Origin of the sequence: Clostridium prolinivorans, from assembly GCF_004011155.1 — a bacterium.
GTDB classification, from domain to species: domain Bacteria; phylum Bacillota; class Clostridia; order Clostridiales; family Clostridiaceae; genus Clostridium_AT; species Clostridium_AT prolinivorans.
In genome coordinates this window covers 115,344-230,686 of the sequence record NZ_RJWG01000002.1, presented here as the reverse complement: position 1 = coordinate 230,686, position 115,343 = coordinate 115,344, and the positions used below count along the sequence as shown (strand labels likewise).

The 115,343-nt window shown below is 25.9% G+C and carries 109 protein-coding genes, 1 riboswitch and 1 other annotated feature (2 of these 111 cut by a window edge); of the genes, 78 read left to right on the top strand and 31 right to left on the bottom strand.

From position 1 onward, the window contains the following. Together EGD97_RS03775 and EGD97_RS03770 are read right to left on the bottom strand one after the other, a co-directional pair. On the bottom strand, positions 1–193 hold the 5' end (the start) of the coding sequence (locus EGD97_RS03775) for a DUF5685 family protein (protein ID WP_078682490.1). Its footprint begins 701 nt before the window's first position; the window shows 193 of its 894 coding nt (coding positions 1–193); it begins with the start codon at positions 191–193; its stop codon lies beyond the left edge, outside the window. A gap of 2 nt (positions 194–195) precedes the next feature. Continuing rightward, positions 196–738, bottom strand: coding sequence for a class IV adenylate cyclase (locus EGD97_RS03770; RefSeq protein WP_078682489.1), 543 nt, complete (start codon positions 736–738; stop codon positions 196–198). A gap of 179 nt (positions 739–917) precedes the next feature. Between EGD97_RS03770 and EGD97_RS03765 the strand changes: the two genes are divergently transcribed. After that, positions 918–1,412, top strand: a complete 495-nt coding sequence (locus tag EGD97_RS03765) for a hypothetical protein (RefSeq protein WP_078682488.1) — start codon at positions 918–920, stop codon at positions 1,410–1,412. A gap of 143 nt (positions 1,413–1,555) precedes the next feature. Here EGD97_RS03765 and EGD97_RS03760 read toward each other — a convergent pair whose 3' ends face one another. Beyond that, positions 1,556–3,337 (bottom strand): ABC transporter ATP-binding protein, encoded by a 1,782-nt coding sequence (locus EGD97_RS03760; RefSeq protein WP_078682487.1) that lies wholly within the window; start codon positions 3,335–3,337, stop codon positions 1,556–1,558. A 2-nt stretch (positions 3,338–3,339) separates the two neighbouring features. Beyond that, a complete protein-coding gene (locus EGD97_RS03755; protein ID WP_078682486.1) occupies positions 3,340–5,079 on the bottom strand; it encodes an ABC transporter ATP-binding protein in 1,740 nt (579 codons plus the stop codon). A 249-nt stretch (positions 5,080–5,328) separates the two neighbouring features. On the opposite strand from EGD97_RS03755, the gene EGD97_RS03750 reads away from it, so the two are divergent. Then, complete coding sequence (locus EGD97_RS03750; protein WP_228201965.1) at positions 5,329–5,679, top strand: helix-turn-helix transcriptional regulator; 351 nt, start codon at positions 5,329–5,331, stop codon at positions 5,677–5,679. 39 nt (positions 5,680–5,718) lie between these two features. Here the strand turns inward: EGD97_RS03750 and fba are convergent, their stop codons facing one another. From fba to EGD97_RS03735, 3 genes are all read right to left on the bottom strand, one after another. Continuing rightward, positions 5,719–6,642 carry a class II fructose-1,6-bisphosphate aldolase gene (gene fba, locus EGD97_RS03745; protein WP_078682484.1) on the bottom strand — a complete coding sequence of 308 codons (924 nt, stop codon included), beginning with the start codon at positions 6,640–6,642 and terminating at the stop codon, positions 5,719–5,721. Between the two features lie 104 nt (positions 6,643–6,746). Further along, positions 6,747–7,127 carry a DUF4363 family protein gene (locus tag EGD97_RS03740; protein ID WP_078682483.1) on the bottom strand — a complete coding sequence of 127 codons (381 nt, stop codon included), beginning with the start codon at positions 7,125–7,127 and terminating at the stop codon, positions 6,747–6,749. Next, positions 7,124–7,813 carry a DUF421 domain-containing protein gene (locus EGD97_RS03735; RefSeq protein WP_078682482.1) on the bottom strand — a complete coding sequence of 230 codons (690 nt, stop codon included), beginning with the start codon at positions 7,811–7,813 and terminating at the stop codon, positions 7,124–7,126. Before EGD97_RS03735 ends, EGD97_RS03740 begins: the two co-directional genes overlap by 4 nt. 162 nt (positions 7,814–7,975) lie before the next feature. Between EGD97_RS03735 and EGD97_RS03730 the strand changes: the two genes are divergently transcribed. The 4 genes from EGD97_RS03730 to EGD97_RS03715 all read left to right on the top strand — a co-directional run bounded on the left by EGD97_RS03730 (position 7,976) and on the right by EGD97_RS03715 (position 11,720). Then, positions 7,976–9,634, top strand: a complete 1,659-nt coding sequence (locus tag EGD97_RS03730) for a nucleoside kinase (protein WP_078682481.1) — start codon at positions 7,976–7,978, stop codon at positions 9,632–9,634. A 108-nt stretch (positions 9,635–9,742) separates the two neighbouring features. Continuing rightward, positions 9,743–10,420 (top strand): L-serine ammonia-lyase, iron-sulfur-dependent subunit beta, encoded by a 678-nt coding sequence (sdaAB, locus tag EGD97_RS03725; RefSeq protein ID WP_078682507.1) that lies wholly within the window; start codon positions 9,743–9,745, stop codon positions 10,418–10,420. A 7-nt stretch (positions 10,421–10,427) separates the two neighbouring features. Next, the gene (gene sdaAA / locus EGD97_RS03720) at positions 10,428–11,297 is read left to right on the top strand and encodes an L-serine ammonia-lyase, iron-sulfur-dependent, subunit alpha (RefSeq protein WP_078682480.1); all 870 of its coding nucleotides are present in this window, start codon (positions 10,428–10,430) and stop codon (positions 11,295–11,297) included. An 81-nt stretch (positions 11,298–11,378) separates the two neighbouring features. Continuing rightward, positions 11,379–11,720 carry a hypothetical protein gene (locus EGD97_RS03715; RefSeq protein ID WP_078682479.1) on the top strand — a complete coding sequence of 114 codons (342 nt, stop codon included), beginning with the start codon at positions 11,379–11,381 and terminating at the stop codon, positions 11,718–11,720. 14 nt (positions 11,721–11,734) lie between these two features. Here the strand turns inward: EGD97_RS03715 and pssA are convergent, their stop codons facing one another. Further along, positions 11,735–12,250: a CDP-diacylglycerol--serine O-phosphatidyltransferase gene (gene pssA, locus EGD97_RS03710; protein ID WP_127836516.1), complete on the bottom strand. Its 516-nt coding sequence runs from the start codon at positions 12,248–12,250 to the stop codon at positions 11,735–11,737. Positions 12,251–12,558: 308 nt separating this feature from the next. Here pssA and EGD97_RS03705 point away from each other — a divergent pair, with 308 nt between their 5' ends. The 4 genes from EGD97_RS03705 (at position 12,559) to EGD97_RS03690 (ending at position 15,322) form a co-directional block, all read left to right on the top strand. Continuing rightward, the gene (locus tag EGD97_RS03705; protein WP_127836515.1) at positions 12,559–12,987 is read left to right on the top strand and encodes a CBS domain-containing protein; all 429 of its coding nucleotides are present in this window, start codon (positions 12,559–12,561) and stop codon (positions 12,985–12,987) included. A gap of 109 nt (positions 12,988–13,096) precedes the next feature. Then, positions 13,097–13,984 carry a YegS/Rv2252/BmrU family lipid kinase gene (locus EGD97_RS03700; RefSeq protein WP_078682476.1) on the top strand — a complete coding sequence of 296 codons (888 nt, stop codon included), beginning with the start codon at positions 13,097–13,099 and terminating at the stop codon, positions 13,982–13,984. A gap of 68 nt (positions 13,985–14,052) precedes the next feature. After that, entirely contained in the window at positions 14,053–14,700 is a 648-nt protein-coding gene (locus EGD97_RS03695; RefSeq protein ID WP_164850154.1) for a hypothetical protein, read from the top strand. 31 nt (positions 14,701–14,731) lie between these two features. Further along, the gene (locus EGD97_RS03690) at positions 14,732–15,322 is read left to right on the top strand and encodes a metallophosphoesterase family protein (protein ID WP_078682474.1); all 591 of its coding nucleotides are present in this window, start codon (positions 14,732–14,734) and stop codon (positions 15,320–15,322) included. A 43-nt stretch (positions 15,323–15,365) separates the two neighbouring features. On the opposite strand, the gene EGD97_RS03685 is transcribed toward EGD97_RS03690, so the two are convergent. The 3 genes from EGD97_RS03685 to EGD97_RS03675 all read right to left on the bottom strand — a co-directional run bounded on the left by EGD97_RS03685 (position 15,366) and on the right by EGD97_RS03675 (position 20,268). Then, positions 15,366–17,279, bottom strand: coding sequence for a BMP family ABC transporter substrate-binding protein (locus EGD97_RS03685; RefSeq protein ID WP_078682473.1), 1,914 nt, complete (start codon positions 17,277–17,279; stop codon positions 15,366–15,368). Between the two features lie 262 nt (positions 17,280–17,541). After that, a complete protein-coding gene (locus EGD97_RS03680; RefSeq protein WP_078682472.1) occupies positions 17,542–18,351 on the bottom strand; it encodes a tetratricopeptide repeat protein in 810 nt (269 codons plus the stop codon). Positions 18,352–18,420: 69 nt separating this feature from the next. Beyond that, positions 18,421–20,268: a YgiQ family radical SAM protein gene (locus EGD97_RS03675; RefSeq protein WP_127836513.1), complete on the bottom strand. Its 1,848-nt coding sequence runs from the start codon at positions 20,266–20,268 to the stop codon at positions 18,421–18,423. Between the two features lie 217 nt (positions 20,269–20,485). Continuing rightward, a riboswitch (M-box (ykoK) riboswitch) is annotated at positions 20,486–20,649 on the top strand. Between the two features lie 164 nt (positions 20,650–20,813). Between EGD97_RS03675 and EGD97_RS03670 the strand changes: the two genes are divergently transcribed. From EGD97_RS03670 to EGD97_RS12350, 20 genes are all read left to right on the top strand, one after another. Next, positions 20,814–22,076 carry a magnesium transporter gene (locus tag EGD97_RS03670; RefSeq protein WP_078682470.1) on the top strand — a complete coding sequence of 421 codons (1,263 nt, stop codon included), beginning with the start codon at positions 20,814–20,816 and terminating at the stop codon, positions 22,074–22,076. A 214-nt stretch (positions 22,077–22,290) separates the two neighbouring features. Continuing rightward, positions 22,291–23,016 carry a spore cortex-lytic enzyme gene (gene sleB / locus EGD97_RS03665; protein ID WP_180376978.1) on the top strand — a complete coding sequence of 242 codons (726 nt, stop codon included), beginning with the start codon at positions 22,291–22,293 and terminating at the stop codon, positions 23,014–23,016. A 75-nt stretch (positions 23,017–23,091) separates the two neighbouring features. Next, positions 23,092–23,345 (top strand) — a binding site (T-box leader). A gap of 78 nt (positions 23,346–23,423) precedes the next feature. Continuing rightward, positions 23,424–24,335 (top strand): cysteine synthase A, encoded by a 912-nt coding sequence (gene cysK / locus EGD97_RS03660; protein ID WP_078682468.1) that lies wholly within the window; start codon positions 23,424–23,426, stop codon positions 24,333–24,335. A gap of 81 nt (positions 24,336–24,416) precedes the next feature. After that, a complete protein-coding gene (gene epsC / locus EGD97_RS03655; RefSeq protein ID WP_078682467.1) occupies positions 24,417–25,001 on the top strand; it encodes a serine O-acetyltransferase EpsC in 585 nt (194 codons plus the stop codon). Between the two features lie 20 nt (positions 25,002–25,021). Further along, entirely contained in the window at positions 25,022–26,020 is a 999-nt protein-coding gene (queG, locus tag EGD97_RS03650) for a tRNA epoxyqueuosine(34) reductase QueG (protein ID WP_078682466.1), read from the top strand. Between the two features lie 255 nt (positions 26,021–26,275). Then, positions 26,276–26,977 (top strand): lysophospholipid acyltransferase family protein, encoded by a 702-nt coding sequence (locus tag EGD97_RS03645; RefSeq protein ID WP_078682465.1) that lies wholly within the window; start codon positions 26,276–26,278, stop codon positions 26,975–26,977. A gap of 209 nt (positions 26,978–27,186) precedes the next feature. Then, the gene (locus EGD97_RS03640; RefSeq protein ID WP_078682464.1) at positions 27,187–28,308 is read left to right on the top strand and encodes a sodium ion-translocating decarboxylase subunit beta; all 1,122 of its coding nucleotides are present in this window, start codon (positions 27,187–27,189) and stop codon (positions 28,306–28,308) included. 27 nt (positions 28,309–28,335) lie between these two features. Next, entirely contained in the window at positions 28,336–28,470 is a 135-nt protein-coding gene (locus EGD97_RS12685) for an OadG-related small transporter subunit (RefSeq protein WP_265936967.1), read from the top strand. A gap of 192 nt (positions 28,471–28,662) precedes the next feature. Then, complete coding sequence (gene nth / locus EGD97_RS03635) at positions 28,663–29,322, top strand: endonuclease III (protein ID WP_078682463.1); 660 nt, start codon at positions 28,663–28,665, stop codon at positions 29,320–29,322. Next, positions 29,315–30,130 carry a pyrroline-5-carboxylate reductase gene (proC, locus tag EGD97_RS03630; protein WP_078682462.1) on the top strand — a complete coding sequence of 272 codons (816 nt, stop codon included), beginning with the start codon at positions 29,315–29,317 and terminating at the stop codon, positions 30,128–30,130. The genes nth and proC overlap by 8 nt, the downstream gene beginning before the upstream one ends. A gap of 26 nt (positions 30,131–30,156) precedes the next feature. Then, the gene (gene mnmA, locus EGD97_RS03625; RefSeq protein ID WP_078682461.1) at positions 30,157–31,278 is read left to right on the top strand and encodes a tRNA 2-thiouridine(34) synthase MnmA; all 1,122 of its coding nucleotides are present in this window, start codon (positions 30,157–30,159) and stop codon (positions 31,276–31,278) included. 121 nt (positions 31,279–31,399) lie between these two features. Then, entirely contained in the window at positions 31,400–32,746 is a 1,347-nt protein-coding gene (gene gdhA / locus EGD97_RS03620) for an NADP-specific glutamate dehydrogenase (protein WP_127836512.1), read from the top strand. A 283-nt stretch (positions 32,747–33,029) separates the two neighbouring features. Further along, complete coding sequence (locus EGD97_RS03615) at positions 33,030–33,446, top strand: HutP family protein (protein ID WP_078682459.1); 417 nt, start codon at positions 33,030–33,032, stop codon at positions 33,444–33,446. A 240-nt stretch (positions 33,447–33,686) separates the two neighbouring features. Beyond that, complete coding sequence (locus EGD97_RS03610) at positions 33,687–34,517, top strand: Mrp/NBP35 family ATP-binding protein (protein ID WP_078682458.1); 831 nt, start codon at positions 33,687–33,689, stop codon at positions 34,515–34,517. 121 nt (positions 34,518–34,638) lie between these two features. Then, positions 34,639–34,830, top strand: coding sequence for a hypothetical protein (locus tag EGD97_RS12495; protein WP_180376976.1), 192 nt, complete (start codon positions 34,639–34,641; stop codon positions 34,828–34,830). Between the two features lie 33 nt (positions 34,831–34,863). Continuing rightward, positions 34,864–35,220, top strand: a complete 357-nt coding sequence (locus EGD97_RS03600; RefSeq protein WP_127836511.1) for a NifB/NifX family molybdenum-iron cluster-binding protein — start codon at positions 34,864–34,866, stop codon at positions 35,218–35,220. Positions 35,221–35,237: 17 nt separating this feature from the next. Continuing rightward, complete coding sequence (locus EGD97_RS03595; protein ID WP_127836510.1) at positions 35,238–35,714, top strand: Fur family transcriptional regulator; 477 nt, start codon at positions 35,238–35,240, stop codon at positions 35,712–35,714. After that, a complete protein-coding gene (locus EGD97_RS03590) occupies positions 35,684–36,124 on the top strand; it encodes a DUF134 domain-containing protein (protein ID WP_127836509.1) in 441 nt (146 codons plus the stop codon). The genes EGD97_RS03595 and EGD97_RS03590 overlap by 31 nt, the downstream gene beginning before the upstream one ends. A gap of 413 nt (positions 36,125–36,537) precedes the next feature. Continuing rightward, entirely contained in the window at positions 36,538–37,068 is a 531-nt protein-coding gene (locus EGD97_RS03580) for an ECF transporter S component (protein ID WP_078682456.1), read from the top strand. Positions 37,069–37,244: 176 nt separating this feature from the next. After that, positions 37,245–37,382 carry a hypothetical protein gene (locus tag EGD97_RS12350; RefSeq protein WP_164850153.1) on the top strand — a complete coding sequence of 46 codons (138 nt, stop codon included), beginning with the start codon at positions 37,245–37,247 and terminating at the stop codon, positions 37,380–37,382. Between the two features lie 203 nt (positions 37,383–37,585). Here EGD97_RS12350 and EGD97_RS03575 read toward each other — a convergent pair whose 3' ends face one another. Beyond that, positions 37,586–38,224 (bottom strand): histidine phosphatase family protein, encoded by a 639-nt coding sequence (locus EGD97_RS03575; RefSeq protein WP_078682455.1) that lies wholly within the window; start codon positions 38,222–38,224, stop codon positions 37,586–37,588. A 638-nt stretch (positions 38,225–38,862) separates the two neighbouring features. Here EGD97_RS03575 and EGD97_RS03570 point away from each other — a divergent pair. From EGD97_RS03570 to EGD97_RS03540, 7 genes are all read left to right on the top strand, one after another. Continuing rightward, complete coding sequence (locus EGD97_RS03570) at positions 38,863–39,876, top strand: ABC transporter substrate-binding protein (RefSeq protein ID WP_078682454.1); 1,014 nt, start codon at positions 38,863–38,865, stop codon at positions 39,874–39,876. Between the two features lies 1 nt (position 39,877). Further along, positions 39,878–40,780, top strand: a complete 903-nt coding sequence (locus EGD97_RS03565) for an ABC transporter permease (protein ID WP_078682453.1) — start codon at positions 39,878–39,880, stop codon at positions 40,778–40,780. Next, complete coding sequence (locus tag EGD97_RS03560) at positions 40,746–41,540, top strand: ABC transporter ATP-binding protein (RefSeq protein ID WP_078682452.1); 795 nt, start codon at positions 40,746–40,748, stop codon at positions 41,538–41,540. The genes EGD97_RS03565 and EGD97_RS03560 overlap by 35 nt, the downstream gene beginning before the upstream one ends. 316 nt (positions 41,541–41,856) lie before the next feature. Continuing rightward, positions 41,857–42,594 (top strand): class I SAM-dependent methyltransferase, encoded by a 738-nt coding sequence (locus EGD97_RS03555; RefSeq protein WP_078682451.1) that lies wholly within the window; start codon positions 41,857–41,859, stop codon positions 42,592–42,594. Positions 42,595–42,699: 105 nt separating this feature from the next. Next, entirely contained in the window at positions 42,700–44,682 is a 1,983-nt protein-coding gene (tkt, locus tag EGD97_RS03550) for a transketolase (protein ID WP_078682450.1), read from the top strand. 486 nt (positions 44,683–45,168) lie between these two features. Further along, the gene (locus tag EGD97_RS03545; protein ID WP_078682449.1) at positions 45,169–46,923 is read left to right on the top strand and encodes a phosphoenolpyruvate carboxykinase; all 1,755 of its coding nucleotides are present in this window, start codon (positions 45,169–45,171) and stop codon (positions 46,921–46,923) included. A gap of 80 nt (positions 46,924–47,003) precedes the next feature. Then, positions 47,004–47,519: a hypothetical protein gene (locus tag EGD97_RS03540; protein WP_078682448.1), complete on the top strand. Its 516-nt coding sequence runs from the start codon at positions 47,004–47,006 to the stop codon at positions 47,517–47,519. Positions 47,520–47,585: 66 nt separating this feature from the next. On the opposite strand, the gene EGD97_RS03535 is transcribed toward EGD97_RS03540, so the two are convergent. Together EGD97_RS03535 and EGD97_RS03530 are read right to left on the bottom strand one after the other, a co-directional pair. Beyond that, the gene (locus EGD97_RS03535) at positions 47,586–47,801 is read right to left on the bottom strand and encodes a DUF378 domain-containing protein (protein ID WP_078682447.1); all 216 of its coding nucleotides are present in this window, start codon (positions 47,799–47,801) and stop codon (positions 47,586–47,588) included. 187 nt (positions 47,802–47,988) lie between these two features. Continuing rightward, positions 47,989–48,456 carry an Lrp/AsnC ligand binding domain-containing protein gene (locus tag EGD97_RS03530; RefSeq protein WP_078682446.1) on the bottom strand — a complete coding sequence of 156 codons (468 nt, stop codon included), beginning with the start codon at positions 48,454–48,456 and terminating at the stop codon, positions 47,989–47,991. A gap of 250 nt (positions 48,457–48,706) precedes the next feature. Between EGD97_RS03530 and EGD97_RS03525 the strand changes: the two genes are divergently transcribed. Continuing rightward, complete coding sequence (locus tag EGD97_RS03525) at positions 48,707–49,093, top strand: hypothetical protein (protein ID WP_078682445.1); 387 nt, start codon at positions 48,707–48,709, stop codon at positions 49,091–49,093. Between the two features lie 102 nt (positions 49,094–49,195). On the opposite strand, the gene EGD97_RS03520 is transcribed toward EGD97_RS03525, so the two are convergent. Further along, positions 49,196–52,222, bottom strand: a complete 3,027-nt coding sequence (locus tag EGD97_RS03520; protein ID WP_078682444.1) for a vitamin B12-dependent ribonucleotide reductase — start codon at positions 52,220–52,222, stop codon at positions 49,196–49,198. 275 nt (positions 52,223–52,497) lie between these two features. On the opposite strand from EGD97_RS03520, the gene EGD97_RS03515 reads away from it, so the two are divergent. Next, the gene (locus EGD97_RS03515) at positions 52,498–52,995 is read left to right on the top strand and encodes a GAF domain-containing protein (RefSeq protein WP_078682443.1); all 498 of its coding nucleotides are present in this window, start codon (positions 52,498–52,500) and stop codon (positions 52,993–52,995) included. A 115-nt stretch (positions 52,996–53,110) separates the two neighbouring features. On the opposite strand, the gene EGD97_RS03510 is transcribed toward EGD97_RS03515, so the two are convergent. Next, the gene (locus tag EGD97_RS03510) at positions 53,111–55,777 is read right to left on the bottom strand and encodes a cation-translocating P-type ATPase (RefSeq protein WP_078682442.1); all 2,667 of its coding nucleotides are present in this window, start codon (positions 55,775–55,777) and stop codon (positions 53,111–53,113) included. Positions 55,778–56,308: 531 nt separating this feature from the next. On the opposite strand from EGD97_RS03510, the gene EGD97_RS03505 reads away from it, so the two are divergent. Together EGD97_RS03505 and EGD97_RS03500 are read left to right on the top strand one after the other, a co-directional pair. Further along, on the top strand, positions 56,309–56,575 hold the full coding sequence (locus tag EGD97_RS03505) for a hypothetical protein (RefSeq protein WP_078682441.1): 267 nt from the start codon (positions 56,309–56,311) through the stop codon (positions 56,573–56,575). A 236-nt stretch (positions 56,576–56,811) separates the two neighbouring features. Continuing rightward, positions 56,812–57,237 carry a YaaR family protein gene (locus tag EGD97_RS03500; protein WP_078682440.1) on the top strand — a complete coding sequence of 142 codons (426 nt, stop codon included), beginning with the start codon at positions 56,812–56,814 and terminating at the stop codon, positions 57,235–57,237. A gap of 32 nt (positions 57,238–57,269) precedes the next feature. Here the strand turns inward: EGD97_RS03500 and EGD97_RS03495 are convergent, their stop codons facing one another. Beyond that, positions 57,270–59,171: an NAD(+) synthase gene (locus EGD97_RS03495; protein ID WP_078682439.1), complete on the bottom strand. Its 1,902-nt coding sequence runs from the start codon at positions 59,169–59,171 to the stop codon at positions 57,270–57,272. A gap of 372 nt (positions 59,172–59,543) precedes the next feature. Between EGD97_RS03495 and EGD97_RS03490 the strand changes: the two genes are divergently transcribed. The 8 genes from EGD97_RS03490 to EGD97_RS03455 all read left to right on the top strand — a co-directional run bounded on the left by EGD97_RS03490 (position 59,544) and on the right by EGD97_RS03455 (position 69,181). Next, complete coding sequence (locus EGD97_RS03490) at positions 59,544–59,996, top strand: NfeD family protein (RefSeq protein WP_078682438.1); 453 nt, start codon at positions 59,544–59,546, stop codon at positions 59,994–59,996. Further along, on the top strand, positions 59,996–60,937 hold the full coding sequence (locus tag EGD97_RS03485; protein ID WP_078682437.1) for an SPFH domain-containing protein: 942 nt from the start codon (positions 59,996–59,998) through the stop codon (positions 60,935–60,937). The genes EGD97_RS03490 and EGD97_RS03485 overlap by 1 nt, the downstream gene beginning before the upstream one ends. Before the next feature lie 370 nt (positions 60,938–61,307). Beyond that, on the top strand, positions 61,308–62,663 hold the full coding sequence (locus EGD97_RS03480; RefSeq protein WP_078682436.1) for a glycosyltransferase family 4 protein: 1,356 nt from the start codon (positions 61,308–61,310) through the stop codon (positions 62,661–62,663). 330 nt (positions 62,664–62,993) lie between these two features. Beyond that, complete coding sequence (locus EGD97_RS03475; RefSeq protein ID WP_078682435.1) at positions 62,994–63,347, top strand: hypothetical protein; 354 nt, start codon at positions 62,994–62,996, stop codon at positions 63,345–63,347. A gap of 275 nt (positions 63,348–63,622) precedes the next feature. Further along, complete coding sequence (locus EGD97_RS03470; protein ID WP_078682434.1) at positions 63,623–64,942, top strand: glycosyltransferase; 1,320 nt, start codon at positions 63,623–63,625, stop codon at positions 64,940–64,942. 20 nt (positions 64,943–64,962) lie between these two features. Further along, positions 64,963–66,084, top strand: coding sequence for a GNAT family N-acetyltransferase (locus EGD97_RS03465; protein WP_078682433.1), 1,122 nt, complete (start codon positions 64,963–64,965; stop codon positions 66,082–66,084). Positions 66,085–66,151: 67 nt separating this feature from the next. Next, positions 66,152–68,539, top strand: a complete 2,388-nt coding sequence (locus tag EGD97_RS03460; protein WP_078682432.1) for a VIT and vWA domain-containing protein — start codon at positions 66,152–66,154, stop codon at positions 68,537–68,539. Between the two features lie 96 nt (positions 68,540–68,635). Beyond that, positions 68,636–69,181 (top strand): amidase domain-containing protein, encoded by a 546-nt coding sequence (locus EGD97_RS03455; RefSeq protein ID WP_078682431.1) that lies wholly within the window; start codon positions 68,636–68,638, stop codon positions 69,179–69,181. A 205-nt stretch (positions 69,182–69,386) separates the two neighbouring features. Here the strand turns inward: EGD97_RS03455 and EGD97_RS03450 are convergent, their stop codons facing one another. Both EGD97_RS03450 and EGD97_RS03445 read right to left on the bottom strand, forming a co-directional pair. Next, entirely contained in the window at positions 69,387–70,715 is a 1,329-nt protein-coding gene (locus EGD97_RS03450) for a CCA tRNA nucleotidyltransferase (RefSeq protein ID WP_078682430.1), read from the bottom strand. A 381-nt stretch (positions 70,716–71,096) separates the two neighbouring features. Next, positions 71,097–72,110: a permease gene (locus EGD97_RS03445; protein ID WP_078682429.1), complete on the bottom strand. Its 1,014-nt coding sequence runs from the start codon at positions 72,108–72,110 to the stop codon at positions 71,097–71,099. A gap of 511 nt (positions 72,111–72,621) precedes the next feature. Here EGD97_RS03445 and EGD97_RS03440 point away from each other — a divergent pair. After that, a complete protein-coding gene (locus EGD97_RS03440; protein ID WP_127836508.1) occupies positions 72,622–74,619 on the top strand; it encodes a fructose-1,6-bisphosphatase in 1,998 nt (665 codons plus the stop codon). A gap of 324 nt (positions 74,620–74,943) precedes the next feature. Here EGD97_RS03440 and EGD97_RS03435 read toward each other — a convergent pair whose 3' ends face one another. Continuing rightward, positions 74,944–75,774: an SDR family NAD(P)-dependent oxidoreductase gene (locus tag EGD97_RS03435; RefSeq protein WP_164850152.1), complete on the bottom strand. Its 831-nt coding sequence runs from the start codon at positions 75,772–75,774 to the stop codon at positions 74,944–74,946. A 748-nt stretch (positions 75,775–76,522) separates the two neighbouring features. Here EGD97_RS03435 and EGD97_RS03430 point away from each other — a divergent pair. The 3 genes from EGD97_RS03430 (at position 76,523) to EGD97_RS03420 (ending at position 78,850) form a co-directional block, all read left to right on the top strand. Then, positions 76,523–77,713: an aminotransferase class I/II-fold pyridoxal phosphate-dependent enzyme gene (locus tag EGD97_RS03430; RefSeq protein ID WP_127836506.1), complete on the top strand. Its 1,191-nt coding sequence runs from the start codon at positions 76,523–76,525 to the stop codon at positions 77,711–77,713. An 83-nt stretch (positions 77,714–77,796) separates the two neighbouring features. After that, positions 77,797–78,354 (top strand): manganese efflux pump MntP, encoded by a 558-nt coding sequence (locus EGD97_RS03425; protein WP_127836505.1) that lies wholly within the window; start codon positions 77,797–77,799, stop codon positions 78,352–78,354. A gap of 79 nt (positions 78,355–78,433) precedes the next feature. After that, the gene (locus EGD97_RS03420) at positions 78,434–78,850 is read left to right on the top strand and encodes a Fur family transcriptional regulator (RefSeq protein WP_127836504.1); all 417 of its coding nucleotides are present in this window, start codon (positions 78,434–78,436) and stop codon (positions 78,848–78,850) included. Positions 78,851–78,888: 38 nt separating this feature from the next. Here EGD97_RS03420 and EGD97_RS03415 read toward each other — a convergent pair whose 3' ends face one another. Both EGD97_RS03415 and EGD97_RS03410 read right to left on the bottom strand, forming a co-directional pair. Then, positions 78,889–79,683 carry a metal ABC transporter permease gene (locus EGD97_RS03415; protein WP_127836503.1) on the bottom strand — a complete coding sequence of 265 codons (795 nt, stop codon included), beginning with the start codon at positions 79,681–79,683 and terminating at the stop codon, positions 78,889–78,891. A gap of 11 nt (positions 79,684–79,694) precedes the next feature. Next, positions 79,695–80,354, bottom strand: coding sequence for a metal ABC transporter ATP-binding protein (locus EGD97_RS03410; RefSeq protein ID WP_127836502.1), 660 nt, complete (start codon positions 80,352–80,354; stop codon positions 79,695–79,697). 191 nt (positions 80,355–80,545) lie between these two features. On the opposite strand from EGD97_RS03410, the gene EGD97_RS03405 reads away from it, so the two are divergent. The 3 genes from EGD97_RS03405 to EGD97_RS03395 all read left to right on the top strand — a co-directional run bounded on the left by EGD97_RS03405 (position 80,546) and on the right by EGD97_RS03395 (position 83,267). After that, complete coding sequence (locus EGD97_RS03405) at positions 80,546–80,947, top strand: DUF6762 family protein (RefSeq protein WP_127836501.1); 402 nt, start codon at positions 80,546–80,548, stop codon at positions 80,945–80,947. Between the two features lie 125 nt (positions 80,948–81,072). Further along, on the top strand, positions 81,073–82,134 hold the full coding sequence (locus tag EGD97_RS03400; RefSeq protein WP_127836500.1) for an HD-GYP domain-containing protein: 1,062 nt from the start codon (positions 81,073–81,075) through the stop codon (positions 82,132–82,134). A 134-nt stretch (positions 82,135–82,268) separates the two neighbouring features. Further along, positions 82,269–83,267 (top strand): rhomboid family intramembrane serine protease, encoded by a 999-nt coding sequence (locus tag EGD97_RS03395; protein WP_127836499.1) that lies wholly within the window; start codon positions 82,269–82,271, stop codon positions 83,265–83,267. 333 nt (positions 83,268–83,600) lie between these two features. On the opposite strand, the gene EGD97_RS03390 is transcribed toward EGD97_RS03395, so the two are convergent. Beyond that, complete coding sequence (locus tag EGD97_RS03390; RefSeq protein WP_127836498.1) at positions 83,601–85,343, bottom strand: ATP-dependent metallopeptidase FtsH/Yme1/Tma family protein; 1,743 nt, start codon at positions 85,341–85,343, stop codon at positions 83,601–83,603. A 259-nt stretch (positions 85,344–85,602) separates the two neighbouring features. On the opposite strand from EGD97_RS03390, the gene EGD97_RS03385 reads away from it, so the two are divergent. The 3 genes from EGD97_RS03385 to EGD97_RS03375 all read left to right on the top strand — a co-directional run bounded on the left by EGD97_RS03385 (position 85,603) and on the right by EGD97_RS03375 (position 87,312). Next, a complete protein-coding gene (locus tag EGD97_RS03385) occupies positions 85,603–86,574 on the top strand; it encodes a YkvA family protein (RefSeq protein WP_078682417.1) in 972 nt (323 codons plus the stop codon). Then, positions 86,549–87,013, top strand: coding sequence for a ribonuclease HI (rnhA, locus tag EGD97_RS03380; RefSeq protein ID WP_127836497.1), 465 nt, complete (start codon positions 86,549–86,551; stop codon positions 87,011–87,013). Before EGD97_RS03385 ends, rnhA begins: the two co-directional genes overlap by 26 nt. Positions 87,014–87,141: 128 nt before the next feature. Continuing rightward, positions 87,142–87,312 (top strand): YtxH domain-containing protein, encoded by a 171-nt coding sequence (locus tag EGD97_RS03375; RefSeq protein WP_078682415.1) that lies wholly within the window; start codon positions 87,142–87,144, stop codon positions 87,310–87,312. A gap of 31 nt (positions 87,313–87,343) precedes the next feature. Here EGD97_RS03375 and EGD97_RS03370 read toward each other — a convergent pair whose 3' ends face one another. Beyond that, positions 87,344–88,075 carry a type 1 glutamine amidotransferase gene (locus tag EGD97_RS03370; RefSeq protein WP_078682414.1) on the bottom strand — a complete coding sequence of 244 codons (732 nt, stop codon included), beginning with the start codon at positions 88,073–88,075 and terminating at the stop codon, positions 87,344–87,346. Positions 88,076–88,102: 27 nt separating this feature from the next. Continuing rightward, positions 88,103–89,455 carry a Mur ligase family protein gene (locus EGD97_RS03365; RefSeq protein ID WP_164850156.1) on the bottom strand — a complete coding sequence of 451 codons (1,353 nt, stop codon included), beginning with the start codon at positions 89,453–89,455 and terminating at the stop codon, positions 88,103–88,105. Between the two features lie 278 nt (positions 89,456–89,733). On the opposite strand from EGD97_RS03365, the gene manA reads away from it, so the two are divergent. The 4 genes from manA to EGD97_RS03345 all read left to right on the top strand — a co-directional run bounded on the left by manA (position 89,734) and on the right by EGD97_RS03345 (position 93,543). Beyond that, positions 89,734–90,711 carry a mannose-6-phosphate isomerase, class I gene (gene manA / locus EGD97_RS03360; protein WP_127836496.1) on the top strand — a complete coding sequence of 326 codons (978 nt, stop codon included), beginning with the start codon at positions 89,734–89,736 and terminating at the stop codon, positions 90,709–90,711. A gap of 77 nt (positions 90,712–90,788) precedes the next feature. Next, positions 90,789–91,262: an FUSC family protein gene (locus EGD97_RS03355; RefSeq protein WP_228201964.1), complete on the top strand. Its 474-nt coding sequence runs from the start codon at positions 90,789–90,791 to the stop codon at positions 91,260–91,262. 314 nt (positions 91,263–91,576) lie between these two features. After that, positions 91,577–92,674 carry a 6-phosphofructokinase gene (locus EGD97_RS03350; RefSeq protein ID WP_078682411.1) on the top strand — a complete coding sequence of 366 codons (1,098 nt, stop codon included), beginning with the start codon at positions 91,577–91,579 and terminating at the stop codon, positions 92,672–92,674. A gap of 89 nt (positions 92,675–92,763) precedes the next feature. Beyond that, a complete protein-coding gene (locus tag EGD97_RS03345; protein ID WP_078682410.1) occupies positions 92,764–93,543 on the top strand; it encodes a serine hydrolase in 780 nt (259 codons plus the stop codon). A gap of 282 nt (positions 93,544–93,825) precedes the next feature. On the opposite strand, the gene EGD97_RS03340 is transcribed toward EGD97_RS03345, so the two are convergent. After that, positions 93,826–94,686 carry a ComEC/Rec2 family competence protein gene (locus EGD97_RS03340; RefSeq protein WP_078682409.1) on the bottom strand — a complete coding sequence of 287 codons (861 nt, stop codon included), beginning with the start codon at positions 94,684–94,686 and terminating at the stop codon, positions 93,826–93,828. A 113-nt stretch (positions 94,687–94,799) separates the two neighbouring features. Between EGD97_RS03340 and EGD97_RS03335 the strand changes: the two genes are divergently transcribed. Continuing rightward, complete coding sequence (locus EGD97_RS03335) at positions 94,800–95,528, top strand: lysophospholipid acyltransferase family protein (protein WP_078682408.1); 729 nt, start codon at positions 94,800–94,802, stop codon at positions 95,526–95,528. A 65-nt stretch (positions 95,529–95,593) separates the two neighbouring features. Here EGD97_RS03335 and EGD97_RS03330 read toward each other — a convergent pair whose 3' ends face one another. Beyond that, on the bottom strand, positions 95,594–96,196 hold the full coding sequence (locus EGD97_RS03330; protein ID WP_127836494.1) for a DUF1836 domain-containing protein: 603 nt from the start codon (positions 96,194–96,196) through the stop codon (positions 95,594–95,596). A gap of 484 nt (positions 96,197–96,680) precedes the next feature. Between EGD97_RS03330 and EGD97_RS03325 the strand changes: the two genes are divergently transcribed. The 3 genes from EGD97_RS03325 to EGD97_RS03315 all read left to right on the top strand — a co-directional run bounded on the left by EGD97_RS03325 (position 96,681) and on the right by EGD97_RS03315 (position 99,758). Next, entirely contained in the window at positions 96,681–98,141 is a 1,461-nt protein-coding gene (locus EGD97_RS03325; RefSeq protein ID WP_127836493.1) for an aminoacyl-histidine dipeptidase, read from the top strand. Between the two features lie 47 nt (positions 98,142–98,188). Beyond that, positions 98,189–98,695: a D-glycero-alpha-D-manno-heptose-1,7-bisphosphate 7-phosphatase gene (locus EGD97_RS03320; protein WP_127836492.1), complete on the top strand. Its 507-nt coding sequence runs from the start codon at positions 98,189–98,191 to the stop codon at positions 98,693–98,695. A gap of 133 nt (positions 98,696–98,828) precedes the next feature. Further along, positions 98,829–99,758 carry a S66 peptidase family protein gene (locus EGD97_RS03315; protein ID WP_127836491.1) on the top strand — a complete coding sequence of 310 codons (930 nt, stop codon included), beginning with the start codon at positions 98,829–98,831 and terminating at the stop codon, positions 99,756–99,758. 83 nt (positions 99,759–99,841) lie between these two features. On the opposite strand, the gene gltX is transcribed toward EGD97_RS03315, so the two are convergent. Next, positions 99,842–101,302, bottom strand: coding sequence for a glutamate--tRNA ligase (gene gltX / locus EGD97_RS03310; RefSeq protein WP_127836490.1), 1,461 nt, complete (start codon positions 101,300–101,302; stop codon positions 99,842–99,844). A gap of 379 nt (positions 101,303–101,681) precedes the next feature. Here gltX and EGD97_RS03305 point away from each other — a divergent pair, with 379 nt between their 5' ends. From EGD97_RS03305 to EGD97_RS03295, 3 genes are read left to right on the top strand one after another with little or no spacing between them, the layout of a single operon-like run. Next, entirely contained in the window at positions 101,682–102,983 is a 1,302-nt protein-coding gene (locus EGD97_RS03305; protein WP_164850151.1) for a metallophosphoesterase family protein, read from the top strand. 2 nt (positions 102,984–102,985) lie between these two features. After that, positions 102,986–105,796 (top strand): ATP-binding protein, encoded by a 2,811-nt coding sequence (locus EGD97_RS03300; RefSeq protein WP_127836488.1) that lies wholly within the window; start codon positions 102,986–102,988, stop codon positions 105,794–105,796. 26 nt (positions 105,797–105,822) lie between these two features. After that, positions 105,823–107,016, top strand: coding sequence for a transglutaminase-like domain-containing protein (locus EGD97_RS03295; protein WP_127836487.1), 1,194 nt, complete (start codon positions 105,823–105,825; stop codon positions 107,014–107,016). Between the two features lie 20 nt (positions 107,017–107,036). On the opposite strand, the gene EGD97_RS03290 is transcribed toward EGD97_RS03295, so the two are convergent. The 3 genes from EGD97_RS03290 to EGD97_RS03280 form a co-directional block, all read right to left on the bottom strand. After that, a complete protein-coding gene (locus EGD97_RS03290) occupies positions 107,037–107,393 on the bottom strand; it encodes a tetratricopeptide repeat protein (protein WP_127836486.1) in 357 nt (118 codons plus the stop codon). A gap of 489 nt (positions 107,394–107,882) precedes the next feature. Further along, positions 107,883–108,689 (bottom strand): ABC transporter permease, encoded by an 807-nt coding sequence (locus EGD97_RS03285; RefSeq protein ID WP_127836485.1) that lies wholly within the window; start codon positions 108,687–108,689, stop codon positions 107,883–107,885. After that, the gene (locus EGD97_RS03280; protein WP_127836484.1) at positions 108,679–109,446 is read right to left on the bottom strand and encodes an ABC transporter ATP-binding protein; all 768 of its coding nucleotides are present in this window, start codon (positions 109,444–109,446) and stop codon (positions 108,679–108,681) included. The genes EGD97_RS03285 and EGD97_RS03280 overlap by 11 nt, the downstream gene beginning before the upstream one ends. 380 nt (positions 109,447–109,826) lie before the next feature. Between EGD97_RS03280 and EGD97_RS03275 the strand changes: the two genes are divergently transcribed. From EGD97_RS03275 to atpD, 8 genes are all read left to right on the top strand, one after another. Then, positions 109,827–110,204: a hypothetical protein gene (locus tag EGD97_RS03275; RefSeq protein ID WP_127836483.1), complete on the top strand. Its 378-nt coding sequence runs from the start codon at positions 109,827–109,829 to the stop codon at positions 110,202–110,204. A 4-nt stretch (positions 110,205–110,208) separates the two neighbouring features. Beyond that, positions 110,209–110,892, top strand: a complete 684-nt coding sequence (locus EGD97_RS03270) for a F0F1 ATP synthase subunit A (protein WP_127836548.1) — start codon at positions 110,209–110,211, stop codon at positions 110,890–110,892. Between the two features lie 115 nt (positions 110,893–111,007). Then, on the top strand, positions 111,008–111,241 hold the full coding sequence (atpE, locus tag EGD97_RS03265; protein WP_078682394.1) for an ATP synthase F0 subunit C: 234 nt from the start codon (positions 111,008–111,010) through the stop codon (positions 111,239–111,241). 113 nt (positions 111,242–111,354) lie between these two features. Next, the gene (locus EGD97_RS03260; RefSeq protein WP_127836482.1) at positions 111,355–111,834 is read left to right on the top strand and encodes a F0F1 ATP synthase subunit B; all 480 of its coding nucleotides are present in this window, start codon (positions 111,355–111,357) and stop codon (positions 111,832–111,834) included. Between the two features lies 1 nt (position 111,835). Next, positions 111,836–112,378 (top strand): F0F1 ATP synthase subunit delta, encoded by a 543-nt coding sequence (locus tag EGD97_RS03255; RefSeq protein WP_127836481.1) that lies wholly within the window; start codon positions 111,836–111,838, stop codon positions 112,376–112,378. Positions 112,379–112,394: 16 nt separating this feature from the next. After that, on the top strand, positions 112,395–113,912 hold the full coding sequence (gene atpA / locus EGD97_RS03250) for a F0F1 ATP synthase subunit alpha (RefSeq protein ID WP_127836480.1): 1,518 nt from the start codon (positions 112,395–112,397) through the stop codon (positions 113,910–113,912). 65 nt (positions 113,913–113,977) lie between these two features. Continuing rightward, positions 113,978–114,826 carry an ATP synthase F1 subunit gamma gene (gene atpG, locus EGD97_RS03245; RefSeq protein WP_078682390.1) on the top strand — a complete coding sequence of 283 codons (849 nt, stop codon included), beginning with the start codon at positions 113,978–113,980 and terminating at the stop codon, positions 114,824–114,826. A 23-nt stretch (positions 114,827–114,849) separates the two neighbouring features. After that, on the top strand, positions 114,850–115,343 hold the 5' portion of the coding sequence (gene atpD, locus EGD97_RS03240; RefSeq protein WP_078682389.1) for a F0F1 ATP synthase subunit beta. 907 nt of this gene lie beyond the right edge of the window; 494 of the gene's 1,401 nt are visible here — the first part of the coding sequence; its start codon is at positions 114,850–114,852; its stop codon lies off the right edge, out of view.

Sequence of the window (115,343 nt, the reverse complement as noted above, 5' to 3'; positions counted from 1 at the left end):
TAGCTTTAAAGTTTTCTTTAGTTAAAGAATCTAAAAGTATTGCAAGAAAAGTCATGTCATAATTAAGAGATAATCGTGGAAGATTCCCAAAAGAATTTTTTATTTCTTTACAAAGTCCACAATAATAAGCTTTAAACTTTTCATAATCTTTGACCTTTAATTCCATTTTACATGGAGTTACATATCCAAACATTGTTATTTTTTAATACCTCTATCTTTTAAAATTTCATATATAGTTTTAGAAGTAGTATCTTCCATTTTGTATCCTAAAAGACTAACAATTTCTTTTAATTCTTCTTCATAAGAAGTTTCAATTTCTATATAAGGGAAAGGACAAAAACTTTTTTCGTTTATGTCTATTTCTATAAGGGTATTTTTATATTTGTAACTTTCTCTATATTTTTCTATAATTTCAATTAATTCTAGTCCTAAAGCCTTAAAAATATTTTCCCCTTCTTGAAAGCTTTCTATTATTGTTTCGTGTTCATCCATAATTTTATATTTTTCTTGACTTAACATTTGTTTTACAGTCATATAATGAATAGTTTTATTATTTATCATATCATCTATACTTCTTATCCGAGCATAGCCTTTTAAATTTAAAAGTCTTCTATCTTTAAAATCATAAATTCTATTTGTTTGATTCTCCATTTTTACTTTTTTAGAATTTAATGATAAAAGTTTTTTCCTAATATAATCTATATCAACATCTAATATTCTTGTTTCCAATTCTTTCAATATCATCACTCCCGACAAACAAAATTATAACATAATAATTAACATTATATAAGTTTTTTATTCTTAAACCATATACAAATAGTTAATTTATTTTTAAATAATTTAAAATATGTTTTTTTATTTATTATAATTATGATATAATATCTTTAAGTTAATTCACAATACGAGGGGGACATGAAATGGAAAACTTTTATGAACAACTTATAACGACCTATAAAACAGGCATTTATAAGGTGGTTGAAGTATTATTTTATTTATTTGGAGTAATGGCACTTATAACTCTTTCAATTAATTTAGTATTTTTTATTATATTTTTATTATTAGGTATAGGAATGCTTTTTTTAAAGAGAAACTTATATGTTGAATATGAATACGTTTTTACAAATGGGGAAATCGATATAGATAAAATTGTAGAAATGAAAAAAAGAAGTCATGTTTTTTCTTTTGATATAAAAAATACTGAACTTTTGGCTGCTGAGGATAGCGATTATGTAAAAGATTTTAGCAATAAACCATCTAAAGTTTTAAATCTTTTTCCCAAAACTACAGATAAAAAAATATATGTAGCTATGATAACAGGAGGAAATGAAAGAGTACAAGTAAGGTTTGTTCCAGACGAAGAATTTGTAAATTTGTGTTATAAATATAATCCAAGAGCTGTTAAAAAATATTAATTTTCACATAAAAAACTGCCTTATAAAATTTTTAAAATTTTATAAGGCAGTTTTTTATTTTTAATATTTATTTTTAAATATTAAATGAATTTTAGTATAATTATAATTAAAAATTTATCAGCTTAAAATTTTATTACTTATTTTTATATAGCTTCTAAGAAACTATATTGAGCAGTGTAAAGTTTGTAGTAAAATCCTTTTTTATTCATAAGTTCATAGTGAGTACCTGATTCCATAATACGACCATTATCTATATACATAATTATATCTGAATTTTTTATGGTTGAAAGTCTATGAGCAATTATAAAAGAAGTTCTTCCTTTTAAAAGTTCATTTAAACCTTCTTGAAGAGCTAATTCAGTTTGAGTATCTATACTTGAAGTAGCTTCATCAAGAATAAGAATTTTTGGATCTGCAAGAAGTGCTCTAGCAAAGGATATAAGCTGTCTTTGTCCAACAGAAAGTCTTGAACCTCTTTCATTTACTTGAGTGTAATATCCATCTTTCATATTAATTATAAATTCATGAGCTTTAACTGCTTTTGCTGCTCTTATTACTTCTGCATCGGTAGCATCTAATTTGCTATATCTAATATTATCCATAATAGTTCCTGAAAATATAAATGAATCTTGAAGCATAATTCCCATCTGCTTTCTTAAAGAATTAAGAGTAACATCTTTTACATTTATGTCATCTATAAGAACTTCTCCATTTTCTACATCATAAAATCTGCTTATAAGATTTACTATAGTAGTTTTACCTGCACCAGTTGGTCCAACCAAAGCGATAGATGTACCTTTATTTGCTGTAAAATTTATATTATTTAAAATTCTTTTGTTTTCATCATAGCTAAAATCAACATTTTTAAATTCAACTTTTCCTTCTATTTCCGGCATAATAAAAGCACCAGGTAAATCACTTACTAATGGCTTTTCGTCTAATGTTTCAAATATTCTTTCAAGATATGCCATAGCATTTATTATTGAATTATAAAAATTACTAATATTAGTTATAGGTCCCCAAAATCTACCTATATAACTTATAAAAGCTATAAGTACACCAACTGTAATTTCTTCTGTAAACCAGCTTATTCCAGCTACATATACAAGTGCTGTAGTAAGTACGGAGAGATTTTCTACTGTTGGCCATAGTACAAATTGAATAGAAACGCATCTCATCCAAGTGCTTCTGTATTCTTCCATAAGATTATTGAATATGCTTAAATTTTTATTTTCTCTTACAAATGATTGAGTTACTTTAATACCACTGATACTTTCATGTATATAAGCATTTAGATTTGATTGTTTACTGCTTAATAACTGCCATGCTTTTCTTTGAGCATTTTTTATTAAAAATATTGCACCTATTAATATAGGAAGACCTGCCATACAAATTAAAGTTAATTTTACATCTATAGCAAGCATAAAAAATATTATAACTATTAAACTAAATAAATCTGTTATAACATTTATAAGACCATTAGAAAGTAAATCGCTTAAAGAATTAACATAATTAACTACTCTTACAAGTATTTTACCATGAGGTCTGCTATCATAATAACTAAAGGGAAGCTTTTGAAGGTGGCAGAATAAATCTGCTCTTATTTTTTCTATGACGCTTTGCCCCATATAATTCATTATCCTTATTCTAAATTTTAAACAAATTGCTGAAACTATTACAGTTATAAGGAAAATAGAAGATAATATAAGTAAACCATTTATATCTTTATTTTTTATTTTATTATCTATGGCATCTTTTATTAAATAAGGTCCTAATAAAGCAGCTATACTTGATATAAACATAAGTGTTAATGTTATTAATATTTCTTTTTTATAAGGTTTTAAATATTTAAGTATTCTCTTTAAGTGATTTAAATTAAATTTAGTTTCTAAATCTTCATCTACATCATATTTGTTTCTAGCCATGTTTAAACAGCCTCCTCTCTATTAAAATCTCCTAATTGATTAATAAATGTTTTATAATAATATCCCTTTTTATTTATAAGTTCTTTATGATTACCTTCTTCTACTATTTCTCCATCTTTTAATACCAATATTTTATCTGCATCTTTAACAGAAGATATTCTATGAGCAATTATAAATGTTGTTTTATTTTTAAAATATGAATTTAATGTATTTTGAATTTCATGTTCAGTTTCAACATCTACGCTTGAAGTTGTATCATCTAAAATTAATATTGAAGGATTTTTAATTAAAGCTCTAGCTAAAGCTATTCTTTGTTTTTGACCTCCAGAAAGTCCAACTCCTCTTTCTCCAACTATTGTTTCATAACCTTCAGGCATATTTTCTATAAAATTATGAGCTCCTGCTATTTTAGAAACCCAAGTTATATCACTAATAGGTGCATCAGGTACAGCATATGAAATATTTCCTTCTATTGTATCAGAAAATAAAAATATATCTTGCATTGCAATTGATATATTTTGACGGAGCTTTACAATATCTAAATCCTTAATATTTATTCCATCTATAAATATTTCACCAGAAGTACAGTCATAAAATCTGCATATTAAACTTATAAGTGAAGATTTGCCTGAACCTGTAGGTCCTATAATAGCAACTTTTTCTCCGGGATTTACTTTTAAATTTATGTTTTTTAATACAGGTTCATCTCCATAACTAAATGTAACATCTCTAAATTCAACATAACCTTCAATTTTATCTTTTTTAGTAGTTTTTAATGCATTTTTAATTCTAGGTTTCTCTATCATAAATTCCATAATTTTCTCACCAGAAGCTGCAAATCTTTGAACATCATTAATAAGCCATCCTGCCATACGAAGAGGGTTATTAATAGCCCAAATAAGGCTGTTAAATGTTATAAGCTCACCAAGAGTAAGATTTTTATTTATAACCATAATTCCACCTATAAGAATTAAAACTAAAACAAGTATGCTTGCAAGAGAATCTAATATCGGAAGATATTTTTCCCAAATTTTAGAAGCTTGTAGATTTTTTTCTTTGTATCCTGAATTTACTTTTGAGAATTTTTTAATTTCATAATCTTCTTGTGTAAAAGCTTTTACTACTCTATTCCCACTTATATTTTCTTCAACTACTGTATTAAGTTTTGAAAATTGATGTCTTATAGCAGCAAAGCTGCCTTTTACTGTTTTAGATAATTTATAAGCAAAAAAAGCAGTAAATGGAGTAATTGAAAGCATTATAAAAGTAAATTTAACATTTATAGTAAACATAGTTATAATTGCGAATAAAAATATAAGAACGTTATCAAAAATGTTATAAATAACCCATGCAATAAAATGTCTAACTGCATCTATATCAGCAGTCATTCTTGTCATGATATCACCAGTTCTTGTACTATCAAAAAAATAAAAATCTTGATTTTGAAGATAACTATACATTTTATCTCTAATATTAAAAATAACTGCCTGTGATATTTTTTCAAAATTAAGCTGATAGAAATATCTTATTACAGTTTTTATAATAGTTGTAAAAATCATTAGCAATAATACAGGTAATAGTAGATTTTTTTGACCTCCATTTATAATTTTATCTACAATAAATCCAGACATATATGGGTTTATCATATTAAGTGCTGAACAAATTACTACGGCAAATAATCCTAAAAACATTTTCAATTTATATTCTTTTATATATTGATATATCCACTTTATAGCCTTCATAATATTTACCTCCTTTTTAATATAAATAAATTTTTATTCTAGTATATTATGCAATATAAAATAATAAAATTAAATGTATTATTTTAACTTGTTAAATATAAAAAGTAATTTTATAAATTTATTAAAATATTGAAGAATAAAGGCAAATGTAAACTTTTATCAATATATTTATATAAATTTTAAACGTTTTTAATATTTTATTAATTTAAATACTTATTGTAAAATTAATGAGAAATGGAGGGGATATATATGTGTTGTAATTGCGGCATTATTATGCAATATGATAAAAGATATTTAATAAAAAAAATTATTCAATATATGAATGAAAATTATATGAATGCTATATCATTAGAAATGATATCTAATTATATACATTTAAATCCTATATATTTATCTAAATTATTTAAAGAAGAAACAGGGGAATCACCAATAAATTATCTTATTGGTATAAGACTTTATAAAGCAAAGGAACTTTTAGATAATGGAGAGTTTACTGTTAAAGAAATAGCATCTATGGTAGGATATGATGATCCTTATTATTTTAGTAAGCTTTTTAAAAAATATTATGGATGTTCGCCTAAAAAATATAAAAATAAATAAAGAAAGAGATAGGGAAAATCCTATCTCTTTCTTTATTTATTATAGTGCATTTGATGAACCAAGTACATTCTTTATTTTATCTTCAACTAATTCTTGAATAGCAGTTCTTGCAGCACCCATGTATTTTCTTGGATCTATTTCTTTTGGATTTTCAGCAAAGAATTTTCTAAGTGTTGCAGTCATAGCAAGTCTTAAGTCTGTATCCATGTTTATTTTGCAAACTGCCATAGAAGATGCCTTTCTTAACATTTCTGCAGGAACTCCCTTTGCACCAGCTATTTGGCCGCCATATTGATTGCACATTTCAACATATTTTGGATCAACAGCAGAAGCTCCATGAAGAACTATTGGGAATCCAGGAAGTCTCTTTTGAACCTCTTCAAGTATATCAAATCTAAGTTTAGCTTCTCCTGTAAATTTAAATGCTCCGTGGCTTGTTCCTATAGCTATTGCTAAAGAGTCACATCCAGTTCTTTTAACAAAATCTTCTGCTTGAGCAGGATCTGTATATACGCTTTTTTCAACAGAAACTTCATCTTCAACTCCAGCAAGTTGTCCAAGTTCAGCTTCAACTACGACTCCTCTTGCATGAGCGTAATCAACAACTTCTTTTGTTAGTCTTACATTTTCTTCATATTCATAGTGAGAACCATCGAACATAACGGAAGTAAATCCAGCGTCTATAACTGTTTTTACAGTTTCAAGGTCTGGACCGTGGTCTAAATGAAGAGCTATGTCTATTCCAGTTTCAGCAACAGCAGCATCTACCATATTTTTTAAATATTTAGCTCCAGCAAATTTAATAGCACTTGATGAAACTTGAAGTATAACAGGGGATTTTTGCGCTTTTGCACCATTTACTACTCCTTGGATTATTTCCATATCATTGATGTTAAAAGCACCAATTGCATATCCACCTTCATAAGCTTTTTTAAACATTTCTTTAGTAGTTACTAAAGCCATTAAAATTCCACCTTTCATTATGTATTAGGGACTTTAATCGTACCAGTGGGACTGATTTTGATACAATTATATTATAATTCAATGCTAATAGTTTTTCCATAGTTTTAAAAAATATTTTGAATATTAACTTTTTCTAAATCGTATATATGAAGTAGAAGAAATTTTAAAACATGAACACTAGCTAAAGCTTCATCTTTGGTTTTTTCCTTTACATATTGAGGAATTTTCCAAAGCTCTAATTCTATATTATCTATTTCTTGGTGATTTACAAATATTTTTATAACTCTGCTTTCATCTTGCCACTTTTTAGTAATATCTAAAGAAGCGTTGTAAGCTTTTTCCCAATTATCATTTTTTATATATTCTTCAAGTTCATTATTTAGAGTTTGAAGATTTGTAGTTGTTTTAGAAAGATAATTTATTGAAAAAAACATACAAAATATCATTACAATAAAAATTATAATTGAAAATACAACGTTTTTCATTTTTTAGATGTTCCTCCTTCTTTAAGTTGATAAAAGAACTTTCCTTTGGAATCTATAAGTGCAATAAAAACTTTATCTAAAGAAGAAATGTTATTTTTATTTAATTCACTCATAAGCCATGATTTGTTCTTTTTAATGATTTTTAAATTATTGGTATTTATTTTGCCATCAAGTATTAAAGTAATAGGTAATTTATCTTGGGTATATTTGATTTTTAAATCTTCTTTTGTAGCAGGTTCAAGATTAGTTTTTGGTATTATAGACATTTGACCGCTTGTTTCCAATATTGCATACTCTATATCTTCTATATTATAGTATCCTTGAAGTCTGAGTTCTTCTAACAAGTCATTAAGGTTAAATCTATTGTTTTTTAATTCTTTAATATCTAATTTCCCATTTTTTATAACTATACTGGGTTTCCCGCTAAATATATTTCTGGCAAGTTCACTTTTAAGCTCAGCTAAAGTTATAACTGCCTGTAAAAGAAGAAGTGTTATTATAGGAATAATGCCATGAGATAAAGGAATTCGAGTATCTTGCATTGGCATAGAAGCAAGTTCAGATATCATAATAGCAATTACTAGTTCAAAAGGCTGCATTTCTCCAATTTGCCTTTTTCCCATTATTCTCATAGTGAAAACTACTATAAAGTATAATATTATAGTACGAAACATTGTAATAAACAAAAAATCACGTCCTTTATTAATATTAAAATAAAATTATAAATATTTATGTAAGGTATATTTTTTGTAAATTTATTAGAAATTATAAGTGAATAATGAAATATTTTTTTATTTTACAAGTATAATGATATTATTGAAATAATATAACAGGTTAGGAGGGAATTTATGGATAAAATTATACTCAAACTAAATGGTGAAAACACTATTGAAGTTAAAAAAGGGACAATTCTTGCAGATATAGTAAAACAAAATTATAAAAACCATAAACTACCTGTAGTTCTTGCAAAAGTAAATGGAAAATATAAAGAACTTACTGAAACTATTAATGAGAATGGTGATTTTGAAATTATAGATATTAGTACAAATATTGGAATGAGAACATATATAAGAACTTTACAATTTGTGCTTATAAAAGCAGTATTAGATTTATATCCAGAGGCTAAAATTACCATAGAACATTCATTAAGTAAAGGACTATTTGGAGAAATAGAAAAAAATACCACTTTAAGTTATGAGGATATTGAAAATATTAAGATAAAAATGAAGGAGATTATTAATAAGGATTTACCAATTAAAAAAGTTAGTGTAAGTAAAGATGAAGCAATAAAAATATTTGAAAAATATAATATGGAAGATAAGATAAGGCTGCTTAAACATGTTTCACTACAAAAAATAAATCTTTATGAATTAGATGGAAGATATGATTATTTTTATGGTTCTATGGCGTATAGTACTGGAGTTTTAAAATATTTTGACTTGATGTTTTATTATCCTGGATTTATTCTTAGATACCCATCTGAAGAAAACCCTGAAATTATACCTGAATTTGTAGAATATAAAAAATTATTCAAGATTTTTTATGAAACAGAACAATGGGGAAATATATTAAAAGTCGCTGATGTAGGATCTTTAAATGATAAAGTAGAAAATGGAGATATTATAAACATAATACATGTAGCAGAAGCACTTCATGAAAAGAAAATTGCATATATAGCTGATATGATTTATGAAAGAAAATCTTCTCAATTAGTTCTTATAGCAGGACCTTCTTCTTCAGGGAAAACAACTTTTGCAAGGAGACTTGGTATACAGCTTAGAGTTAATGGACTTTATCCTATACCAATTTCTTTAGATGATTATTTTGTAGATAGAGAGCATACTCCTAAAGATGAAAATGGGAATTATGATTTTGAATCCATATATGCATTAGATTTAGAGCTTTTTAATAAGCATATTAATGCTCTTTTAAAAGGAGAAGAAGTAGAAATACCTACATTTAATTTTAAAAAAGGTATGAGAGAATGGAATGGACAAAAGATAAAGCTACCTAAAAATGGCATACTTATAGTAGAGGGAATTCATGGATTGAATGAAATGTTAACTTCAGCAATTCCAAAAGAAAATAAATTTAAAATATATATAAGTGCATTAACTCAATTAAATTTAGATAATCACAATAGAATAGCAACAACAGATGTAAGGATTATTAGAAGAATGGTAAGGGATTACTTATCCAGAGGTTATAGTGGAGAAGAAACTCTTAAAATGTGGCCTTCTATAAGACGAGGAGAAGAAAAAAATATATTTGTATTTCAAGAACAGGCAGATGTTATGTTTAATTCAACTCTTGTATATGAACTTTGTGTTTTGAAAAAATATGCAATAGAAGAACTTTCTAAAATTAAAGAAGATAGTCCCGTTTATTATGAAGCATTAAGGCTTAAAAGTTTCTTAAACTTTTTTAAAGAGGTAAGTACTGAATATGTACCGAGTAATTCTATATTAAGGGAATTTATAGGAGGAAGTGTATTTTATAAATATTAAAATAAATACTTTAAAATTATAAATTTAAGCTATTGCATTTTATTAATGCCTTTTGTAGTGTATATATATAAAAGTATTTTTAATATGAAATAAGGTGGAGAGCATATGATAAAAAATTATAGTGTTTTTGATATATTAGGTCCAATTATGATTGGACCTTCAAGTTCTCATACTGCTGGAGCTGCACGTCTTGCTAAGGTGGCTAAACTTATTGCTGGAGGAGATATATCAGAGGTAAAATTTTTACTTCATGGATCTTTTGCTAAAACTTATAAAGGGCATGGAACAGATAGGGCATTAGCAGCAGGAATACTTGGAATGGATCCTTGGGATGAAAGACTTAGAAAAGCTATTTTTATAGCGAAAGAAAAAGGAATTAAAATGGAATTTATTGAAACGGATTTAGGAGATGAGCACCCAAATACTGTAAAATTTATTATAAAAAAATATGATGGAAGTAAATCAGAAATTATGGGTTCTTCTATTGGCGGAGGGAATATAGTTATTACTGAAGTGGATGGGGAAAAGATGAGGTTTACAGGAGAATATCCTACTTTGATAATAAAGCATATAGATGTACCCGGAGTTATATCAAAGGTTACAGCTATACTTTATGAAGCAGAAATAAATATAGCAACTATGAGTGTATATAGAAGCAGTAAAGGCTCTGAAGCTACTATGATTTTTGAAACAGATTCAAATGTAACATTAGATATTGTTAAAAAAATGAAAAATATAGGTAATATTAAAAGCATAAAAGTTATTAACCCATTGCAGGAAAGGTGATAATAAAATGTTTGTAAACAGTGGAGAAGAACTTATAAAAACATGTAATGATGAAAAAATTTCTATTGCTGAATATACAATAAGAGAAGAAATAAAAGAAACAGGACTTTCAAGAGAAGATATTACAAATAAAATGAAAAATAATTTATATATAATGAAGGAATCTGCAGAATATGGACTTAAAAATAAAGTAATTTCTGTTAGCGGACTTATTGGAGGAGATGCAGTAAAAATTCAAAATTATATTGAAAAAGGAAAAAGTCTATGTGGAGAATTTATATTAAAAGCTATGGCAAGAGCTCTCTCTTGTTCTGAAGTAAATGCTGCTATGGGAAAAATTGTAGCAGCTCCTACAGCAGGTTCTTGCGGGATACTCCCAGCAGCTATAATAAGTGCAGGAGAAAAGCTTAATAAAAGTGATGATGAATTAGTAAATTCATTATTTACAGCTTCAGGAATAGGAATATTAATTGCAAAAAATGCTACTCTTTCTGGAGCTGAAGGAGGATGTCAGGCAGAGTGTGGCTCAGCTTCAGCTATGGCAGCAGGAGCAGTTGTAGAAATGATGGGAGGCACACCTTCTATGGCTTTAGATGCAGGAGCAATAGTTATTAAAAATATTTTAGGACTTGTATGTGATCCTATAGCGGGATTAGTTGAAGTACCTTGTGCAAAAAGAAATATTTCAGGAGCTGTATCTGCACTTACTACAGCAGATTTGGTTATGAGCGGAGTAAAAAGTTTAATTCCTTTTGATGATGTAGTTTCAGCTATGTACAAAGTTGGAAAACAAATGCCTTGTGAACTTAGAGAAACAGCATTAGGAGGTCTAGCTTCTACACCAACTGGAATAAGATTAAAAAATAAGGTATTATAAAAATAATATATTATATTTTGTAATAAGCTTTAAAATTTTAAAATATAAATAATGTGATATTAATAAAGTTTGGGTGATTTGTTGAGTTACAAAAAGCTTATAGAAGAACATTATGTTGATATTAACAATTTAGCAGATTTGCTTTTTAAATTGGTAAATTCATATAAATTATTAATTGGCGGAGCAGATGAACTTAATAAAATAGCATTAGCAAAAAGAAAAGATGTAAAAAAAGCATTAGATAGAGCTGAAGATTTAGGAGAAGTAATAGATTCTATAGTAGATACTTTAGATAAGATATCTTATGATTATTTAGACTACTGTCTTATTAAATCTGAAATTATAAAAAATAAATTGGATTTAAAACATATCTGCAAAGAGATGGATGATGAATTAAAAGATATAAATAAAGCTTCAAATTAAAAAGGTGTAAATTTTTACACCTTTTTAATTTGAAGCTTACTTACCATTAAATAGGAAAGTATTAGTAATATAATAATTGCTAACATACTGTTATTAGTATTTTTTAATGTTATAAAACAGTACAATGCAAGTGCTGATCCAGCAATAGTTATAGGAATACCTGTAAATATATTATTAAAAGGGGTTGAATTATATCTTGCCAGTCTATATGCACCAGCAATAGGGAAAATCAGAACTAGAATATATCCCATTATTCCAAGATTTATAAAATTATATAGATTAAAAACTAATATAGATGGTGCAACACCAAAAGATACTAAATCAGCAAGAGAGTCTAATTCTTTACCAAGTTCACTAGAAACTTTTAAAAATCTTGCGACTCTTCCATCATATCTATCTATTAAACCTGCAATTATTATAAACAAACAAGACCATTTATAATTTCCATTAAAAGTACAAAGTAAAGATAAAATGCCACAAGCTAAATTAGAAAAAGTAAATAAATTGGGGACTGCACTTTTTGTTTGCATTAACAATCACTCCTAAAATAATATAAAAAATAAAACATGTATTATAGCATATTATGTATTATAACATATTATGAACGAATAAGTAATAATAAATTACCATTTTTAAAAAATAAATATAAATGTATATATTATATTATTTTTTAAAATTTATTTTAATTTAAAATTACATAATTATAGAGTATTTGAAAGTGAATGTAAATAATAGATTTTTTTAAAAATAAGTGAATAAAGTACATATAATAAAAGTTATTTTTTAGTTAAAAATATATAAGAAAAATTAATAAAAAAATCGGTAAGGAGGAAATAATATGAAAATTAAAGATATAATGACAAAAGATGTTGTTACATTAAATGAAAATGATACAGTAGAGAAAGCTGCAAATCTTATGAAAGAGCATAATGTTGGTTCTATTCCAGTTTGTCAAGGAGAAAATATTATAGGAGTTATAACTGATAGAGATATAACAACACGTTCTATAGCACAAGGGAAAGATATTAAAAATCAAAAGGTAAGAGATATAATGACATCAAATCCAGTAACTGCTAATCCTAATATGGATGTTCATGAAGCTTCACGTATAATGAGTGAAAGACAAATAAGAAGACTTCCTGTAGTTGAAAATAGTAAAATTACAGGTATAGTTGCCTTAGGAGATTTAGCTGTAGAATCAAAGCTTAATGATGATGCAGGAAAAGCATTAGGTAGTATTTCAGAACCTAGTTCTCCCAATATGTAATTTTAATTAATAAATTGTTAAATCCACAAGATTATATTAAATAATCTTGTGGATTTATTGTATAAAGTATATAATAAATATAATATTTTACATTAGAGGGTGAACTAATTTGAAAAAGGTAAAATTTATATATAATCCATATTCTGGTGAAAATACTATTATAATGGATATAGACAAAGTTATTGCAATTCATCAAAAATACGGATATAATGTTATACCTTTTAGAATAAGCTATGAATATGAAATTTATGAAGCTTTTGAAGATGTTGATAATAGTTACAGCTATATATTAATTGCTGGTGGAGATGGAACAGTAGATACTGTTGTAAATTATATGAAAAAATCAAATATAGATTTACCTATAGGAGTTTTACCTGTAGGTACTGCTAATGATTTTGCTAAGTTTTTAGGTATTCCACAAGATGTGTCTAAAGCTTGTAAACAAATTTTAAATAGCAATGTAAAAAATGTAGATATAGGTAAAATTAATGACAAATATTTTGTAAATGTAGCAAGTACGGGATTATTTACAGATATATCCCAAAAAACAAGTGTTGCATTAAAAAATACTATAGGTAAACTTGCTTATTATGTTAAAGGTATTGAATCTATTCCAAATTTTAGGAAAATAAAAATTAAAGTTTCATCAAAAGAAGTAGAATTTGATGGAGAAATGTATTTGATGCTTATTTTTAATGGAAGAACTGCAGGAAATTTAAAGCTTGCATATAAATCAGAAATAGATGATGGCTATTTAGATGTTATAATAATTAAAGCTTCAAGCATAGTAGAAATAAGTTCTTTATTTATAAAAATGCTTAAGGGTGAGCATCTTGAAAATGCTAGTAATTTATTGTATTTTAAAACTGATAACCTTTTTATAGAATGTCATGAAGATATAGTTACAGATATTGATGGAGAAAGGGGACCGGATTTCCCTCTTAATATAAGCTGTGTTAAAGGTGGATTAAAAGTATTAGGAATGAAACAAAATTAAAATTAATTAGAATAAAAAAGTAAAATTCATAATAAATATTAGTAATAATAATTTTTATTGGAGTAAATATGAATATATATTTTATTTATTTATCAATTTTATTACTAACATTTATATTAATTTATTATGGGTTAAATTTGGGATATAAATATGCTCCTTTTAAAATAAAGATTTTATCTGTGGGAGCATTTATATCCTTAGCACTTAGATATATAGCTCTTCTTATATTTTTAATAAATAAAAATATAAGAAATATGTATTTACTTAAGCCAATAATATTTTTGAATTTTATATCTATACCAATATTAGCTATGATATCTATTTACATATATTCTAGAAACAATAAATTTAAATTTAATTATTGCATAATATTTTCAATTATACTTAGTATTTTTTATATATTTATAATATTTAACTTCCAAGTAAATATAAATTCTATAAAAGAATTAGGATATTCTATGGAATTTATAAATAATAATTTAATATATGGTATTTTTTTAATATTAAATACTTTATATTTATTTTCAGCTATTGTTTTACTAGGTTTTAAAAATATAAATACTATAGGAATATGTTTATTGCTTATATCTTCAATTGTCGAAATTTTTGAAATAATAATAAAAATATGTGGTATTGGCATCTTCCCTGTACCTATAGTAGGCGATATATTTTTTATATTATGTGCAGATTATGCCTTGTATAAATTAAAAAAATAAATATTTACTAAAGAAAAGGCAGGAAGAAATTGTGAAAATATTACTAGTATCTGATGAAGAAAATTCATATATTTGGGACTTTTTTCAACCTGAAAAATTTAAAGATGTAGAACTTATTATATCTTGTGGGGATTTAAAAGCTGAATACCTTTCATTTTTGGTAACAATGATAAAAGCTCCATTATATTATGTTCATGGCAATCATGATACCTCATATAGCATAAAGCCTCCTGAAGGATGTGAAGATATAGATGGAAGGCTTGTAAAATATAAAAATGTTAGAATTTTAGGGTTAGGTGGAAGTCATAAATATAGTAGCGGTAAACATCAATATACGGAAAAAGAAATGGAAAAAAGAATAAATAAACTTAAAAGAAAATTATGGATAAATAAAGGATTTGATATTTTAGTTACTCATGCTCCTGCTTTTGGAATAGGTGATAGAGATACAGAATGCCACAGAGGATTTAAATGCTTTAATAAATTAATAGAAAAATATTCTCCTAAGTATTTTTTTCATGGTCATATACATCTTAATTATGGGAATCATAATCTTAGAGTTACGCAATATAAAAATACTAAAATAGTAAATGCGTTTAATTATTATTTAATAGATATTTAATATAGTAAAAACCGCTGTTTTAAATACTCAGCGGTTTTAATTTTTATATTTTATATTCTTCAGCGTCTACATTTTCAACAAACCAATCCATTGATAATATTTGTTCATAAGATGCAGTTTCATCTTCTTCTATTTTTAAATTGCCGTATTTATCATATAAAGGACCAGTAAAAGGATGATAAGCATTATTTATAATCATTTTTTTCATAAGATTAACAAGTTTTTGAGTTTCTACTGGCACTTCTTCTTTAGAATAAAATAAATCAACAACTCCTGTATCTATTCCCCACCAAAAATTTATAAGTTTTGTATCTGTACTGAACATATCAATTATTGTTTTAAATGTGTCATTTAGTATATTTTTTATAATTTTTTCATAAAAAATTCCCCAATTCCATATAGGTGTAGCTAAATATTTATCAGGTATACCTTTGTTTTGATCTATACTACATAACATAGAATAAACTCCAAATTCTGTAGAAACAGGATGAGGAACATCTAAAGTTCTGTTACATATTATATCGCAGCCTTGCTTAATAAGATAATTCCCAGCATCAGTAAATTTCATTCTGCTATTCCATTCATTAGTCCAGGCAACTTTTACTAAAGCATAAGGATTTACCATTTTAGCACCTAGTGCAAAAGCATTAATTGAACTAATTACTTCAGGGGTAGGACTTGTAGCCACATAACCTAATATATTATTTTTGGTCATAGATCCAGCTATTATTCCTGTTAAAAATCTAGCCTCATAAGTTCTTCCATAATAATTACTTATATGGTGATATGGATGTGCCTCAGAACAATTAAAAAATTTTACATTTGGAAATTCAAGAGCACACTTAAGTGTAGGATTTAAATAAATAGGGCTCGTTGTAAATATAATATCATTGCCATCTTTAACAAGATTTTTAAAAACTTTATAAGCTTCAAGATTTTCAGGAACATTTTCTACATAAGATGTTATTACTTGATCTTTTAATACTTTTTCTATATGAAGCCTTCCAAGTTCATGTGCGTATGTCCAGCCAGAGTTTTCTATTGTTCTTGCGTAGGCAAAAGCAACTTTTAATTTTTTTCTTGGAATTACTAAAGATGTAAGTGTACTTATCATTTTATTTTGAGTAGGTTCTATTAAAGTAGTAGAAAGTTTATAATCATCACTATTACATATAGCTTCTAATTCTTTAATAAATTCAGGCATTCTTTTTGATAGTTTTTCTTCATTAAGTTCTTTAGGAATCCCATAAATTTTAGCATATTCTAAAAAAGCATCTCCAGTTGTTAATGGAAGTTTATTATTTTCAAATTTTTTATAAATTTTTGAAAAAGTATTATAAATATAAATTTCAAAGTATTTATATTTATCAAAAAAGTTTGGTGATTTTGAATCAAAGCGGCTTAAAAGATTGAGAAGCTCATTAAAACTACCTTCTTTAGAAAACCATATAGAATATATCTTAGTTATTTTATTAAATTTTAGAAATTCATAATAAATTTTTATATCTTTATTATTTTCATCCATTTTAGGTATAAGTCTAATAACTTTAGCACTAATAGAATAAGCATCAAAATATTTAAGAACACTAACTCTTTTATTTCCTTCAATAACATAAAACCAATTTAAATATTCATATACCTTTATAGGATCTCGTATACCTTCATTTATATGAGCTATACAAAGAGCTGACCATTTATCTTTAAATTCAGTTTCTATAAGAGGCATAAAGTTTTTAGCAAAAGATAGACTTCTAAGATGAGTATAAGTTCCTATAATTTTTTTCATTGGAATTTCTATTAAACCTAAATCTACTTGAGATATTATTTCTGTGTCTTTTAGTATTCCTTCAAGAGAAGGAAGATAACCTATTTCACCTTTTGAAACACATTTATTATATTCTTTTAAAGCAAGTTTATGGGCGTCTTTAAAATATTCAATTCCAGCTCGGTTTTCCATTATATTCACCTCTTAGGAGTTACTTTTATATAAAGTATATCATAATTAATAAATTACAGATATAAACTTTAAAATTTTATATCTGACATTTATAGATATATAAATTGAAAATTAAATAGTGTAATAAAAGATTAAATTTCCTTTAATAAAATAATAATAATTATGATATTACTTAATATAAAATATATATAATATTTATATGATTAACATAAAAAATATGACAGATAAGCATTGCTGCTAAATCTGCCATAAACATTAATTATTATAAATTTTGTTTAATTTCTTCTATTTCTTTTAATATTTCTTCTTTTTTTATAGGTGTTAAATATGAAAAACGACAAGTTAAAGATTTTTCAAACATTTCTAAAGCATCTTTAAAATTTTTATTCATTTTTAATGTCAATCCATAATAATAATATGCAGTTGGAAAAGATGGATTTAAAGGAATTAATTTTTCATAAATATCTAAAGCCTTGTCGTAATCTTTAAGCATATAGTAATTTATAGCTAAATTATCTAAAATGCTTGCATCAGTATTATTATATTCATAAGCTTCTAAATTAAAATCTAAAGCCTTTTGTAAATCTCCATTTAATATATAAAATAAGCCTAAATTTTGATATAGCACTGTATTTTTGTAATTATTATCATATAAATTTTCAAGTACATTAATAGCTTCTTTTAAGTTATCTTTTTTCCATAAAGCTATAGATAGATTTAAAGTAGCATTAATTTTATCTCTGTCTTTTAAATTGGTTTTTAAAAGAGGTTCTAATATTTTAAGAGCTTTTTCTATTTCTCCTTCTCTTATAAGTAAATAAGCATAATTAATTTTTATTGTAGAAGATACATTTTTGTGCTTTAATGCTTTTTCATATAATTTTAAAGCTTCAGATATATCTCCATTTTTATATTTTTTTACAGCTTTAAAAACATATATATTTGATATATTTTTTATTAATAAAAATAAAAACAAAAGTAATAAGAAAATCAATCCTAAAATTTTATTTTTATTAAAAGAAATAGTAAATATTATAATTATTAAAATAGTAAATATAATATTTTTTTTCATATAATACCTCCTAAGCTATTTATATAAAAATTATAACTTAATTACAAAAAATTTTAAATTATAGAAATATTATTTTTTATTATATTTTTTTACTTTTTTAGGAGGTATTGGAGGTATTAAACATTCTTTTCCAAAACCTATTAAATCTTCCCTATGTGCTAAAGTTAATGCTTCTTTTACAATATTATAATTTTCAGGACGTTTATATTGAAGAAGCGCTCTTTGCATACTTTTTTCCTTTTGAGTTTTTGGTACATAAACTTTCTCTCCAGTAAATGGATTTATACCAGTATAATAAATTGTTGTAGAAAGGCTTCCAGGGGTAGGATAAAAATCTTGAACCTGTTCTGGAATATAGCCCATTTTTTTTATATATAAAGCAAGCTCTATAGCAGCATTTAAATCACTTCCTGGATGGCTTGACATTAAATATGGTACTAAAAATTGTTTTTTGTTTAGCTTTTTATTTATACTATTATATTTATCTACAAATTTATCATAAACTTCTCTTGTTGGTTTTCCCATTTGGTATAAAACTTTATTATTTACATGTTCGGGAGCGACTTTTAATTGACCACTTATATGATATTTACATAATTCTTCAAAAAATTCTTCGTTTTTATCATATATTAAATAGTCATATCTAATACCTGAACGAATAAATACTTTTTTTACTCCAGGAAGTTTTCTAAGTTTTCTAAGAAGATTTAAATATTCTTTATGACTTATTATTAAATTTTTACATGGAACTGGATGCAAACATTGTTTTGTTTTGCAAACACCATTAGTTTCTTGAATTTTACAAGACTTATGCCTAAAGTTTGCGGTAGGTCCACCTACATCATGAATATATCCTTTAAAATCTTTGTCTTTAATTATTTTATTTGCTTCTTCTATAATAGAATCTTGACTTCTGTTTTGTATAGTTCGCCCCTGATGAAAAGTAAGAGCACAAAAAGAGCAACTTCCAAAACATCCTCTATGGCTTATTATAGAAAATTTAACTTCATTTATTGCAGGAATTCCACCCTGAGACTTATATATAGGATGATAATCTCTAGCATATGGAAGATTATATGTTCTATCCATTTCTTCTTGAGTTAAAGGTAACTGAGGTGGATTTTGAACTAAATATCTATCACCATGTTTTTGTACAATAGTTTTTCCTCTTATTCCATCTTGCTCGTAAGATTCAAGTTTAAAACTTTCTGCGTAAGCTTTTTTATTACTAGAAACTTCTTCAAAAGATGGAACTTCTATATAATCTTTAATATTATCAATTTCTTTAGTAATATATGCAGTACCTCTTACTTTAGTAATTTTATTTATAGGCATACCATATTTTAGTAAATTAGCTATTTCTATAATAGTTTTTTCACCCATACCATAAACAAGTAAATCAGCTTTAGAATCTAATAATATACTTCTTCTTACTTTATCTTCCCAATAGTCATAATGAGCAAATCTTCTTAAACTAGATTCAATACCGCCTATAATAATAGGGACATCTTTATAAGCCTCTCTGGCACGATTGGAATAAACTATTACTGCTCTATCTGGTCTAAATCCTGATTTTCCACCGGGAGAGTAAATATCATCTCTTCTTCTTTTTTTGGCTGCGGTATAATGATTTACCATAGAATCAATATTACCAGAGTTAATTAAAAATCCAAGTTTAGGTCTTCCGAGTTTTTTAAAATCTTCAGCATTATTCCAATTAGGTTGAGCAATGATACCAACTGTAAAGCCTTCATCTTCAAGAATTCTTGCAATGACTGCACATCCAAAAGAAGGATGATCTACATAAGCATCTCCAGTTATAAATACAAAATCCAATTCACTTATATTTCTTTTTATTAAATCATCCATACAAATTGGAAGAAATTTATCTGTTAATGTTTCTTGCTGTTTTTTCATAAGTACGACCCCTTGTAAATGAATTTATATTTATATTAACATAATGAAAATTATTAAGAAAGCGTGAATTATATATTTTTAGTTAGAAAAAAAGAGAAATAATAATAAAAGCTTTTAAAATATAAAAATAACAGCTTAAATTAAGTAAATTTAAATTAAATTTATAAAATATGGTTGCATTTTAGTAAAATTATAATATAATTTATAGTATAAAGAGAATATATTTTGTTAGGTGAGGCTCCTATACAGATATACGCTGCTGCCCGGAAACATCGAGAGATGCCAATGGGTCAACAAATACTACCGAATTAAGGTTTTATTTAATGCAGCTGAGCTTATGTTCTACGCTGTATAGTGCTAAAACTCAACGAATTTTACTGTTGAATTTTAGGAGCCTTTGAGGCTCTTTTATTTTTTTAATAGGTGGTGAGATGAATGGATGGTGCCCCTCGATATGAGAGGACAAAATTAAAAAGAAAACTAAATATTTTCAGAGGGACGCATATCCATTTTATTTAACCGTCCCTCTGAGGAGGAGGGATCTTATGGAAAAAATAACAAATTTCTTCCTTAATAGTATATTGCACAAAAATGTATATGACGAATATGGTGATTCCATAGGAAAACTTTTAGACATTTTTGTTACAACAGAAACAGGGTATCCAAAGGCAATTGGCTATAAAATAAAAAAAGGTGGAGAAATATTTTATTATGAATTTAGAAGTATAGACTTTTTTAAAGATAATAATAAAATAATTATAAAAATAAGAGATGCTAAAGAAATAATACCAAGAAGCTTTTCTTATCTTTTATCTAAACATCTTTTAGGCAAACAAATAATAGATATAAATGGCAAAAAAGTAGTAAAAGTTAATGATTTAAGTATGAGTATAATTGCTGGAGAACTTAGAGTTGTTGCTGTTGATACAGGTTTTCTTGCTTTAGCAAGAAGGTTTAAAATGGAAGGTATAGTAAAATGGATTTGTTCTTTAATTCATAAAGAAATTTCAGATAGTTTAATAATATGGGATGATGTTGAATCTATTGAAATGCAAAATAATAATTTAATGATTTCTGTACCATATAAAAAATTATCAAAACTTCATCCTGCTGATTTGGCAGATATATTAGAGGAAATGGATAGTGAATTTAGAAAAAAAGTTTTTGAAAGCTTAGATGAAAATTTAGCTGCAGATACTTTAGAAGAAATTGAGCCGGAAATTCAAAAAGATTTAATTAAAAACATAAGTGAATCTAAAGTAGTAGAAGTTTTTGATAGTATGCCAAATGATGAAATTGCAGGTATTCTTGATGAAGTAGATGAAGAAACAGCTGAAAAAATATTAGCAAGCATGGAAAGTGGAGATGCTGATGAAATAAGAACTTTAATGAGATATGAAGATGAAACAGTTGGAAGTATAATGAATAAAGATTTTATAGCTTTTAATGTTGATATAACAGTAGAAGAAACTATAGAGCTACTAAGAGAACTTAAACCTGATGATGAAGTAATGCATTATATATTTATAGTAGATGATGATGAAAAACTTCAAGGAGTTATTTCTTTAAGAAATTTGATTATTTCTAATTCTAATTGCAAGTTAAGAGAAATTATGGATACTAATGTTATAAAAATTAATGATAAAGATAATATAGATAAGGCTATTGAGCTGGCAGTTAAGTACAATTTAGTTTCTCTTCCTGTAGTTGATAAAGAAGATAAATTATGTGGAAGTGTAATTTTAAGTGATATATTAGATGAAGTGCTTCCTTTAAATTTAAAAAGAAAAATAAAAAGAGCCGGCTAAAATAAAAGTGTAATATAAAATTTATAAAATCATTTAAAATAGTTTTACAATTTACTCTCTTATATAGAATTTACATTAAACTGCTTTGAAACTAACTAAATAGTTAGTTTCAAAGCAGTTTCTTATTTATATTAAAAATGTATTTTTTTTATATATAAGTACAAACTAAAATTGCACATATAAAATTGTTTTAAACAAAGGAGGGATATTTTTGATAAAAAAGGTATTTAATTTAAAAAAAATAGCATTATATTTATCAGTAATTATGATTACATACATAATTACTTCGGTCTATTTTTCACCTATAAATAATACTGTAGGGGCTGTAACATATAAGTGGGGCTCAAGAGGGACTATAGTTACAGAAATACAAAGAAGATTAAAAGCATGGGGATATTATGATGGTGGATTAGATGGAATATATGGTTATAAAACATATCTTGCAGTTAGAAAATTTCAACAAAAAAATGGTCTTAAGGTAGATGGTATTGCTGGAGATAGAACTTTAAATGCTCTTGGAATAAATGCAGGCCAGTGGAATACTGGTAGTCAATCAACAAATACTACTGCTAAAACTACTAATAGCAATGAAAAAGATGTACAGCTTCTAGCAAGGTGTATTAATGGAGAAGCGAGAGGTGAGCCTTATGAAGGTCAAGTTGCGGTTGGAGCAGTTATAATAAATAGAACCAAAAGTCCTCAATTCCCCAATACCATTGCTGGAGTAATATATCAGCCAGGTGCTTTTACAGCAATAGTTGATGGGCAGATACATGCACAAATGTATCCTAGTTCTATAAAAGCTGCAAGAGATGCTTTAAATGGCTGGGATCCTTCTGGAGGAGCTCTTTATTATTATAACCCTGCCAAAACAACTAATAAATGGATATGGTCAAGACCTGTTATAAAGGTTATTGGAAATCATAGATTTTGTAAATAAATTTTTTAAAATATAGTTGACAAATTTTATAAGATTTATATATAATATAAGTATAAAATTCATAGTAAATTACTCGGAAATACTGTGAAGAAGGAAAGTAGTATAAACAAAGCATACAGAGAGGATATCTAAAGCTGAGAAGATATCTATGAAGAAGTTTATATGAAGTGCCCTTCGGAGTTATGAGCTGAAAAAATAAATGCTAATTTATTTTAGTAAGTTTCATCGGGATCACCCGTTATAGTGATAAAGCATCATATGGTGCTTGAATAAGGTGGGATATTATATCCAAGTAGAGTGGAACCGCGGAGTTTAACTTCGTCTCTTGATTTTAATAAGAGACGGAGTTTTATTTTTGACAAAAAATCTACAATACAAATAAGAATTAAATTTAAGGAGGAATAGGTATGTTATATAATAATGCGTTAGAAATGATAGGAAATACACCAATTTTAAAACTTAATAATATAATTAAAGATAATATGGCAGACATTTACTTAAAATTAGAAAAATATAATCCAGGTGGTAGTGTTAAAGATAGGGCTGCTCTTGGAATGATAGAAAAAGCTGAAAAAATGGGACTTATAAAAAAAGGAGATACTATAGTAGAACCTACTAGTGGAAATACTGGAATTGCTCTTGCTATGATAGGCAGGCTTAAAGGATATAGAGTTATAATTGTTATGCCAGAGACTATGAGTGTAGAAAGAAGAAATATGATAAGAGCTTATGGTGCAGAACTTGTTTTGACTGAAGGTGTTAAAGGAATGAAAGGCGCTATAGCAAAAGCTCAGGAAATAGCAGAAAATAACAAAGGATTTTATATTCCTCAACAGTTTATGAATGAAGCAAATCCAATTAAACACTATGATACTACTGCTGAAGAAATAATAAAAGATATAAGCGACTTAGATGTATTTATAGCAGGAGTAGGAACAGGCGGAACTATTTCAGGAGTAGGCAGAAGAATTAAAGAAATAAAAAAAGATGTAAAAATAGTTGCAGTAGAGCCTAAAAATTCTCCTGTAATATCTGGAGGACAGCCAGGACCACATAAAATACAAGGTATAGGGGCAGGATTTATACCAGATATATATGACGGCAAAGTGGTTGATGAAGTGTTATCAGTTAGTGATGAGGAAGCTTTTGAAACAGCTAGATTAGTAGCAAGAGAAGAAGGAATATTAATTGGAATATCCTCTGGAGCTAATGTTGCTGCAGCGTTAGAAATTGCTAAAAAATTAGGTAAAGGTAAAAAAATTGTAACTATAGCTCCAGATGGAGGAGAGAAGTATCTGTCAATGGGTTTATATGAATAAATTAAATAATAACTTATTTTGTTGTTCTAGTTTTTTATATACTAGAACAGCAGAATATTAATTGAAGGGAGGTAACAATCTATGTTTAAAAATATAAAATATGATATAAATAATGTATTAAAAAATGATCCAGCAGCAAAAAGTAAATTAGAAGTTTTATTATTATACCCTTCTATGCATGCAATTATAGCTTATAGAATTGCACACAGTTTTTATAAGAAAAAATTTTATTTTATTGCAAGATTAATATCTCAAGCAGCTAGATTTTTTACAGGAATAGAGATACATCCTGGAGCTAAAATAGGGAAAGGACTATTTATAGATCATGGTATGGGTGTTGTTATAGGTGAAACAGCTGAAATAGGTAATGATGTGGTTATTTATCATGGAGTTACTTTAGGGGGTACAGGAAAAGAAACGGGTAAAAGGCACCCTACTATAGGTAATAATGTAGTTATAGGGGCAGGCGCTAAAGTACTGGGACCAATATATATAGGTGATAATTCCAAAATAGGAGCTAATGCAGTAGTGTTAGCGGATATACCTTGCAATTCAACTGCCGTTGGCATTCCCGCTAAGGTTGTATCTGCAAAACCTAATACTATTATAGAAATTAGCGATTATATGGGTAAAAAAAGAAATATTTACAATGAAATGGTAATATAATTTTTCAAAGGATGATAATAATGAACTACAAAAGTGAAATTTTAAAATTTTGTAATAATTTAGGATTAGATACTGTAGGTTTTTGTAGTTGCAGGATTTTTGATGAACTAAAGCCCTTTTTTAAACAAAGAAAACAAAAGGGATTAGAGAATGAATTTGAAGAAAAAGATATAGATAAAAGAATTAATCCTAAAATTTATATGGAGGATGGGAAAACTATTATTTCAATTGCTTTTCCATATCTTCATGATTTTTATGAAAATTTTAAATATAAAAATGATAAATACGTATATTTTTCAAAATATACTTTAGGAAGAGATTATCATAAAGTAATATCAAATTATTTAAAAAAAATATGCAATTTTATAGAAAGTTTAGGAGGAAAAGCTATATATTTTGTGGATAGTAATTCACTTCCAGAAAGATATATAGCTTATTTATGTGGTATAGGTTTTTATGGGAAAAATAATATGATTATTACAGAAAAATATGGATCTTATGTTTTCCTTGGAGAGATAATAACAGATTTAGAAATAGAAATTGACAAACCTTTAAAGCAAAAATGCGGTAATTGCGATTTGTGTTTAAATACATGCCCTACAAAAGCTATAAATAAAAATGAAAATTGTCCTAATATATGTCTTTCATATATAACTCAAAAAAAAGAAATAGAAGATGTATGGTTTAATAAATTAGATGGAAGGATGTTTGGATGTGATAGCTGCCAAGATATATGTCCTTTTAATAAAGTAATAAATTTTTCAAATTTAAAAGAATTTATTCCATATGATTACATGAAAAAAATAAATTTAAAAGAAATTATTAATATAGATAATAAAACATTTAAAGAAAAATATGCTATAACTTCTTGTGGATGGAGAGGCAAAAATATTATTATAAGAAATGCTTTAATTAATTTAGCAAAAAACAACAATATTAAGTATATAGATATTGATTCAATTAACTCACCCTATGTTAAAAATTATTACCATAGACTTTTAAAGTTTTTCGAATTATAATAAAATTAAGCAGTATTTTTATTAAAATTTATATTTTATTAAAAATTTTTCTATATAAAATACTTATTTTTACAATGTAGTTAGATATTATTAAATTTAAATATAATTTAGTAATATAACAATATAACTTTGTAATATTTTTATTATAAGAGAGTATTATTTTACTAGTTTATGTATTAGATTTTGAAACTTTTGAAATTTATACTTAAGTATAAATTTAATAAATAAATTTAATAAGGAAGGGTGAAACATAGGGTGATTTCTCCTAAAATTGCAAAAATAACAGATTATTTGCCTGATAAAGTTGTAAATTTTGCTGCAAGAAAATTTGTAGATTATATGATAAAAAAACATGCTAATATAGATTTAAAAGGCAAGGAAAACTTAAATAATGTAAAAAAACCTGTAATATTTATATCTAATCATTTAAGCAATTCAGATGCTCTTATATTAGATAAAGTATTAAAAGATCAAGATATAACTTATGTTGCAGGGGTAAAGCTTTCACAAAATGCTACAACAAATTTAGGAGTAAGGCTTGTTAAAACTACGCCTTTAAAGCCTAATACGGCGGATAAAGAAGGGCTTACGAGGATTATAAATCTTATAAAAAGCGGGAACAATATACTTATATTTCCAGAAGGAACAAGAAGTAGAACAGCAAGTATGATAGAAGCTAAAAAAGGACTCCTCCTTATAGCTAAAATTACTAATGTTCCTATTATACCAATTGGAATTTGGGGAACAGAAAAATTTCTTCCTATAAATGATACTGGTAATATGGATAAAGAAAGCTTTCAGGATGCAAATATAGGTGTTAGAATAGGGAAGCCTATAAGTATTCCTAAAAGAGAGCAGGGAGAGGAAAAGCAAGATTATGAAAAAAGAGCTTTAACTACGCTAATGAAAGCTATAGCAGAACTTATTCCAGAAGAATATAGAGGAGTTTATAAATAGAATATATTAAAAATAATAGATATATTTAAAATAAAAACTAAAAAGTTAAATTTTTAAAGGCCTTTGGTATGAAAATACTAAAGACCTTTAAGTTTATTTATAACATTTAATGAAAATTAAGGCTAAGTATGAATTTGTTGTGATATAATAAATACATTGAAAATATGAATTTTAAAAAATTAAATTTATTTATAAGAGGAGGATATATTGTGGAATTTTTAATTCAAGGTATAGCTTCAATAACAATTAAACAAGTTATTATGTGGGGAATTGGGGGCATTTTAATTTATCTTGCTATTGCAAAAGATTTTGAGCCTTCATTACTTTTACCTATAGGATTTGGAGCAATTTTAGTTAATATACCTTTTTCGGGAGCTATAACTCAAATTATAAATGGTAAAGAAACGGAAGGAATATTGGATTTTTTATTTAAAGGCGGAATTTCAACAGAGATGTTTCCACTTTTATTATTTATAGGAATTGGGGCTATGATTGACTTTGGACCTCTTTTATCTAATCCTTTTATGTTATTATTTGGAGCAGCAGCTCAATTTGGTATATTTTTTACTATAATAGCAGCAACTCTTTTAGGATTTGATTTAAAAGATGCAGCATCAATTGGTATTATAGGTGCAGCAGATGGTCCTACTTCTATATTTGTTGCTAATTTTTTTAATTCTAAGTACATAGCACCTATAACTGTTGCAGCATATTCTTACATGTCTTTGGTACCAGTTATTCAGCCTTTTGCTATTAAACTTGTAACTACTAAAAATGAAAGAAAAATAAAAATGCAATATAATCCAGAAAATATTTCTAAAAAAACAAAAATTTTATTCCCTATAATAGTTACTCTTGTAGCCGGACTTATTGCTCCAACTTCTGTTTCTCTTATTGGATTTTTAATGTTTGGTAATCTTATAAGAGAATGTGGAGTATTAGACAGATTATCAGAAACAGCTCAAAAGGATTTGGTTAATATTATTACATTGCTTCTTGGCATAACTATAGCATCATCGATGAAAGCAGAAAATTTTGTAACACTTCAAACTGCTATGATAATTGGATTAGGACTTATTGCTTTTATATTTGACACTATAGGAGGGGTAGTATTTGCAAAGATATTAAATCTTTTTTTAAAAAATAAAATAAACCCTATGGTTGGAGCAGCAGGTATATCTGCATTCCCTATGTCAGCTAGGGTTATTCAAAAGATGGCTCAAAAAGAAGATAATCAAAATTTCATACTTATGCATGCTGTAGGAGCTAATGTAGCAGGGCAAATAGCTTCAGTTATAGCTGGAGGAATAATTTTAAATATTATAAAATAGTAAAATTAAAGGATGGTGTTATAATATATGAATTATGAAATTTTTAATAACTTTATAAAAGCTTTAGTGGTTATGGTTAAAGGTATGACAGGAATTTTTGTAGTTTTATTTGCTATATATCTTTGCATTAAATTTTTAATAAGAGTATTTCCTGAGAAATAATAAATTATGAAATATTAAAATAAAATATACTTTAGTAAAATAATATAAGCATGGGAATATAGATTTTAAAAAGAAAAAATAATTATTAGTTTATTATAAAATTATTTAAATATTTTGAAGCTTTATGTATATAGAGTATATTTAATTGTAGCATCATGCCTTTAAATTTATATAGAGGTGAATATATAATAAATGAAAAAAGATAATGTAAAAGAAATTTTAGATATTTTAGAAGAAACTTATCCAGATGCAAAATGTGAATTAGTACATAAAAATCCTTTTGAACTTTTAATAGCTACAGTGTTAAGTGCTCAAACTACGGATAAGAAAGTTAATGAAGTTACTAAAAAAATGTTTAATAAATATAAAACTCCCTATGATTTTATAAAATTAAAACAAGAAGAGCTTGAAAAAGAAATAAAAGAAATAGGATTATACAAAAATAAATCTAAAAACATAATAGGACTTTCTAATATGCTTATTAATGAATTTAATGGAGAAGTTCCAAAAACTAAGGAAGAATTAATAAAACTTCCAGGAGTTGGGAGAAAAACTGCAAATGTAGTATTAAGCAATGCTTTTAATGTCCCAGCAATAGCAGTAGACACTCATGTGTTTAGAGTATCTAATAGAATTGGCATTGCAGAGAGTGAAGATGTAATTAAAACTGAAGAACAACTTATGGAAAACATACCAAAAGAAAGATGGAGTAAAGCACATCATCTTCTTATTTTTCATGGAAGAAGAATTTGTACTGCAAGAAATCCAAAATGTGAGAAATGTACAATAGCTTCATACTGTAAATATTATTCTAATAAAAATATAGATAAGGGTGATGAATATTATGGATAAAAAAATAGGATTTATAGGTTGTGGCAATATGGCTCAAGCTATGCTTGGAGGAATAATAAATTCAAATATTATTTCAAAAGAAAATATAATATTAAGTGATAGAAGTTATGAAAAATTAAAGTCTGTTAAAGAAAAATATGATGTTTTAATTACTACAAATAATATTGAAGCTGCTAAATTTGCAGATATTTTAATATTAGCAGTAAAACCTAATATATATACTTATGTTATTAAAGAAATAAAAAATTATATAAAAAAAGATGTAATAATAGTTACTATAGCTGCAGGTATAACTATAGACTTTATTGAAAATTCATTTGATTTTCCTATTAAAGTAGTTAGAACTATGCCTAATACTCCTGCATTAGTTAGAGAAGGTATGACAGCTATATGTTCAAATAATATGGTTTTAAATGAAGAATTAAATTATATAATTAATATTTTTGAAAGCTTTGGAAAAACTGAATTAATAGAAGAAAAACTTATGGATGCAGTTACTGCTGTGAGCGGTTCTTCTCCAGCTTATGTATATATGTTTATTGAAGCTTTAAGTGATGGTGCAGTTAGAGATGGAATACCAAGAGAAAAAGCATATAAAATGGCTGCTCAAGCAGTTCTTGGAGCTGCTAAAATGGTGCTTGAAACAGGAATACATCCTGGAAAATTAAAAGATAATGTTTGTTCTCCAGGAGGAACAACAATTGAAGCTGTTTATACTCTTGAAAAACATAATTTTAGAGGAACAGTTATAGAAGCTATGAAAGCTTGTACTGAAAAGAGTATAGAAATGTCAAAGAAAAATTTATAAAAATGCAAAAGGAAGGTTGTTTATATATGAAAAAAGAACCTAAAGATACTACAGTTGTTATTGGAATGTCAGGAGGGGTTGATTCTTCTGTTGCGGCCTTACTTCTTAAAGAACAGGGATATAATGTTATAGGAATATTTATGAAAAATTGGGATGAAACTGATGAAAATGGTGTTTGTACAGCTGTTGATGACTATGAAGATGTAAGAAGGGTATGTGATCAAATAGGAATACCATATTATTCTGTAAATTTTGTAAAAGAATATTGGGATAGAGTATTTACATACTTTCTTGAGGAATATAAAAAAGGAAGAACACCAAATCCAGATGTTATGTGTAATAAAGAAATTAAATTTAAAGCATTTTTAGACTATGCACTTAAAATAGGAGCAGACTATATTGCTACTGGTCATTATGCTCAAGTTGATTTTATAGATAATGAATATAAACTTTTAAGGTCTGTTGATTCAAACAAAGATCAAACGTATTTTTTATGTCAATTAAATCAATATCAATTATCTAAAACTATGTTTCCAGTAGGACATCTTAAAAAAACAGAACTTAGAGATATTGCAGCGAAATACGGTTTAAAAACAGCAACTAAAAAAGACAGTACAGGAATATGTTTTATAGGAGAAAGAAACTTTCATAAATTTTTAAGCAATTATTTGCCTGCAAAACCTGGTGAAATCAAAACTCTTACAGGTCAGACAGTTGGAAAGCATGATGGACTTATGTATTATACTTTAGGACAAAGAAAGGGACTTGGGATTGGAGGAATAGGTACTGGAGAACCATGGTTTGTTGTAGATAAAGATTTAAATAAAAATATATTATATGTGGTTCAAGGTGAAAATCATCCAGCTTTGTATTCTTATGGACTTGAAGCTTGTGATTTAAATTGGATAAGTAACAATAAGCCAACAGGAACATTTTCATGTACTGCAAAATTTAGATATAGACAGCCTGATCAAAATGTTATATTAAATATTAAAGATAATGGAAGATGTGATGTTGTTTTTGAAAAGCCTCAAAGAGCTATAACTCCAGGTCAGGCAGTAGTATTTTATAAAGATGAAGTATGCCTTGGGGGCGGAACAATAGATTTAATTTATAAAACAGAAAAGGAAGCAAAAAATAAAATATAAAAATAAAATATATGCAAACAAACGTTTTCAAATTGAGATTTTTTGTATTTTTTTGTTGCACTATTTTATAAAAAGTGCAATAATATATGATATAAACTTGCAAAATTAAAGGGGTGCTATTATGAATGGTAAAGAGTACGTAAACAAAGTTTTAGACGAAGTAAAAAAAGAAAATGAAGGACAGCACGAGTTTCTTCAAGCTGTAGAAGAGGTTTTAGAAACATTGATTCCTGTATTTGACAAAAATCCAAAGTATATGGAAGAAGGTATACTTGAAAGAATTGTAGAACCTGAAAGGCAAATAATGTTTAGAGTACCTTGGATAGATGATAATGGTAAAGTTAGGGTAAATAGAGGATATAGGATACAATTTAATAGTGCTATAGGACCTTATAAAGGTGGATTAAGATTTCATCCTACAGTAAATTTAAGCATTATAAAGTTTTTAGGTTTTGAACAAATATTTAAAAATTCATTAACAGGTCTTCCTATTGGTGGCGGAAAAGGAGGTTCTAATTTCGATCCAAAAGGTAAGTCAGATAGAGAAATTATGAGATTTTGTCAAAGTTTTATGTCGGAACTTTATAAACATATAGGAGAAAACATAGATGTTCCAGCAGGAGATATTGGAGTTGGAGGAAGAGAAATAGGATATTTATTTGGACAGTATAAAAAAATTGCTTCTTCTTATGATGCTGGAGTACTTACTGGTAAAGGACTTACTTTTGGAGGAAGTTTAGTTAGAACAGAAGCAACTGGATATGGATTGGTTTATTTTGTTGAAGAAATGCTTAAGAGTAATGGCATGGATATGGACGGTATGAAAGTATTAGTATCTGGATCAGGAAATGTGGCTATTTATGCTATGGAAAAAGCTAAACAACTTGGGGCTAAAGTTTTAGCTTGTAGTGATTCTAATGGATTTATTTATGATAAAAATGGTATTGATGTACAAACTGTAAAAAATATTAAAGAAGTAAATAGAGGAAGAATAAGCGAATATATTAAATATCATCCTTCTGCAGAATATCATGAAGGCTGCAATGGAATATGGAATATTCCTTGCGATGTAGCACTTCCTTGTGCAACTCAAAATGAAATTGATAAAGAAGCTGCTCTTACATTAGTTAAAAATGGCGTTAAAGCAGTAGGAGAAGGAGCAAATATGCCATCAACTTTAGAGGCAGTAGAGGTATATTTTGCAAATAATGTTCTTTTTGCACCAGCTAAAGCAAGTAATGCAGGTGGTGTTGCAGTTTCAGCTCTTGAAATGTCTCAAAATAGTATGAGAATGAATTGGACTTTTGAAGAAGTTGATAAAAAATTAAAAGATATAATGGTAAATATACACAGTAAAAGTGTTGCTACTGCAGAAGAATATGGATTTAAAGGTAATCTTTTAGTAGGAGCAAATATTGCAGGATTTTTAAAAGTTGCAGATGCTATGATGTATCAAGGTATAGTTTAAAAACAAAGTTCATAAATAAAAGAGAAAAGGTAAAAAGTTAAAATTCTTTTTACCTTTTCTCTTTTATTTAATAATACATTATAATACAATTAAGTTATAAAAAAATATAAAATGATTATCTTTCAAAAAGTCTTTTAACCATTATATATAAATATAATAGAAATTTATAAACATTATAAATTGTATAGTGGAAATTAATTTACAGCTTATTGTTGGTTAATCATAAAATAATAAATTTAATATTAAACTTATTAAAAATAAAAATTTAGATGGAGTGATACAAATGATTATTGACAGTATAGCAGTAGCTAAAGCTTCAATAGAGCTTGCTATATCATCAAGAGAAGAAGAAAAAGAATTGGAAAGTAAATTTAAAGAAAAAGGAATATTAACTGTAGCTGTAGATGTAGGTGGAAATTTAAATAATTCAATTACTAAAATAATGGAAAGAGCTTTAGTGGCCGCTAAAAGAAATGGCATAATAAAAGATTGTCATGTTCATGATGGAGCTGTTATTGGTGCTGCAAGAGAGGCTATTATGCAGGTAGCTTCTAAAGCTAATGGGTTAAATGTTGGAGGGAAAATAGGCATAGCAAGAAGTGGGGAACATCTAAGTGTTGCAATTTTTATGAGTATAGGTGTTTTACATTTAAATGATTTAGTAATAGGAATAGGTCATAGATCTATACCTAATGTATAAAATTATGGGGGTGTAATTAGTTTTGTGTAAAATCAAATCTAATTACACTCCCATAATTTCGTATTTATCAATTATATTTTCATAACCTCTTAGGTAAATATAATTTCTTAATTTTTATTATTTTATTTTTTTGTATTACGAATTAAAGATATTTATAATTGGCATTTGACAATAACTAAAAATAGATGTAATATGAAATTGGCAAATGCTAATAATAAATTTTATTTAGGAGATGATTTTATGGGAGAATGCAGTACATGTCCATCAAATGATGGATGCTCAAAGGATAAGGAAAGCTGTATGATTAAAAATAATCCATTAAACAATGTAAAAAAAATTATTGGTGTTATGAGTGGAAAAGGTGGTGTAGGTAAGTCTTCAATATCTGTACTCATTGCAAAACATTTAAAACAGCTTGGGTATAGTGTGGGCATATTAGATGCTGACATAACAGGACCAAGTATTCCAAGGCTGCTTGGATTAAGAGGTAAAAGAGCTGAAGTACTTGAAGAAATGATGATACCTGTTGAAAACTATGATGGAATAAAGGTCATGTCACTAAATTTCCTAATAGATAAGGAAGATGATCCTGTAATATGGAGAGGACCAATGATTGCAGGTGTAGTTGAGCAATTTTGGACAAATGTTCTTTGGGGAGAACTTGATTATTTAATAATTGATATGCCTCCCGGAACAGGTGACGTTGCATTAACAGTAATGCAATCTATTCCAATTAATGGAGTAGTTATGGTATCTGTGCCACAAGATCTTGTTTCTATGATAGTATCAAAGGCTGTAAATATGGCAAGAAAAATGGATATTAACATTTTAGGTGTTATTGAAAATATGAGTTATATAACTTGTCCTGATTGTGGTAAAAAAATAAAACTTTTTAATGGCGAAAGTACAGAGAAATTTTTAAATGAAATGAATTTAAAACTATTAGGAGAACTTCCTATGCTAAATAGTATAAGCAATTTGAGTGAGCATTGGTATGAAAGCGTAAATGAAAGTCTTGAATTGATTTTTAACCCTATAGTAAAAAATATAATAAAAGATTTGGAGGAATAGTAATGATTAATACAGATATTTTAGTAATCGGAGGAAGCGCAGGGGAATAATTACTGCTACAATAGCTAAAAAAGTATATGCAGATAAAAGTGTAGTACTTGTAAGAAAAAATAAAACAGTTATGGTTCCTTGTGGGATACCATATATTTTTGGAACATTAAAGTATGCAAGTAAAAATAGAATACCAGATTCAATGCTTACAAATGCAGGTGTAGAGCTTCTAATAGATGAAGTTATAAAAATTGATAAAGAAAACAAGATTGCAATTTTATCAGATAATGAAGATGATATTTTAAAAGAAAGTATAAAATAAAAATTTAAATAAAAATATAGGGAGGAATTTTAAATGAAAATAGCAGTTGCAAGTGAAGGAAAATATGTAAGTGGACATTTTGGACATTGTGAAGGTTTTACAATATATGATGTAGAAGAAGGCAAGTCACTAAATAAGAATTTTACTTCAAATCCAGGGCATAGACCTGGATATCTTCCAGTATTTCTAAAGGAATTAGATGTAAATGTTATTATTGCAGGTGGCATGGGAGAAACAGCACAGCAGTTATTTAATGAAAATGGAATTGAAGTAGTTGTTGGTGCTGAAGGTTTATGCGATGATATAGTGCAAAAATATATAAACGGTGATTTAAAATCAACAGGCAGTGTTTGCAGAGAACATGAACATGAAGGACACTGCAATGAATAATTATAAAGGATGATTTTATGAAAGATGATTTGATGCCTTTTAAAAAGCTCTTAGAGGAAAATGAATATAAATTTACAATAGGCAAGAGGATAGTGTTAAAAACTATTTTAGATAGTAAAACTCATCTTAATGTAAAAGAAATATACGATAAAATAAAAGAATACCACCATATAGGACTTGCTACGGTTTATAGAGCTTTAAAGGTATTTAATAAACTTGGAATAGTAAAAGAAATAAATATTAATGGCATAAGTTATTATGAAATGAAAATATTTAGTGGTAAACCCCTGCATGTTCATTTTAAATGTTTTAAATGTAATAGTATAATTGATATAGATAGTCAAAGTATAAACTTTGACTATCTAAAGTTAAATAAAAAAGTAGAGGAAGAAAATAACATAGTAATATATGATTCCAATATTATGTTTTTAGGATTATGCAGTAAATGCAGGGAGGAATTAAAATGCCAAGACCAACAAAATTTAGAAGAGTAGAATTTTTCCCAGAGGACACTTATTTTGTTCCATGGGGTAAGCCTAAATGCGAGATTGAAGAAATAGTATTAAAAGTAGAAGAACTTGAAGCAATGAGGCTTAAGGATATTGAAGAGCTAAATCAAGAAGAGTGTGCTGATAGAATGCAGGTATCAAGGCAAACTTTTCAAAATATTATTGATAGTGCCAGAAAAAAGATAGCTATAGCTTTGACAGAAGGAAATGCTATAAGGATAAATGGCGGAAATTATAGGGCAACATTTTGTAAATTTAAATGCTTTAATTGTGGGAATGTATATGAAATAAACTATGAGCAGGATAAATATAACTGTCCTGTTTGCGGTTCAGATGAGGTTATGTGCAGTAAAAAGGCAGATATTTGCACAAAATGGTGTAAAACTACAAAGTAATGGATTTAATTGTTTGTTTCCAGAAAATTATACTGACACAGTAATTGAACATTTTATGTGTCCAAGAAATGTTGGAATAATAAAGTATGCAAATGGAGAAGGAACAATTAAGTACGTGAAGATTAAGGAATGTATAATGTACAATAAATTTTAATATTTTAGAGACAATTATAGAAAGAACAGGTATCCCAATCTATGGTGTCATAGGGGGAACTCATTTACGTGAAGCTGATGAATTAAGGTTAAGTAAAACAATTGACTTTTTAAAAGAAAAGCATATACAAATTTTAGGATTGTCTCATTGTACAGGAGAAAAAGCTGCTAAAGAAATCAAACATGAATTTAAAGAAAAATTTATATATAACAATACCGGAAACATAATAAAAGTAATATAAAAGATTGGAGATATAAAAATGAACATTAACACAAAAAAATTAGTTCAAGCTTCTTTACTATTAGCAATGGGTATCATATTTCAAATAATAGGTAGAAATATACCACAGATTAATCAATTTTTAGTAGGTCCGATAATTAATTGTATTTTAATATTAACTGCTTTTATTTGCGGCAAGTGGTGGGGTGTAGGAGTAGGAATTTTAACTCCTATTTTAGCATGGCTTGTTGGTCAACTTGCAACTCCTTTAGCTCCATTTATACCATTTATTATAATCGGGAATTTTTTATTTGTATTTTTATTTTCATTATTTATGGAAGGACAACTGTTAAAAAGAGGTATTGGAATTATTCTTGGAGCAATAGGGAAATATGCTTTTTTAACCTTTGCTTCTACTAAATTAATAAATCTTTTTGGCTTAAATTTTCCACCTAAGGTGCTTAAGGCATTATCAATAAGTATGAGTACTCCTCAACTTATAACTGCACTTGTAGGTGGAGCTTTTGCTTTAATAATTATAGAATTATTAATAAAAAGAAAAGTTATTTAGCTAAAAGAAAATAAAAAGCTTGGTATAAAAACACTACCAATTTTCATGGTAGTGTTTTTAAATTTTATTTTTTTGATTCCATTAATAAAATACATTTCTTCATTGTCTATTATTGTAGATATTTTAAAGTATTTACACATAATTTTAGCTGTTATTTCAATAGACGGAAGAATATAATGTTTTCAGATATATCTATAGCAGTAATATTTAGTGGATTAGTCAGAATGAGATATTCTGACATGATTTCAGTACCTGTACCAATATCTATTATTTTAGAGTTAATTGTTGTAAAAGCTCCAGCACCAGTAAAATAGAATACGATATAAAAAGTCCGATTAAGGTGAGATGTCATTTTAATCGGATCTTTTTATTTACAAGTACAGAACCCTCTTTTTACTTATTATTTAGTTAGTATTTTAATATATAAGTTATGCTCATTGTAATTTATATGATGGTTCTGTTGCAGATTAATCCCTCTAGGACTTATGAATTTAAGATAAAAAATTAGCTCAAAGTATTATACGTATGATTTAATAATATAATTATTTGGTATATGGCTTGTATCATTTATTTTAATTATAGTTGGATTTAAATCATAATCAAAATCTATTTCACAAATTGAAGTATTCCCTAAATTGATTTTATGGTACATTGTCATATCCCATTCAAAAAGTCCAATTAGTCCAGCTTTTATTATTCCACCATGAGCTACTATTAAAATTTTCTTTTCCATATGCTTTGTTACAATTTTATTTATAGCATTTTTAGCTCGTATACTTGCATTTTTCAAACTTAAATCTCCTCCGCATATAGGAGCCTCAAGTTTATCATTTCTCCAGTTATAAAATTCTTTTGGAAAATTATTTGATATTTCTTTTATTGTAAGACCTTCCCATTTACCAAAATTTATTTCTCTTAATTCTTTAACTACAATAGGCTTAGTTTGTTTACTTGCAGCAATAATTTCTGCTGTTTGTACTGCTCTTTTTAAAGGACTCGTGTATATATAATCAAAATTGCCATTAAAATTTCTTGATAAATACGTAGCTTGTATAATACCTTCTTTAGATAATTCTATATCGTTACAGCCTTGAAATTTGCCTAATTTATTCCATTCAGTTTCACCATGTCTTATTAAAAATACTTTAGTTTTCATTTTTATCTCCTTATTAAATCATTTTTGATTACATTTGATATTAAAATCAGAATATCTATATTTATAGTATGATATTTAAAAATTTGAGTCAATATTTAATCTTTAATTCATAATTTATGCGTAGTTTGCTAACTCTGCTATACTAAAGTTAAAATTATATAAAGAAGTTTACTTATTTTTGCGAAGATTTTTCATAGTGCATATCTTAATTTAGAAGAGAGAAAGAAATTATTAAATTCTATTAATTGAAAAAATATATACAACCTATAAATGTAATAATTATATTAAGTGTTATAAAATTATATTTTGTATTTAAGAAATTGTAAAAGTATATTGAAATAGTTAAAAATATATGATAAAATTTAGCCTATAATTTATTTTTAATGTAATGTTTTTATATGTAGTGATAAATTTGTAGCATAGATTATATTTATATAAATTTTTTTACAAGTAAGTATTTAATATTTAAATTTATAGTATTATTGATATTTTTAAATATAATTAAAATTGTAGAATGGTAGTTTTAGTAGGAGATATAGTGTAGTTTAAGAAAATTTTACTTTTTGTTCTTTTATGTTAAGTAAGCTCTCCTTTTGAGAGCTTTTATTTTATATTAATTAATTTTGGAGGATGGTAGTATGGTAGGTAAAAAAATTTCAATTCTAACATCACTTTTATTAAGTGTATCAATTCTAGGAGGATGTTCTAAAACTCCAGCGGTTTCATCTGATAAATCAGCAAATAAAGAAAAAATAATAAAAATAGGAATAAGTCAAGTAACTGAGCATCCGGCTTTAGATGCAGCCAGAAATGGATTTATTGAGGCACTAAAATCTAAAGGATTTGAAGATGGTAAAAATATAAAAATTGATTATCAAAATGCTCAAGGTGAGATAGCAACAGCTCAAACTATAGCACAGAATTTTGTATCTCAAAAAGAAGATCTAATATTAGCAATAGCTACACCATCTGCACAGGCTGCTTATAATGCTACAAAGGATATTCCTATACTTATAACAGCTGTAACAGATCCTATAAAAGCTGGTCTTACAAAATCTTTAGATAAGCCAGATACAAATGTAACGGGTACTTCTGATGATGTTTCCATTGAAAAACAGTTGGAGCTTTTAAAAAAATTGTTACCTAATAGTAAAAAAATGGGTGTAATATATAATTCAAGCGAAAGCAACTCTGAAATTCAACTGGAAAACATAAAAAAAGCAGTTCCAAATTTTAACCTTGAACTTGTATCTGTTGGAGTAAATAATGTCAATGAAATAACCCAAGCTTTAAATTCAATATTAGATAAAATAGATGTATTATATATTCCAACGGATAATCTAGTAGTTTCTGCAATGCCTTTAATAAGCAATACATGTTTTAAAAAGAATATACCTATCATAGGTTCTGAAGAAGGACAAGTGGCATCAGGAGCATTAGCAACTAATGGTATAGATTATTTTAAATTAGGTTTTCAAACAGGACTTATGGCTGTTGAAATATTAAATGGTAAGAAAGTTTCTCAAATCCCAATTACAACTTTATCTGAGCTTTCTATGGTTATTAATATAGATGCAGCTAAAAAGTTAAATATAAATATACCTGAAGATATAAGTAATAAAGCAAAAAAGATAACTGGGGGCGTTAATTAATATGGAACTTTTTATAAGCACATTAGAGCAGGGATTAATATTTTCTATAGTTGCACTAGGGATATATTTAACATTTAAAGTATTAAAATTTTCAGATCTTTCTGTAGATGGGACGTTTCCTTTAGGAGCAGCTATTACAGCTCTTTGTCTTATGAAAGGTATGAATCCTTTTATTTCATGTATTATAGCTTTTTTCACAGGTGCATTAGCAGGTTTAGTTACTGGGGTTTTAAATGTAAAACTTAAAATTTCAGAACTTTTAAGTGGTATATTAGTGATGATGGGTTTATATTCTATAAATCTTAGAATAATGTCTAAATCAAATGTGCCTTTATTTGGGAAAGAAACTATTTTTTCAAAAACAGATTACTCAATAATTATATTATTAATAATTGTTTTAGTTATAAAATTAGCTTTAGATTTATTTATGAAAACTAAGCTTGGTTTTATTTTGACGGCAACAGGAGATAATGAACAAATGGTAACACTTTTAGGTGTTAACAAAGATAGCATAAAATTATTAGGGCTTATGCTTTCAAATGGACTTATAGCATTTTCAGGAGCAATCATGGCACAATATCAAGGCTTTTCAGATGTAAATATGGGAACAGGTACTATGGTTATGGGATTGGCTGCAGTAGTAATGGGAGAAACTATATTTAAAAAAGTAAGTATTATTAAGGCAACTACTATGACTATAATAGGTTCTATGTTATATAAAGCAGCTATATCAATTGCATTAAAGATGGGACTTCCAGCAACAGATTTAAAACTTATTACAGCTTTAATTGTAATATTAGCTCTATCTTTAAATGGGAAAAGTTTCGGATTTAAAAATAAAAAATTAGTTACATTAGGGGGTAAGGCTATTGCTAAAAATACAAAATCTATACAAGACATTTAATAAAAATACTGTAAATCAAAATGATTTATTTAATGGACTTAATTTAGAAGTAAATAAAGGAGATTTTGTAACTATTATTGGAAGTAATGGCGCTGGAAAATCTACCCTTATGAATATAATAGCTGGTTCTATAAAAGAAGATGGTGGATCTATAATTATAGATGGTAATGAAATAAATAAAGTTCCTGAATATAAACGTTCAAAATATTTAGGGAGAGTATTTCAAGATCCTTCAAAAGGAGTAGCTTCTCATATGACTATACTTGAAAATTTATCTTTAGCCTACAACAAAGGAAAAAGATTTAATTTAAGTTTTGGAATATCTAAAAAAAATGTTAATATGTTTAAAGAAATGCTTTCTGAATTAAAATTGGGTCTTGAAGATAAATTATATACTAAAGTAGGACTTTTATCAGGGGGACAAAGACAGGCATTATGTCTTATGATGGCAGTTATGCAAAAACCTAAAGTTCTTTTATTAGATGAGCATACTGCAGCTTTAGACCCTAAAACTTCAGAAATTATAATTGATTTAACAGAAAAAATAGTTAATGATAATGATATAACTACTCTTATGGTAACACATAATTTAAACCACGCAATTAAACTAGGGAATAGATTAATAATGATGCATACAGGGAATATAGTTGTTGATATAAAAGATAATGATAAAAAAGGCTTAACTGTTGAAAAGCTTATTGAAAATTTCAACAATATACAAGGTAAAGAATTTTTAAGTGATAGAGTATTATTATCATAAGGTTGGCTTTATAAGCTGACCTTTATTTTTTATTATAATTAGTATATTATATGGTTATAATTAAAAAGTATTTATGATTATTATTTTAATGATTATATAACAAAAAAGTATTTTTATTAATGATTGATAACTATATACAGATATAGTACAAAGTAATAAACATTATAAATTATAGTGAAAATTAATTTATATCATATTGGATGTTTAATTATTTTATTAAACAATGAATTTTAATTAAAATTTGTATTTATATAAAAATATATAAATTATATAAATTTAAAAACAACAAATAAAAATAAGGGTAGGAGGATAATATATGAAATTTTATAAAGAATTAAGTAATGTATATGATGATATTTTCCCACAAAATGAAGAAACTTTAAAATTTTTATGTAAAAATTTAAAAAATAATTCTTCTGTATTAGATTTAGCTTGTGGAACAGGTACATATTCTATTGCCTTAGCTTTAAAAGGTCATAGGGTAGATGCTATTGATTTAGAAGAAGAAATGATAGAAATTGCTAAGAAAAAGGGGGGATTGTATGCTAACTTTGTTGCAGGAGATATGACAGAAATAAAATATGAATTTAAAGATAAAAAATATGACTTAGCTTATTGTATAGGAAATTCCATAGTACATTTAAAAAATAAAGAAAAAATACAAAGCTTTATTAAAGATGTTTATGATGTCTTAAGTGATAAAGGAATTTTTATAGTTCAGATAGTTAATTATGATAGAATAATTAACTATGATGTAAAATCACTTCCTACTATTGAAAATAAATTTAAAAAAGTTAAATTTATAAGAAATTACAATTATAAAAATGAAGAAAGAAATATAGAATTTCAAACGGAACTTATAATTGATAAAAATGGGGAAAATGAAAGTTTTAAAAATTCAGTAGATCTTATACCTTTACAAAAAGAAGAGCTTAAGTTAATGTTTGAAAAAGCAGGATTTTTAGATATTGAAATATATGGAAGCTTTTTAGAGGAAGAGTATAATGAGGAATCATTTTCAACTATTATAAAAGGAACAAAAAAACACATATAAATAAATAAATTTGTAATATAAACACATTGAATTATTTTTAACAAGTAATGTATAATATATTATAGAAGCATATACTGTACATTTTTTGCAAAGGAGTAGATATAAATGAATAATATTGATAATTTAGCTATTAATACCATTAGGGTATTATCAGCTGAAGGAGTACAAAAGGCAAATTCAGGGCATCCAGGGCTTCCTCTTGGTGCAGCACCTATGGCTTATACACTTTGGTCAAAACATATGAAGCATAATCCTAAAAATCCAAATTGGAAAGATAGAGACAGATTTATATTATCAGCAGGGCATGGTTCTATGCTTTTATATTCTCTTCTTCATTTATTTGAATATGGACTTACTAGAGAAGATTTAATGCAATTTAGACAACTTGGTAGCAAGACACCAGGTCATCCAGAATATGGCCATACAATAGGTGTAGAAACTACAACAGGACCACTTGGACAAGGATTTGCAACTGCAGTAGGAATGGCTTTAGCAGAAAGTTATTTAGCAAACAAATTTAATAGAAAAGGATTTAATATAGTAGATCATTATACATATGTTTTATCTGGTGATGGCGACATGATGGAAGGTGTAACTTCTGAAGCAGCATCACTTGCTGGTACTTTAGCATTAGATAAACTTATAGTTTTATATGACTCAAATAATATATCTATAGAAGGAAACACAGATATAGCTTTTAGGGAAGATGTAGCTGCTAGATATAGAGCATATAATTGGCAGGTTTTAACTGTTGAAGATGGAAATAATGTAGACGCTATCAGTAAAGCTATAGATGAAGCTAAAAAAGAGAAAACTAAGCCAAGTTTAATAATAATTAAAACTCAAATAGGTTATGGTTCACCAAAACAAGGTACTGCTGCTGTTCATGGAGAACCTTTAGGACTTGAAAACGTAAAAAAGACAAAAGAATTTTTAAAATGGGATTATGAAGATGATTTTTATGTTCCAAAAGAAGTTAAAGAACATATAAAAACTTTAATAGAAGAAGGAATTAAGAAAGAAGAAGAATGGAATAATCTTTATGAATCCTATAAAAAAGAGTATCCTGAATTAGCTCAAGAATATGAATTATGGTATTCTGGAAAACTTCCTGTAAATTTATTAGAATATGAAGACTTTTGGAAATTTGATAAAAAAATGGCTACAAGAGTTTCATCAGGAGAAATAATAAATAGATTAGCTAAAGTAGTTCCAAATCTTATAGGAGGTTCTGCTGATTTAGCTCCATCAAATAAAACATATATGAAAGACAGAGGAGATTTTTCAGCAGAAAATAGAAGTGGATCAAACTTACATTTTGGTGTAAGAGAATTTGCTATGGCTGCTATAGGAAATGGTATAGCAATACATGGAGGATTAAAGGATTTTGTAGCAACTTTCTTTGTATTTTCTGATTATATGAAAGCAGCAATGAGATTATCTGCTATTATGAAGCTTCCTGTAACTTATGTACTTACTCATGATAGTATAGGTGTAGGAGAAGATGGACCAACTCATCAGCCTATTGAACAATTAGCTGCATTAAGAAGTATTCCAAATTTCCATGTATTTAGACCAGCAGATTCTAAAGAAACAGCTGCAGCTTGGTATTCAGCTATAACTAGAGAAGATGGACCAACAGCATTAGTGCTTACAAGACAGGACTTACCTTTATATGAAGAATCATCAAAAGAAGCATTAAAGGGAGCATATATATTAAAAAATAGTAAGAAAGAAATACCTGATATAATACTTATGGCAACAGGCTCTGAAGTTGAACTTATATATGAAGCTTCAAAGATACTTGAAGAAAAAGGTATAGATGTAAGAGTTGTAAGTATGCCTTGTTTTGAAATATTTGATAAACAAAGCAAAGAATATAAAGAAAGCGTACTTCCAATGGCATGCAGAAAAAGACTTGCAGTTGAAGCTCTATCTTCATTTGGATGGCATAAATATGTAGGATTAGATGGAGATATTATTTCTTTAGATCATTTTGGAGAATCTGCACCAGCTAAATTACTTTTCGAAAAATTTGGATTTACAGTAGAAAATGTAGTAGAAAGAGCTTTAAATTTATTAAAATAATTATATTTAAAATATTTACAACTAATCTAGTATAAAAAATAAAAATAAAAAAATAATATTATAAAAAAGCTTCTCAATATATATAAATTATGAGAAGCTTTTTTTTTATAATATTATGATTATCTCATAAAAACTATTTTTTTAGAATTGATTACTATATTTTGAAGTAAATCAATAATAAATATACTTACTCATTGTGTAATGAAAATTTATTTACAGCTTATTGTGCTTTAATCATATTATTATTTCAAAAAAGTATTTATATTAAAATTGATAATTATAATACTTGTTATGATGTGTGATACATAACTAGACTATATTTAGTTTTCATAGTGTATATATTATAATAATTATAGATAAAAATTTAAAATTATTGTAAAAATGAAATTATTTTTGTTTCAAAATATCAAAATTTATGATAAAGTAATATATGAAGATATTAAAATGAATGTTTTCGGATTAAATTATTCATGATGGAGGATTAATATGGAAAAAGAGTTTTCGCTAAGCAATGATAAAGTAATGATAAATTTTACAGTGAAATACTGTGAAACCATGGAAAAACTTTTAGAAAGTTATGGATTTAAAAGAGTAGTATATTCATATTTAGAAAAAATTCAAAAAAGGAAAACTAATATATATAAATATATTAATGATAGTTTTCCAAATTCAACTATTGATGAAATTACAGAAAATTTAATAAGTTTATTTAAGCTTTTAACTATTGAAAAAACTACAGAAGTTATAAAACTAAATAATAAATACGAAAAAATATTAATGAAAAAAGAAAATTTTATAGATTTAATAGAAGATTTATATAAATATTGGAGAAAACTTGAAAGATATACAATACTACATAGTAGTAAAGTAAATGAAGGAGAAGGTTATGAGAGTGTAAGCTTTGTTGAGGCTAATAAGAATTTTTCAAAGCTTGTTTTAAATACTTATAGAAGAATAGAAGAACATGTTTTAGAATATAAACCAACTGTTTATAGGCAGCTTTCAGCAGGTGGTAATGCTAGCATTGTAGTAAAGAAAAATAATTGGGATATTCCTAAAGAATATGAAATGTTAAAAAATATTCCATTTATAACTTCAATGTTATTAAATACACCATTTATAACTTATCCTAAAAAAAATACAAGAAAAGGTTACTTTGAAGAAGTTTATAAAAATCCATTAGAAAATGCTGATGTAAATAATGATCATTTCTTTTGCTATCCAGCAAAGGTAGGAAAATTTCTTGCATATATATATTTTCATAGAGACTTTATGTCTCATGGAATTACATTATGTAATTTATTCGAAATGGCTAAAGAAGAAGAATATATGGGAGCTAAACCTGATATAATTTATGTATTTGGAGCCAGAGATAACGACACTAAAGTTAAAACTGTTTTTTATGATGATAATAAAAATAATATAATGCTTGGTTATGTTAGTCATGGAGACGAAATAGACTATTTTGGATATATGAAAAAAATGATACTAACTCTTCATAATGTTCTTATGATAAAAAAAGGAAATCTTCCAATTCATGGAGCTATGGTTAATATAGTAATGAAGAATGGAAAATCTGCAAATGTAATTATAATGGGGGACAGCGGTGCAGGAAAATCAGAAAGTCTTGAAGCTTTCAGAGCCTTAAGTGAAGATTATATAAGTGATATGACTATAGTATTTGATGATATGGGTACTCTTAAATTAAATGAAAATGGCAAACCGTTAGCTTATGGAACAGAAATTGGAGCTTTTGTAAGATTAGATGATTTAGATCAAGGATACGCTTTTAAAGAAATTGATAGAAGTATATTTATGAACCCAGATAAAATTAATGCAAGGCTTGTTATGCCTGTTGCAACTTATAAAGAGATAATAAAAGGTTATCCAGTAGATTTATTCTTATATGCTAATAATTATGAAGATGTAAAAGAAGGAGAATCTGAAATAGAATATTTCAATAGTCCTGAAGAAGCTATTAAAGTATTTAGATCTGGAGCAAGAATGGCAAAAGGAACAACATCAGAAACTGGACTTGTAGAATCATATTTTGCTAACCCGTTTGGACCACATCAAAAACAGGAAGAAACTGACAAACTTTTAAATTTATATTTTAATAATATGTTTGAAAGAGGGGTTAAAGTAGGTCAAATTAAGACTTGTTTAGGAATTCCTGGAAAGGAAAAAGAAGGTCCTAAAAATGCAGCTATAAAACTTTTTGATATTATTAAATCTTTATAAAATAGTTCTATTTATATAATATCGCTTTATAAATATATAAATATAAGGTTTTTATAAAAAGTTCTAGGAAGTGAACTTATTTGGGAAAATATATTTATAAAGCTAGAAATATTAGACAAAAAAATAGTTTAGGCTGGAGTATTATATTAATATTAATTATAGTGTTAGCTATTTTATTATCTTGCCTATATTTTGGAAATAATAAGTTAAATTATAAAAAATATAAAATTTACGAAAGTAAAATAGATAAAGAATTTAATGAAATAATAAATACTATAGATGCTGATGATAAAAGATATAATGCTAATGAACTAAGTAAAAGACAAATAATAGAAAAATATAAAAAAAGTTCAATAAAATTAGAAAAACTCTATGATTCTTTTAAATGGAAAAAAGGAGATGGAGCAGTAAAACAATTATATACAATAAAAAAATATATTATAATAAGCTATTCACAGCTTTATTACAATAAAGCTGTAGCTTTAGAAAATAATATTGCATCAAATGAAACTGAGGAAATAGAGTATATAAATATATTAACTGAAAATTATAAGAAAAAAGATAAAACTCAAAAACAAATATATAATTTATATTAAAAAATAATGCTGAAAGTTATTTCTTTCAGCATTATTTTTTAATATAAATTTAAAGAATAAAAATTATTATATTTCTTCATTTTTATCTTGATATCTGTCTTTTCCTAAAAAAGACAGAGAATAAATTCCAGCAATACCAACCAAAGCATATATAATTCTTGAAAAAGTTGTCATTTCTCCAAATAATGCAGATACTAAATTAAAGTCAAAAAATCCTATAAGTCCCCAATTAACTGCACCTATTATAACTAATAAAAGTGATAATGTATCTAAGAATTTCATATTATACATCTCCTTTAAATTGATTTATACAAAAATAGTATCTGCATATTTTTTAAAAATATAACTAAAATAAATTTTTTATAAAGATAAAAATCTATAGGTATAAACTATAGATTTTAAAAATATTATTATAAATTTAATTTTTAAATTTTATATATTTTAATTAAATTTTATGTTTATATAATATTTAAATATTTATATTTCTATCTACAATTTGATCAAGAGAAATAAAAATACTGGTACTTTGAATGCCTTTAATAGTTTGAATTTTATTTGTTAATAATTCATGTAAATGAGAAATATCTTTGCATATAATCTTAAATAAAATTGAAAAATCACCTGTAATGCAATGAATTTCTATTATTTCATTTATTTTTTTTAATTCTTCTGAAACATATTCACAAGAAGAGCAATTAACAAGTTTTATACCTACAAAAGCACAAATATCATAGCCCAACTTGGATGTATCTATAAGAAGTTTAGTACCTTTTATTATGCCCATTTCTTCCATTTTTTTTGTTCTTACATGTATTGTCCCGCCACTTACATGACATTGTCTCGCAATTTCAAGGAAAGGAGTTCGTGAGTCATTAAATAATATACTTAGTATTTGAAGATCTAAATCATCTAATTGATATTTACATGGTCCTTCCATAATATACCTCCATTCTATAGTTTTTATTTTAAAATAAATATTATTTTGATTTTTTAGTTTTTTTCAAATATTAAAATTCTATATATTTAAATTGCAATTTATCAAAGTAAATTATATAGAATATTATATCAGCAAAATATAAAGTTGACAATTTTATAACGAATAATTTCATTATTTTATTTTGTCTTGATATATTTTTAAAAATATATCATAATATTAAGTATATAATATTAAAAAAAGGGGGGATAAAATGGAAATCGTAAAACAGCTTTTATTAATGATAGTTTTTGCCGTAATTATTTTAATTGTATATAATATTTTGAAAGTTTATGTATTAAATAAAATAAATATTAATAAATGGATTGTTTTGGTATTAGGCATATTGGTACTTTTTTTACCAGGAATACTTGTAAGTTTAGGAGTAAAATTACCCAATAATTCATTTTGGCAGTTTATACCATCAGGAATATTTATAATTTTATTCCTTTGGTTTATGGATTTAAATGGATGGATGAGCAAAAAAACAAAATCATCTACTTCTTCTACATATACTGGTTACGGTAAAAAAGATAAGAAAAAAGATGTTATAATAAAGCCAAAAGCTAAACCTAATAGAGTTAAAAATAAAAAAAATTAAAAAAATAGGATGCCTGTTGCCACAACGCATCCTATTTTTTTATAGTCCCTATTTACATTTTATACAAATATATTAACTCTAATCAATAATATATAAATATTTTTAGCTGCATCCAGTTGTAGAACCACAGTCAAGACAAACCTTACATGTACCATTTATAATCATTCTATTTCCTGAACAAGCAGGGCAGGTTTCTCCGTAAAGTTTCTCCCCACTTTCTTTATAATTTGAATTAATTGATTTTGTAAAAACTATTTCATTATTAATATTATTTATTGGATGTTGATTAAAAGGTATTTTTTCTGCAGTACTGCTTACATAATCTTCAGGTTTTACTTGACATCTTGAAAAATCTCCAAGTTCTATGTCTATTATTTTACTTATTAAATCAGATATAGAACTTACATATTTAATATATGGATGTTTTTGAACAAAACCATATGGCTCATATTTTTGTCCTCTAAGCATTCTTGAAATATCTTTTGGAGGTACATGATACTGAAGCATTACTGAGATAGATTTAGAAAGAGAGTTTAAAAGACCTGTAATTATAGTTCCTTCTCTATCTGTTGTAATATAAATTTCAGATATTTCTCCATTTTCTCTTCTATTTACTGTAGTATATATTTTAACATCTTCTATTTGTGCAGGATGAGTAGTGCCATATCTTATGCCTACTGGTTTATCTCGTTTGGAATAATGTCTTTGAGATTGAAGTTCTTTTGCTTTTTCTAGTAATTTATCATAAGTTAAATTTTCTAGATTAACTTCTCCTGATTCAGATGTTAAATTGGTATTTAAAGGCTGAGCAGCTTTTGATGAATCTCTATATAAAGTTATGCCTTTTATTCCAAGCTCCCAAGAAGTTAAAATAACATTTTTAAAGTCATCTACAGAAGCATTTTTAGGTAAATTTACTGTTTTAGAAACAGCTCCTGATATTAAAGGAGTTATAGCAGCTACCATATAAACGTGTCCCATCGGATCAATATATCTATCTCCGCTTCCACATTTATTTGCAGTGTCAAATATAGGGAGATGTTCTTCTTTAAGATGAGGTGCACCTTCTATTTTACCATCTGCTATTTTTTCATATTCATATCCATTTTCTAAAACAGTTTCTTTTCTAAGAACATAATTTAATATATCTTTAATTTGCTCTTTAGTATATCCTAAATTTTCAAGAGACATTTCTATAACAGGATTAACTATTGTCATATAGCCTCCACCTACAAGTTTTTTATAAACTATGTGGCTAAAAAATGGCTCTATAGATGTAGCTATGCAATCCATAGCAAAAGATATAGTTCCTGTAGGAGCTATAACAGTAACTTGAGCATTTCTATATCCATATTTTTCTCCATATTCTAAAGAGTCTTTCCATACTTTTTTTAAAGAATTACTTATATAACCTAATTTAAGCTTTTTTAAAAGTTCATGATTTACTTTAAGAGGCTCATAATTTAAGCCTTCATAAGGAGTATCTAATGCACCAGCAGCTCGAGCATGATTTCTAATGACTCTTTGCATATACTCTTTATTAATTTCATATTTTTTAAAAGTTCCAACCTTTTGAGCCATAAGTGAAGATACATAGTATGAATATCCTGTCATTATACCTATTAGTGAAGAAGCTAGAGCTCTGCTTTCTTCTGAATCATACGGAAATCCCATAACCATAAAAAGTGAAGCTATATTTGAAATACCAAGGCCTGTAGTTCTAAACATATAAGTTTTTCTTGCAATATCTTCTGTTGGATATTGGCCCCAATGTATAGATGCTTCCAAGACAAGCTGTACAAGTCCTATTAAATGTATGTATCCCTCTAAATCAAAACTCTTAGTAGAATGATTGTAAAATTTAAATATGTTTATAGAAGCTAAATTACAGGATGAATCATCTAAAAAAGCATATTCTCCGCAAGGATTTGTAGAATTAATTCTATTGTATGGGGCGTTATATATTCCATCTTCTCCTGCTGGACAAGTATGCCATGCATTAAAAGTATCATCAAATTGCGGAGCTGGATCTGCACATTGCCATGCTGAATCATTAAATGCATCCCAAATATCTTTAACCTTTATTGTAGTGTTTACTTTTTCATCAACTCTTCCTTTTAGCTCTATTACTTCATCTTCGTTATTATCTAGATTTTTTACTTTTTTCATAAAATCATCAGAAAATCTTACAGAATTATTGCTGTTTTGCCCAGAAACTGTTTCATAAGCTTCACCATCTATATCTGTATCATATCCCATTTTACCAAGAGCTCTTACTTTTGCTTCTTCTTTAGCTTTCCAAGTTATAAAATCCATAATTTCAGGGTGATCAACATTAAGACAAACCATTTTAGCTGCACGTCTAGTAGTTCCACCTGATTTTATAGCTCCTGCATTTCTATCTAAACCTTTTAAAAAGCTCATAAGTCCTGAAGATACTCCACCTCCAGAAAGTCTTTCACCTTTAGCTCTAAGAGAAGAAAAATTTGTTCCTGTACCTGAACCACCTTTAAAAAGTTTTGTTTCTGTAACAAATTGCTCAGATATTGAATGAGGACCTAAGAGTTTATCTTCTATAGATAATATAAAGCAGGCAGAAGCTTGAGTTCTTGTATAATTATCCTCAGATTCTACTACTTTGTTTAAAGATTCATTATAATAATAATTACCTTGTTTTTTACCTTTTATTCCATAAGAATGTGCAAGACCTGTATTAAACCACTGAGGAGAATTTGGAGCATACATTTGGTTTAATAATCCATATACCATTTCATCATAAAAAATATTTTTTTCTTCTTGTGTTTCTATTATGCCTTCATCAACTAAAGCATTGGCCCAAAAACTAACTAATCTATCTGCAACCATTCTCATACTGTTTTCATAGCCTAAACTATTTGGAACTCCTGCACGTCTAAAATATTTAGAAGCTATAATATTACAAGCATTTTGAGAATAATGTTCAGGAAATTCTAAATCCTTCATATCAATGATAACTTTAGAAGTTTTATAGTCTTTTAAAAATACATCTACAGTTTTCCAGTTAAATAAATCATATACTGTTTTATTTTTATCTTTTTCTAGTTCTTTTGTATAAACTCTTTTAAATAAAGACTTTATATTATTTTCCATATATTTACCTCCATTATAATACTTAGCTATATATAGTATTATTTTCGCAAATAACCACTATATATTGTATCACGAAGACTATTATAGAATATTTTCCAATATAATTCAACAATTTTATTTCTTGAAAATTTATTGACAAAATCAATATCATATGTTTATTATTTAATAAATAGTATTAATATGATGAGGCAGGTTAGTATAAATTTTTCTACTTCATTATAATACATATTTATATATTCCTATGCAGAATAAATTTATTAAAAAGGTGGTAAAATATGTTTAAATTAGATGTTTTGCAAAATATGTCTACAGAAGAAAAATATAAATATATGCTTATATTGATTGAAGGACAATGCAGCACAGAAAAAAATTCTCTTGCCAATTTAAGCAATGCAAGTGCTATTATAAAAGCTTGTTTAGATAAATTAAATTGGGTAGGATTTTATATAATGAGAGGAGATGAACTTGTTTTAGGACCTTTTCAAGGAATGCCGGCTTGCAATAGAATTAAACTTGGAAATGGAGTATGTGGTAGTGCAGCAGCTTTAAAAAAAGTTCAAAGAATAGATAATGTACATAATTTTTCAGGGCATATTGCCTGTGATTTTGCCACAAACTCTGAAATCGTAATACCTATAATTAAAGAAAATAAAGTTTATGCTGTTTTAGATTTAGATAGTCCAGAGTTTAATAGATTCACTGAATTAGAGGAAAAGTATCTTATAAAATTTGTTGAAAAACTAAATAAATATATAAATTGGGAAGAAGTTTAAAGACTAAATAATTTATATAAATTAAAACCATACATGTACTAAAAAATTTATTTAATACATGTATGGTTTTATTATATAAAGAAAACAAATAATTAATTAAATGTAAATTTTTATTTTAAGCTTTTTCTTTTATTCTTATAAATATTTTAGCAATTTCATTAAATATAAGTGGAATTATTGAAAGCAATATTACAGTACCCCATTCACTGCCTGTTAAATTAGAAACTTCAAATATCTTTGCTAAAAATGGAACAGTTATAACTATATCTTGAAGGAATATTCCAATTAATATAGCACCTATTAAAAACATATTTGAGAAAAATCCAATTTGAAATATAGATTTTTTAGAATTTCTCATATTTAAAGAATGTATTAGCTGAGATACACTTAAAACTATAAAAGCCATAGTTTGTGCGTGAATTAATGCATCCTTTGAAATATTTTCAGGGAATATTGGGAATAATGTTGTAACATTTGATTCAACCCTTGCTCCAATTACAAAAGCTGAAAGTGTTAAAATACCTATTAAAATACCATTTAATATAAGGTTTATTCCAGCGCCATGAGCAAATAAGCTATCTTTTGGATTACGAGGTTTTTCATCCATTACGCTAGGATCACCAGGATCAGCACCTAAAGCTAATGCTGGGAGGGTATCTGTTATTAAATTCACCCATAATAAATGTATAGGCATTAATGGTGTAGGCCAGCCTAAAAGTATTGCAAAGAATAAAGAAATTATTTCACCTGTATTACAAGATAGTAGGAATATTATGGATTTTTTTATATTATTATATATATTTCTTCCTTGTTCTACAGCAGAAACTATAGTAGAGAAATTATCATCTGTAAGTACCATATCAGCTGCTCCTTTTGCAACATCAGTACCAGTAATACCCATAGCAACTCCTATATCAGCAGCTTTTAATGAAGGAGCATCATTAACTCCATCGCCTGTCATAGAGACTATATTTCCCTTTGATTTAAATGCTTTTACTATTTTTACTTTATGTTCTGGGGAAACTCTTGCAAAAACTCTTAAATTATCAATCTTTTCACTAAGCTCTTCTTGAGATAATTTATCAAGTTCAGTTCCTGAAATTGATTGATCTAAAGTTTCAGCTATGCCTAATTCTTTTGCTATTGCAAAAGCAGTATTTTTATGGTCTCCAGTTATCATAATGGTTTTAATTCCAGATCTTTTACATTGAGCTATTGAATCTTTAACTTCTAATCTAGGAGGATCTATCATTCCAACAAGACCTATAAAAATTAAATCAGATTCTAAATTGTCAATAGCTACATGAGGAGAATCTATTTTTTTATACGCAGCTCCTAATACTCTAAGAGCATCATCTGACATATTATTTGCATAACTCATTATTTTATTTTTTAACTCATCTGTTAATGGTTTTACTTCATTATCTATATATATAGATGTACATATATTAAGAAGGTTATCTGTTGCACCTTTAGTCATTACAAAATATTGATTATCATATTGATTTACAGTAGTCATGAGTTTTCTGTCTGAGTCAAAAGGTATTTCATTTTTTCTAGGATGTAATTTTTCTAAAGTGTCTTTAAATATATTAAATTTAACCCCAGCTTCAAGAAGAGCTATTTCTGTAGGGTCACCAGTACTGGAACCTTCAGAATAAGTAGCATCTGTACATAAAATTAAATTTTCTAAAAGAAGCCTATGGATAGGATCTTCTATATTTAAAGAAGATATATCATCAAAAACATTATTTGCATAAAATTTTGTGACTGTCATTTTGTTTTGAGTTAATGTACCAGTTTTATCAGAGCAAATTATGTTAACTGACCCTAAAGTTTCAACAGCAGGTAGTTTTCTTATAATTGCATTTTGTTTTATCATCTTTTGAACGCCCATAGCTAAAACCAAAGTAACAACAGCAACAAGACCTTCTGGTATTGCAGCTACTGCAAGACTTATAGCAGTAAAGAACATATCAAATAATTCTCTTCCTTGGATAATTCCAACTATGAACATAATAGCACATATTATAAGAGCAGCAAATCCTAAAATTTTTCCAAGTTCTGATATTTTTTTCTGAAGAGGAGTTTCGTTATCTTCATCATCTTCAAGCATTTTTGCTATTTTACCTATTTCTGTGTTCATTCCTGTTGCTACAGCTACTCCTACTCCTCTTCCATATGTAGATAAAGTAGAACTAAAAGCCATATTTTTCTGATCACCAAGCGGGGTATCAGAGGATTCTAAAATTAAGTCAGCATCTTTATCAGATGGAACGGATTCTCCTGTAAGAGCTGATTCTTCAATTTTTAGATTAGCACTTTCTATAAGTCTTAAATCACAAGGTATGTATCTTCCAGCATCAATTATAACTATATCGCCAGGTACAACTTCTTCAGAAGGTATTTCTTTAAGTTCACCATCTCTTTTTACTACAGCTTTAGGAGTAGATAGCTTTTTTAAAGCATCTAAAGCTTTTTCAGCTTTTGATTCTTGTATTACGCCTACAACTGCATTTATAATTACAACTAAACTTATAATGATGGTATCGCTGACTTCTCCCATTAATCCAGAAATAATTGCAGCACCTAATAAAATAAAAATCATAATATCATTTAATTGTGCCAAAAACAGCTGAAACAGTGTTTTAGATTTTTTTTCAACAAGCTTATTTTCGCCATATTTTAATAGCCTGTTTTTAGCTTCTTCGGACGAAAGTCCATTTAAAGCGTCAACTTTAAATTCTTTTAAAACTTCATTTTTGTCTTTTAAAAACCACATAAAATCACCTCTTTAATATTATTAGAAAAATTTTTAAATTTATGAATTTGACACAAAAAAAGACCCTTGCCATATTTATGACAAAGGTCTTGCATCTCACTTTGAGTTAACTATCCGGGTTTAAACCGTAATGACGAATAGTTAAAAACTTATAAGTCCATGCTACTCCCCTTTTTACAAATTATATCATATGAATTTCTAAAACTCAATATATATTTTGATAAAAATAATGTATTTGTGATTGATTTATGATAATGTCCTAATATATCACAATTTTTGTTGATAATTGTACAAAAATAGCTGAACTATATTAAAAATTTATATTTTATTTAATTTATTCTTAATTCATATATAAAAACTTTTTTTCATATATTTTATAAGCTACAAATATTAAATATAAAAACTAAATGTAGAAAAATAAAAGAATAATTAAATTCATTTCATTTTTAGCAAATATAAGAGTTTATTTTATTAGAGGGATTAATTAAACTCTGAAGTTATATATAAATAATAAATTATGGAGGAAAATATATGAAAGATGAATGTGATAATAATATAATAAAAAAGAAAAAATTTGAAAAAATTAAATTAGCAATTATTAATAATTTAAAAAAACCTTTGGTAAAGGTAATAGTTTTTGTAATTCTTTGCATCATAGTTTTTATTAGTTCTTATTTTTACACTATTCAAAGAATAAAAAATGAAGAAAGTTATAATAAAATTTCTAATTATAATAAAAAATCATATTATTTAGAACAAAGATTTATAAAAAGTTCATCAAAAAATCTTAATAACTAAATTTTTAGTAATAAAAAATAATAATAAACTATAATCTGTAAATTAATTTTCACTATATAATTTATAGTGTTTCTAAATTTCTATTAATTATATATAGTTGTAAATATTTAACAAAAAGACTTTTTGTAAGATAATCAAAATATGAATAAATTTTATTTACATATGTGTTATAATAAAGTAAAAATAGATATATAGATATTAATTATGAATAAATTTTGCAGGTAGGGGTGAAAGTTTTGGAAATATCGAGAGTAAAAAGAAATGCACCTCTTATTTCTGAAGATAAGAAAAGCATTAATACAAAAAAAGACTTTTCTCAAAGCTTTAATTTTGCAAAAGATAAAAAAAATGAGCAGCAGCTTAAAGAAATGATTATAAATATAAAAAAGAAAGGTAATAGGCTTGCAATAACAAAATGTTATTCAGATGTATATGCTTATAAAAATCTTATAAAAGAATATTTAAAATCTATAATGTCATATATGTATGAAGTTAATAAAGATATTAGTTTTTGGCAGACTCAATATTTTATGACAGTAGAAACTATTGACATTAAACTGAAAGAACTTACTGAGCTTTTATTAAGCGAAGAAAAGGATAATATGAAAATTGCAGCAACAATAGATGAAATTACTGGATTAGTTGTAGATATTTATAAATAATGAGGCAGAAATAAGTTTCTGCCTCATTATTTTTATATAAAAGAATTATAACTTGCATCTGAAGGCATTCTCCAGTCACCACGTGGAGATAAACTTACAGTACCTACTTTTGGACCATCTGGCAAAGCTGAACGTTTAAATTGTTGAGTGAAAAATCTTTTCATAAATTTATTAAACCATTTTTCTATTGTTTCACTATCGTAGTCATCTTTGAAGGCATGTTTAGCTAAAAATAAAATTTTTTCAGGAGAAGCTCCCTGCCTTACAAAATAATATAAGAAAAAGTCATGAAGCTCATAAGGTCCTACTATATCTTCTGTTTTTTGAGATATATTGCCATTTGTATCCTTAGGTAAAAGCTCAGGGCTTACTGGTGTGTCTAATATATCTAAAAGTATATCTGAAGTTTTTTCATCTACTTCTTTTAAAGCAGCATAACGTACAAGATATCTTACAAGAGTCTTTGGTACAGAAGAATTTACAGAATACATAGACATATGATCTCCGTTATATGTTGCCCATCCTAATGCTAATTCTGATAAATCACCTGTTCCTACTAATATAGCACCTTCTTTATTAGATATATCCATAAGTATTTGAGTTCTTTCTCTTGCTTGAACATTTTCATAAGTTACATCGTGGATATCAGGATTATGACCAATATCTTTAAAATGCTGAAGACAAGCATCTACTATATTTATCTCTCTTAAATCTGTATTTAAATTTTTACATAAATTAATAGCATTGCTATAAGTTCTGTCTGTTGTTCCAAATCCAGGCATTGTTACAGTTATAATATTTTTTCTAGGCAGATTAAGAATATCAAAAGTTTTTATAATAACTAAAAGTGCAAGAGTAGAATCTAACCCTCCAGATATTCCAATAACGGCTTTATTTAATTTAGTGTGAGTGATTCTTTTAGCAAGCGCACAAGATTGAATATTAAATATTTCTTTGCATCTATGCTCCATTTTCTTTTCATTAGAAGGTACAAATGGGTGTTTATTTATATACCTGTCAAAATTCACTATATTTGTATCATCAAAAGTAAAATATATTTCTTTAAATTCTATATGTAAATTAGAACTATCTGAAAAACTAATATTTTTATGTCTTTCATTAATTAATTTATCAACATCAACAATAGAAGTAATAACTTCATTCTTTCTTTGAAAACGGTTATTTTCTTTTAAAATTCTTCCATTTTCACCTATTAAAAGATGTCCGCTAAATACTAAATCTGTAGATGATTCAAAAACTCCAGAAGAAGCATATACATAAGAACTTATGCATCTTGCACTTTGAGTTTCTATAAGTTTTTTTCTATATTCAAATTTACTTATTATCTCATTTGAAGCAGATAAATTACCTATTATATTAGCTCCACCTAAAGACAAATAAGAACTTGGAGGTATGGTAACCCATAAATCTTCACAAATCTCAAAAGCAAATTTAAAATCTTTACAAGTAAATATTAAATTTGTACCAAAAGGAATATCGTTTTGAAAATATAAGTTTACATTTTTATTTATTAAATTTAATCCTGAAGAAAACCATCTTTTCTCATAAAATTCACTATAATTCGGTATATAACTTTTAGGAACAATTCCCAATATTTTACCTTTAAATATAATATAGGCACAATTATACATACTATTATTAAATGAAAGGGGAGCACCAACAGCAATAAGTATATCTTTATCTTTAGAAAAAACACATAAGTCCTCTAGAGCCTTTAAAGCTTCTTTATAAAGCTTACTTTGAAGAAATAAATCACCACAGGTGTAGGAAGTTATACTAAGCTCTGGAAACACTATTAGCTTAGAATTTTCATTTAAAGAATCCTCAATACATTTTTTTATATTTTCTAAATTAAAATTTATGTCTGCTACATTTGTTAACGGACATGCAGATGAAACTCTTATAAAATTCATATAATCAACTCCAATTCAAATACATTCCCTTAGTGTATATATTTTTCAAATTCATCATTATTATACCATTTTATAGATATTTAATAAAACAAAAATTAAAATTATAAGGAAAAAGTATAAATTGAAAAGAATTATTTAATACACTTAATGCAATCACTTTAAATAGTATTTAATAACGTATTTTAAGTTAAATTAGTCTTTAACAAAATGACTTTTAAGATGTATTATATAACTAAACGGAAATAGCTGCATAAATGTAATAGATAAATAAAAAAATCATATTAAATTTATTTTATCTGTTATATAATTAAATTAAAGGTCATAACCATTGTTATGTATCTATGGAAAATTATATAAAAGGGGGGATCATGTGTGGATGTATTAATTTTTTGGATAGTTATTTCTGTTATTGCTTTGATTGTAGACATAGTTACTAGTTCATTTTTATTTTTATGGTTTACAGTAGGTGGAATTGCAGCAATAATTGGATTTATTTTAAATGCAAGTTTTACAGTACAGTTAATAATATTTATTGCTGTTAGTGCAATATCTATGGCATTAGGATATCCATTTATAAAAAAGGTTTTAAAAGGTACTATAAAAAGAACAGCTACCATGGAAGAGAATTACATTGGAAGAAAATTTATTGTGGATGAAGATGTAATTGAAAAAGCTAAAATTAAAATTGATGGTATTTATTGGACAATAAAAAACCTTGGGGAACCAATTAAAAAAGGTGATTTAATTATAATTACAGATATTCAAGGCAATAAATTAATTGTAAAAAAAATTATAAAAGAAGAGATAGGGGAGGAAAATAAATAATGAATACATTTGGTTTATTTACATTAGTAATATTTATTATTTTGCTTATATTAATTTTTTCATCAATAAAAATTGTTAATACAGGTAGTTTATACGTAGTGGAAAGATTAGGTCAATTTCATAGAGTTTTAGAGCCAGGATGGCACTTTGTAATCCCATTTATAGATTTTGTAAGAAAGAAAATTTCCACAAAACAGCAAATATTAGATATAGAACCTCAAAATGTAATTACAAAAGATAATGTAAAAATATCAATAGATAATGTTATTTTCTATAAAGTTATGAATGCAAAAGATGCTGTTTATAATATTGAAAATTACAAATCAGGTATTGTATATTCAACTATAACAAACATGAGAAATATAGTTGGAAATATGACTCTTGACGAAGTATTATCAGGAAGAGATAAAATAAATTTAGAACTTTTAAAAGTTGTAGATGAAATAACAGATGCATATGGAATTAAAATACTTTCAGTTGAAATTAAAAATATAATACCTCCAGCTGAAATACAGCAAGCAATGGAAAAACAGATGAAAGCTGAAAGAGATAAAAGAGCTACAATACTACAAGCTGAAGGACAAAAACAAAGTGACATTGCAAGAGCTGAAGGTGAAAAACAGGCTAAAATTCTTGAGGCTGAAGCTGCAAAAGAAGCAGCTATAAGACGTGCAGAAGGATTAAGAGAATCACAACTTCTTGAAGCAGAGGGTAAAGCTAAGGCTATTGAAGCTATAGCAGAGGCACAGGCAAAAGCTATAGATAAGGTTAATAAGGCAATAATAGAATCTGGTACAAATGAAACTGTTATAGCTTTAAAACAGATAGAAGCACTTACTGAAATGGCTAAAAATCCAGCTAATAAACTTATACTTCCAAATGAGGCATTATCAACATTTGGTAATATAGCTGCTATAGGAGAAGTTTTAAATAAAAAATAATTTAAAAATAAGTGATTAAATTAAAATAGTCACAAATCAAATGTTTTTCTAAAATTACTAACATTTAAACAAAGGAAAAGCATTAGATTTGTGGCTATTTTTGTAATATGGCAATTTTAAATATATTTCTTATTATTTTATGTTAAAAATTGAATTATCATAAAGAAAAGCAATCAAACAATTGAGTTTTTTGGACAGTTTTTATAAAAAATGAATTACAAAAATATATAAGTTTTAAACAAAGTATTGAAATTTAAAATAAATTGTTTATAATTGGTAATATAGTGCAAATTATAAGATAATTATGAAATTTTTTAAAATAAAAGTTTCGCATTTGTTATTAATTTTACAATTAAGGGGGAAATATAATATGAAGATTCTAATTATGTCGTGGGAATACCCACCTAAAAATGTTGGGGGATTATCAAACCATGTTTATTTTTTATCTCAAAGTTTAAAAAATTTAGGTCATGAAGTTCATGTTATTACTTGTAAAGATGATACAACTTCTTTTTATGAAGAAGATTTAGGGGTATTTGTTCATAGAGTTGAACCTTATAATTTGGAAACTGAAGATTTTATAAAATGGGCCATGCATTTAAATTTTGCAATGGCAGAAGCTGCTTCAAAGCTTATAAATACTCAAGGAAAATTTGATATAGTACATGCACATGATTGGTTATCTTTATATAGTGCAAAATTTATAAAGTGGACTTATAATATTCCTCTTGTATGCACTATTCACGCTACAGAACATGGTAGAAATAGAGGCATATGGAATGATATTCAAAAATACATATCATCAGCAGAATGGCTTCTTACTTTTGAAAGCTGGAAAGTTATTACTTGTAGTAATTATATGAAAGAAGAGGTTAAAAATATATTTTCACTTCCTGAAGATAAAATTTCTGTAATACCAAATGGAATAAATAAAGAAATATTTAATATTGAATTTGATAAATTAGAATTTAGAAGAAAATATGCACAAGATAAAGAGAAAATAATATTTTGTATTGGACGACATGTTTATGAAAAAGGAATACACTTATTAATTGAAGCTTCTAAAGATGTAATAGATAATTATAATGATGTTAAATTTGTAATAGCTGGTACAGGAGCAATGACTGATAAATTAAAAGAACAAGTTAAGTCTTTGGGAGTTGAAGAAAAGGTAATTTTTACAGGATATATGAATGATATAGAAAAAACAAAGATGTATAAAATTTCTGATATAACTGTAATTCCTTCACTTTATGAACCATTTGGAATAGTTGCTTTAGAAGCTATGGCAGCAGGATGTCCTCTAGTTGTTTCAGATGTTGGAGGATTAAAAGAAATAGTAGAACATGGAGTTAACGGAATGAGGGCAATAAATGGTTCTAAAGATAGTATTAAAGATAATATTTTAATTCTTTTAAAAGATGAAGAATTAAGAAACAAAATAATTAAAAATGGTTATGACCTTATATCTAATAAGTACAGCTGGGATAGTATAGCGCAAGATACTATAAAATTATATGAAAAAATTCAAGAAGAAGCAAAAGGGACAGAATGGGAAGTTAAAATTGAAAAGCCTAAGAAAAAAGCAACTACTTCAAGAAGAAAAAAGACTGAAAAAGTCAAAGATGAAGATACTAAATTAGCATCGGAAAATAAAACAGAAACAAAGCCAAAAACTAGGACAAGAAGGACAAAAAAAGCAGTTACTGAAGAAGTAAAAAATTAAAAATATTAACTTTAGGAGGCTGATTTCGGCCTCCTAAAATTATGTTCTGATTAATTTTTAGTTTATCATAAGCTTATAAAGTTTTAATAAATTAAAATAAATTTTATATAAATATTTGTAATATTCAATTATATTATTCATAAAATTTATATTATAGATATCTAACATGAAAACTAAATATAACATAGTAAAATAATAATTTAAGTAGGAGATATAATTTATTTTTAGCAAAAATTATTATTATTTTTTAGATGTTTAATTAAAACTTTGAAGTTTTGATATCTATATAAAACATAAAAATTTTGAATAATAATAATAATGGAGGGAAAAATGGGGTATATTAGAGAAGGAAACTATCAAAATGGAGAAATAATAGCTAGCTTAGATGGAAACTATATAAAAATAAATGATAAAAACAGTTGCTATATAATAGCTAATTTAGATGGAATTTATATAAGAGAAGGAAGCTCACAAAATGGAGAAATAATAGCTAATTTAGATGGATGCTATATAAAAGAAGGCAAGGATACATCTTCTAAAATAATAGCAAATATAGATGGAGTTTATATAAGAGAGGGAAATGATCATACTGGGGAAATTTTATTTAATATTGAAGGATATACATCTATAAAAGAAAAAGCTGCTTTAGGTACCGCCGGACTTATGCTAAAGGGATTAATATAAGTAAAAATGATTTATTATTTTTATATAATATGTAATAGAAAAATTAATTATAGTCTAGTAAAATGATAATTTTAAAAAGGTAATAATTTTATCTTACCATATATAATTATTATTCTACTAGACTATGACATTTAAGTTATATATTTATAATTATATAAATGAATTTTAAACTTATATTCTCTTTTATATTCTGCTGTAGTATAATTACTTTATGAATTTATTCAAACTTTTATTAAAAACAGGCTGTATACGACTGTCTTGGAAGGTAGGGTATTATGAATAAAAAAGTGTTAATAGTGTATGAAAAAATGGGTATGGGTCATCGTAGAATGGCAGATATATTAGAGGATATTTTAAAAGAAGAAAATGCTAGTATTATAAAATGTGCTGGGAGTGAAATGATTGGAGATACAAGCATAAATATAATAGTTAAATTATGGAATTTTCTTATAAGAAAAAATTTAACTAAAACTGCGGACATGCTTTTGAATTTTATTTTAAGAATATTTATACTTCCTTTCATTGAAGTATCTAGTACATCGGCTTATCATGAAAAACTTCAAGAAATAAATCCTGATATTATAATTTGTACTGCAGATGGTTTTAATAAAGCTATAGGAAGCTATGCAAAAGAAAAGGGAATTCCTTTTTATATATTTATAACAGAGATTTCTATATTTATTGATTTAGTAAATCCATATGCAACTCATTTGTGTTATTTTAATGAAGTAGGAGAGGCAATTAGAAATTATGATTTTAGTAAAACTTATTACTCTTATGAATTAAATAAAGAAACTACTTTTTTAGAAAAAATAGAATATATACTAAAATACTATAAAGATTTTGTTATTTATGGATATAAAAATTCTATTTTTAGAAATCCCCAATATAATTTAAAACAAAATAATGATGCTAAATTTAAAGTTATAGGCCCTTTAGCAGAAAAAAAGCATTTTAAAGAAAAAGATATAAACAAAATAAAAGAAAAATATGGATTTAACAACAATAATGATACAGTTATGATTGCCAGTGGAAGTATAGGAGGTAAAATTCTTTTAAATATAGTAAAAAATATTTGTAGAAGTTATAATAAGCCGCTTAATTTAATTGTAATATGCGGGAAAGATGAAAAAACTTACAATAAAATACAAAATTTAGACGAAATAAATATTGATGTAAAACTAATCCCCTTTAAATTTATTGAAAATTTTGATGAAATATTAGCTGCAGTTGACTGTATAATTGCAAGGCCCTCTGCAGGAATATTTATAGAAAGTTTAATTAATAAAATACCTGAAATTACTTTTCAAAAGGCAACATCTAATGATAAAGGTACTCTTTCAATTATCGAAAAATATAATATAGGAAAAGTTATAAATAAAAATGAAGATATAAAAGAGGCCTTAGAAGAAATATTAAGCAATAAAGACATATATAAAGAAAATATAAATAATCTTTTGAATATGTATTGTAACAGTTATGAAGATAAAAAGAAAATTTTAAAAGAAACTATATTATATTCGCATGATTATGATTATAATATTAATAAGTGTTTAGATGCAAAAATAGAACTTAATGTACCATTATCACACTAAATATTTCAGGAGCGGTAGATATGATTGAAATAGTAGAAATAAAAACAAAAAGTGAAATTAAAAAATTTGTTAAGCTTTGTTATGAAATATATAAAGAAGATAAATACTGGGTTCCTCCACTTGAAAGTGACATGATTAATACTCTTTTAGGCCATGATAATGCACTTTTTATGAATGGAGAACATGCATTTTTTATGGCATATTTAAATGGAAAAGCGGTAGGTAGAATTTGCGTTGGAATAAATGAAACTTTAAATAAAAAGAAAAACTTAAAAGATGGATATATAAGTCTTTTTGAAAGCATTAACAATAAGGAGGTAGCTTTTTCTTTATTTGATAAAGCTGTAAACTGGCTTAAAGAAAGAGGAATAACTGTAGTGAAAGGACCTATATCTCCTACAAATGGAGATGATTATAAAGGACTTTTAGTAAAAGGATTTAATGGTTCACCAGTGCTTATGAATTCTTATAACCCAGAGTATTATGTAAACTTCTTTGAAGAATATGGATTTGTTAAACATTTAGATTTATATGCTTATTATCAAGATATAAATTCAGATTTAAATTTAGAAAAACATCAAAAAATTACTAATTATGCTATGAAAAGATATAATTTTAGAATAGATAATATAAATCTTAAAGATATAGATAATGAAATATTAGATATAAAAAAAATATTAGACATTGCTATGCCGGAAGATTGGGAAGATTTAACTCCACCTACTTATGAAGAATTAAAAGCAGAAGCAGGGCAGCTTATAAAAATGGCGGATGAAGAGCTTATACTTATAGCAAGAAGTGAGGGACAACCTATAGGATTTGCTATAGCATTACCTGATTACAATCAAGTATTAAAAAAATTAAATGGAAAATTATTTCCATTTGGACCGTTAAAATATTTATGGTATAAGAAAAAAATAGATGGATTTAGAATATTCATATTATTTGTTATACCTAAATTTAGGAAAAAAGCTGTAAGTAGTGCTATGCTTTACAAATTCTATGAAAATGCTTTAAAAAAGGGTTATAAGTGGGCAGAAGGTTCAACTATAGGAGAAACTAATATACCTATGAGATTAGATATAGAGAAAATTGGTGCAAATCATTACAGAACATATAGAATTTATAAAAAAGAAATATAAGTGCTCATAAATAACTTTATATAAGGAAATTATAATTAATAAGTTAAATATAAATTAGGAGGTATTTATGTTAAGCTATGGTTTAAAAGGGAATAATTTATCGAAAAACAGTGTTATTTTAAAAGAAGTTTCTATAAGTGGGAATGTATGTGGTGAATTTGCGGAAATATCTATAAAAAAAGAATATATAAATGTTTCAAATTCAAATATAGATTGCTCATATATTTTTCCAATACCAGAAACAGCTTTAATAACTGGGTTAGAGGCGACTTTAGGGGGAAGAATTATTAAAGCAGTAATTGAAGATAAAGAAGAAGCTAGAAAAATATATGAAAATTCTAATGAAACAGGAGTTAATGCTCTTACTTTGGAAGAAATAAATTTAAATGTATTTCAGCTTACCATTGGTAAAGTATTGCCTGGAGAATCTATAAATATTAAATTTACATATATAGACAATTTAGTTTATGAAGGTAATAATTTGATATTAACTATACCAGCAATATTACATTCTGATTCGCAAAATGCTGATAATAAAGAATATTTTTCTGAAAATTATGAAAACTATAAATCAAACTTAAATTTACTTATTGAACCAATTAATAAAGTAAATATAAAATCTCCTTCTCATGATATAAAAGTTGAATGGGAAGAAGGAAATAATTTAGCCAAAGTTACTTTAAATAAAGATAAAAATAAATTTGATGAAGATTTTATAATTTTATTTGAAGAAGAAAAAACATCGCAGGTATCAGGAATGTTTTATAAGTATGAAGATGAAAATAAAGGAATTTTATACATTAGATTTATTCCTAAGCTTGAAATAAGTGAAGAAGATGATAAAAATAATTATATATTTTTAATTGATATTTCTCATTCAATGAAAGGCGCTAAGCTTGAACAGGCTAAGAATGCATTACAGCTTTGTATAAGAAATTTATCTGAAAATGATAGTTTTAATATAATTGCATTTGAAAATAATCTTCACTTTTTTTCTGATCGCGGATTAGTTCCTTTTAACGAAGAAAATCTTAGAAAAGCTACTTTATGGATTGACAACTTAGAAGATAAAAAAGGTGCAAAAATATTTGAAGCTCTAAAATATGCTTTATCAGAAAAAAATAATATTGGATATAGTAATATAATGCTTTTTACTGATGATATTATAGAAAATGAAGAAGAAGTTTTAAGTTATGTAAAACAAAATATAGGAGATAATAGGATATTTACTTTTGGAGTTGATACTTCTGTAAATAGTTATGTGATAAATAAACTTGCAGAATTTGGATATGGGAAAGCTGAATTTATATATGAAGACGAAAATATAGAAGATGTAGTTTTGAAACAGCTTAGAAGAATTAAAAATCCACAGGTAGATATTGAAGAAATAGATTGGGGAAGTTTAAATGTTGAAAAAACTTATCCAAGAACTATTGATTATTTATATGATAGAGAACCATTCTCTGTATTTGCAAAAGTAAGTGGCAATATAGAAGGGAAAATAACAATAAAGGGTAAGGTTGGAGCTGAAAGATATATTAAAACTATAGATCTTGATACTTTAGATTTAAAAGAAAATGCTGAATTAATACAAAAGGTTTGGAGTAGAAAAAGGATTGAGTCTATAGAAGAGAGAATGAGGACTGAAAGAGGAGATATATATGATTCCATGAAAAGGAAAGTGATTGAAATATCTAAAGAATCTTCTATTTTAAGCCCGGAAACATCATTTATAATGCTTGAAATGATAGAAGATCCAGTTCTTGGAATGCCTATAACTCATATTGTACCTCTTAACATTCCTGAAGAAACAGTAAAAAATATTTCCAGGAATAAATTTTTGGATGTACCTAGTTTTACTTATAAAAAAGCACCTAGCCCAACAGAAAATGAATTGAAAAATAAAGGTGATAATGCTATATTAGATTTTATTTATCCAAGACCTCATATATTAAGAATATTAGCTAAAAATCAATTTGCAGATGGAAGTTTTTGTGATTATGATAAAATCAATTTTTATAATAAATCAGAAACTACAGCTATGGTATTATTAAGCTTTACTATAGGCAAAGATGATATATTAATATATTCAAATCAAATTACAAAGGCAGTTAAATTTTTAATAAATAATTTTTATGAAAACAGTAATTTATATAGTGAAAAACTTCTTAATATTACAGCTTTAGCTTTAAAATCTTGTGTATTAAAAGGTATATTAAATAATAAAATAAATGAAAAATGTGAAGAATTAATAAATGAAATTAAAACAATATTACAAGATAAAGAGGAAATTTTATATGTATTAAATTTAACTTCAAAGTTTTCTCTAAAAACAATTGCTCCATTTATATTTAATTTATCTTCTGATAAAAGAAAAATTGAAGAAAAAATTGTTATAGGTGAAGAAAAAAATTCTATTTTTAATTTAGCTAAACTAGGAATTTTGAAATCTTAATAAAAAATAAAATATTATTATTTTTATATATAAACATTTAACAATATGTAAACTATAATCATAGAATAATATATAAATAATATATTGGAGTATTCTATGATATATTACGGAAATTTTTATAGATATAATAATTATAATGCAAAAGAAGCAGTAAGGTATGCTCTTACTTATGCTTTAACTCCAAATAATAATTATAGATTTTTTGCTTCTTATGGCGATGGAGGAGGAAACTGCACTAATTTTATATCTCAGTGCTTAAAAGCAGGTGGAGCTCCTTTTGCTTATGATATTTATCCTTGGTGGTATAAAAAAGATCCTAATAATAGTATGAATGATAAATGGTCTTTGTCTTGGGCAGTAGCACACTCTCTTTATTGGACTTTAAAAAGCAGGAATGAGAGAAAGCTTAAAGGATTAAGAGCAATTGAAGTTCCGAGCATAGAAATGTTAAAAATCGGCGATGTAATTCAATATGAAAATTTTAAAAAAGTTATATATCATTCAGCAATAATTACAGCTATGACAATTAATAAAGGGGTAAAAATTCCTTTAATATCTCAAAACACTTACAATGCTAGAAATATATCTTATATAAAACCTCAAGCAAAACAAATGCATTTTATGAAAATAGAGGTAGTGTAAAATAAAAAGTATTTGTATGATATTTATAATATAAAATTTTGAATATCATACAAATACTTTTTTAATTAATGAATATTATGGTTATCTAATAAAAGTCTTTTATTAAATATTTACAATTATATAGATGTAATAGAAATTTAGAAATACTATAAAGTGTATAGTGAAAATTAATTTACAACTTATTGTGGTTAATCATATTATAAAATTATAAATATTTATCTCTAACTATATTTATTAAACTATTTTTATTATTAAGCTCAGGTTTTTCCATAACCATATCTAAAAGTTTATTTAAAATTATGCCTATTTGTTTACCAGGCTTTATACCTAATTCAATTAAGTCATTCCCATTTATTTTAAGATGATTTATATTAAAAGCTTCGCCTGATTTTAGTATTTTTCTAACTTCTTCTCGTCTTTTTAATATAGGAGAAAAATCAGAATTACTATTATGACCTTTACTATCTGCAATTTGAAGTTCAAATAAATCTTCTATATTTTGGACTCCTACTCTAGCTATAAACTTTTTCAAAGCTTTATTTTTCATAATATTATAGGCAGACATATGTTCTTTAATTATAATAGTTACTTTTTTTATTATATCACTATTAAACTTAAGTCTTTTTAATATAATTTCAGCCATATCAGCGCTTATCATATTATGACCATAAAAATGTCCTATACCTTTTTCATCAATTGTAAATGTTCTGGGTTTACCAATATCATGTAAAAGAGCAGCTAACCTTACTGCTAAAATATCAGGAGAATTATCTAATACAGCCATAATATGATTAAAAACATCTTTATCATGATGAGGATTTTTTTGATCAAATCCTACACATTCATTGAGTTCTGGAATTATAAATTTAAGCAGACCTGTGTTTTGAAGCATTCTTATACCTCTGCTTGGATATGATGTTAAAAGTATTTTTATAAATTCATCTCGAATTCTTTCAAAGCTTATATTTTGTAAAAGAGCATGATTTTTGCATATTGCTTTATATGTATTATTTTCAATATTAAAATCTAATTCGCAAGCAAATCGAATTCCCCTAAGCATTCTAAGTGCATCTTCATTAAATCTTTTATCTGGATCTCCTACACATTTAATTAATTTATTTTTTAAATCACATACTCCATTAAATATATCAATAAGCCCATGTTCTTCATTATAAGCTAAAGAATTAATAGTAAAATCTCTTCGGCTTAAATCTTCTTGTAAAGAAGAAGTGAAAATAACTTCATCAGGATGTCTATTATCAGTATAATTTCCATCTAATCTATAAGTAGTTACTTCAAAATATTTTTCATTAATTACTACGGTTACTGTTCCATGTTTAATACCTGTAGGAATTGTATGTTCAAAAAGTTTCATAATTTGGTTTGGCAAAGCATTAGTTGTGATATCCCAGTCTTTTAAAGGTCTTTTTAATATACTGTCTCTAACACAACCACCAACTACAAAAGCTTCATAGTTATTTTCCTTTAATTTATTTAATATATATTGAACATCTTCTGTTAATTTTATTCTCATATAAAAACACCTCAATTTATAAATAAGCATTATAAATAAATTTAAACTATATTTTATTTTACCTATTTACATGAAATTTATAAATATTATTTTATATGTTTATTATAGTATTATTATTTAACATTTATTTCAATAGAAATTTATATAAATTAATGCTAAAAAGGATGTAATTTTGTGTATTAAGCCTTTCAAGATCAAAAATAAATTTAACTAATATAAAAATATATTCTATATTAAATTCAAGTTTTAAAAAAATATAGCGGCTTTGATTTGATATTTCAAAACCGCACTTAAGCTTTAAAATTTATGGGGATTTGAGTTTTCGTTAGGCAAATAATTTTTTTGTTTTGTTAGAAAATTTAACAAAAAAGCATAAAACATTTATACAAGCAAATATTGAATTGCATTGAAGAAATATCCTACAAGAATAATGCCCATGATACAAATCATAATGAAAATACTGAGAAGCTTGGGCTTAACTGCTTTTCTAAGCATAATTATTGAAGGTAGCGAAAGCGTGGTAACGCCCATCATAAACGAGAGGACAACTCCAAGTTGTGCACCTTTTGAAAGTAAAGCTTCGGCAATTGGAATTGTTCCGAAAATGTCCGCATAAATAGGAATTCCAGCAATGGTAGCAAGAATAACACCAAATGGATTGCCTGTGCCAAGTATACTAACAATAAAATCTTCAGGTATCCAGTTATGAATAAATGCACCAATACCAACACCGATTAAGACATAGGGCAAAACCTTTTTAGCAGTTTCTATGACCTGCTCCCATGCGTATTTGATACGGTCTTTAAAATAAAGTTCCTCTTTTGAAATATCAAGAGTATTGCCGCTACGAATAAATTCTTCTACTTGATTTTCAAGGTGCAGCTTTTCAATAACTGTACCACCAATAACAGCGATTACTAATCCGAGTACCATATATATAACGGCAATTTTCCACCCGAAAATGCTCATAAGCAGCACTAAAGAGCCAAGGTCTACCATTGGGGAGGAAATCAAGAATGAGAATGTAACCCCAAGTGGCAAACCTGCACTTGTAAATCCGATAAATAGCGGAATGGAAGAACATGAGCAGAACGGCGTTACTGTACCTAGTAGTGCGGCAATACAGTTTGCAACAATGCCATGAAATCTACCGAGTATCTTTTTTGTTCGCTCCGGTGGGAAATAACTTTGAATATATGAGATAATCAAAATCAAAACGCCAAGCAGTACCATAATTTTAATCGTATCGTAAATAAAAAATTGAACACTTCCGCCAATTTTTCCTGTGGTATTTAATCCGCAAGCTTTCAGTAGATTACCAATTAAACTATTAAGCCACCTCATGCCGAGAAATTCATTTTGAAATAAATCCCAAATTGATTTTAGAGTTTGCATTATATTTTCCTCCTTGAAATCGATATATTCAAATTTATCGATGTGATATTTGCTTTATAAGCCGCTTGCCTATTTACAAGCGGCTTACTTTTTTAGAAACGGTATCTTAAAAACAGTATTAAACTTTATTATGTAATATAAAAGCTTTTTTACACTTTTGATTACTTACTTTTGATTAATTATAGTATATTCATCAAATCGAATTTTGTCAATATGTATTTAAAAAGTTATAAGATAATTATGATTGATTTATGATAATATCCTAATATACCAAAATTTATATTGATAACTGAATAAAATAGTTAAAAAGCACTAGTAAAACTGTTGCCAATAGTATAAATCTTAGGGCATTAAAAAAAATGATCGACATATGTTTTAAAAAAAGTTATAAGGTAATATTTGTATATTTAATAAACAAATAAATTCAAAAAATAATAAAATATGTTATACTAATGTTATGCTTTTCAGTCTATATGACATAAACAAAGTAATAAAAAAAGGGGGATTATAAATGCCTTATAGTGAAGATAATTTAACTCAAGAATTTGAAAATGAATTAAGGTATTTAAAACTTTTATCTAATCAATATCCAACTATAGCTGAGGCTTGTACAGAGATAATAAATTTACAAGCTATTTTAAATCTGCCCAAAGGTACAGAACATTTTTTAACAGATATTCATGGAGAATATGAGGCTTTTAATCATGTATTAAAAAATGCATCTGGAGTAATAAAACGCAAAATATATGATATTTTTGGAAATTCTTTAAGAGAACAAGATATAAAAAGTTTAGCTACATTAATTTATTATCCAGAGCAAAAGCTTGAAATTACTTTAAAAAACGAAAAAAATATTGAAGATTGGTATAAAATTACATTATATAGATTGATTGAAATTTGCAGATATGTATCATCAAAATATACTCGTTCTAAAGTGAGGAAAGCACTTCCAAGTGATTTTTCATATATAATAGAGGAGCTTCTTCATGAACAGCCAGATAGAATAGATAAAGAAGAATATTATAATGAAATAATAAAAACTATTATAAGAATTGGAAGAGCTAATGAATTTATAATAGCAATATCAAAACTAATTCAAAGGCTGGTTATAGATAGGTTACATATTTTAGGAGATATATTTGATAGAGGTCCAGGCGCAGATATTGTAATGGATACACTTGTAAATTATCATTCTGTGGATATACAATGGGGGAATCATGATATACTTTGGATGGGAGCTGCAGCAGGAAGTGAAGTTTGTATTGCAACAGTACTTAGAATATGTGCTAGATATGCAAATTTAGATACTATAGAAGATGGCTATGGAATTAATTTGCTGCCACTTGCTACTTTTGCTATAGATTTTTATAAAAATGATGAATGTTTAAGTTTTAAACCAAAAATTGAAAGCAGTAAAAACTATAGTGAAAAGGATATAAGGCTTATATCCAAAATGCATAAAGCTATATCTATAATACAGTTTAAACTAGAGGGAGAAGTAATTAAAAGGCGTCCATATTTTGAAATGAATGATAGACTTCTTTTAAATAAGATTAATTATGAAAAAGGTACTATAAATTTGAATGGTAAGATTTATAAATTAAAAGATAGTAATTTTCCAACGATTAATCCACAAGATCCATACGAACTTATACCAGAAGAGATAGAACTAATGGAAAGACTAAAATCTTCTTTTTTAAATAGTGAAAAACTTCAAAAACATGTAAGATTTCTCTTTACCAAAGGGAGTATGTATTTAAAGTACAATTCTAATTTGCTATACCATGGATGTATACCATTAAATGAAGATGGAAGTTTTAAAAAAGTTAAAATAGGCAAAACAGGACATGAATATAGCGGCAAAGCTTTTTTGGATAGATTAGAAATTTTAGTAAGAGAGGGATATTTTTATAAAAACAATCCAAAAGCTAAACTTTATGGTATGGACATTATATGGTATCTATGGAATGGACCAGATTCGCCTTTGTTTGGTAAAAACAAAATGGCAACTTTTGAAAGATATTTTATAGAAGAAAAGGAAACTCATATAGAAGAAAAAAATCCATATTTTTATTTAAGAGATGATGAAAAAGTATGCAATTCGATTTTAAAAGAATTTGGATTAGATCCAGAAAAATCTCACATTATAAATGGCCATGTACCAGTTAAGAGCAAAAATGGAGAAAGTCCAATAAAAGCAAATGGAAAACTTTTAGTTATAGACGGAGGCTTTTCAAAAGCTTATCAAGGGCAGACAGGAATAGCAGGATATACACTTATATATAATTCTTATGGACTTTTATTAGTATCACATGAACCTTTTGAATCAACTTATAAAGCTATTGAAGAGGAAAAAGATATATTATCTACTACAGTAATATTAGAAACAGGGGTAGAAAGAAAAAGGGTTGGGGATACGGATATTGGATATGAACTTAAAATTCAAATAAATGATTTAGAAAAACTTTTAGATGTTTACAGAAAAGGTATTATAAAAGAGCAGAAATAAAATATAGGGGTTGTTTTTATCAATTAATATAATAAGCAAAATATGTGTAAATGGGTTTTAAACTTCATTAAAAACTCATTTACACATATTTTATTTTTGTTTAATATAGTTATAACATAATTTATGTACACAGCCTTAAGATATTTATATGTAAAGCTTACAAATATTCATATAGTATATTAAGATTAACCCGCAATAATCTGTAAATTAATTTTTATTATACAATTTATAGTATTTATAAATTTCTATTACACTATTATATATAGGTAAATATTTAATAAAAATACTTTTATGAGATAATCATATTAAATATTTAAAATTAAATTATGAATAGATTTTGCTTACTACATATTCAACAAACCTTGAGGGAAGAAGCCTTTTTAAAAATACTAAAATTTTGTAAGAAAATCCGGCAGTTATTCTTATAGGAGGATTATCTGAATTTATGATTTTTAGTATAGCATTTACAACTAATTTAGGTGATGGAGCATTTTGTTCATCTCTTTCCATAGTTTTAATAGATTTTTTAAATTTATCACTATAAACAGAATTTAATGAGTTATGAGTATATTCTCGTTTTGCTGTAAAACCAGTTTTAGTATCACCTGGTTCAACCATAGAAACTTTTATTCCAAATTGTTTTACCTCTATTCTTAAGGCTTCAGTCATTGCTTCAAGGGCATATTTACTGGCACTATACATTGATTGATAAGGAATTGATATTAGTCCTGCTACAGAACTAATGTTTATAATAAGTCCATTTTTTTGTTCTCTCATTTTAGGGAGAACGGCTCTACACATTCTAAGTACTCCAAAAAAATTAGTATCAAATTGTTTAAAAGCTTCTTCAAAAGAAGTATCTTCAACTGAACCTGCAATTCCAAAACCTGCATTGTTTATAAGTATATCTATTGAAGATTCTTCTTTTAAAATATATTTAATACAATTATCTATTGATTCTTGAGAACATACATCAAGTGGTATCATTTTTAAAAAACCATTGCCTTTTTTAGCTTTAACAGTAGTTTCTGAAGCTATTTTTCTAGAAGTTCCATAAACTTTAAAACCTTTTTCCATAAGAGTATAAGCAGTTGCTTTTCCTATACCAGATGAAGCTCCTGTTATAAGTACAACTTTGCTGTAATTATTTTGCACACAATTCACCTCTAAAATTATAAATGTTTTATGTATAAAATTAGGTATATTATAATATATAGTAAAATAATAATCCTCTTTGGTCAGATAAAAGATATTCCCTACTCGGATTATTATTTTACTATATTAAGATTTATATTGGTGCTTAGTAAAATAATAATCCTCTCTGGTCAGATAAAAGATATTCCCTGCTCGGATTATTATTTTACTATATTAAGATTTAAGGTTTATATTAGTGCTTAGTAGAATAATAATCCTCTCTACTAAGGTAAAAATATATTCCCAGATTAAATTATTATTCTACTAGACTAAATTTAATTTTCATATTGGATTAGTTATAAATTACAAATTTTAGCTATATTTATTATGTACCAAATATTATATAAATGCAATAAATATTTTTTTATAATTCAATTTATTATTATATAATAAAATAATAATTGTCTTTGATAAGTAAAAATATTTCCTGCTTGGTCCCTGCTCGGATTATTATTTTACTCTATTAAGATTTAAGGATTATATTAGTGCTTAGTAAAATAATAATCCTCTCTGGTCAGATAAAAGATATTCCCTGTTTAGATTATTATTTTACCAAATTAAATTTTAACGATGTATAAAAGTAAAAAACTAGTAAAATATCTTAAAAAATTATATGATATTTTTTAGTTATGTGCTAATATTGTGATATAATTATTTTAAAATGCATTCATTATTTTGTTTTTTATTATGGAAGGGGAGAAAATTTCCAATGGTTGATATTTTCGAAAAATGTTTTAACTACACTGATGCTAAAGAAGCTATGAAAGCAGGTATATATCCTTATTTCCATGCACTTACCTCAGGTCAAGATACTGAAGTTATAATGGATGGTAAGAGAGTTATAATGCTTGGTTCTAATAACTATCTAGGGCTTACTTCAGATCCAAGACTTAAAGAGGCGGCTATTAAAGCTATAGAAAAATATGGGTCAGGATGTTCTGGCTCTAGGTTTTTAAATGGGACTTTAGATTTACATATTAAACTTGAGGAAAAACTTGCATCTTTTGTAAAAAAAGAAGCAGCTTTAGTTTTTAGTACAGGTTTTCAAACTAATTTAGGAATTATTTCTGCACTTGTTGGAAGAAATGATTATATAATTGGAGATAAACAAAATCATGCAAGCATTGTAGATGCTTGTAGATTAAGTTTTGGGAAATTGTTAAAATTTAAGCATAATGATATGGAAGACTTAGAGAGGATATTAGAATCTATTCCAGAAGATAAAGGAAAACTTATTGTAGTTGATGGTGTATTTAGTATGGAAGGTGATATTGCAAATCTTCCTGAAATAGTTAAACTTGCAAAAAAATACGGAGCTAGAGTTATGGTAGATGATGCTCATGGCCTTGGAGTTATGGGTGAACATGGCCGTGGTACAGCAGAATATTTTGGATTAGAAGATGAAGTTGATATAATAATGGGAACATTTAGTAAATCTTTAGCAAGTTTAGGAGGCTATGTTGCTTCAAAAGAAGATGTTATACATTATATAAAGCATAATTCAAGACCATTTATATTTAGTGCATCTATACCTCCAGCAAATGCAGCAGCTGCTATGGAAGCAATAAATATATTAGAATCAGAACCAGAAAGAATTAAAAAATTATGGGAAAATGCTGAATTTATGGCTGAATTTATGAAAGAAGGATTTAAATCAATGGGTCTTTCAGTTGGGGGGACTAAAACTCCAATAGTTCCTATAATCGTTGGAGATGATTATAAAGCTTTTAAAATGACTATGGAACTATTAGATGCAGGTGTATATGTAAATCCAGCAGTTTCACCAGCAGTTGAAAAAGGCTGTGCTCTTCTTAGAACAAGTTATACTCCTACTCATACAAAAGAACAACTTGAATTTGCATTAGAAGCCTTTGAAAAAGTTATTAAAAATTACAAATAAATATATGTAGTTATGTCCGCTTTTTAGCGGACTATTTTAGTAAAATTAAATTATGAATTTATAAAAAGAAAGGAAGATATATTTTGGAGTATTCAATATTTTCTATTTTTACTATAGCTGTAGGATTATCTTTGGATGCTTTTGGAACAGCCGTATGCATAGGACTAAATAATCACATAAGAAAAAATAATAAATATTTATTTGCATTATCTTTTGGATTTTTTCAGTTTTTATTTTCTTTAATTGGCAGTTATTTAGGATTTTGGTTCAATACTAAAATAGCTGCTATACCAGAAACAATTGGAGGAATTATTATAGGAATAGTTGGTATTATGATGCTTAAAGAAGGATATGATAATAAAGGAGAATGTCCTTTAATTAAGCCAAGTATGTATATTATATTAGGAGTATCTGTAAGTATAGATGCTATGGTAGTTGGTTTTACTGTATTTCATAATATTAACAATATTTTCATAATGCTTAAATATACTATATTTATTGGAATAGTTACTTTAATAGCTTCTATTGGAGCATTTTTTATATCTAAATATTTAAAAAAAATAAATGCAGTATATAAATATGCTGACTATTTAGGTGGTGTTATACTTATTTTGTTTGGATTAAAGATGATATTTTTATAGATAAATGATTTTTTAATCCTACATTTATTTTATATAATATGTTATAATATTATATAAAATTGTATAATGTGGTGATTAAATGGAACCAGAAAATCTTTTAAAAAAGAATAATATAAAAGTTACAAAAGGAAGAATTGCTATACTTAATATACTTTTAAGTACTGAAGATGCAGTAACTGTAGATTATATATATGAACAATGCAAAAAAAGAGGATTAAAAATAGATTTATCAACAATATATAGAACAATGGATATATTAGAAAATAAAAATATAATAGAAAAATTAAATTTAGGTGAAGATAAATTTAGTTATATAATAAAAAAAGAAAATCACAAACATATATTAGAGTGTAGTCTTTGCCATAAAGAAGTGGAAATTGATTGTCCTATGCTTCAAATAGAAGAAATAATTAAAAATAAAACAGGTTTTGTATTAACGGAACATGATTTAAAAATAAAAGGTATATGTGATGAATGTAAAAATCATTCAAAATAAAAAGAATATGTAGTATCAATTGATACTACATATTCTTTTTATTTTTTTACTATATTTTTAAAAATAATAATTAGTACAAGTAATATAACCGACACTAAAGATATAGTACCTCCAGGAGCACTATTTATATAATAAGATAATATAAGACCTAAAATAATATCTATAAAAGCAAATAATATAGAATAAAAAAGAGTTTTTTTAAATCCTTTATTAAGCTGCATAGAAGTTGCAACAGGTATTACTATCATAGAAGAAATAACAAGTATACCCATTATTCTTATGGATACAGATATAGTTGCTCCAACTAAAAGTATGAATAAATAATTTATAAGTTTAACATTTATTCCTGAAATAAAGGCTCCTTGCTCATCAAAAGTTATATATAGAAGTTTGTTGTATAAAAATATTAAAAGAATAATAGAAATTATACTTAGTATAGATATTATATATAAATCTTTAGAAGAAACAGTAAGTATACTTCCAAATAAAAAAGAATTTATGTTAGCAGATGCTTTACCAGTACTTATTAATATTATTGCTATACCTAAACTTAATGTAAGTATTATAGACATTACAAGTTCAGAATATTGTTTATAGTAATTTCGTAAAATTTCTATAAGTATTCCACAAATAGAAGTAAAAATAAAAGCAGTAAGGAGAGGATTAGTGCCTAGAATAAGACCTATAGCAACTCCGGCAAGAGAAGAATGTGATAATGTATCACCCATCATAGAATATCTTCTAAGCACAAGAAAAACTCCTACTATTGGACAGAGAATAGAAATTAAAACGCCTGCTAACAGAGCGTTTTGCATAAAACTATATTGAAGCATATTTTCCTCCATTACAATAAATTTATATTAAAATATTTGCTAAATTCAGATGTTGTATAAAGAGCACCTTTTCCATCATCCATTTTAAATATATGAGTTGAATTAGATAAAGCAGCTTCTAAATTATGTTCTACTGAAATAACAGTTACACCTAAATTTTTATTTAATTGCTTTATAATAGTATAAATCTCTTTCTGACTTTTAACATCAATGCCAGTAGAAGGTTCATCTAGTATAAGAAGTTCAGGATTTCCCATTATAGCTCTAGCTATAAAAACTTTTTGCATTTGACCTCCAGATAGATTTCCTATAAGGGAACTTTTATATTGAATCATATTAATTTTTTCTAAATTAGAGGTTATTAAATTTTTATTTTTAAGTTTTAAAACTTTTCTATGACATTCTAACATTTCTTCTACGGTTATTGGAAATTGAGGATTATATCCTTCCATTCTTTGAGGTACATAACCTATTTTATCAGTATTTATTAATATCTTGCCGCATTTAGGTTTAAGAAAACCAAGTATAAGCTTGATTAATGTGCTTTTGGCACTGCCATTTTTACCTATTATAGATACATAAGAACCTTTATCTATATGTAAATTTAAGTTATCAATTAAATAAGGTAAAGAATTGTTATATGAAAAACATAATTCGTTTATTGTAAGCATAAAGCTTTCTCCATTCTTAAATATTATTACTAATATAATTATATATAAATGCAAATTATTTGCAATAGATTTTTAATAAAGATAAAAATTTTTTGACTTTAAATTCTTATTTTATAAATAAATTTTTTGTTTAATAAATGTAGATTTATGATATCATAATTATATATTTAACTTTAGAAAGGATGATAATTTTGGATTTTTCATCATTAGTTCTTATGGAAAAGGATATAAAAACTAATCAATTTATAAAGGAAATGGGAAGTTTTGCTGTAAATGAAGGAGCAGAGTATATAACTAAATTTTACTATGATGGAGAAAAGGTAAATATATTTTTTGACACAAATAGAGATGTTGAAGAATGGGAATTTTATGCTATTTATGATTTATTTGATGCTTCAGCTTTTGAAGAAAATGGTTTTATATTAGAAGAGGTGGATGATGAATATAATCCTACCTGGGTTTTAAAATTTGATTATATAGAAGAGCATAATAAAATGGAAGAAAAAATACAATTAGCTTGTGAAATAATTCAAGAAGAAATGAATAAAGTTTTTGAAAATATAAAAAACAAAGAAGAAGAATACAAAGAATAAATAAAGTATAATATTTTAAAAATCTACATTATTACTCAATATATTCTAAAAAAATAAAAAAATTGATGAATTTTACAATATTACATAGTATAATAAAAAGGACAAAAGGAAAAGGCAGGTATACTATGAGACTTGAGTTTATTGATAGAGTTAAAGATAATGAAGTATTGGGTAAAAACATATTAACAAATGATGGTAAAATTTTATTAAAAGAAGGAGTTCGCCTAAATAGAAATTATATTAAGAAGCTAAAAGAATTAGGCGTATTTTATATATATATTGAAGATGATAGACTTGAAGATGTAGAAATAGAAGATAATAAATTATTAGAGCTTAAACAAGCTGTTATGAAAAATATGTCTACTATATTAAAAAATGTTTATAGTTGTAATAAAAGAAAAGTTAGCGAATCTTTAGAGATAGTAGAGGATCTTGTAGATTATATAATTAACATGGGTGATGTAAATAAAAGCTTATATGACATACAAACCTATGACAATTATACATTTGTACATTCACTAGATACTTGTATAATGTCTTGTTTCCTTGGAATATCTTCAGGACTTTCAGGAACAGAACTTAATGAATTAGCTATAGGTGCTATTCTACATGATATAGGTAAAATAAAAATATCTAATAAAATTATAAACAAAAAAGGTTCCTTGACAAATGAAGAATTTATGGAAATAAAAAAACATCCACTTTATGGTAAAGAAATACTTATAAAAAATATTAATATACCTTATAATGCAATTAAAGCTGTTGTTCAGCATCATGAAAGGGTGGATGGTAAGGGATATCCTTTTAATTTAAAGGGGAATGAAATTTCTAAATTTGGGAAAATAGTATGTATTTGCGATGTATATGACGCAGTTGGAAGTGATAGGGTATACAGAAAAAAATTTAGCCCTAATGAAGCTTATGAGCTTATTTTAGCAGGAAGTTCTCAAGCTTTTGATGAAAATTTTGTAAAAAATTTCAAAAGCACTTTTTCTGTTTATCCATTAGGCGCATGTGTAAAACTATCAAATTCTGTAGAGGGATATGTTGTAAGACAAAATAAAAATTTTCCAGATAGACCAGTAATAAGGGTCCTTTATGATAGTAAGACAAAGCTTCCAATAGAATTTTATGAAATAGATTTATTAAAAAATAATAATTTAGTTATTGAGTCTATGGTGCTTTAAAAGTGGCTGTCCTAAAAATAGAAGTTAATTTGTATAATCTATTTTGAGGCAGCCACTTTTAGTTTTAAAAATTAGATAAATATCAACATAATTTAATAAATTAAATATCATAGAGGGAGGGTAATAAATTTTTTATGAAAGAAAATTATATAAAACATATTATAAATGAAATGTGTAGATTTTATGGTTATGGAGTCATTACAATAGATGATATTTTTATATTTGAGTCTAATTGGGCATTAGTAAAAAATATAAATTATAATAAAAAAAGAGTTATATTATTTATAAAAAGCGATGAAGAAAAATACGATGATTTTTCTTTGCTTGAACATTTACAATTAAAACTAAATTGTTATGATATAGATATTGTAAAAATATATTTGATTGATGTTAAAGAATATAATTTAGAATTAAATTATACTAATTTAAAAGATGATTTGATTTATATAGACTATAAAAATAATAAAATAATTAAATATGGCTATAAAGATCAAGATTTTGTGCAAGAATTAGCAAGTATAATCTATAATAATGAAATTGCAAATAAAAAAGAAAAGGAAAAGTTTAAACCTATAATCACATATTGTATTATAAGTTTAAATATAATTATTTATATAGTTACAGCTATTTTGTCTAAAAATATTTTTTATAGTGATATAAATGTACTTATACATTTAGGTGCTAAATATAATCCATACATAAGGCAAGGACAATTTTATAGGTTAATAACATGTATGTTTTTACATGGTGGAATAGTACATTTGGCATTAAATATGTATTCTCTATATTCTATTGGGCCTTTAGTTGAAAAATTATATGGTAAAATAAAATATATAATTATATATTTTGTAAGTGGAATTATGTCTTCTTTATTTAGCTTTATGTTTTCACAAGGGGTATCTATAGGAGCTTCTGGAGCTATTTTTGGACTTTTAGGAACAATTTTTGTTTTTGCAATAAAGATGAAAGAAATTGTGGGGAAAGATTTTTTGAAAAATATTACTTCTGTAATTGTAGCTAATTTAATATTAGGGCTTACAATATCTAATATAGATAATTTTGGACATTTAGGAGGAATTATAGGAGGGATTATATCAGGATATTTATTATATATATTAAAGTTTAAAGCTTGATGTGTTAGTTTTAAAGTTATATATTATCAAGTAAAATAATAATCCTCTCTGGTCAGGTAAAAGATATTCCCTGCTCGGATTATTATTTTACTAGATTAAGTTTTAAAGTTATATATTATCAAGTAAAATAATAATCCTCTCTGGTCAGATAAAAGATATTCCCTGCTCGGATTATTATTTTACTAGATTAAGTTTTAAAGTTATATTATTATCAAGTAAAATAATAATCCTCTCTCATCAAAAAAATAAAAAGTCATGCATATAAATAATTTTCTTTAATTTATGCATGACTTTTTATTTATTAAGAATATTTATATATAATTTAAAAATATTTTAAGCTGCTAATAAATTTTCAATATCTTCATAAAGAAGTGTTTCTTTTTCTATTAAAGCAGTTGCTATTTTTTCTAATAAATCTTTGTTATTTAAAATTATGGATTTAACTTCTTCATATAAAGAATTTACAGTATTTTTACATTCTTTAACTATGTCTTCAGTACTTATATAATTTAAATAAGATAACTGTTCTAAATTTAAAAGACCTAAAGTTTCTCCCATTCCATATTGAGTAATCATGCTGGAAACTATTTTAGTTGTTTGTTCAATATCATTATGAGCCCCAGTTGTTATAAATTCAGTTCCAAATATTATTTCTTCAGCTGCACGTCCAGCAAGTAGAACCATTATTCTTCTTTTTAAATAATCTTTGTTTTGATAAAGTTTATCTTCAGGTATACTTAAAGTATATCCTCCAGCTCCTTTACTTGTAGGAATTATTGTTACTTTAGATAATTTATCATTAGGGAGCACTTTAAGTGTTAAAAGAGCATGTCCAGCTTCATGATAAGCTGTTATTTTTTTATCCTTATCTTTTATATAATCTCTTTCGATTTTTTCATAACCTGCAAGTACAATTGAATAAGCTTTGTCCATATGAATATTTTGAATAAATTTACTATCCTCTTTTGCTGCAAGTATAGCAGCTTCATTTACTAAATTTTCGAGTTTTGCTCCTGAAAAATATGAAGTTTTTTGAGCCCATTCATGTATATCGATATCTTTTACAGGTTTATTTTTTAAATGAAGTGCTAATATTTTTTCACGAGCTTTAACATCTGGAAGAGTTATTTCAATATGTCTATCAAATCTTCCAGGTCTTAAAAGTGCAGGATCAAGTATATCTAGTCTATTTGTAGCAGCCATAACTACTATACCATCTTTTTCATTAAAACCAGACATTTCAGTTAAAAGTGCATTTAAAGTCTGATCTCTTTCATCTGATCCGCCATTTTTAGAACCATCTCTTTTTTTACCTATAGCATCAATTTCATCAATGAATATAACAGCTCTGCCATTTGATTTAGCTTTTTTAAATAGTTGGCGTATTCTGCTTGCACCTACTCCTACATAAACTTGTACAAAATCAGAACCAGAAACTGCATAAAATGGTACATTTGCTTCTCCGGCAACTGCTTTTGCAAGAAGAGTTTTACCTGTACCTGGTTCACCATAAAGTATTATACCTCTTGGCATTCTAGCTCCATAAGCATTATATTTTTCTGGATTTTTAAGAAAATCTACAATATCTTTTACACTTTCTTTGGCTTCTTCATTTCCTGCAAAAGAATTAAAATTAAAAGGAATATTTGATACAGAGGAAACATCGAGGCTATCAACCCCTTTTAATTTTTTAGGATTTAATCCTTTAGTTTTAACGGCCATAACAGCCATAAAAGCTAAAGAAGAACTTAAAAGTATAGTTGGAATTGCCTGTTTAGCAGAAAGCGGTGAACTTTCAGAAACTTTAATGCCTTGTTTTAAAAGTTCCTCTTTAAAACTATCTGTTCTTGGATTATCTGTTTCATATATTTCCCCGTTGTTCATTTTTACTTTGATTTTAGAAGAATTAGTAATATAAACTGTTGATATATTTTTATTTGAAACATCTGTTAAAAAATCAACATAAAGTTTATAATATGAAGATTTGCCGCTTAAATTAAAAATTAATAAAACTAATGCAGATAAAACAGCTATAAATGCAGGTATATAGATATATTTTTTCTTATTTTTGTTCATGCCTATGATAACCCCCTCTCAATAGTTGTTTAATATAAAAATATTTATTTATTATTATTTTAAATTATTAGGATATAATTTATTAAAATATTCAATAATCATAATAAATATTATAATTATTAAAAAAAATATGTCTAATGAAAATCATAAATTTTGCTAAAGTAAATTATTCCAAAGAATAAAATGGTTGTTGCATTAATTAAAATTTATTATATACTTTAATTATGTTCATAGATATAAATTAAAAGGGGGAATCTATATGAACGTTAGTAGTACTACTGTAAAATTAACATCTAAAGATTTAATTGAAATTGTTAAAGAATATATTAAAGTTGAAGGCTTAAAAATTGAAAATTTAGAAATAGATGAATTGATAAATATTTATGGAAGTTATAAAAAGGGAGTAAAAATTCCATTCAGACTAACTGTAGGATTAGGTAATATAAAAAACAATGAATTATGTGTTAAAATTTTTAATTTTAAAATTGCTAAAATAGGAATAACATCTTCAGTTAAAAGATTTGCATTAAAAAATCTTTTAAAAGATTTTGAGAAAAATGGCATTATTGTAAAAAAAGATAATTTATATATAGATTTAAATTTGATATTAAAATTTATACCATTTTTTTATTTTAAACTAAATAATATAAACTTGTTAAAAAATGCAATAGAAATTGAAATTTCTGATATAATATATGAACCATCTAAAGAAACTTCAAAATTTGATTTAAAAAAAGAAAAAAATCAATATAAGGCATATGATACTTATAATAAAATAAGGAATAATTTAAAAAATAAAGTTGATTATAAATATAAAGATATATTAGAATATGCATTAATTATACCAGACATTACAGTTCTTTTATGGAGACTTTTTAAAGACAAAAGAGTAGACGCAAAAACTAAAATTTTAGTAGGAAGTCTTATTGGGTATATTTCTTCTCCAATAGATATATTGCCTGATTTTATACCATTTATAGGTAAAATAGATGATGTTGCTATTATATTTTTTGCTATGAATAAAATAATAAATGAAATACCTGAAGAAATTATATTATCAAATTGGAGCGGTAAAGAAAATATTATAAAAATTATAAAAGAAGGAGTATCTTTTATATCAAATATGGTTGGAGCTCAAAATGTTGCCAGACTTTTAAAATATATTAAAAAATTATCAACAAAGGCTAAAAGCGGGGAGAAAGTAAATGAAAAAAGTAGAAATATATACTGATGGAGCTTGTAGAGGCAATGGAAAAGAGAATACTATAGGTGCTTTTGGCATTATACTTATGTATAATGGCATCCAAAAAGAAATAAAAAAAGCTTTTAGAAATACAACAAATAATATAATGGAACTTACGGCAGTTATACATGCTTTGTCTATGCTTAAAGAACCATGTAAAGTTAAACTATATAGTGATTCTGCCTATGTAGTTAATGCTGTAAATCAAAAATGGCTGGAAAATTGGCAAAAAAATGGATGGAAAAATTCATCTAAAGAGCCTGTTAAAAATAAAGAACTTTGGGAAAATTTAATAAAACTTCTTAAATATCACGATGTGGAATTTATTAAAGTTAAAGGACATTCTGACAATCAATACAATAATAGATGTGATAAACTTGCTAATGAGGCAATGGATGAATTACTTAACAGTAATTTCAATGACTAATAAAATAAAAATTGCATATTCTAATACCATAATAAACAATAAATAATATTTTAAAAATGTCATAATTTACAATATGATATTTTTAAATATTAATTTGTTTATCTAAAATAAGAAAGGGGTGTTAGAATATGGGATTTATGAAAAGTGCATCTGCAGGAGTTATGATTGGAGCTGTAGCAGGAATGTTAATTGCTCCTCAGCTTAATAGAAATACAAGAAAAAAACTTAGAAAATCTGGAGATATGATGATGGGAATGGTAGAAGATGTATATGATGGAGTTATAAGAAAAATGAGATAATTTTAAATTATAATGAAAAAAGAGGACGAAATTATGTCCTCTTTTTTTCTCTGTTTACAATAAATTCTTTTGCTTTAATTTCAAAATTATCATCAAGATCTTCTAAAATTAAGCCACTTCCATATTTTTTCTCTAAAGCTTTTATAATAAGTCTGTCAGCTAATTCAGGGTTTTTAGAAAGAAGAGGACCATGAAAATAAGTGCAGAAAGTATTTTTATAAATACATCCTTCAAATCCATCTTCACCATTATTACCATAGCCAGCTATAACCTTACCTAAAGGCTTAAGATTACCTATATAGGTTTTACCTGAATGATTTTCAAAACCAACATAAGTTTCATTAAATTCTTCATTATATATAACAGTATTACCAATAAATCTTTTATTTGACCCTTCAGTATATATATCTAAAATTCCTAAACCTTGAAGCTTTTCACCTTTAGGAGTAGTATAATATTTTCCTAAAAGTTGATATCCTCCACATATACTTAAAAATACTTTAGAAGATTCTATGTATTTACTTATACTAGATGCTTTTTTGTCCATTAAGTCTTTAGAAACTATGGACTGTTCGTAATCCTGACCTCCTCCAAAAAACACTATATCAAATTTATTAGGATCGAAATCATCTCCTATAGATATATTAGATATGTTTACTTGTATTCCTCTTTGAACTAATCTGTATTTGAGTATTAATATATTTCCTAAATCACCATATACATTTAATAAGTCAGGATATAAATGACATATATTTATTTCCACAATTTTCACCTTCACTTAAAATAAAATCTACCACAATTTTTTGATATACCCTTTTTTATGTAAAAATTTTCTAAAATTAATCATAGCAGTATAAGTTGCTAAAACATATATTGTAGAGGTATTACATTTTTCTATATTTTCAAGAAGCGATTCAAAAGTTTCGCAAAGAACAAAATTTTCTTTTGAAATGCCAGAGACTTTAAGTCTTATTGCCATATCATATAATCTTGTACCGGATATTAATACTTTATCTAAATCTATATAAGAAAGTTTATCAAAGTCTACATCCCATATCCAAGATATATCTCTTCCATCAGCATAATTATCATTTAATAAAAAGGCAGCACTTATCTTTTTTTTATCAAGAATAACAGTATTTATAGCTTCATTAAAGCCAGCAGGATTTTTTACTAATATAATTTTAACTTCTTTATCATTTATATTTAATGATTCCTGTCTTCCAAAACTACTTGATGTACTTTTAAATACATTAAAAATTATTGAATTATCTATGCCTAAAGTTTTACATACAGCATAAGCACATAATGCGTTATAAATATTATATGTACCAGGCTGATTAATTAGATATTCATTTCCATCTATATTAACTAAAGAAGAACTTGAAGTTTGATTTATTATATTATTTAAAGAATAATCAAGTTCAGGTCTTTTATATCCGCAATTAGAGCAAAAGAATTTACCTAAATGATTATAAGTAATAAATTCATAACTATATGGAGTTTTGCACTTTTTGCAAAATTTTGAATCTGCATTTATGTCTATGCTGTTTTTAGATTCAGATGAAAAATTAAATCCATAATATAAAATTTTATTTGAAAGATTTAAATCACCTAAAAGAGATTCATCACCATTTAATACTAATATAGAATGAGGTGTTTTTTCTATTCCTGATAAAATTTTATTTAATGTTGTATAAACTTCTCCATACCTATCAAGTTGATCTCTAAATAAATTAGTAACAGTTATAATTTTAGGCTTTATAAATTCGGTAATTAAAGGCACATTAGCTTCATCTACTTCAATTACTGCATATTTTTTAATATTATTATTTTTTTTAAATTTATAATGTTCTATAAAACAGGATACTATACCAGTAAGCATGTTGGCACCTGTATTATTAGTTATTACAAATTCATAATTTTGCTTTAAAATATTATATATAAAATTTGTAGTTGTAGTTTTACCATTTGTTCCTGTAACAAGTATAACGTCATAACCTTTAGAAGTTACAGATAAAATATTTTTATCTATCTTAAGTGCTATTTTACCAGGGAAATTGCTTCCACCTTTAAATAATATTTTAGATAATTTTATTATTATTTTAGATATTATAATGCTAAATAAAGACCTTACTTTAATTTAAAACACTCCCTTTTACTTTTGTATTATTTAATTATTATTATAATTTATATTTATAATTTAATTATTGCCATTATTATTTTAGCATAAATATTAAATTTGAAAAATATATTTAAAATTTAAATAAAAAATTATAACAAAATTATAAATAATAATTATGTTATAATATTCGTATAGTTTTTTTATTAAAGTTTTGATAGAATATTTATAAATTAAATTGTTATAAAATTATAATTATTTTATTATGATTATTAAAATTTTCATGGGAGGGCTTTTAAATGTATCCATTAAAATTTGAAAACATATATTTTGAAAAAATTTGGGGAGGAAGAGATTTAGAAAATTTTAGAGATAATCTTCCAGAAGGTAATATTGGAGAAAGTTGGGATGTTGCCTGTCATCCACATGGTACAAGCGTTGTATCAAATGGTAAATTTAAGGGAATAAAATTAGATGAACTTATAAAATTAAAAGGTGATGAACTTTTAGGTACACAAATACCAAAAGATTGGTTTCCACTTTTAGTAAAATTAATTAATGCTAAAGATAAGCTTTCAGTTCAAGTTCACCCTAATGACAAATATGCTAAAGAAGTAGAGGGGGAAATGGGTAAAACAGAGGTATGGTATGTTGTTGATGCTTTTGAAGGAGCTAATTTAGTTGTTGGAACAAAAGATTGTACAAAGGAAGAATTTAAAAAAGCTATAGAATCAGGCAATTTTGATAACCTTATGAATAAAGTATATGTTAATAAGGGAGATGTTTACTTTGTAAAAAGTGGATTAATTCATGCTATTGGAGAAGGGGTAATTATTGCAGAAATACAGCAAAATAGCGATACAACTTATAGAGTTTATGATTATAATAGAGGAAGAGAGTTACATATTGATAAAGCTTTAGATGTAGTTGATCTAAATTTGAGAGGAGAAAAAAGCAGAGGATTAAAGCTTGAAGGAGATGGGTATAGTAAAACTTATTATTGTCTTTGCGAAAATTTTGCTCTTGAACTTTATGATATAAATAAAAGTTTAAAAGAATGTAGCGATATAGAAAGATTTTACATATTTACTGTTGTAGATGGAGAAGGAGAAATTATATATAAAGATGGAAGTGAAAAAATAAAAAAAGGAGATAGCTTAATGATACCTGCAGCTTTAGGAAGTTATGAAATAAAAGGTAATATTAAACTTTTAAAAAGTTATGTTCCTAATGTTTACAAAGCTCAAAAGGAAATAATAAATAATGTTATGTGTTAAACTATATAAATTTATTTTATATTAAAAATTTTAAATTTTTGTTTATACATAAAAATAAAATAGGCGAAGTGATACATTTGAATATTAAATTTAAAAAAATTGGCATGAGAAATATAAAAACAGCTATAGCAGTATGTATATCAATTTTGATATCTGAAATATTAAATATGGAATATCCTTTTTATGCTGCTATAGCTTCTGTGATTTCTATGCAAGGATCAGTAGAAGGCTCTTTAAAGGCTGGTAAAAACAGAATGGTTGGGACTTCTATAGGTGCTTTTGTAGGGTTTATTTTTTCAAGTATAATGCCTGGTAATATTTTATTTATAGGGATAGGGATTGTTTGTGTTATATATTTATGTAATTTGTTTAATATAAAAGAAGCTTCTTCAATAGGTTGTATTGTTTTTTGCGCTATAATGATTAACTTAAAAGAAAGTAATCCTCTTTTTTATAGTATTAACAGGCTCTTAGATACTTTTGTAGGAATAATTGTTTCAATTGTTGTAAATTATTGTATTACTCCTCCAAAAGATAAACAAAAATGTTAATATTAATGCATATAAATAATAAATTTAAGTAAAAAAGTTTTAATATATTTTTAATTTTATATTTTAAGTATATTGTTTTTTAATTCAGATAATAAAATAATATGTTCAAAGAATATTCATTTTTAAATTCTAAATTTATGTATTATAATATATATAAAATATATATAAAACGTTATGATAAAACTTGACAAAGTAAGATAAAAAAAGTTAGTATATTAAATAATAGTATGTAAATTTAGAAAAAACAAAAAATATTTAAAATTAATATTTTAAGGTGTTTAATTGAACTAAAAACGTTTTGGAGGGATATGTAAATGGCAGAAAAAATAAAAAGAATTGCACTATTAACAGGTGGTGGAGACTGTCCTGGATTGAATGCGGTAATAAGAGCTGCTACTAGAACTGCAATTTTAAAGTATGGTTATGAAGTTATAGGTTATAAATTTGGTTATAGAGGTCTATATAATAATGACTATGTTAAATTAGATCTTGAAAGCGTTTCTGGTATACTTCATAGAGGAGGTACTATATTATATAGTTCTAATAAAGATAACCTTTTCGATTATCTTGTAGAAGAAAATGGTAAAATGGTAAAAAAAGATGTATCTGATGTAGCTGTAGAAAATTTAAAAAAAGCGGGAGTAGATGTATTAGTAGTTATTGGCGGAGATGGAACATTAACAAGTGCAAGAGATTTTGCTAGAAAAGGAGTAAAGGTTATAGGTGTTCCTAAAACTATAGATAACGATTTAGCTTCTACAGACATAACTTTTGGATTTAATACTGCTGTTGAAATTGCAACAGAGGCATTAGATAGACTTCATACTACAGCTGAATCTCATCACAGAATAATGATACTTGAAGTTATGGGTAGAAATGCAGGATGGATTGCACTTGAGTCAGGTATAGCTGGTTCTGCAGATGTTATATTAATACCTGAAATTCCTTATGACATAAATAAAGTAGTAGAAAAAATTTATGATAGGAAAAAAGAAGGGAAAGTATTTAGCATTATAGTTGTTGCTGAAGGTGCTAAACCTAAGGATGGAGATGTTGTAGTAAATAAAATAGTTGAAGATAGTCCAGATCCAATTAGATTAGGTGGAATAGCTAATAAACTTGCTGAAGATTTAGAAAAAATAATAAAAGATCATGAAATAAGAAGTACAGTATTAGGTCATGTTCAAAGAGGAGGAAACACTTCAACTTACGATAGAGTACTTTCAACTAAATATGGAGTAGCAGCTGTTGATTTAATAAATGAAGGAAAGTTTGGCAATATGGTTTGCTTAAAAGGTAATAAGTTATCTTATGATTCTCTAGAAAATGTTATAGGAAAAACTAAAAATGTTGATCCTGATGGAGAGCTTGTAAGAGTTGCAAAAAGTATTGGAATATCATTTGGCAATTAAAAATTTGGGCGTGCATAATCTGCATGCCTATTTGCTTGATATTTTTATAATATAATTAATATTCAGGGAACTAGTAGGAGAAGAATGATATGAAAGAATTAAAGAGATATTTAGATCAAAGAATAGGAGAATATAGTTTTTATTTTGAAGATATTAATAGTTCTTATACTTATAGTTTTAATGAAAGAATAAAAATGCCTTCAGCAGATTGTATAAAAATTCATATTGCTATTGCTTTATTAAAAAAAGTTCAGGATAATTTTATTGATCTTTATGAAAATGTTTTAATAAAAAAAGAAGATATGGTTTCTGGAGATGGAATTATTCATGAATTTGATGAAAAAGAATATAAAATAATTGAGCTGTTAAATGCTATGCTTATACAAAATGATAATACTGCTGCAAATAAGATTATAGATATAATAGGAATGGAAAGTATAAATGAAGTTATAAAAGAAATGGGATTAAAAGATACTGTATTGAAAAGAAAAATGATGGATTTTAAATCTCATGAAAAAGGGTTAGAAAATTTAACAACAAGTTTAGATTTAGCCAATTCTTTAAAATTAATTTATCAAGGTAAGTATTTAAATGAAGAATATAGTAGCATTATTTTAAATTCTTTGCGTAAAAGCCAAGATAGAAGAAAAATTCCTTTTTATATTCCTGAAAAAGAATGGAAATGTATAGGTAATAAAACAGGTAGTTTACATGGAGTTGAAAATGATGCAGCAATTTTAAATACAAAAAAAGGAGATTTTATATTTGTAGTTATGGCAAAAACTCTTCCCAATAATGTATATGGAATTGTTACTATATCAAGATTAGGGAAAATGATGTGGGATATAATAGATAAAAGCTGGAAATAAATTATTATTTATAATTAAAATAGATTTGTAAATGATTTTTGTAAACGTGATTATTTATTATATACCAATAAAAATAAATTATAATTAAAATAAATGTATTGAAATTATAGATATCCAACTTTAAAGCTTAACGTAATAAGTTTTGTAAAATAATAAATTTCTTTGCTTAGATAAAAATATATTTACTAGTTAAATTATTATTTCATCATACTAATGTTAAATCTTTAAGTTGGATATCTATGTTTTATAATTTTTACTATAAATAAAATATAAATAATTAATTTATTTTTTTATTATATTTTTTCCATCACTAGATAGCACAATTGTGCCGTTTAGATCAGTTCTATATATAGTAATATTTCTTTTATTTAAGTTAGAAATAGTTTCTTTATGAGGATGACCATAATCATTATTTTTACCACAACTTATTACTGCAATTTTAGGAGAAACTTTATCTAAAAACTTAGAAGAAGATGAAGAGGAACTTCCATGATGACCAAGTTTTAAAACGTCAGAAGAAATATCTATATTATTATTTATTATTTCTTCTTCGCTTAGTTTTTCTGCATCACCCATAAAAAGAAATTTAGTATTTTTATAAGTTAACTTTATTACAGCTGAATAATTATTAATTTCTTTATAATTTTTATTATTTGGAGCTATCATTTGACATTGCACATCTTCTCCTAAATCAAGTTCTACTCCTTTAAAAGCAGTTTTTATTTTTTTGCCGTTTAAAGCTTTTATCATATTTTCAAAAGTTTTTGTTGTAGTAATTTTTTTTGGAGCATAAAAGTCATCAATAACAAAATTTTTAATTACTTCACTCATTCCACCTATGTGGTCTTCATGAGGATGAGTAGCTACAACATAATCAAGCTTTTTTACCTTTTGATTTTTCAAATAAGATACTATTTTTTCACCATCATCCTTATTTCCTGCATCTATTAACATATTTTTGTTATTTACTTGTATTAATATACTGTCACCTTGACCTACATCTATATAATGTACAAGTAAATTATTTTTTAATTTTATATCTGTACTATAATTTGAAACTTCTTGTAAAGTACAACTTGTAAAAATTAATATAGTAAAAATAAATATTGTTGTAATTTTAAGCAAAGTGTTTTTTACCTTCACCAATAACACCTCTTTATGAATTTGTGTATCTATACTATCATACATAAAGTCGTCTTGCAATAAATAATATAAATTAGTATAATAAATGTATTAATTTATTAGGGGGAAAGAACATGCCATATTTATGGATTTTTTATGGAATATATTTTATAATTAAAACATATATAAAAAGATTTAAGTTTGAAATATTAAAGAAAAATATGACAGAGCAAGAAATAGATTTATATTCTTATAAAGAAGTAAAAAACTTGGCAAAAGGTTTAGTAGAAAAATCTCATTCTAAAGTAAATGTAGTTGGTGCTGAAAATATACCACAAGAAGCTTGTGTATTTGTATCTAATCATCAAAGTGATTTTGATATATTAGCAATGCTTGGATACATAGATAAGCCAATGGGATTTATAGCTAAAAAAGAACTTGAAAAGCTTCCAGGAGTAAATTACTGGATGAAGCAGATACATTGTGTTTTTATGGACAGGGAAAATTCTAGAGATTCAGTAAGGGCTATATTAGATGGCATTGAAAATTTAAAAAAAGGATATTCAATGGTTATTTATCCAGAAGGTACTAGAAGTAAAGGAGAAAAACTTTTAGAATTTAAAAAAGGTGCTATGAAATTAGCTACGAAATCTGGTGCGCCTATAGTACCAATTACTATAAATGGTACTTATAAAATTTTTGAAGCACAAGAAGGCAAAAAAATTAAAGCGGCCAATGTAGATATTATTATATCAAAACCTATATACACAAAAGAATTATCAAAAGAAGAACAAAACAAATTGTCAGATACTGTAAAAGGCATAATAGAAAAAAATTTAAAAAGTCTAAATGAACAAAAATAAATATGCACTATAAGTACCATTTTAAGTTACTTATAGTGCATATTTATTTTTGAATATTTAAAATATTATTTTTGTGATTTATTTTTAAAAAACTCATCTATAATTTTTTCTGCCATTCTTTTATGAAGATTAGCAGAATTTATAAGAATTAATACAATAAGTATAAGTATTGTATAATCATCATTTTTATCCTTTGTATAAAAATCTCCTTCACCTACTAATTTGATTTTATCCTTCAGCCAATGGCTGAATTCATTTGATTGGGGTTTTATTAATTCTAAAAATGTAGAGTAAAGTTTTTCTAAATTTGAAGAAGCATCTTTATCTTTTGAAAAATTTTCTATAATAGGAGATAAAATTAAACCTATATCATTAATAGAAAGTATTTGTTTTAAATTATAAATTAAAGATAATAAAATAATTTGATCTTTCGAATATTTTTTACCTTTTATAGGTAGAAGAAGCTTTGCTTTAGCATAATTGTTTATCATAGTTTTTGTTAATATTTTATCTTCATCGTCTCTTTTTAAATTTTGAAGCTTATCATTAAAAAAAGTAGTTACTTGATCTACATAAAGATCTACACAAGGTATATCTGAAAGTTTTATTTCTTCTGTAGTACATATTTTTTCTATAAGATTAAATAAAGTTTCTTCGATTTTTTCCAAAGTACTCACTCCAAAATATAATAATTTGTATTAAATTTATTATATTAGTTGATATTATAATAAATTAAACATAAAACAATTATATATATTTTAAATAATAATAACAAGTTATAAAATACATTATTAAATTTTATAAAATATAAATATAAATATATATAGATACCAAAGTTTCAAAGCTTTATTACTATAATAAAATAATACTCTCTTTTAATAATAAAAATATATTCTATACTTATATTATGATTAAATCACAATAAACTGTAAATAAAATTCCACTATATAATGATTAGTTATGTTCATTATTGATTTACTTTAGCATATAGTGATTAATTCTAATGGAAAATACTTTTTGATGGATAATCATATTATTATTTTCCTAAACTATATTTAGTTTTTATGTTGGATATATATAATAAACTTGATTTTTATATTTTATTATGTTTAGCTATAATGAGAAAATAATTAGGAAGGGTTGGTAATAATTATGAGCAATATATTAAATAATTTAAAACCTTATGAAGTGTTTAAATATTTTGAAGAGATAAGTAATATTCCAAGAGGTTCAGGAAACGAAAAAGCTATTAGTGATTATTTAGTAAATTTTGCAAAAGAACATAACTTGGAAGTAATTCAAGATGAAGCTTTAAATGTAATAATTAAAAAACCTGCTTACAAAGGTTACGAAAATGCTCCTATTGTTGTGCTTCAAGGGCATATGGATATGGTTAATGAAAAAAAACAAAATATAGAACATGATTTTAATAAAGATCCTTTAAAGCTTAGAGTTGAGGGAGATAAAATTTATGCACTAGGAACTACTTTAGGTGCAGATAATGGTATAGCTATAGCTTATTCTTTAGCTCTTTTAAGTTCTAATGATATACCTCATCCTCCTCTTGAAGTACTTATAACTACAGATGAAGAAACAGGTATGACTGGAGCAAAAAATTTAAATCCTGAACATATAAAAGGAAGAATATTAATAAATATGGATTCAGAAGAAGAGGGACAATTATTAGTAAGTTGTGCTGGAGGAGTTAGATTAAGAAGTGTTCTTAAAATAGATTGGGAACAAAATATAAAAGAAAATTTTGTTTGTGCTGCAATTAAAATCAGAGGACTTAGAGGTGGTCACTCTGGTATGGAAATAAATAAAGGAAGAGGAAATTCTAATAAAATTATGGGACGTATACTTTATGATATTTTAAATACTTTTGATTTTCATCTAATATCTATAAATGGTGGGAATAAGGATAATGTTATTCCTCGTGAAACTGATGCAGAAATTTTAATTAAAAAAGATTGTATAGAAGATATAAAGTCATTAATAGATAAATGGAATAAAATTCTACAAAATGAATTTAAAGTATCAGATCCCGATATCAATGTAGAGTTTAATATAATTTCAAAAACTTTAAATAAGGTCTTTTCAAAAGAAAGTACAAAAAAAGCAATTAGATTTTTATATTTAATACCTAACGGAGTTCAAACTATGAGTATGGAAATAGAAGGATTAGTTGAAAGCTCTATAAATCTAGGGGCTGTAAAAACAGACTCTGAATCAGTACATTTTAATAGTGCTGCAAGAAGTTGTGTTAAAAGTTTAAAAGAAGATATTGTAAATAAATATAAAATAACAGCAGAAGTTTTTAATGCTGAATTTTATAAAGAAGCAGATTATCCGGAATGGAAATATAATTCAAATTCTAAAATAAAAAAATTATTTCAAAAGGTATATAAAGATCTTTATGGTAGAGAGCCTGAGATAGCAGCTATACATGCAGGTGTTGAATGTGGTTTATTTGAAGAAAAATTTGGTGAAATAGATATGATATCTTTTGGGCCTAATATTTATGATGTACATACTCCAAATGAAAATATGAGTATATCTTCTGTTCAAAGGACATGGGAATATCTTTTAGCGGTATTAAAAGAAATAAAATAAGTATAATAAGTAAAAATATAAAATAATATAATTTAGGTGGTGAAGAAATGAATAAAGCTTTATTTTTAGATAGAGATGGAGTAATAAATGACAATTCTAAAAAACATGTAAATAAGCCTGATGATTTAATAATTTATGATGGAGTAAAAGAGGCATTAAAAAAAGCTTATGATGAAGGATATGATTTATTTATTGTAACAAATCAAGGTGGAATTGAAATGGGACATTTAACTAAAGAACAATTAGAAGATATTCATAAAAAAATGCTTGAAGAACTTAAACCTTATTGCAGCTTTAAAGAAATAAAATACTGTCCTGATTTTAATAAAAAATCTAACTGTAGAAAACCAAATCCTGGTATGATACTTGAACTTGCTAAAAAATATAGTGTAGATTTAAAAAACAGTTGGATGATTGGTGATATGGATACAGATATTGAGGCAGGAATTTCTGCAGGATGTAAAACTGCCAAAATAGGTGCAATAAATGGGAAAGCAGATATAAATGGGAAAAACCTTTATGAAGTTGTAAATAAGATAATGGAATTACAATAGAGATACTAATACAAAAATACTTTTTAGTTTTAAATTTTAATTTTATATAAAAATTAATTAAATTAAATATTTATATTTTAGATATTTTAAATGTATAAAAGTTTTTATAGAAATAATATGAGGAGATTATGCAATGAAAAAACCAAGAGCATTAAAAAAAGGTTCCACTATAGGCCTTATAGCTCCATCTAGTCCAGTAAAAAATATTAGTATAGTTTATAAAGCTATAAAAATATTAGAAGAACAAGGATTTAATGTAGCAACTGGAGAAAGCATAAGTAAAAGATATGGATATCTTTCAGGAGAGGATTATATAAGAGCTAATGATATAAATAATATGTTTAAAGATAAAAATATAGATGGAATTTTTTGTTTAAGAGGAGGTTATGGAGTACCAAGAATTTTAGATAAACTTGATTATAACTTGATAAAAAATAATCCCAAACTTTTTATTGGTTATAGTGATATAACAGCTCTTCATATAGTATTAAATCAAAGATGTGATATTATTACTTTTCATGGCCCTATGGCAGCTTCAGATATGATAGATGATTTTGATGAGTTTTCTAAACAAAGCTATTTTAGAACTATAACATCTGTAGAATCGCTAGGTGAGATTAAAAACCCTGAAGGTATTCCTATTAAATCTATGGTTAAAGGGAAAGCTTTTGGAAAAATAATAGGAGGAAATTTATCTTTAATAGCTGCTACTCTTGGGACTCCTTATGAAATAAACACTAAAGGAAAGATTTTATTTTTAGAGGATATAGATGAATGCACTTATTCAATAGATAGGATGTTAACTCAGCTTAGACTTGCAGGAAAGTTAAATGATTGCAGAGGAATAATTTTAGGAGATTTTAAAAATTGCAATCCTCAACGTGAAAATGATCTTACACTTATGGAAGTATTTAACGACATTATAAAAGATGTGGGGAAGCCAACTATATATAATTTTAAAGCAGGGCACTGTAAGCCTAAGGTAACATTGCCTCTTGGAGTAAAAGCTTATATAGATGCAGACAAATGTACAATTAAAATATTAGAAAATGCTTTAATATAAAATTAAAATACTATAAATTAAAAGTCATACATAAAAAGGTACTTACCTTAATTATGTATGGCTTTTAATTTTATTTAAAATATTTATGCATTTTTTAGTTTTTCAATTCCAATTTTAATTCTTTTTAAAGATTCTTCTTTACCCAATATTTCTGCAATTTCAAAAGCACCACCTGGAGTAAATGCCTTTCCTGATAAAGCAGTTCTTATTGGCCATAGCATAACGCCATTTTTAATTCCCATTTCTTCAATAAGTTTAAATATAGCATCATGAAGAGAATCAAAATTCCAATTTTCTATGCTTTCAAGAACTGGTAGAGCTTTTTCTAAACTAACCAATGAATTTTCAAGATTAGTCTTCATTTTTTTATGAATATATAATTCATTAGAGTACTCAGGAAGAGAATTAAAAAAGTCTATTTGTTCTGGAATTTCTCCAAGTACTTCAATTCTTGTATGAAGAAGAGCACTTATTTTAAATAAATCAATATTAGGATTTGTTATACTTTTTTCATAATAAGGCAAAGCTTTTTCATGAAATTCTTCAAGTGAAAGTTTTTTAATATATTCACTATTCATCCATCTTAATTTTACAGGATCAAAAATAGCTGGTGCTTTATTAATATGAAGATAATCAAATTCTTTTATAAGCTCATCTAAAGAAAATATTTCTTGTGTAGTTCCAGGATTCCAGCCAAGAAGAGCAATATAATTGATTATAGCTTCTTTAAGATATCCTTTAGCTATTAAATCTTCAAAAGAAGCATCTCCATTTCTTTTACTTAATTTATTATGAGCATCTTTCATTATTGGAGGACAATGTACATATATAGGTATATCCCATCCAAAAGCTTCATAAAGGCGATTATATTTTGGAGATGAAGATAAATATTCACTTCCTCTAACAACATGTGTTATACCCATAAGATGATCATCAACTACATTTGCAAAATTATATGTAGGATATCCGTCAGATTTTATAAGTATCATATCTTCAAGTTCAGAATTATCAACAGAAATTTTTCCATAAATAACATCATCAAATGTTGTAGTACCTTCTGTTGGATTATTTTGCCTAATAACATAAGGAATACCTTGAGCTAATTTTTCTTCTACCTCTTCTTTACTTAGATGAAGACAATGTTTATCATATTTAAAAGGCCTTTTTAATGCTTCTGCATTAGCTTTTAACATATCAAGTCTTTCTTTAGAACAAAAACAATAATAAGCTTCACCTTTTTCTACAAGTTTTTTAGCATATTCAAGATAAATATGCTTTCTTTGACTTTGAACATATGGTCCAAAAGGGCCTCCAATATCTGGGCCTTCATCGTGAATAAGACCAGTAGTTTTTAAAGTATTATAAATTACATCTGTAGCACCTTCTACATATCTTTCCTGATCTGTATCTTCAATTCTAAGTATAAATGTACCATTTTCATGTTTTGCTATTAAATAAGCATATAATGCCGTTCTAAGATTTCCAACGTGCATATAACCAGTTGGACTAGGTGCAAATCTGGTTCTTATCTTACCTTTACACATTTGTTTCACTCCTTAAAATATATGCATTTTTATATACATAAAATAAAATCCTCTCAAATATGAGAGGATCAAATATATTTAAAATCCTCTTTTTATCATATAATAATGGATTTTTTATGTCAAGATTTAACCTTAAGTATCTTTAATTTGCAATATAATATTTTATATATTAAATATCCACAATTTCTATATTTTTCAAATATTATTAAAGTTAATAAATGCTCAATAAAGTTTTATTTAGTTTTAAATTACAAACTGCAAATAAATATAATAAAAAATAAAAATTACATACCAATTTTTACATACGTATCATGCTTTTTTATAGATAATTACAGGTTTTTCTATTATAATATAATCAATAATGCTTAGGAGGACATTTATGAAAAATGAAATAAAATTTATTCATACTGCAGACATACATTTAGGAAGTATTCTTCATTTTAAAAGGAAAATAAAAAATAATAATATTATAGATATTAGAGATAATGCTGTATATAATTCATTTAAAAAAATATGTGATATTGCAATAGATAAAAACGTAGATTTTATAATTATAAGTGGAGATATATACGATAAAGAAGCTCGTTCGGTTAAAGGAAATAGTTTTTTTATAAGCCAATGCAAAAGATTAGAAGAAAATAATATAATGGTATTTGCTATTGGTGGAAATCATGATCCAATAAATAAATACAATGAACTTTTTAATCTTCCTGGTAATGTACATATATTCGGTTTTGAAAAACCAGAAATATATGAATTTAAAGATGAATATGGGAAAATATATTGTAGAATTATTGGACAATCTTATAGAGATAATTGGGATAGCAGAAAAATGTATAGCCATTATAATTTACCTAAGGATAATGCATTAAATATTGCCTTAATGCATACTCAATTAGATAATTCTAATAATTATGTTCCATGTCTTCCTGCCAATTTAAAAGCCATAGAAGGAATAGATTATTGGGCACTTGGACATATACATAAATATAAAATTATAGATAATAATCCTTTTATAATATATCCTGGAATACCTCAAGGAAGAGATTTAGGAGAAGAAGGGTATGGAGGAATTGTTTTTATTAAAGCTTATGATAATGTAATAGAAAATATAGATTTTATTAATACTTCAGATGTATTATGGAAAAAAGAAGAGGTTGATATAACAGGAGAAAAAAATATAAAAAATTTAGGAGACTTAGAAGATTTTTTATATTTAAAGTGTGAAAACTTGATAAAAGATATTAAAGAACATTCTCAATATATAAAAGGTATAGCAGTAAGATTTATTATAACAGGCAGAGGAGAAATATATAACCTTATTTTAGAAAAAGAAGATGAAATTAGAGAATATCTTTTAGATAATTTAAATAATAAATATATAAATTATGATCCTTTTATATATGTAGATTCTATAGAGCTAAATTTAAGAAAACCTATTGAAAATTTGGAAACATTAAAGGATAATAATGAACTTTTAAAAGAAATAAGTAAGATTTCTTTAGAGTGTTTAAAAGATGATGCATTTATAAAAAGATTAGGTTCTGTTTGGGAAAGAACAAATTCAGTAGAAGATATAAATATAAAAAAATTACAGCTTAATGATGAACTTTTAAGTTATATAGTAAAACAGGCAGAAAATATTATTATAGATGCTGTTTTGGAAAAAGGTGATGATTAAATATGAAAATAAAAAGACTTTATATAGGTAATATGGGAATTTATAAAAATGCTTTAATGAATAATATATCTCCTAAAATTGTAGTAATAGGAGGATTAAATAGGGCGGGTAAAACTACATTATTAGAAATTTTAAGATATATGTTTTATGGATTTCCTAAAAATTTAAGAGATGATAGCATAGAATATTATGTTGAAAGCGACATAATAAGTGATTCTTTAGAAAATCTTAATTTGCGTATTAGTGGGTTTAGTGAGCCTCAAATAACTTCTTTAGATTTTCATAAATCAGTATCTTTAAAAGAATTACATAAAAATATAGATATTTATACTTATAAAAAACTTTATACAATTACACTTGATGAACTTAAAAGAGCAAAAGGGAAAGATGAAGAAGAAAAGCTTCAAGCTGTTTTACTTGGTGCTGGTATAAAAGATATAATCCATATTCCTAAACTTATAGATAATTTTAGAAAAGAAAAAGAAAAAATAGGTGGAAAACTTGGAAATCCAAACACTAAAATGTTTAAACCTTATTATGACAGTATTTTAGAAGGAATTGAAAATAGAGATGAAGCACTTAAAGAGCTTAAAGAATACAATGAAAAATGTATTGAATTAAATAAATTAGAAGAAGAAATAAATAATTTATATAAAGACATTAATAAAATTGAAAATAAAATAATAATTTTTGAAACTATAAAAGATAATTTTGATATTTACAAAGAAAAGCAAAATATAGAAATAGAAATTGAAAATTATGAAAAAGAACATGATTTTCAAGGATTTGATAAATTTCCATCTTTAGAAAGAATGGAAATATTATATGAAGAATATAAAAACATATATAATGAATATAAAAAAATTGCAAAGAAAGATTGTGATATTATAAAGTATTACAATAAACTTTTAAATAAAAAAAATGATATAACAATATTTGAAAAACAAAAATCAGGTATAAAGCAAAAAATTGAAAATTATTTATCATTAAAAAATCAGCTTGAAATTGATGAAAACAATATTTTAAAAAAAATGAATTATTTAAATTCAGATTGGAATGAAGATATATCTGAAGTCTTAAGTATAGATTGTGATTTTATAAAAGAGGATAAGCTTTTAATGCTTATAGATAACATAAAAAAAGAAGAAGATAAAAAAAAGCAGATACTTTGGGAAATTGAAGATATAAAATCTAAAAACAAAATAATAAAATCTGAATTTAATAATATAGAGTCATTAAATATAAATAATTTAATTAAAAGATATTTATATACTTCTACAGGAATAATTTTTTTAGGAATAGTTTTATTTATTTTTAACAAATTTATAGGGGGAAGCATAACTGTAATAGGGGTTACTATACTATCTATTTATTTTATAATAAAATATTTTTCCCAAAATAATTTATTAATAAAAAAAAGAAATTTAGAAATTGAACTTAAATCTTTAGAAAATAAGTTAAATAATAGTAGTTTAAATTTAGAAGTTATTGAAAATAATATTAAAAGTTTATATGAAGAATTAAAATTATATAAAAATAAGCTTAAAATAAAAGAAGAAGTTTCTATAAATTCAATATATCAATATTTTAAAGATATACAAGATTTAAAAGAAAAGATTTTTAATTTAAAAAATACAAATAAAAAAATACAAAATCTTTATTATGATATAAAATCAGATTTACTAAAAGTAAAAGATATAGTAAGCTTATATGTACATAATGATTTATACGAAAATGATAATATATTAAACTATAAAGATGAAATATTTAATGCAATGGATACTGCAGTAATGCATTTAAATAAAGCACAAAACTTTGAAGATATTAATATTAAAAATCAAATAATGAAGGATAAAATCAAAAAAGTTTTTTTGATAGAAGAAAATACTGAAGATATATTGGATATTATTGAAGAAAAAATTAACAAAGTTAGAATATATAACAAATATATTAGTTTAAAATTTAACAAAGAATTAATAGAAAAACAACTTAAAGAAATTATGAAAGGTGATAGGATAAAAAAGGCTTATTCTGAAATTTATTCTGAAATTTATAATGATAATAATTTTAACATTGACCATATATTTTTAAACTATACTTCTAAAGACCAAATAGAAAGAGAATATGATACTTCTAAAGTTAAATTAAAAAATCTTTTTTTAAATTTAGAAAATATAAAAGAAACAAAACAGAAGATAAAAATAGATATTGATAATCTTAAGACATCAGAAAAACTTCAAAAATCCCAAAAACAAATAGATGAAGCTAGAGGCTTTATGGAAAATTTAGCTTTAAAATATTCTTATTATGCTGCTGCAGAATATATTTTAGAAAAAGTTCAGAAAAATTTTATAGAAAGAGCTAAGGATTCTATTTTAGTAGGAGCAAGTAATATTTTAGATAAAATAACAGGTGGAGAAATTAAGTCTGTGCTACCTTCAGACAATATTCTACAATCAGATTTTAAAGTAGAAAATAAAAACAAACAAATTTATAAATCCGTAGATGTATTAAGCACGGGTACAGCAGAACAGTTATTTTTATCTGTAAGAATTAATAGGATAAAAGAGATAAATCCTAAATTCCCAATTATATTAGATGATGCTTTTGTAAATTTTGATAGTATTCATACTAAAAATACTTTAAATATATTAAATGAATTAGTTAAAGAACATCAAATATTTATTTTAACTTGTCATAAAGAATTGTTAGAAATAATAAACAATATAAGCTGTGATGTTCAATATTGGAAGTTAGAAGAAGGAAATTTTGAAGTTTCAGATTTTGAAAAACTTACAAAATATTTATCTTAAAATATGGCAGCAAAGAGGTGATGCTTATGAATATAAATCCCATAAGTTTTATTTTGATTGTAGTTTTTATATATCCTATATTAAAAGGCTTTTTTTTAAAATTTTCATCTAAAAATTTAAAAGCAGATATTAAAGAAGTAGAAAGTAATATATCTTTTATAATTTCTTTATTTTTAGGTATAAATATTTCAAAAAAAATATTTATTGAGCATGATAAGGGAATTTACAAAAAAATATATGAAATAATACCTATAAATGTAAAAATGTATATTGATAATAAAATGATAATATTTTATGTTGTCATAATACCTTTAATGATATTTATATTTTATAAATTATTAGGTATTATTTTAGAAATATTAAATTATATTATTTTTTATCCTGTTTTAGATGCATTAGAGAAATTTATTCAAAATAAAAGTAATATATCAAAAAGAATTACTGGGGGTATAAGTCAAATACCAAAAGCTATAAGCTATACTCTTATTATTACTTTTATTTTAAATTTTGCTTCTATGTTCAATGTATTAAGTAAGTATAATGTTTATTTAGAAGAATCAAAAATATATAGTGCTTTATGCAAAGAAATAGTAGTACCTATATCAAATTCTAAACTTGCTAAAAAACTGCCTGATATTTTAGATAATTCATTTAAAATTGTAGTAAAAGAAACAGAAGACAAAAATGAATATTCTAAAGACACAACTATATATCCATCAAATACATCTGATAAAAAAGTTATAATTTATTATAATGGTATTACATTAGACGAAGGTATTAAATCTAATGAAAACATAAGATCCTTTGCTAAAAATTTGACAAAGGATGCAGCAAGTGATAGAGAAAAAGCAAAAATATTATATGAATGGATTGGTAAAAACATAGATTACGATTATGATAAAGCAAACAGTGTATTAAATAATGATTTTAGTATGAAATCTGGAGCTATACCTGCTTTTGAAACTAAAAAAGGAATTTGTTTTGATTATGCTTGCCTTTATGTAGCTATGGCGAGGGCAAACGGATTAAAGGTTAGAATTATAACTGGAGATGGATTTAATGGTATAAGCTGGGTAAGTCATGCTTGGAACCAAGTTTACATAAAAGAAGAAAACAAATGGATTAATGTAGACACTACTTTCTATAAAGGTGGAAATTATTTTGATAGCAAAAGATTTAATATTGATCATAGAAATGAAAGAGTTGCTGGTGAATGGTAATAAAAGCCGTAGATTTAAATCTACGGCTTTTTAACATAACTTTTTAGTATTGAGTTAATTGCTTTTTCACAATCATCATCATTATTATCAAGAGACCAAGCTGTGTTAAAATATATTAATGCCTTTTGAGGATTATTAAGCATAATATAACAATAACCCAAATTAAAGAAATATTTGCTTTCTCTCTTTTTCATTATAGCAGATTTTAAAAGCGGAATTGCTTTTTTATATTCTTTAAGTTTTATAAAACACACTGCTGCGTTATAAAGAGAGGCAGCTTCATTATCTTTATAAATTACAGCTTGCTCATACATTTCTATAGCTTTTTTATAATCTTTAATATTATATAATTCATTTGCTTTTTGAAAATAGTTCATATATTCCTCTATTCCTCCTATGTTTATATGTAAATTAAATATATATTTTATATTTATGATATATATATTATATTTATGATATATATATTATATTTATGAAAAATATTCCATTTAAATCTTATCCATATTTTACAAGATATATACATAATAATTAAATTATTTAAAAATTTTTAATACTCTATATAAAGCTTATAATACTTAATAAGAACTCTAATTTAAAAATAGCCGCAAATTAAGTGGTTTAATTTAATAAAATTTAAAATAAAAAACACTTAATTTGCGGCTATTTTTTGCAATGAACTTATATAATTTACTTAAGTTCATTACATATATTTTATTTATTTTTTAATATAACATTATAATTATCTCACAAAAAGTCTCTTTATTTAAATATTGACTATTATATAGATAATATAAGTCTAGAAACACTATAAATTTTATAGTGGAAATTAATTTAAAGCTTATTGTGGATTAATAATATTATCAAATTTATTTTAAAGTATATCCTCTGCTAAATTTTTTTTCTATAATAGCAACAATTTGATACATAAAATAAGCCAAAATTGAAAGTATAATAATACTCATCATTACTGTATCAAGCTGAGCTACTTGACCTCCAAAAACTATTAAAAATCCTAAACCTTCTTTAGATACTAAAAATTCTCCCATAATTACACCAACCCAAGATAAGCCGACATTTATTTTTAGTGAAGATATAAGAGTAGGAACAGAAGCAGGTATTATAAGATGAATTAAAATCTGAAATTTTGATGCCCCAAGAGTTATCATAAGTTTAATTTTATCTTCATCAACTTCTTTAAATCCATTTAATATACTTATTATTGTAGACACTATAGATATTAGTACTGTAACAAGAACTATGGCTTTCATTCCATTACCCATCCAAAATATGATAATAGGAGCTAGAGCTATTTTTGGTAAAGCATTTAAAACAACTATATATGGATCCAATACCCTGTTTGCAAAATCAGACCACCATAAAAGTATTGCAATAAGTGTACCTATAATAGTACTAAGCAAAAAACCAATTACAGTTTCTATACATGTTATAAATATATGCCTAAACAAAGTTCCTTCATTATATACTGTAATTAAACTTTTAATCATGCGTGAAGGTGAGCTTGTTAAAAAAGGATCAATCCATTTAAATGATGCAGCTATTTCCCAAATTGAAAAAAATGCAATAAGTATGCCTAATCTAACAATTGTTATGATAGTATTCTTGCGTTTAACTTTTTTTAAATATTGTTTATGCTCTAAACTTTCATTTATCATTTACGTCCAGCTCCTTCCATATTGTATTAAAATAAACTCTAAATTCAGGTGCTTCTCTATGCTTTAAAGGGGTATTGAATTGTTCTTCAAATTTTATGTCAATTATATTTTTTACTGTAGCAGGCCTTTTACTTAAAACTATTATTCTGTCGGACATAGATACAGCTTCAGAAATATCATGGGTTACCATTATTGCTGTTTTATTTTCTTTTTTTATTATTTGATATATTTCATCGCTTACATTTAATCTTGTTTGATAATCTAAAGCAGAAAAAGGTTCATCAAGGAGAAGAACTTTTGGATCTAAAGCTAAAGTTCTTATAAGAGCAACTCTTTGCCTCATTCCACCTGAAAGCTCATTTGGATAATGATATTTAAAATCTAAAAGGTTATAATTTTTTAATAACATATTTATTTTTTCTTTTGTATAAGGAGTTAATTTGTGTTGTATTTTAAGACCTAAACATACATTATCATAAACTGTTAACCATTCAAAAAGATGATCCTTTTGAAACATATATCCTATATCTTTAGAAATTGCAGTACATTCATTCCCCCCTATATAAACTTTACCAGAAGAAGGTTTTAAAAGACCTGCAATAATATTTAAAATAGTAGATTTACCACAACCAGAAGGGCCGACTATACTTATAAATTCTCCTTTTTTTACACTAAAACTAAGGTTATTAATAGCTTGGGTTTCATTTTTTAGGGTATGATAATTCATATATATATTACTAAGCTCTACTATGTTCATAACATCAGCTCCTTATTATATTCTTATACTATTAAAAAATAAAAATTATTGATACTTTATTATATGAAAAATGGATATATAGTGTTAAAATTAAAGTTAATTTATAGGTATTTTATATGAAAAGTTAATTTGGTGTAGTAAAATAATAATTTAAGCATGGAGTTTATAGTCTATTTTTAAAGAAGGTGTTATTATTGCTTTGATAATATATTTTTAAAGTTAAATATTTATATATGTTTTTTATAATCAAAGAATATAAGGAGAAAACAAGACTTAAAACGTTTAGACAAGCTTAAATTAATATAATTTGTTATTTTTAAAATTTGATAAGTAAAACATAATGTTTATAATAAGTTTATATGAATGTGAGGTAAAAACAATTGGTAGAAGTATTAAGTACATTTAAAAAAATTATTGTATTTGATATTTTAATAGGAATATTAGGAATAATAATTGTAGAAGTTATATCTAAATCTAATAATTACACAGGAGAATTTCTGCTAGGTCTATTTTTAGGAGCAGCAGTTTTTTTTATTTTAGGAATAATAAGTGCCAATATACTGGTAAAACGAAAAAAGAAATCATTAAAAATTTTAACCGCTATAAATTTTCTAAAGCCATTAATTATTTGCATAATAGGTATTATCATATTTAATAATAATATTAACAATATGATTTCTTATATTATGGGATTTACTTCTCATATTATTGCAATAATAGCCTATGGTATATTTAATTTATTTAATGAAAGGAAGTGATTGTGTGGGCGAAGAAAATTATCTTTTTAATTTAAATTTTTTGGGGCATACTTATGGATTTTCTAAAAATATAATTGCACAATGGATTATTATTATTTTGATTACAGTGTTAAGTATATTCCTTACAAGAAATTTAAAAAAAGTTCCAGACAAAAAGCAGTCTATTGCAGAACTTTTAGTAGAATATACAAATAATTTTGTTAAATCTACCATGGGAGAAAATTATATAAATTTATCACCATATGTAGGATCTCTTGTAGCTTTTTTACTTTTTATGAATTTAACTGGATTGGTTGGCTTTAAACCTCCTACTATGGATTATAGTGTTGCTTTAGGCATGGCTTTAACAACTTTTGTAGTTATTCAATGGTATGCTATTAAAAAAGTTGGAATTTTTCATTATTTTATTGGCTTTACAAAACCAGCTTTTTTTATGTTACCTATGAACTTACTTGAAAGAGTCTTACTTCCAGTGTCTTTAAGTCTTCGTTTATTTGGTAATATGACTGCAGCGGCAGTAATATTAGAAATTGTTTATGAAGCACTTGGAGGAATAAGCTTCTTTGCACAAATTGGCTTGCCAGTACCTTTACATGTATATTTTGATATTTTTGATGGTACAGTACAAATGTTAGTATTTACTATGCTTACTATGATAAATTTAAAAGTTATAGCAGAGCATGAATAACATATATTTTATAATTTTATTCTAGTATAACCCCCTAAAAAGCTATAAAATTATTTTATTTGCTAAATAGGGAATTATAATAAATATTAATTGATTTAAAGGGAGGAATATTAATATGACAAGTGCAGGATTTATAGCAATAGCAGCAGGAATTGCAGTATTAGCAGGAATAGGAGCAGGAGTATCAACAGGTAATGCAACTGGTAAAGCTGTTGAAGCTATTTCAAGGCAACCAGAGGCAAGTGGTAAGGTAACTACAGCACTTCTTTTAGGTAATGCTTTTGCAGAAGCAACTGCTGTTTATGGATTACTAGTTGCATTAATGTTAATAGGTAAAATAGCTGGTTAATTTTGATTTAGTGCCTAAGAAGGCACTAAATCAAAATTAATTCTAAAATTCCTTTATAAAAAAACAAACTGCCTAAACAGTTTTTGATTTACTGAAAGGAGGCAAGATTAGTTGTGGATATAAATTGGCTAACTGTCATAGCTACAATTATAAATTTTGGAATTTTAAATATTATTATAAAGCATTTTCTTTATAAACCTGTGACAGAAACTATTAATTCTAGAGAATTAGAAATAAAAGAAAGAATAAAAAAATCAGAAGAAGCAGTAAAAACTGCTGAAGCTTTAAAAATGGAGCATGAAGAAAAAATAAAAAAAGTTTATGAAGAAGAAGAAAAAATAATAAATGAATCAAAATATAAAGCTGTAAAACTATCAGATGAAATAATAAATAAAGCTAAAGAAGAAGCAGACAACATTCTTGAAAGAGCAAGAAAAGATGCAGAAAGAGAAAGACAAAAGGCTGAAGATGATATAAAAGCTCAAGCTGTAAATTTAGCTATATTGCTATCTTCTAAGGCTTTAGAAAAGGAATTAGACGAAGAAGAGCATAGAAGACTCATAAATGAGTATATCAATGAGGTAGGTGTTTAATTTGAATGAAACATATGAATATCTAGAAAAAAGATATGCACTTGCCTTATATGAAATAGCTGAAGACAAGAATAAAACCAAAGAATATTTAGAAGAATTAAGAGAAATAACAAAAATTATGCATGACAACAAAGAATTTTTAGAATTATTAAAACATCCTAATATAAGTACATCTAAAAAGAAACAGCTACTTGAAAATATATTTAAAGGGAAAATAGAAAATGATATACTATCTTTTTTGTTAATACTTGTTGAAAAAGACAGGATAATGGAGTTAGATGGGATTTTTAATGAATTTGAAAATATTTATTTAGGGAAAAATAAAACTTTAGTTGCTCATGTAAAGACTGTAATTCCTCTTAATGAAGAAGAAAAAAAATCTTTAATAAGTAAACTTGAAAATAAGTACAACAAAAAAGTTATTTTAGATGAAGAGATTGATAAAAGCATAATTGGAGGAGTATTTGTTAAAATTGGCGATGATATAATTGATGGAACAATTAAAAGCAGATATGAAGCAATGAAAAAATTGTCTCTTAAATAAGAATAGAGGTGAAATAATGAACATAAAACCTGAAGAGATTACATCTATTATAAAAGAGCAGATATTAAAATATGAAAATAAATTAGAAACTGTAGATTCTGGTACCGTAATACAAGTAGGAGATGAAGTTGCAAGAATACATGGATTAGATGATTGTATGGAAGGCGAACTTCTTGAATTTTCTAATGGTGTTTATGGTATGGCTTTAAATTTAGAGCAAGATAATGTAGGTGCTGTTCTTTTTGGAAGTGAAAGAGGGATAAAAGAAGGAGATATAGTTAAAAGAACAGGAAGAGTTGTGGAAGTTCCTGTAGGAGAAGCTCTTCTTGGAAGGGTTGTAAATGTATTAGGAGAGCCTATAGATGGTAAAGGACCTATTAAAGCTTCTGAATATAGACCCACAGAAGTTATTGCTCCTGGGGTTATTGATAGGCAATCAGTAAAAGAACCACTTCAAACTGGTATAAAAGCTATAGACTCAATGATCCCTATAGGTAAAGGACAAAGAGAACTTATTATAGGAGATAGACAGACTGGAAAGACTGCCCTTGCAATTGATACTATAATAAATCAAAAGGGTAAAGATATAATTTGTATATATGTTGCTATAGGTCAAAAGCAATCAACTGTAGCTAATATATATAATACATTAATTGAAATGGGAGCTATGGATTATACAATAATAGTTTCTTCTACAGCGTCAGAAACAGCTCCTCGTCAGTTCCTTGCTCCTTTTGCTGGTTGCAGTATGGGAGAATATTTTATGAATAAAGGTAAACATGTTTTAATAGTGTATGATGATCTTTCAAAACATGCATCAGCTTACAGAACAATGTCATTATTACTTAGGAGACCACCAGGCAGAGAAGCATATCCAGGAGATGTATTTTATCTTCATTCAAGGCTTTTAGAAAGAGCAGCTAAGCTTTCTGACAAATTAGGTGGAGGATCAATGACGGCACTTCCTATAATTGAAACTCTTGCTGGAGATGTTACAGCATATATTCCAACTAATGTTATATCTATTACAGATGGTCAGATATTCCTTGAATCAGAATTATTCTTTTCAGGGCAAAGACCGGCTGTTAATGCAGGTATTTCAGTTTCAAGAGTTGGAGGAAATGCACAGATAAAAGCTATGAAGCAAGTTGCAGGTACTCTTAGACTTGACTTAGCACAATACAGGGAATTAGCAGCTTTCTCACAATTTGGTTCAGATTTAGATAAAGAAGCAAAAAGAAGATTGGAAAAAGGTAAAAGAATAACTGAAATATTAAAGCAGGATCAATATAAACCTATGTCTGTTGAAAAAGAAATAATGATTTTATATGCAGCTGTTAATGACTTTTTAATGGATATAGATGTTAATAAAATAAAATTATTTGAAGATAAATTTTTAGAATATATGAATATTCATCATAAAAAAATAGGTGAAGCTATACTAGAAAAGGGAGAACTCACCGACGAAATTAAAGAATCATTAAATAAGGCAATTACTGAATTTAAAAAAATATTTTTATCTAATGAGGTCTAAGCTTAAAAAAAGACATAGCAATTTTAAATTGCTATGCCATCTAAGGATTGTAGGAGGTGTTTAATGTGGCAGGGCTAGGACTTGTTGCTATAAAAAGCAGAATAAAGTCTGTAACAAATACACAAAAAATTACAAAAGCCATGGGACTTGTTGCCACTTCTAAGCTTAGGAAAACTAAAGAAGCATTAGATATAAACAGTCCTTATTATGATTCTTTAATGGCTGTATTAAATGAAAGTTTAAAGCATCACGAAATAAGTAATGTATATAAAAATGGTAATGGTAACAAGAAAAAATTATATGTAATATTTACTTCAGATGAAGGTCTTTGCGGTTCTTTTAATTTAAATGTATTGAATAAAGCATTAGAGGAAATATCTAAAGATAAAGAAAATTCTTTATTATTTATTTTAGGAGAAAAAGGAGTATCTTTTTTTAATAAATATAATTATAAAATATACAAAAAATATACTGATATTCATGATGTACCTACTTTAGGAGACTCAAATGCTTTTGCTATGGACATTTTAAATATTTATGACAACAATGAAGTAGGAGAAGTTTATGCAGTTTATAATAAATTTTTAAGTACTGCTAAACAAGAAGTAACTATAGAAAAAATTTTACCTTTAGGAGACGAAGAAAATTATTCTACGAAATATATAGAATTTGAACCTGAAGTAGATGATTTTTTAGATGATATTGTTCCTATTTATATTAGGGCAAAAATGCTTAATTTATTAATTCATTCAAAATGCAGCGAGCAATCAATAAGAATGGCTGCTATGGATGGAGCTACTAAAAATGCAAATCAATTATTAGATAAATTAAAACTTCAGTTTAATAGAATGAGACAAAGTGCTATAACTCAAGAAATATCTGAAATTGTAGGCGGAGCAGAAGCACAAAAATAAAAAAAGGAAGAGGAGAGAGGCTTATGGCTGAAAATGTAGGCAAGGTAGTACAGGTCATAGGACCAGTAGTAGATATAAAATTTAATTCAGAAAATCTTCCTAGTATATATAATGCTATTGAAATAAATTTAGGGCAAAATAAAAAACTTACTGTAGAAGTTGAGCAGCACATAGGAGACGATATTGTAAGAACTATAGCTATGGATTCTACAGAAGGATTAAAAAGAGGTATGGAAGCCCATGATACAGGGAAACCAATATCAGTTCCAGTAGGAAGAGAATGTTTAGGAAGACTTTTTAATGTATTAGGAGAAACCATAGACGAGGGAGAAAGTATAAAGGCAAGTTTATATTATCCAATTCATAGACCAGCTCCAAGTTTTGAAGAGCAATCAGTTGTACCAGAGATGTTTGAAACAGGAATTAAAGTTATTGACCTTATAGCACCTTATCAAAAAGGAGGTAAAATAGGACTTTTTGGTGGTGCTGGAGTAGGAAAGACTGTTTTAATTCAAGA

Excerpts from the sequence above, each read along its gene's own strand:
- EGD97_RS03765 (WP_078682488.1), top strand. The coding sequence starts at position 918 with ATGGAAAACTTTTATGAACAACTTATAACGACCTATAAAACAGGCATT.
- EGD97_RS03760 (WP_078682487.1), bottom strand. The coding sequence starts at position 3,337 with ATGGCTAGAAACAAATATGATGTAGATGAAGATTTAGAAACTAAATTT.
- EGD97_RS03755 (WP_078682486.1), bottom strand. The coding sequence starts at position 5,079 with ATGAAGGCTATAAAGTGGATATATCAATATATAAAAGAATATAAATTG.
- EGD97_RS03750 (WP_228201965.1), top strand. The coding sequence starts at position 5,329 with ATGTGTTGTAATTGCGGCATTATTATGCAATATGATAAAAGATATTTA.
- fba (WP_078682484.1), bottom strand. The coding sequence starts at position 6,642 with ATGGCTTTAGTAACTACTAAAGAAATGTTTAAAAAAGCTTATGAAGGT.
- EGD97_RS03740 (WP_078682483.1), bottom strand. The coding sequence starts at position 7,127 with ATGAAAAACGTTGTATTTTCAATTATAATTTTTATTGTAATGATATTT.
- EGD97_RS03730 (WP_078682481.1), top strand. The coding sequence starts at position 7,976 with ATGGATAAAATTATACTCAAACTAAATGGTGAAAACACTATTGAAGTT.
- sdaAA (WP_078682480.1), top strand. The coding sequence starts at position 10,428 with ATGTTTGTAAACAGTGGAGAAGAACTTATAAAAACATGTAATGATGAA.
- pssA (WP_127836516.1), bottom strand. The coding sequence starts at position 12,250 with ATGCAAACAAAAAGTGCAGTCCCCAATTTATTTACTTTTTCTAATTTA.
- EGD97_RS03705 (WP_127836515.1), top strand. The coding sequence starts at position 12,559 with ATGAAAATTAAAGATATAATGACAAAAGATGTTGTTACATTAAATGAA.
- EGD97_RS03695 (WP_164850154.1), top strand. The coding sequence starts at position 14,053 with ATGAATATATATTTTATTTATTTATCAATTTTATTACTAACATTTATA.
- EGD97_RS03685 (WP_078682473.1), bottom strand. The coding sequence starts at position 17,279 with ATGGAAAACCGAGCTGGAATTGAATATTTTAAAGACGCCCATAAACTT.
- EGD97_RS03680 (WP_078682472.1), bottom strand. The coding sequence starts at position 18,351 with ATGAAAAAAAATATTATATTTACTATTTTAATAATTATAATATTTACT.
- EGD97_RS03675 (WP_127836513.1), bottom strand. The coding sequence starts at position 20,268 with ATGAAAAAACAGCAAGAAACATTAACAGATAAATTTCTTCCAATTTGT.
- EGD97_RS03670 (WP_078682470.1), top strand. The coding sequence starts at position 20,814 with ATGGAAAAAATAACAAATTTCTTCCTTAATAGTATATTGCACAAAAAT.
- cysK (WP_078682468.1), top strand. The coding sequence starts at position 23,424 with ATGTTATATAATAATGCGTTAGAAATGATAGGAAATACACCAATTTTA.
- epsC (WP_078682467.1), top strand. The coding sequence starts at position 24,417 with ATGTTTAAAAATATAAAATATGATATAAATAATGTATTAAAAAATGAT.
- queG (WP_078682466.1), top strand. The coding sequence starts at position 25,022 with ATGAACTACAAAAGTGAAATTTTAAAATTTTGTAATAATTTAGGATTA.
- EGD97_RS12685 (WP_265936967.1), top strand. The coding sequence starts at position 28,336 with ATGAATTATGAAATTTTTAATAACTTTATAAAAGCTTTAGTGGTTATG.
- nth (WP_078682463.1), top strand. The coding sequence starts at position 28,663 with ATGAAAAAAGATAATGTAAAAGAAATTTTAGATATTTTAGAAGAAACT.
- proC (WP_078682462.1), top strand. The coding sequence starts at position 29,315 with ATGGATAAAAAAATAGGATTTATAGGTTGTGGCAATATGGCTCAAGCT.
- mnmA (WP_078682461.1), top strand. The coding sequence starts at position 30,157 with ATGAAAAAAGAACCTAAAGATACTACAGTTGTTATTGGAATGTCAGGA.
- gdhA (WP_127836512.1), top strand. The coding sequence starts at position 31,400 with ATGAATGGTAAAGAGTACGTAAACAAAGTTTTAGACGAAGTAAAAAAA.
- EGD97_RS03615 (WP_078682459.1), top strand. The coding sequence starts at position 33,030 with ATGATTATTGACAGTATAGCAGTAGCTAAAGCTTCAATAGAGCTTGCT.
- EGD97_RS03610 (WP_078682458.1), top strand. The coding sequence starts at position 33,687 with ATGGGAGAATGCAGTACATGTCCATCAAATGATGGATGCTCAAAGGAT.
- EGD97_RS12495 (WP_180376976.1), top strand. The coding sequence starts at position 34,639 with ATGGTTCCTTGTGGGATACCATATATTTTTGGAACATTAAAGTATGCA.
- EGD97_RS03600 (WP_127836511.1), top strand. The coding sequence starts at position 34,864 with ATGAAAATAGCAGTTGCAAGTGAAGGAAAATATGTAAGTGGACATTTT.
- EGD97_RS03595 (WP_127836510.1), top strand. The coding sequence starts at position 35,238 with ATGAAAGATGATTTGATGCCTTTTAAAAAGCTCTTAGAGGAAAATGAA.
- EGD97_RS03590 (WP_127836509.1), top strand. The coding sequence starts at position 35,684 with ATGCCAAGACCAACAAAATTTAGAAGAGTAGAATTTTTCCCAGAGGAC.
- EGD97_RS03580 (WP_078682456.1), top strand. The coding sequence starts at position 36,538 with ATGAACATTAACACAAAAAAATTAGTTCAAGCTTCTTTACTATTAGCA.
- EGD97_RS12350 (WP_164850153.1), top strand. The coding sequence starts at position 37,245 with ATGTTTTCAGATATATCTATAGCAGTAATATTTAGTGGATTAGTCAGA.
- EGD97_RS03575 (WP_078682455.1), bottom strand. The coding sequence starts at position 38,224 with ATGAAAACTAAAGTATTTTTAATAAGACATGGTGAAACTGAATGGAAT.
- EGD97_RS03570 (WP_078682454.1), top strand. The coding sequence starts at position 38,863 with ATGGTAGGTAAAAAAATTTCAATTCTAACATCACTTTTATTAAGTGTA.
- EGD97_RS03565 (WP_078682453.1), top strand. The coding sequence starts at position 39,878 with ATGGAACTTTTTATAAGCACATTAGAGCAGGGATTAATATTTTCTATA.
- EGD97_RS03555 (WP_078682451.1), top strand. The coding sequence starts at position 41,857 with ATGAAATTTTATAAAGAATTAAGTAATGTATATGATGATATTTTCCCA.
- tkt (WP_078682450.1), top strand. The coding sequence starts at position 42,700 with ATGAATAATATTGATAATTTAGCTATTAATACCATTAGGGTATTATCA.
- EGD97_RS03545 (WP_078682449.1), top strand. The coding sequence starts at position 45,169 with ATGGAAAAAGAGTTTTCGCTAAGCAATGATAAAGTAATGATAAATTTT.
- EGD97_RS03535 (WP_078682447.1), bottom strand. The coding sequence starts at position 47,801 with ATGAAATTCTTAGATACATTATCACTTTTATTAGTTATAATAGGTGCA.
- EGD97_RS03530 (WP_078682446.1), bottom strand. The coding sequence starts at position 48,456 with ATGGAAGGACCATGTAAATATCAATTAGATGATTTAGATCTTCAAATA.
- EGD97_RS03525 (WP_078682445.1), top strand. The coding sequence starts at position 48,707 with ATGGAAATCGTAAAACAGCTTTTATTAATGATAGTTTTTGCCGTAATT.
- EGD97_RS03520 (WP_078682444.1), bottom strand. The coding sequence starts at position 52,222 with ATGGAAAATAATATAAAGTCTTTATTTAAAAGAGTTTATACAAAAGAA.
- EGD97_RS03515 (WP_078682443.1), top strand. The coding sequence starts at position 52,498 with ATGTTTAAATTAGATGTTTTGCAAAATATGTCTACAGAAGAAAAATAT.
- EGD97_RS03510 (WP_078682442.1), bottom strand. The coding sequence starts at position 55,777 with ATGTGGTTTTTAAAAGACAAAAATGAAGTTTTAAAAGAATTTAAAGTT.
- EGD97_RS03505 (WP_078682441.1), top strand. The coding sequence starts at position 56,309 with ATGAAAGATGAATGTGATAATAATATAATAAAAAAGAAAAAATTTGAA.
- EGD97_RS03495 (WP_078682439.1), bottom strand. The coding sequence starts at position 59,171 with ATGAATTTTATAAGAGTTTCATCTGCATGTCCGTTAACAAATGTAGCA.
- EGD97_RS03485 (WP_078682437.1), top strand. The coding sequence starts at position 59,996 with ATGAATACATTTGGTTTATTTACATTAGTAATATTTATTATTTTGCTT.
- EGD97_RS03480 (WP_078682436.1), top strand. The coding sequence starts at position 61,308 with ATGAAGATTCTAATTATGTCGTGGGAATACCCACCTAAAAATGTTGGG.
- EGD97_RS03475 (WP_078682435.1), top strand. The coding sequence starts at position 62,994 with ATGGGGTATATTAGAGAAGGAAACTATCAAAATGGAGAAATAATAGCT.
- EGD97_RS03470 (WP_078682434.1), top strand. The coding sequence starts at position 63,623 with ATGAATAAAAAAGTGTTAATAGTGTATGAAAAAATGGGTATGGGTCAT.
- EGD97_RS03465 (WP_078682433.1), top strand. The coding sequence starts at position 64,963 with ATGATTGAAATAGTAGAAATAAAAACAAAAAGTGAAATTAAAAAATTT.
- EGD97_RS03460 (WP_078682432.1), top strand. The coding sequence starts at position 66,152 with ATGTTAAGCTATGGTTTAAAAGGGAATAATTTATCGAAAAACAGTGTT.
- EGD97_RS03455 (WP_078682431.1), top strand. The coding sequence starts at position 68,636 with ATGATATATTACGGAAATTTTTATAGATATAATAATTATAATGCAAAA.
- EGD97_RS03450 (WP_078682430.1), bottom strand. The coding sequence starts at position 70,715 with ATGAGAATAAAATTAACAGAAGATGTTCAATATATATTAAATAAATTA.
- EGD97_RS03445 (WP_078682429.1), bottom strand. The coding sequence starts at position 72,110 with ATGCAAACTCTAAAATCAATTTGGGATTTATTTCAAAATGAATTTCTC.
- EGD97_RS03440 (WP_127836508.1), top strand. The coding sequence starts at position 72,622 with ATGCCTTATAGTGAAGATAATTTAACTCAAGAATTTGAAAATGAATTA.
- EGD97_RS03430 (WP_127836506.1), top strand. The coding sequence starts at position 76,523 with ATGGTTGATATTTTCGAAAAATGTTTTAACTACACTGATGCTAAAGAA.
- EGD97_RS03420 (WP_127836504.1), top strand. The coding sequence starts at position 78,434 with ATGGAACCAGAAAATCTTTTAAAAAAGAATAATATAAAAGTTACAAAA.
- EGD97_RS03415 (WP_127836503.1), bottom strand. The coding sequence starts at position 79,683 with ATGCTTCAATATAGTTTTATGCAAAACGCTCTGTTAGCAGGCGTTTTA.
- EGD97_RS03410 (WP_127836502.1), bottom strand. The coding sequence starts at position 80,354 with ATGCTTACAATAAACGAATTATGTTTTTCATATAACAATTCTTTACCT.
- EGD97_RS03400 (WP_127836500.1), top strand. The coding sequence starts at position 81,073 with ATGAGACTTGAGTTTATTGATAGAGTTAAAGATAATGAAGTATTGGGT.
- EGD97_RS03395 (WP_127836499.1), top strand. The coding sequence starts at position 82,269 with ATGAAAGAAAATTATATAAAACATATTATAAATGAAATGTGTAGATTT.
- EGD97_RS03390 (WP_127836498.1), bottom strand. The coding sequence starts at position 85,343 with ATGAACAAAAATAAGAAAAAATATATCTATATACCTGCATTTATAGCT.
- EGD97_RS03385 (WP_078682417.1), top strand. The coding sequence starts at position 85,603 with ATGAACGTTAGTAGTACTACTGTAAAATTAACATCTAAAGATTTAATT.
- rnhA (WP_127836497.1), top strand. The coding sequence starts at position 86,549 with ATGAAAAAAGTAGAAATATATACTGATGGAGCTTGTAGAGGCAATGGA.
- EGD97_RS03375 (WP_078682415.1), top strand. The coding sequence starts at position 87,142 with ATGGGATTTATGAAAAGTGCATCTGCAGGAGTTATGATTGGAGCTGTA.
- manA (WP_127836496.1), top strand. The coding sequence starts at position 89,734 with ATGTATCCATTAAAATTTGAAAACATATATTTTGAAAAAATTTGGGGA.
- EGD97_RS03350 (WP_078682411.1), top strand. The coding sequence starts at position 91,577 with ATGGCAGAAAAAATAAAAAGAATTGCACTATTAACAGGTGGTGGAGAC.
- EGD97_RS03345 (WP_078682410.1), top strand. The coding sequence starts at position 92,764 with ATGAAAGAATTAAAGAGATATTTAGATCAAAGAATAGGAGAATATAGT.
- EGD97_RS03335 (WP_078682408.1), top strand. The coding sequence starts at position 94,800 with ATGCCATATTTATGGATTTTTTATGGAATATATTTTATAATTAAAACA.
- EGD97_RS03325 (WP_127836493.1), top strand. The coding sequence starts at position 96,681 with ATGAGCAATATATTAAATAATTTAAAACCTTATGAAGTGTTTAAATAT.
- EGD97_RS03320 (WP_127836492.1), top strand. The coding sequence starts at position 98,189 with ATGAATAAAGCTTTATTTTTAGATAGAGATGGAGTAATAAATGACAAT.
- EGD97_RS03315 (WP_127836491.1), top strand. The coding sequence starts at position 98,829 with ATGAAAAAACCAAGAGCATTAAAAAAAGGTTCCACTATAGGCCTTATA.
- gltX (WP_127836490.1), bottom strand. The coding sequence starts at position 101,302 with ATGTGTAAAGGTAAGATAAGAACCAGATTTGCACCTAGTCCAACTGGT.
- EGD97_RS03305 (WP_164850151.1), top strand. The coding sequence starts at position 101,682 with ATGAAAAATGAAATAAAATTTATTCATACTGCAGACATACATTTAGGA.
- EGD97_RS03300 (WP_127836488.1), top strand. The coding sequence starts at position 102,986 with ATGAAAATAAAAAGACTTTATATAGGTAATATGGGAATTTATAAAAAT.
- EGD97_RS03295 (WP_127836487.1), top strand. The coding sequence starts at position 105,823 with ATGAATATAAATCCCATAAGTTTTATTTTGATTGTAGTTTTTATATAT.
- EGD97_RS03290 (WP_127836486.1), bottom strand. The coding sequence starts at position 107,393 with ATGAACTATTTTCAAAAAGCAAATGAATTATATAATATTAAAGATTAT.
- EGD97_RS03285 (WP_127836485.1), bottom strand. The coding sequence starts at position 108,689 with ATGATAAATGAAAGTTTAGAGCATAAACAATATTTAAAAAAAGTTAAA.
- EGD97_RS03280 (WP_127836484.1), bottom strand. The coding sequence starts at position 109,446 with ATGAACATAGTAGAGCTTAGTAATATATATATGAATTATCATACCCTA.
- atpE (WP_078682394.1), top strand. The coding sequence starts at position 111,008 with ATGACAAGTGCAGGATTTATAGCAATAGCAGCAGGAATTGCAGTATTA.
- atpA (WP_127836480.1), top strand. The coding sequence starts at position 112,395 with ATGAACATAAAACCTGAAGAGATTACATCTATTATAAAAGAGCAGATA.